97 protein-coding genes and 3 tRNA genes (2 of these 100 only partly in view) are annotated in these 115343 nt (G+C 45.5%); 52 read left to right on the top strand and 48 right to left on the bottom strand.

The window, feature by feature from the left end:
- From ACLHG7_RS13870 to ACLHG7_RS13860, 3 genes are all read left to right on the top strand, one after another.
- On the top strand, positions 1-688 hold the 3' portion of the coding sequence (locus ACLHG7_RS13870) for a PLP-dependent transferase (RefSeq protein ID WP_410211571.1). The gene continues 539 nt to the left of window position 1, outside the view; the window shows 688 of its 1227 coding nt (coding positions 540-1227); its start codon lies off the left edge, out of view; the stop codon is at positions 686-688.
- Between the two features lie 27 nt (positions 689-715).
- Positions 716-1753, top strand: coding sequence for a DUF2804 domain-containing protein (locus ACLHG7_RS13865; protein ID WP_410211570.1), 1038 nt, complete (start codon positions 716-718; stop codon positions 1751-1753).
- A gap of 178 nt (positions 1754-1931) precedes the next feature.
- On the top strand, positions 1932-4652 hold the full coding sequence (locus ACLHG7_RS13860; RefSeq protein WP_410211569.1) for a TonB-dependent receptor: 2721 nt from the start codon (positions 1932-1934) through the stop codon (positions 4650-4652).
- 61 nt (positions 4653-4713) lie between these two features.
- On the opposite strand, the gene ACLHG7_RS13855 is transcribed toward ACLHG7_RS13860, so the two are convergent.
- Positions 4714-6372: an electron transfer flavoprotein-ubiquinone oxidoreductase gene (locus ACLHG7_RS13855; RefSeq protein ID WP_114898363.1), complete on the bottom strand. Its 1659-nt coding sequence runs from the start codon at positions 6370-6372 to the stop codon at positions 4714-4716.
- A 302-nt stretch (positions 6373-6674) separates the two neighbouring features.
- On the opposite strand from ACLHG7_RS13855, the gene ACLHG7_RS13850 reads away from it, so the two are divergent.
- Together ACLHG7_RS13850 and murI are read left to right on the top strand one after the other, a co-directional pair.
- Positions 6675-7337: a DUF1285 domain-containing protein gene (locus tag ACLHG7_RS13850; RefSeq protein ID WP_410211568.1), complete on the top strand. Its 663-nt coding sequence runs from the start codon at positions 6675-6677 to the stop codon at positions 7335-7337.
- Between the two features lie 65 nt (positions 7338-7402).
- On the top strand, positions 7403-8278 hold the full coding sequence (gene murI, locus ACLHG7_RS13845; RefSeq protein ID WP_410211567.1) for a glutamate racemase: 876 nt from the start codon (positions 7403-7405) through the stop codon (positions 8276-8278).
- 66 nt (positions 8279-8344) lie between these two features.
- Here murI and ACLHG7_RS13840 read toward each other — a convergent pair whose 3' ends face one another.
- The 7 genes from ACLHG7_RS13840 to ACLHG7_RS13810 all read right to left on the bottom strand — a co-directional run bounded on the left by ACLHG7_RS13840 (position 8345) and on the right by ACLHG7_RS13810 (position 17051).
- Complete coding sequence (locus ACLHG7_RS13840; protein WP_410211566.1) at positions 8345-9256, bottom strand: alpha/beta fold hydrolase; 912 nt, start codon at positions 9254-9256, stop codon at positions 8345-8347.
- 142 nt (positions 9257-9398) lie between these two features.
- Positions 9399-10334, bottom strand: a complete 936-nt coding sequence (locus tag ACLHG7_RS13835) for a cation diffusion facilitator family transporter (protein ID WP_410211565.1) — start codon at positions 10332-10334, stop codon at positions 9399-9401.
- Positions 10324-13563, bottom strand: coding sequence for an efflux RND transporter permease subunit (locus ACLHG7_RS13830; protein ID WP_410211564.1), 3240 nt, complete (start codon positions 13561-13563; stop codon positions 10324-10326). Before ACLHG7_RS13830 ends, ACLHG7_RS13835 begins: the two co-directional genes overlap by 11 nt.
- Positions 13556-14803 carry an efflux RND transporter periplasmic adaptor subunit gene (locus tag ACLHG7_RS13825; protein ID WP_410211563.1) on the bottom strand — a complete coding sequence of 416 codons (1248 nt, stop codon included), beginning with the start codon at positions 14801-14803 and terminating at the stop codon, positions 13556-13558. The genes ACLHG7_RS13830 and ACLHG7_RS13825 overlap by 8 nt, the downstream gene beginning before the upstream one ends.
- The gene (locus ACLHG7_RS13820) at positions 14800-16215 is read right to left on the bottom strand and encodes a TolC family protein (protein ID WP_410211562.1); all 1416 of its coding nucleotides are present in this window, start codon (positions 16213-16215) and stop codon (positions 14800-14802) included. The genes ACLHG7_RS13825 and ACLHG7_RS13820 overlap by 4 nt, the downstream gene beginning before the upstream one ends.
- Positions 16216-16268: 53 nt before the next feature.
- Positions 16269-16664, bottom strand: coding sequence for a hypothetical protein (locus ACLHG7_RS13815; protein WP_410211561.1), 396 nt, complete (start codon positions 16662-16664; stop codon positions 16269-16271).
- 132 nt (positions 16665-16796) lie between these two features.
- Complete coding sequence (locus tag ACLHG7_RS13810) at positions 16797-17051, bottom strand: hypothetical protein (RefSeq protein WP_410211560.1); 255 nt, start codon at positions 17049-17051, stop codon at positions 16797-16799.
- Between the two features lie 462 nt (positions 17052-17513).
- Between ACLHG7_RS13810 and ACLHG7_RS13805 the strand changes: the two genes are divergently transcribed.
- Positions 17514-18923, top strand: a complete 1410-nt coding sequence (locus tag ACLHG7_RS13805) for a hypothetical protein (RefSeq protein ID WP_410211559.1) — start codon at positions 17514-17516, stop codon at positions 18921-18923.
- A 186-nt stretch (positions 18924-19109) separates the two neighbouring features.
- On the opposite strand, the gene ACLHG7_RS13800 is transcribed toward ACLHG7_RS13805, so the two are convergent.
- From ACLHG7_RS13800 to ACLHG7_RS13780, 5 genes are all read right to left on the bottom strand, one after another.
- Entirely contained in the window at positions 19110-19526 is a 417-nt protein-coding gene (locus ACLHG7_RS13800) for a hypothetical protein (protein ID WP_410211558.1), read from the bottom strand.
- Complete coding sequence (locus ACLHG7_RS13795) at positions 19526-20827, bottom strand: Y-family DNA polymerase (RefSeq protein WP_410211557.1); 1302 nt, start codon at positions 20825-20827, stop codon at positions 19526-19528. The genes ACLHG7_RS13800 and ACLHG7_RS13795 overlap by 1 nt, the downstream gene beginning before the upstream one ends.
- Positions 20824-21309 (bottom strand): LexA family protein, encoded by a 486-nt coding sequence (locus ACLHG7_RS13790; protein WP_410211556.1) that lies wholly within the window; start codon positions 21307-21309, stop codon positions 20824-20826. Before ACLHG7_RS13790 ends, ACLHG7_RS13795 begins: the two co-directional genes overlap by 4 nt.
- Positions 21310-21470: 161 nt before the next feature.
- A complete protein-coding gene (locus ACLHG7_RS13785; protein ID WP_410211555.1) occupies positions 21471-21896 on the bottom strand; it encodes an organic hydroperoxide resistance protein in 426 nt (141 codons plus the stop codon).
- A 152-nt stretch (positions 21897-22048) separates the two neighbouring features.
- The gene (locus ACLHG7_RS13780; protein WP_410211554.1) at positions 22049-22519 is read right to left on the bottom strand and encodes a MarR family winged helix-turn-helix transcriptional regulator; all 471 of its coding nucleotides are present in this window, start codon (positions 22517-22519) and stop codon (positions 22049-22051) included.
- 167 nt (positions 22520-22686) lie between these two features.
- Between ACLHG7_RS13780 and tauA the strand changes: the two genes are divergently transcribed.
- From tauA to ACLHG7_RS13730, 10 genes are all read left to right on the top strand, one after another.
- Positions 22687-23691, top strand: a complete 1005-nt coding sequence (gene tauA / locus ACLHG7_RS13775) for a taurine ABC transporter substrate-binding protein (protein ID WP_410211553.1) — start codon at positions 22687-22689, stop codon at positions 23689-23691.
- An 11-nt stretch (positions 23692-23702) separates the two neighbouring features.
- On the top strand, positions 23703-24503 hold the full coding sequence (gene tauB / locus ACLHG7_RS13770; RefSeq protein WP_410211552.1) for a taurine ABC transporter ATP-binding subunit: 801 nt from the start codon (positions 23703-23705) through the stop codon (positions 24501-24503).
- A gap of 12 nt (positions 24504-24515) precedes the next feature.
- A complete protein-coding gene (tauC, locus tag ACLHG7_RS13765; protein WP_410211551.1) occupies positions 24516-25373 on the top strand; it encodes a taurine ABC transporter permease TauC in 858 nt (285 codons plus the stop codon).
- Between the two features lie 120 nt (positions 25374-25493).
- On the top strand, positions 25494-26339 hold the full coding sequence (gene tauD / locus ACLHG7_RS13760) for a taurine dioxygenase (protein ID WP_410211632.1): 846 nt from the start codon (positions 25494-25496) through the stop codon (positions 26337-26339).
- Positions 26340-26600: 261 nt separating this feature from the next.
- Entirely contained in the window at positions 26601-28841 is a 2241-nt protein-coding gene (locus ACLHG7_RS13755) for a TonB-dependent receptor (RefSeq protein WP_410211550.1), read from the top strand.
- Between the two features lie 74 nt (positions 28842-28915).
- The gene (locus ACLHG7_RS13750) at positions 28916-29236 is read left to right on the top strand and encodes a DMT family transporter (protein WP_410211549.1); all 321 of its coding nucleotides are present in this window, start codon (positions 28916-28918) and stop codon (positions 29234-29236) included.
- Between the two features lie 115 nt (positions 29237-29351).
- The gene (locus ACLHG7_RS13745; protein ID WP_410211548.1) at positions 29352-30401 is read left to right on the top strand and encodes a DUF4105 domain-containing protein; all 1050 of its coding nucleotides are present in this window, start codon (positions 29352-29354) and stop codon (positions 30399-30401) included.
- The gene (locus ACLHG7_RS13740; protein ID WP_410211547.1) at positions 30401-32383 is read left to right on the top strand and encodes an esterase/lipase family protein; all 1983 of its coding nucleotides are present in this window, start codon (positions 30401-30403) and stop codon (positions 32381-32383) included. The genes ACLHG7_RS13745 and ACLHG7_RS13740 overlap by 1 nt, the downstream gene beginning before the upstream one ends.
- Before the next feature lie 379 nt (positions 32384-32762).
- Positions 32763-33548: an acyl-ACP--UDP-N-acetylglucosamine O-acyltransferase gene (lpxA, locus tag ACLHG7_RS13735; protein WP_410211631.1), complete on the top strand. Its 786-nt coding sequence runs from the start codon at positions 32763-32765 to the stop codon at positions 33546-33548.
- A 64-nt stretch (positions 33549-33612) separates the two neighbouring features.
- The gene (locus tag ACLHG7_RS13730) at positions 33613-35064 is read left to right on the top strand and encodes a glycosyltransferase (protein ID WP_410211546.1); all 1452 of its coding nucleotides are present in this window, start codon (positions 33613-33615) and stop codon (positions 35062-35064) included.
- Between the two features lie 119 nt (positions 35065-35183).
- Here the strand turns inward: ACLHG7_RS13730 and cfa are convergent, their stop codons facing one another.
- Positions 35184-36344 carry a cyclopropane fatty acyl phospholipid synthase gene (gene cfa, locus ACLHG7_RS13725; RefSeq protein WP_410211545.1) on the bottom strand — a complete coding sequence of 387 codons (1161 nt, stop codon included), beginning with the start codon at positions 36342-36344 and terminating at the stop codon, positions 35184-35186.
- Between the two features lie 317 nt (positions 36345-36661).
- Between cfa and ACLHG7_RS13720 the strand changes: the two genes are divergently transcribed.
- Together ACLHG7_RS13720 and ACLHG7_RS13715 are read left to right on the top strand one after the other, a co-directional pair.
- Positions 36662-38176, top strand: coding sequence for a metallophosphoesterase family protein (locus tag ACLHG7_RS13720; RefSeq protein ID WP_410211544.1), 1515 nt, complete (start codon positions 36662-36664; stop codon positions 38174-38176).
- A complete protein-coding gene (locus tag ACLHG7_RS13715; RefSeq protein ID WP_410211543.1) occupies positions 38173-39504 on the top strand; it encodes a cytochrome-c peroxidase in 1332 nt (443 codons plus the stop codon). The genes ACLHG7_RS13720 and ACLHG7_RS13715 overlap by 4 nt, the downstream gene beginning before the upstream one ends.
- Before the next feature lie 4 nt (positions 39505-39508).
- Here ACLHG7_RS13715 and ACLHG7_RS13710 read toward each other — a convergent pair whose 3' ends face one another.
- The gene (locus ACLHG7_RS13710; protein WP_410211542.1) at positions 39509-39910 is read right to left on the bottom strand and encodes a MerR family transcriptional regulator; all 402 of its coding nucleotides are present in this window, start codon (positions 39908-39910) and stop codon (positions 39509-39511) included.
- Positions 39911-39989: 79 nt separating this feature from the next.
- Here ACLHG7_RS13710 and ACLHG7_RS13705 point away from each other — a divergent pair, with 79 nt between their 5' ends.
- Both ACLHG7_RS13705 and ACLHG7_RS13700 read left to right on the top strand, forming a co-directional pair.
- Positions 39990-41225, top strand: coding sequence for an NADH:flavin oxidoreductase/NADH oxidase family protein (locus ACLHG7_RS13705; protein WP_410211541.1), 1236 nt, complete (start codon positions 39990-39992; stop codon positions 41223-41225).
- A gap of 213 nt (positions 41226-41438) precedes the next feature.
- Positions 41439-43850: a TonB-dependent receptor gene (locus ACLHG7_RS13700; RefSeq protein ID WP_410211540.1), complete on the top strand. Its 2412-nt coding sequence runs from the start codon at positions 41439-41441 to the stop codon at positions 43848-43850.
- A gap of 131 nt (positions 43851-43981) precedes the next feature.
- Here the strand turns inward: ACLHG7_RS13700 and ACLHG7_RS13695 are convergent, their stop codons facing one another.
- Together ACLHG7_RS13695 and ACLHG7_RS13690 are read right to left on the bottom strand one after the other, a co-directional pair.
- The gene (locus ACLHG7_RS13695; RefSeq protein ID WP_410211539.1) at positions 43982-44884 is read right to left on the bottom strand and encodes an NAD-dependent epimerase/dehydratase family protein; all 903 of its coding nucleotides are present in this window, start codon (positions 44882-44884) and stop codon (positions 43982-43984) included.
- Positions 44885-44930: 46 nt separating this feature from the next.
- Complete coding sequence (locus ACLHG7_RS13690; protein WP_114898388.1) at positions 44931-45305, bottom strand: PaaI family thioesterase; 375 nt, start codon at positions 45303-45305, stop codon at positions 44931-44933.
- Positions 45306-45571: 266 nt separating this feature from the next.
- Between ACLHG7_RS13690 and ACLHG7_RS13685 the strand changes: the two genes are divergently transcribed.
- Positions 45572-46072 carry a glycine zipper family protein gene (locus ACLHG7_RS13685; RefSeq protein WP_410211538.1) on the top strand — a complete coding sequence of 167 codons (501 nt, stop codon included), beginning with the start codon at positions 45572-45574 and terminating at the stop codon, positions 46070-46072.
- Positions 46073-46336: 264 nt separating this feature from the next.
- On the top strand, positions 46337-47305 hold the full coding sequence (locus ACLHG7_RS13680; protein WP_410211537.1) for a GNAT family N-acetyltransferase: 969 nt from the start codon (positions 46337-46339) through the stop codon (positions 47303-47305).
- A 100-nt stretch (positions 47306-47405) separates the two neighbouring features.
- Here ACLHG7_RS13680 and ACLHG7_RS13675 read toward each other — a convergent pair.
- The 3 genes from ACLHG7_RS13675 to ACLHG7_RS13665 form a co-directional block, all read right to left on the bottom strand.
- Positions 47406-47482, bottom strand: a tRNA-Pro gene (locus ACLHG7_RS13675).
- Between the two features lie 105 nt (positions 47483-47587).
- Entirely contained in the window at positions 47588-48619 is a 1032-nt protein-coding gene (gene dusA / locus ACLHG7_RS13670) for a tRNA dihydrouridine(20/20a) synthase DusA (protein WP_410211536.1), read from the bottom strand.
- Positions 48619-49581: a DMT family transporter gene (locus ACLHG7_RS13665; RefSeq protein ID WP_410211535.1), complete on the bottom strand. Its 963-nt coding sequence runs from the start codon at positions 49579-49581 to the stop codon at positions 48619-48621. Before ACLHG7_RS13665 ends, dusA begins: the two co-directional genes overlap by 1 nt.
- A 341-nt stretch (positions 49582-49922) precedes the next feature.
- On the opposite strand from ACLHG7_RS13665, the gene ACLHG7_RS13660 reads away from it, so the two are divergent.
- The 5 genes from ACLHG7_RS13660 to purF all read left to right on the top strand — a co-directional run bounded on the left by ACLHG7_RS13660 (position 49923) and on the right by purF (position 57690).
- Positions 49923-52856 (top strand): DUF2339 domain-containing protein, encoded by a 2934-nt coding sequence (locus ACLHG7_RS13660; protein ID WP_410211534.1) that lies wholly within the window; start codon positions 49923-49925, stop codon positions 52854-52856.
- Positions 52849-54336, top strand: a complete 1488-nt coding sequence (locus ACLHG7_RS13655) for a DUF3999 family protein (RefSeq protein ID WP_410211533.1) — start codon at positions 52849-52851, stop codon at positions 54334-54336. The genes ACLHG7_RS13660 and ACLHG7_RS13655 overlap by 8 nt, the downstream gene beginning before the upstream one ends.
- 109 nt (positions 54337-54445) lie before the next feature.
- On the top strand, positions 54446-55456 hold the full coding sequence (locus ACLHG7_RS13650; RefSeq protein ID WP_410211532.1) for a quinone-dependent dihydroorotate dehydrogenase: 1011 nt from the start codon (positions 54446-54448) through the stop codon (positions 55454-55456).
- The gene (locus ACLHG7_RS13645) at positions 55456-56037 is read left to right on the top strand and encodes a CvpA family protein (protein ID WP_410211531.1); all 582 of its coding nucleotides are present in this window, start codon (positions 55456-55458) and stop codon (positions 56035-56037) included. Before ACLHG7_RS13650 ends, ACLHG7_RS13645 begins: the two co-directional genes overlap by 1 nt.
- A 114-nt stretch (positions 56038-56151) precedes the next feature.
- The gene (gene purF / locus ACLHG7_RS13640) at positions 56152-57690 is read left to right on the top strand and encodes an amidophosphoribosyltransferase (protein WP_114898396.1); all 1539 of its coding nucleotides are present in this window, start codon (positions 56152-56154) and stop codon (positions 57688-57690) included.
- A gap of 99 nt (positions 57691-57789) precedes the next feature.
- Here the strand turns inward: purF and ACLHG7_RS13635 are convergent, their stop codons facing one another.
- The 8 genes from ACLHG7_RS13635 to ACLHG7_RS13600 form a co-directional block, all read right to left on the bottom strand.
- Positions 57790-58611 (bottom strand): ferritin-like domain-containing protein, encoded by an 822-nt coding sequence (locus tag ACLHG7_RS13635; RefSeq protein ID WP_410211530.1) that lies wholly within the window; start codon positions 58609-58611, stop codon positions 57790-57792.
- Between the two features lie 132 nt (positions 58612-58743).
- On the bottom strand, positions 58744-59130 hold the full coding sequence (locus tag ACLHG7_RS13630; protein WP_410211529.1) for an NUDIX hydrolase: 387 nt from the start codon (positions 59128-59130) through the stop codon (positions 58744-58746).
- A 37-nt stretch (positions 59131-59167) separates the two neighbouring features.
- Complete coding sequence (locus ACLHG7_RS13625) at positions 59168-59830, bottom strand: DUF2238 domain-containing protein (protein WP_410211528.1); 663 nt, start codon at positions 59828-59830, stop codon at positions 59168-59170.
- A 68-nt stretch (positions 59831-59898) separates the two neighbouring features.
- Positions 59899-60348 (bottom strand): YiiD C-terminal domain-containing protein, encoded by a 450-nt coding sequence (locus ACLHG7_RS13620; protein WP_410211527.1) that lies wholly within the window; start codon positions 60346-60348, stop codon positions 59899-59901.
- Between the two features lie 231 nt (positions 60349-60579).
- Positions 60580-61974, bottom strand: a complete 1395-nt coding sequence (purB, locus tag ACLHG7_RS13615; protein WP_410211526.1) for an adenylosuccinate lyase — start codon at positions 61972-61974, stop codon at positions 60580-60582.
- Between the two features lie 91 nt (positions 61975-62065).
- On the bottom strand, positions 62066-62776 hold the full coding sequence (locus ACLHG7_RS13610) for a DUF489 family protein (RefSeq protein ID WP_410211525.1): 711 nt from the start codon (positions 62774-62776) through the stop codon (positions 62066-62068).
- Positions 62773-63993, bottom strand: a complete 1221-nt coding sequence (gene mnmA, locus ACLHG7_RS13605) for a tRNA 2-thiouridine(34) synthase MnmA (protein WP_410211524.1) — start codon at positions 63991-63993, stop codon at positions 62773-62775. Before mnmA ends, ACLHG7_RS13610 begins: the two co-directional genes overlap by 4 nt.
- Positions 63990-64526, bottom strand: coding sequence for an NUDIX hydrolase (locus ACLHG7_RS13600; RefSeq protein WP_410211523.1), 537 nt, complete (start codon positions 64524-64526; stop codon positions 63990-63992). Before ACLHG7_RS13600 ends, mnmA begins: the two co-directional genes overlap by 4 nt.
- A 230-nt stretch (positions 64527-64756) precedes the next feature.
- On the opposite strand from ACLHG7_RS13600, the gene moaC reads away from it, so the two are divergent.
- The 3 genes from moaC to ACLHG7_RS13585 are packed head-to-tail and all read left to right on the top strand — an operon-like array spanning position 64757 to position 66028.
- The gene (gene moaC, locus ACLHG7_RS13595) at positions 64757-65278 is read left to right on the top strand and encodes a cyclic pyranopterin monophosphate synthase MoaC (protein ID WP_410211522.1); all 522 of its coding nucleotides are present in this window, start codon (positions 64757-64759) and stop codon (positions 65276-65278) included.
- Positions 65256-65549: a molybdopterin converting factor subunit 1 gene (gene moaD / locus ACLHG7_RS13590; protein WP_410211521.1), complete on the top strand. Its 294-nt coding sequence runs from the start codon at positions 65256-65258 to the stop codon at positions 65547-65549. The genes moaC and moaD overlap by 23 nt, the downstream gene beginning before the upstream one ends.
- Positions 65550-65551: 2 nt before the next feature.
- Entirely contained in the window at positions 65552-66028 is a 477-nt protein-coding gene (locus ACLHG7_RS13585) for a molybdenum cofactor biosynthesis protein MoaE (protein ID WP_410211520.1), read from the top strand.
- 24 nt (positions 66029-66052) lie between these two features.
- On the opposite strand, the gene ACLHG7_RS13580 is transcribed toward ACLHG7_RS13585, so the two are convergent.
- From ACLHG7_RS13580 to ACLHG7_RS13530, 11 genes are all read right to left on the bottom strand, one after another.
- Positions 66053-66880: a sulfurtransferase gene (locus ACLHG7_RS13580; protein WP_410211519.1), complete on the bottom strand. Its 828-nt coding sequence runs from the start codon at positions 66878-66880 to the stop codon at positions 66053-66055.
- Between the two features lie 147 nt (positions 66881-67027).
- Positions 67028-68188, bottom strand: a complete 1161-nt coding sequence (locus tag ACLHG7_RS13575) for a D-alanyl-D-alanine carboxypeptidase family protein (RefSeq protein WP_410211518.1) — start codon at positions 68186-68188, stop codon at positions 67028-67030.
- Between the two features lie 248 nt (positions 68189-68436).
- The gene (panD, locus tag ACLHG7_RS13570) at positions 68437-68817 is read right to left on the bottom strand and encodes an aspartate 1-decarboxylase (protein ID WP_114898410.1); all 381 of its coding nucleotides are present in this window, start codon (positions 68815-68817) and stop codon (positions 68437-68439) included.
- A gap of 169 nt (positions 68818-68986) precedes the next feature.
- Positions 68987-69580, bottom strand: coding sequence for an aminoacyl-tRNA hydrolase (gene pth / locus ACLHG7_RS13565; protein ID WP_410211517.1), 594 nt, complete (start codon positions 69578-69580; stop codon positions 68987-68989).
- Between the two features lie 11 nt (positions 69581-69591).
- Positions 69592-70218, bottom strand: a complete 627-nt coding sequence (locus ACLHG7_RS13560; RefSeq protein ID WP_410211516.1) for a 50S ribosomal protein L25/general stress protein Ctc — start codon at positions 70216-70218, stop codon at positions 69592-69594.
- Positions 70219-70378: 160 nt separating this feature from the next.
- Positions 70379-71332, bottom strand: a complete 954-nt coding sequence (locus ACLHG7_RS13555; RefSeq protein WP_114898413.1) for a ribose-phosphate pyrophosphokinase — start codon at positions 71330-71332, stop codon at positions 70379-70381.
- A 63-nt stretch (positions 71333-71395) separates the two neighbouring features.
- Positions 71396-71471 (bottom strand) — tRNA-Gln (locus ACLHG7_RS13550).
- Between the two features lie 235 nt (positions 71472-71706).
- A tRNA-Gln gene (locus ACLHG7_RS13545) sits at positions 71707-71782 on the bottom strand.
- Positions 71783-71849: 67 nt separating this feature from the next.
- Positions 71850-72731 carry a 4-(cytidine 5'-diphospho)-2-C-methyl-D-erythritol kinase gene (gene ispE, locus ACLHG7_RS13540; RefSeq protein WP_410211515.1) on the bottom strand — a complete coding sequence of 294 codons (882 nt, stop codon included), beginning with the start codon at positions 72729-72731 and terminating at the stop codon, positions 71850-71852.
- Complete coding sequence (lolB, locus tag ACLHG7_RS13535) at positions 72728-73432, bottom strand: lipoprotein insertase outer membrane protein LolB (RefSeq protein ID WP_410211514.1); 705 nt, start codon at positions 73430-73432, stop codon at positions 72728-72730. The genes ispE and lolB overlap by 4 nt, the downstream gene beginning before the upstream one ends.
- 9 nt (positions 73433-73441) lie before the next feature.
- Positions 73442-75226, bottom strand: a complete 1785-nt coding sequence (locus ACLHG7_RS13530; protein ID WP_410211513.1) for a tetratricopeptide repeat protein — start codon at positions 75224-75226, stop codon at positions 73442-73444.
- A gap of 135 nt (positions 75227-75361) precedes the next feature.
- Between ACLHG7_RS13530 and hemA the strand changes: the two genes are divergently transcribed.
- Both hemA and ACLHG7_RS13520 read left to right on the top strand, forming a co-directional pair.
- Positions 75362-76636, top strand: coding sequence for a glutamyl-tRNA reductase (gene hemA, locus ACLHG7_RS13525; protein WP_410211630.1), 1275 nt, complete (start codon positions 75362-75364; stop codon positions 76634-76636).
- Entirely contained in the window at positions 76617-77258 is a 642-nt protein-coding gene (locus ACLHG7_RS13520) for a YceI family protein (protein ID WP_410211512.1), read from the top strand. The genes hemA and ACLHG7_RS13520 overlap by 20 nt, the downstream gene beginning before the upstream one ends.
- Before the next feature lie 80 nt (positions 77259-77338).
- On the opposite strand, the gene ACLHG7_RS13515 is transcribed toward ACLHG7_RS13520, so the two are convergent.
- On the bottom strand, positions 77339-78115 hold the full coding sequence (locus tag ACLHG7_RS13515; RefSeq protein WP_114898419.1) for a ferredoxin--NADP reductase: 777 nt from the start codon (positions 78113-78115) through the stop codon (positions 77339-77341).
- 308 nt (positions 78116-78423) lie between these two features.
- On the opposite strand from ACLHG7_RS13515, the gene ACLHG7_RS13510 reads away from it, so the two are divergent.
- From ACLHG7_RS13510 to ACLHG7_RS13500, 3 genes are all read left to right on the top strand, one after another.
- A complete protein-coding gene (locus ACLHG7_RS13510) occupies positions 78424-79197 on the top strand; it encodes a TrmO family methyltransferase (protein ID WP_410211511.1) in 774 nt (257 codons plus the stop codon).
- An 81-nt stretch (positions 79198-79278) separates the two neighbouring features.
- On the top strand, positions 79279-81093 hold the full coding sequence (locus tag ACLHG7_RS13505) for a GspE/PulE family protein (protein WP_410211510.1): 1815 nt from the start codon (positions 79279-79281) through the stop codon (positions 81091-81093).
- Between the two features lie 50 nt (positions 81094-81143).
- Positions 81144-82157 (top strand): bifunctional nicotinamide-nucleotide adenylyltransferase/Nudix hydroxylase, encoded by a 1014-nt coding sequence (locus ACLHG7_RS13500; RefSeq protein WP_410211509.1) that lies wholly within the window; start codon positions 81144-81146, stop codon positions 82155-82157.
- Between the two features lie 66 nt (positions 82158-82223).
- Here the strand turns inward: ACLHG7_RS13500 and ACLHG7_RS13495 are convergent, their stop codons facing one another.
- Positions 82224-85430, bottom strand: coding sequence for an efflux RND transporter permease subunit (locus ACLHG7_RS13495; RefSeq protein ID WP_410211508.1), 3207 nt, complete (start codon positions 85428-85430; stop codon positions 82224-82226).
- Between the two features lie 169 nt (positions 85431-85599).
- The gene (locus ACLHG7_RS13490; RefSeq protein ID WP_410211507.1) at positions 85600-86772 is read right to left on the bottom strand and encodes an efflux RND transporter periplasmic adaptor subunit; all 1173 of its coding nucleotides are present in this window, start codon (positions 86770-86772) and stop codon (positions 85600-85602) included.
- 719 nt (positions 86773-87491) lie between these two features.
- Between ACLHG7_RS13490 and ACLHG7_RS13485 the strand changes: the two genes are divergently transcribed.
- Both ACLHG7_RS13485 and ACLHG7_RS13480 read left to right on the top strand, forming a co-directional pair.
- Entirely contained in the window at positions 87492-89105 is a 1614-nt protein-coding gene (locus tag ACLHG7_RS13485) for a flavin monoamine oxidase family protein (protein WP_410211506.1), read from the top strand.
- A 14-nt stretch (positions 89106-89119) separates the two neighbouring features.
- The gene (locus ACLHG7_RS13480) at positions 89120-89524 is read left to right on the top strand and encodes a c-type cytochrome (protein ID WP_410211505.1); all 405 of its coding nucleotides are present in this window, start codon (positions 89120-89122) and stop codon (positions 89522-89524) included.
- A gap of 105 nt (positions 89525-89629) precedes the next feature.
- On the opposite strand, the gene ACLHG7_RS13475 is transcribed toward ACLHG7_RS13480, so the two are convergent.
- The 3 genes from ACLHG7_RS13475 to ACLHG7_RS13465 form a co-directional block, all read right to left on the bottom strand.
- Entirely contained in the window at positions 89630-92245 is a 2616-nt protein-coding gene (locus tag ACLHG7_RS13475) for a TonB-dependent receptor plug domain-containing protein (protein ID WP_410211504.1), read from the bottom strand.
- Between the two features lie 140 nt (positions 92246-92385).
- Positions 92386-92931, bottom strand: coding sequence for a RidA family protein (locus tag ACLHG7_RS13470; protein ID WP_410211503.1), 546 nt, complete (start codon positions 92929-92931; stop codon positions 92386-92388).
- Positions 92932-93320: 389 nt separating this feature from the next.
- On the bottom strand, positions 93321-94334 hold the full coding sequence (locus ACLHG7_RS13465) for a sulfate ABC transporter substrate-binding protein (protein ID WP_410211502.1): 1014 nt from the start codon (positions 94332-94334) through the stop codon (positions 93321-93323).
- 363 nt (positions 94335-94697) lie between these two features.
- Between ACLHG7_RS13465 and ACLHG7_RS13460 the strand changes: the two genes are divergently transcribed.
- The 10 genes from ACLHG7_RS13460 (at position 94698) to ACLHG7_RS13415 (ending at position 102400) form a co-directional block, all read left to right on the top strand.
- Positions 94698-95606 (top strand): dienelactone hydrolase family protein, encoded by a 909-nt coding sequence (locus ACLHG7_RS13460; protein ID WP_410211501.1) that lies wholly within the window; start codon positions 94698-94700, stop codon positions 95604-95606.
- Between the two features lie 467 nt (positions 95607-96073).
- On the top strand, positions 96074-96559 hold the full coding sequence (locus ACLHG7_RS13455) for a rhodanese-like domain-containing protein (RefSeq protein WP_410211500.1): 486 nt from the start codon (positions 96074-96076) through the stop codon (positions 96557-96559).
- Between the two features lie 110 nt (positions 96560-96669).
- A complete protein-coding gene (locus ACLHG7_RS13450) occupies positions 96670-97167 on the top strand; it encodes a DUF6644 family protein (RefSeq protein WP_410211499.1) in 498 nt (165 codons plus the stop codon).
- A 21-nt stretch (positions 97168-97188) separates the two neighbouring features.
- Positions 97189-97662, top strand: coding sequence for a hypothetical protein (locus tag ACLHG7_RS13445; RefSeq protein ID WP_410211498.1), 474 nt, complete (start codon positions 97189-97191; stop codon positions 97660-97662).
- 8 nt (positions 97663-97670) lie between these two features.
- Positions 97671-98243 carry a hypothetical protein gene (locus tag ACLHG7_RS13440; protein WP_410211497.1) on the top strand — a complete coding sequence of 191 codons (573 nt, stop codon included), beginning with the start codon at positions 97671-97673 and terminating at the stop codon, positions 98241-98243.
- Positions 98244-98350: 107 nt separating this feature from the next.
- On the top strand, positions 98351-98890 hold the full coding sequence (locus ACLHG7_RS13435; protein WP_410211496.1) for a GlcG/HbpS family heme-binding protein: 540 nt from the start codon (positions 98351-98353) through the stop codon (positions 98888-98890).
- A 520-nt stretch (positions 98891-99410) separates the two neighbouring features.
- The gene (locus ACLHG7_RS13430; RefSeq protein ID WP_410211495.1) at positions 99411-99863 is read left to right on the top strand and encodes a DUF6152 family protein; all 453 of its coding nucleotides are present in this window, start codon (positions 99411-99413) and stop codon (positions 99861-99863) included.
- The gene (locus tag ACLHG7_RS13425) at positions 99860-100711 is read left to right on the top strand and encodes a hypothetical protein (RefSeq protein ID WP_410211494.1); all 852 of its coding nucleotides are present in this window, start codon (positions 99860-99862) and stop codon (positions 100709-100711) included. Before ACLHG7_RS13430 ends, ACLHG7_RS13425 begins: the two co-directional genes overlap by 4 nt.
- Before the next feature lie 51 nt (positions 100712-100762).
- On the top strand, positions 100763-101773 hold the full coding sequence (locus ACLHG7_RS13420) for a hypothetical protein (protein WP_410211493.1): 1011 nt from the start codon (positions 100763-100765) through the stop codon (positions 101771-101773).
- A gap of 153 nt (positions 101774-101926) precedes the next feature.
- Complete coding sequence (locus ACLHG7_RS13415; protein WP_410211492.1) at positions 101927-102400, top strand: c-type cytochrome; 474 nt, start codon at positions 101927-101929, stop codon at positions 102398-102400.
- 48 nt (positions 102401-102448) lie between these two features.
- Here the strand turns inward: ACLHG7_RS13415 and ACLHG7_RS13410 are convergent, their stop codons facing one another.
- On the bottom strand, positions 102449-103129 hold the full coding sequence (locus ACLHG7_RS13410; RefSeq protein ID WP_410211491.1) for a cytochrome b/b6 domain-containing protein: 681 nt from the start codon (positions 103127-103129) through the stop codon (positions 102449-102451).
- 362 nt (positions 103130-103491) lie between these two features.
- Between ACLHG7_RS13410 and ACLHG7_RS13405 the strand changes: the two genes are divergently transcribed.
- From ACLHG7_RS13405 to ACLHG7_RS13390, 4 genes are all read left to right on the top strand, one after another.
- The gene (locus tag ACLHG7_RS13405) at positions 103492-106284 is read left to right on the top strand and encodes a TonB-dependent receptor (RefSeq protein ID WP_410211490.1); all 2793 of its coding nucleotides are present in this window, start codon (positions 103492-103494) and stop codon (positions 106282-106284) included.
- 369 nt (positions 106285-106653) lie between these two features.
- Complete coding sequence (locus ACLHG7_RS13400; protein WP_410211489.1) at positions 106654-109143, top strand: TonB-dependent receptor; 2490 nt, start codon at positions 106654-106656, stop codon at positions 109141-109143.
- Positions 109144-109229: 86 nt separating this feature from the next.
- Positions 109230-111305, top strand: a complete 2076-nt coding sequence (locus ACLHG7_RS13395) for a TonB-dependent receptor (RefSeq protein ID WP_410211488.1) — start codon at positions 109230-109232, stop codon at positions 111303-111305.
- 233 nt (positions 111306-111538) lie between these two features.
- A complete protein-coding gene (locus ACLHG7_RS13390; protein ID WP_410211487.1) occupies positions 111539-112690 on the top strand; it encodes a sigma-54 interaction domain-containing protein in 1152 nt (383 codons plus the stop codon).
- A gap of 66 nt (positions 112691-112756) precedes the next feature.
- Here the strand turns inward: ACLHG7_RS13390 and ychF are convergent, their stop codons facing one another.
- Positions 112757-113848 carry a redox-regulated ATPase YchF gene (gene ychF, locus ACLHG7_RS13385; protein WP_410211486.1) on the bottom strand — a complete coding sequence of 364 codons (1092 nt, stop codon included), beginning with the start codon at positions 113846-113848 and terminating at the stop codon, positions 112757-112759.
- 285 nt (positions 113849-114133) lie between these two features.
- Here ychF and ACLHG7_RS13380 point away from each other — a divergent pair, with 285 nt between their 5' ends.
- The gene (locus tag ACLHG7_RS13380) at positions 114134-114907 is read left to right on the top strand and encodes a glutathione S-transferase family protein (protein WP_410211485.1); all 774 of its coding nucleotides are present in this window, start codon (positions 114134-114136) and stop codon (positions 114905-114907) included.
- Between the two features lie 63 nt (positions 114908-114970).
- On the opposite strand, the gene ACLHG7_RS13375 is transcribed toward ACLHG7_RS13380, so the two are convergent.
- Positions 114971-115343 carry the 3' end of a YebC/PmpR family DNA-binding transcriptional regulator gene (locus tag ACLHG7_RS13375; RefSeq protein WP_410211484.1) on the bottom strand. The gene runs 377 nt beyond the window's last position, so 373 of the gene's 750 nt are visible here — the last part of the coding sequence; the start codon falls outside the window, past its right edge — the gene reads right to left on this strand; the stop codon is at positions 114971-114973.

Here is a 115343-nt window from a genome sequence, read left to right as displayed (position 1 = left end):
CATCGTGACGGTTTTGGATAACACGTGGGGAGCAGGACTCACTTTTAATGCTTTCGATTTACCGCGTGGCCAGTCTGTTGATCTAACCATGCATGCCCTGACTAAATATCCGAGTGGCGGTGGAGATGTGCTAATGGGGAGTCTCGTGACGCGAGACGAGGCGCTCCATAAACAACTCAAGACCACACAGCAATTGATGGGGATCAATGTTGCAGCGAATGATGCAGAGATTGTTTTGCGATCATTGCCGACAATTGCGGTACGCTATGCAGCACAAGATCAAGCGGCTAGGCTACTTGCAAGCTGGCTACAAACCCGATCAGAAGTTGCCCAAGTGCTGCATCCTGCACTACCGCATGCAAAAGGACATTCACATTGGCTTGAGACGTGTTCTGTGGATGGCAGCAGCGGCAAAGCCGCAGGCCTGTTCAGTATCATTTTTAAACCGGAATATACTACAGAGCAAGTTCATACATTCTGCGAGCACTTGAGTTTATTCAAACTTGGGTATAGTTGGGGAGGGCCCATGAGTTTGGTCGTGCCCTATCGCTTAGAGAGTCTACGTGTCGCTCAGTTTGGTGGTATCCCTGAGTACCTCGTCCATGGTGGTCTGGTTCGCTTCAGTATCGGGCTTGAGGATGTGAATGACTTGCAAGCAGACATCACTCAAGCACTTTTAGCGCTGTAATGATTTGATCAGAAGGCTGTATTTTTTATGACTACACCATTAATTCAACATGGGCAGCCCCGTTATGGGCGATTTAAATCGGCACCTTCAGCCATTAATATTGAAGACTTTAAACTACAAACCCCTTTTGAACGTTCAATATCTGGACTGAGTGCTTCATTAAAACGTCAGTTGGGTTTTAAGTCATTTCAGTTTATCAGTATCAATAACCAAGATGTCATGATTGGACTGGCCATCGTCGATTTAGGGTGGGTAGGTAATGGCTTCTTTTATATATACGATAAAAATGATTTAAAATCAGCTTCAATTCAAGAGATATCCCTATTACAACCATTTGCCTATCAAACACATGTCGGCCTCCCTGCATCCCAGACACAAAGCTCTTTTCAAAAAGGTCAATTCAGAATTGATATTCAAAGTAGGAACAATAAGCGCGTGGTCAAAGTTACCCACGCAAAACAAAATCTACTTGAGGCAGTGATTGAGACATCAGAGACCGAACCGCTCGCATTGTGCAGTCCTACTGGTGCGACGGGCTGGACTTATACGCAAAAGCAAACGGCTCAGATTGTCCATGGTCAATATTTACATCACGGGCAACAATTTGAAATCTCCCCTGCACATGGTTTTCTAGCGGCTACGGATGACAGTTGTGGTTTTATGAATCACAAGACATCGTGGCATTGGCTCAGCGTGTCTGCGACACTGAAAAGTGGACAGCGTGTTGGCGTTAATTTTGCGATGGGCGTAAACCAAACTTTTGGTAGTGAGAATGCACTGTGGATTGACCATCAAATTTTTGAAATCCCGCCCGTGATGTTTGAACGAGTAAAGCCGACAGGTTTGAATGATGAGCCAAGCTGGCGTATCTATTCAGCAGATAGTGCGATTGATTTGACTGTGCAGACGGGTTGGTGTCGGCAAGAATCTTTGAACTTGGGATTAGTCGCCAGTCATTTTAATCAGTGGGTCGCTCATGTTTATGGTCAGATTAATACAGATCAGCATTCAGTTATTTTTGATGGTGAAATGGGATTATTAGAAAAACATTTTGCAAAATGGTAATTTATATTGTGATTGTATAAATAATATCTGCATCATTTGAATTGATAGAGTAGTAATTTTTATTTTATCTCTGCTATTTAATATATAAATATTATCTGCTTTTTCATATAGCCTAATATAGAAGAATGGCATCATTATTGCTCAGGTTCTCATATAATTTACCATCTGGTTAAAGACTATGAGAATTCATGTACTGCCTCGAACAATACGAGCCATCATTTCTGGTGGTGCTGCCAGCTTAAGTGTGGTGAGTTATGGGCTGATGTTATCCAATGCCCATGCTGATGATGCAAAGGTTGAGCGTGTTGAGGTTACGGGATCATCCATTAAAGGCGTGGCGGCCCAGAGTGCATCCCCAATCACCATCATTAAAACAGAAGAACTCGCAAAAATGGGGATTACGACCGCTTCTGAAGCGCTTAGTCGAGTCTCTGGCAACCAGTCACAATTTACGGCATCAAGTGCCGTCGGACAGAGTGGAACCATAGGTGCCTCAGCAGATATGCGCGGCTTGGGCTCCAACAAAACGCTGGTACTTTTAAATGGGCGCCGTCTCCCCAATAGTCCGTTTGAGGGCTCAAGTGTCGATCTGAATATTATACCGATTGCTGCTTTGGATCGTATTGAAATACTCCGTGATGGTGCCTCTGCGATTTATGGGACGGATGCGATTGGTGGCGTCATCAATTTTATTACAAAGAAATCCTATCAAGGCTTAACGACGACGTTCGAAGGAAGTCTGCCGACACGAAGCGGTGGGGGCAGCCAGACTCGTTTTAACATCGCGGGTGGGTATGGGGATTTGAACCAAGACGGTTTTAACCTGTTTGGTATCGCTGATTTTCATCAACAGCAACCTTTGAATGCAGCTGATCGCAGTTTTACCAGTGCTGGCGGTATCCGACCCGATCTAGGTATGTTCCAGACCAGTGGTAGTGGCTATCCAGCAAATTTCTATGATCCGGGTGCAGGCCCAAAAGATGACAGTGGCAAAGCGCTTGGTCTGTCAGGAAATCCTTATGCCGCGGCAGGATGTGTATCGCCGCATTCCATTCCTCAAGGGGGGGCCTGTCGTTATAATTATGCCTCCGTGCTCGGTATTGTGCCGCAAACTAAACAGACGGCTTTACTGGGTAAAGGCACGCTAAAAATCGATGACAATAATCAAGTTGGTATCGAGTATCTGCACGCAGAAACACAAAGTATGGTCTACCAAGCTGCGAATCCTTTTGCATCAGGAGAAGGCTTTTTTCTACCGAGCACAAGCAAGTATTATCCGGGAAACGGCATTACGCCGGCATTTCTTGGCTTAAGTGGACAAGATCTAACGCTGGGCTACCGCTCTGAGTTGGCTGGACGACGCCAAGACGAAACCTTGAATAAAGCCGATCGTTTATTGTTTTCAGCAGAAGGAAACGATTTTGGTTGGGATTATAAAACAGGTGTTTCGCTGACGCGCAGTACGCAGCTCCAGCGTTTAGTGGAAGGATTTCTCAATGATGATTTAGTCCGCAGTTCTTTAGAAAACGGTACGTTAAATCCTTTTGGACCACAAGCTGCTGGTGATGAGGGAATCTACTCACAACTTGCGCTTCGAGGTCCCTATTTGGATGCAAAAGCGACAACAGCTGCGGTTGATTTTACCGCTAGCCGTGAGATTGCTCAGCTCCCAGCGGGTGGCGTGGGATTAGCGGTAGGCACATCGTGGCGGCATGAGAACTCAGCGTTTAATGTCTATCATGATGTGGCAAACCTATCGTCTGGTACGGGTTATGCTGGTTCACAGTCAATCGCAGGGCATCGCGAAGTCAGTGCTGTTTTTACAGAATTACAAGTTCCTATTCTAAAGAGCTTAGAGGCTCAATTTGCTCTACGCTATGATAACTATAGTGACGTGGGCAGTACCACAAACCCTAAAGTCGCCTTCCGATGGCAGCCTTTAAAGGAACTGATGTTCCGAACCTCTTATTCGACAGGGTTTCGTGCACCTAGCTTATATGAGTTAAATCAGCCGCCTACGCGAGTCGAGACGGGGAGTTCGCAAAGTGATCCGATATTGTGTCCCAGTGGTGTTGTGGCGCCCGGTGGCATTCCTTCTCGAGATTGCAATCAACAAATGTTTAAGCTGAAGGGCGGATCAAAAGACTTGCAACCTGAGAAGTCCAGATCTTTTACTGTTGGAACTGTGGTTGAGCCGATGAAAGACCTTACGCTATCTGTCGATTACTGGAATATCCTGCTGAAAAATCAAATTACACAGATGTCCGAGTCGCTGATCTTTGGTGATGGCAATAAGTATGCTGCTGATTTTGTACGTAACCCAGATGGATCGTTGAACTATATCCTGAATCCTAATCTTAACCTGGGTAATGTCCGTACATCTGGCATAGACCTCGGTTTTGGCTGGAGGCTACCCGAAACGGCTTGGGGGCGTTTCGGTCTCACTTTAGATGGTACCTATGTCAATCAATATGATTATCAGATTGAACAGGGTGGTGAGTACATCAGTAATCTTGGCAAGTATGGTGCGGGGGTCAAAGGCTTTAATGGTGGGGGCGGCGCGATCTTCCGTTGGCGCCATACTGCGGGCATAAACTGGTCATTAGCTTCATGGAGTGCAGCACTTCAGCAAACTTTCCAATCGGGTTATTTAGATCAAAACACAAGTGCCGATCCGGGATATGATGACCACCATGTGGGTTCGTATACGATCTATAATTTGTCTGGGACTTACTCAGGAATTAAAAATCTGACGCTGACATTAGGCATTAAAAACCTGTTTAATAAAAATCCACCCGCTTCAAATACGACGGATAATTATCAGTTTGGCTATGACCCTCGCTACGCTGACCCACTGGGGCGGGTATTGTTCCTGCGTGGTACCTATAAGTTCCTGTAAGATTTAAAACCAAAGCAATAAAAAAGCAGCCTAAGCTGCTTTTTTATTGGGATTAAATGTCTTACATGTTTGGATAGTTTGGACCACCGCCACCTTCTGGGGTTTCCCAGTTGATGTTTTGTGCAGGGTCTTTGATATCACAAGTTTTACAGTGTACACAGTTCTGCGCGTTGATCTGGAAGCGTGGCGCACCTTCTGGTGTAGTCACGATTTCATAAACACCAGCAGGGCAGTAGCGCTGTGCTGGCTCTGCGTACAATGGCAAGTTCTGTTCGATTGGAATCGATGGATCACGCAGTTTCAAATGGACAGGCTGATCTTCTTCGTGGTTAGTATTTGATACAAACACGGAAGACAACTTATCAAATGACAATTTGCCATCTGGTTTTGGATAAACAGGTTTAACTGAGTTTTCAGCCAATTCCAGCGCTTTAAAGTCAGGTAGTGGGTCCAGAATGGTGAATGGCAATCTGAAAACATTCTGATCGATGAAGTTATATCCACCACCAATGACCGTACCAAAGCGATGCATGACTGAACCGAAGTTACGTGCTGCAAAGAGTTCTGGGTAGAGCCATGATTCTTTGAATTTCTCGGTGTAGGCAGTGACTTCATCTGACGCGCGACCAGCTTCTAAAGCTTCAAATACCGCTTCAGCACAGAGCATGCCTGACTTCATTGCGGTATGAGAGCCTTTGATTTTTGCAAAGTTCAAGAAACCTGCATCATCACCAATCAAGCAGCCACCTGGGAATGTCAGTTTAGGCAAGGCCAGTAAGCCGCCTTTGATCACTGCACGTGCACCGTAAGAAAGACGTTTACCACCTTCCAAGTATTGGCTAATCACAGGGTGATGCTTGAAGCGTTGCATTTCATCAAATGGCGACATGTATGGGTTTTTGTATGACAGATCAATGATCATACCCATGGTCACTTGGTTGTTTTCTGCGTGGTATAGCCACCAGCCACCAGTCGAACCGGTTTCGGTCAACGGCCAGCCTGAACCGTGCAGTACCAAACCTTCTTGGTGTTTAGCAGGATCGATTTCCCACAGTTCTTTGATACCGATACCGTAGTGCTGTGGCTGTGAGTCTTTGTTCAGATCAAAGCGGCTCATCAGTTTTTTGCCGAGGCTACCGCGACAGCCTTCAGCGAAGAGGGTGTATTTGGCGTGCAGTTCATAACCTGGAGTAAAGCTAGGCTTTGGTTCACCTTCTTTATTGACGCCCATGTCGCCAGTTTGGATCCCTTTCACGCTACCATCTTCATGGTAAAGGACTTCAGAGGCTGCAAATCCTGGAAATACAGTAACTTCGAGTTCTTCTGCTTTGGTATTCAACCAGCGGACAACGTTCCCCAAGGAAACAATATAGTTGCCTTCGTTGTGCATGGTTTTAGGGACGAAGAAATGCGGAACTTTAATACTGGCAGTTGCCGAAGTCAGCATGTACACATCGTCTTGTTTGGCAGGAACGTTGAGCGGTGCGCCCAGTTCTTTCCAGTCAGGAAAGAGTTCGTTCAAGGCACGTGGTTCGAGCACCGCACCAGAGAGGATATGTGCACCGACTTCAGAGCCTTTTTCAACGACACAGACTGAAAGGTCGGGCATATTTTTTTCTATAGCCAATTGACGTAGGCGGATTGCAGCAGAAAGTCCTGCCGGGCCTGCGCCCACAATCACAACATCAAACTCCATCGATTCACGTTCGATGTGTTCCATAAGGTTTCCTCTTTTAAGCGGGTGGCTAGCAACATGCGAATTACGCTGTTGCGACGCTGCCCGAAGCATGAAATCATTGCTATTCGGCATAGCTGCGGTGGTATTATAAAATCAATGTGGCTTGATACGCTACATTTACACTCAAATTACATGCGGTAACTTGCTTTTTTTAGCAGAGTATCCCCTGATTAACAGAGCGAAGCCCTCTTTGCATCAAGAATTGAAGGTCTGCTGACCCTTTAAGTCAGTGTATACAGATTTAGATGAATAATGATTTTAATTGCTTTTCTAGGACAAAAACCATGACTAAAATATCCCCCCCACAGGGTAATTTGGGTCAATCAACTGCTCCAGCCATCGATGAGTCTTTGAGTCAAAACGTGCCACTGAAGAAAACGGGTGGTTTGGATTCTATCTCTCGTTTGCTGGTGGGTGCTGACGGAAAGCCAACCAAAAGTCTACCTCCGCTTGAAAAGTGGAATCCCGAGTATTGCGGTGAGATGGATTTGGTGATTCGCGCCAATGGCGAGTGGTGGCATGAAGGGACGCGGATGACACGTGAACCTTTGATCAAACTGTTTTCTACGGTGCTTTGGCGAGAAGGGGATGAGTATTTTCTAAAAACACCCGTTGAAAAGATCAAGATTCAGGTGGTTGATGCGCCGCTGATGGTGGTCGATGTTGAGCAGGTTGAGGATAATGGCCAGACTTTCGTTCGCTGCACTACCAAGACGGGCGATGTCGTGATTGCAGATGCAGAGCATAGCATTGAGATGCGTGAGTTCATGATGGATGGTGTTAGTGAGATACGTCCTTATATTCGAATTCGTCGCAATTTAGATGCTTTGATACATCGCAATGCGTTCTATCATCTCGTGAATTGGAGTGTGCTTGAGCACACCGATGCAGGCGAGGCGATGGTTTTACGCAGTGGGGATGAGCAATTTGTTTTGGGGTTGGTATAAGTTTGATCTGTGCTCTATGTGTGATCAACTGAAATAATAAAGCCAGAGTTTTTTGGAGTAGCGAGTTGTTAGATAAACTTCAGCATTTGGGGCATTCAGATGCGCCGATTGGCGTGTTTGATTCGGGAATTGGTGGCTTATCGGTTGTCGCAGAGTTGCGCGCGCTATTGCCACATGAGTCTATGGTTTATCTTGCTGACACAGCGCATGTACCCTATGGAACACGTCCTGATGAAGAAATTCGTATACTCACTGCTTGTGCCGTAGAGTGGTTATATCAGCGAGGTTGTAAAGCAGTGGTTGTTGCATGTAACACTGCATCTGCTTTTAGCCTGACGCATTTACGTGCGCGATATGGTGAGTCTTTTCCTGTGATTGGTCTCGTACCTGCGGTTAAACCCGCCGTGCAAATGTCCAAGAATAAAAAAATTGGCGTGCTTGCGACTCAAGGCACCATGCGTGGGACATTGCTCAAAGATGTGATTGCCGAAGTGGCTGTGCCCGCAGGTGTTGAAGTTTTTACTGTCGTGAGCCCTGCTTTGGTTCCCTTTGTTGAAGCGGGTGAGCAAGATTCTGCTGCCTGCTATGCAGAGCTTGAGCGTGTATTAGCACCACTCGTTGAAGCAAAAGCTGAAGAGTTGGTATTGGGGTGTACGCATTATCCATTCTTGGCCTCCAGCATTCAGTATGTCTTTCCAGATACCTTTCATTTATTAGATTCAGGTGCTGCTGTTGCTAAGCAGACCGAGCGAGTACTAGCACAGCGCGGATTATTGACTTCTGCAAGTGGGGTTGGGACGTTGGATTGTTTTGTGACGGGTGAGGTTGAGCTGGCTGAGCGCGTGATGCGCAATTTAGTCGATTGGGACTTTAAGGTTGAAACTGCGGTCTATGATTTGTTGAGTGTGGCAGCGGCGCAGTTGAAGATTGCGATTGGCTGATTTTTAATGATCAATATTGTTGATGTTCGTCGGCTTCATTGAGCGAATTCAGAAAGAGAGTCGTCGTCAGCCTCTCATCCGATCCTCACCTACTCTCACAACCTCTTCAATATGCCCCACAATCTCCTTCCAAACCCCAGACGGAAGGTTATGTCCTAAACCCTTTATCAACACCAATTTTGAGTTTGGTATTGCAGCTGCGGTAGCCCGCCCGCCACTAACATTGCACATCACATCAGCAAGACCGTGAATAACCAGCGTCGGCACATCAAGACTGCGCAGTCGTTCAGTACGATCTCCAGATGCAACCGACGCGACAGCTTGTCGAGCAATCCCAACAGGATCATAGTTTCGATCATAAGCGCGCGTAACACGTTCAATCACTTCTTTTGGTTCAACTGGAAATCCTGGTGACCCCACAATGGAGATTGCCCAGACTTGGCGATCAATCACTTCTTGGCGAGTGACAGCCGGCGGACCACCAAAGAGCGCTTTGATCGTTTCGGGGGTAGCTTGACCAACCTTCATATCACCTGTGGTGGACATCATAGAGGTTAGTGATCTGACACGATCAGGATATTCGAGTGCAATGGTCTGTGCGATTGCTCCACCCATGGATGCCCCAACCAGATGCGCGCTATCGATGCCGAGCGTATCCAGCAGTCCGACAGCATCCGCAGCCATATCGGAGAGGGTATAGGATACAGAAGATAAGTCACCGCCAAGTACGGCTGGCAAGTCTGGTGTGGGTGCTTGAGGAAAGTGAGAGGATAGGCCGACATCACGATTATCAAATCGGATTACGTGTAGCCCACGCTCAACCAATGCTTTGCAAAGGCCATCAGGCCAGCCAACTAACTGTGTTGCTATGCCGTGGATCAGCAATATGGGTGGCGCATCAGGATCACCGAGACGTTCATAGGCAATATCGATTTTTGCTGGGCCGACATTTGTTGCGATGGTTTCATGTGGATTCAAGAGAGGCTCCTGACGAGATCGAAACAGGGAAATGGTGCGGTGTTGCAGGGTAAGGGGTACCGCGTTGTGATTCTATAGCATTGATTTTATTGCCGTTGATTCGCCATTTGACCTGAAACAGCGAATCAACAGATCGACTTACTTAGTGCTGATGTCCTTCATGAGAAGGCGTTTTAAACAAATGAGCATCAGGGTGATCCATCTCACAACCCTCAGTCTCACATTGTAAGGTCACATGCTCAAGGCTATGTTCCTCAGCCAAGCGGGCTTTCGCTTGGTTTAAGATAGTTTGAACATCACCTGTTGGACACACCAGATGCGCAGTCAGACTGATCTTGCCACTGGTCAATGCCCAGATATGAAGATCATGGATACTTTCAACACCATCAATGGTTAATAAAGTCTTCTCGACTGCGATGATATCGACTTCTGCGGGCACACCTTCCAGCAGAATATTCAAGCTATCGCGCATCAGAATCCATGTTCGCGGAAGCACCCAGAAGCCGATACCCACCGCAACGAGTGAGTCGACCCAAGTCCATCCGGTAAATATAATGACGACGGCACCGACAATCACGCCAATTGAGCCTAGTAAGTCACTCCAGACTTCAAGATAAGCGCCTTTGACATTTAAGCTGTCATCTTTGCCACCGAGGAGCAGCTTCATGGAAATCAGGTTAATGATTAAACCTAATGAGGCAATGATGAGCATGCCTTTGGTCTGTAACTCTGGAGGTGAGCCGAGACGCTGCCAAGCTTCATACAGGATATAAAAGGCCACAACAAACAGCAGCAACGCGTTAAACGCCGCAGCGAGAATTTCAAAGCGATGATAGCCAAAGGTTCGCTTGCGATCTGCGGGTCGTTTGGCAACATAGATCGCTGCCAAGGCGATGGCTAGTGCTGCCGTATCGGTAAACATATGGGCAGCATCGGAGAGCAGGGCAAGACTATTGGTTAAGAGTCCACCGATCACTTCGACGATAAGAAATGTAGTGGTTAAGCCCAGCGCCCACCACAGGCGATGCTCATTACCAATCTGAGGAATGGCGTGACTATGTTGATGATTACCGCTCATGATGAGCTCCAGCTGAAAGTTGTTGAGACTCGGAGTGAGTCACGTGTTCTTCTGACGATTCTAACTGTGCTTCTTTACGGTAGATTAACCGATAGAGCACAGGTAAAACCAATAGGGTGAGCAGTGTTGAGGAAATAATTCCGCCGATGACCACGGTTGCAAGCGGCCTTTGAACCTCAGCCCCTGTACCTGTGGCAATTGCCATAGGTACAAAGCCTAGTGAGGCAACCAGTGCAGTCATCAGAACTGGGCGTAGGCGTAACATCGCACCTTGCCAGACGGCATCATTCACTCCTAAACCCTGTCTGCGTAAATCACGGATGAAGGACAACATGACCAAACCGTTGAGTACGGCGACCCCCGATAGGGCAATGAAGCCCACACCCGCAGATACTGACAACGGAATACCACGCAGCCCCAAGGCTACGATTCCACCTGTCAAAGCAAATGGAATCCCTGTAAAGACGAGCAGCGAATCGCGGACATTACTAAACATGGCGTAGAGCAAGGCCAATACCATCGCAAGGGCAACAGGGATTACGATGGTGAGCCGTTGGCTGGCCGACTTCATGTTTTCAAACTGTCCGCCGTATTCGATCCAGTAGCCTGAAGGCAGTTTGATATCTTTGGCCATTGCGGATTGCACGTCACTGACAAAAGAACCCAGATCACGGTTTTCGACATTGGCGGTCACCACCACACGACGTTTGCCCATTTCACGACTGATTTGGCTAGGGCCTGTAGTCTCTTGAACTTGAGCAACATTGGATAGCGGGATCGTTCCACCGTCTGCCAGAACAAGCGGTAGATTGGCTAATACTTCAGGACGTCTGGCTTCCGCAGACTGGCGAATCACCAAGGCAAAGCGGCGATCACCTTGAAGGATTTGACCTGCTTCAGTGCCACCGATTGCAGAGGCAACGGTATCCTGAATGTCCGCTACCGACAGCCCATAGCGTGCAGCCGCAGCACGATCAATATTGACTGCGATCAATGGTAAGCCTTCAGTTTGCTCGACTTTGACACTGGTTGCCCCCGTGACTTGACGTAATCTTGCTGCTACTTGATCCGCAGTACGAGTCAATGTCGCAAGATCCTCACCAAAAATCTTGATGCCTAGATCGCTACGCACGCCTGAAATCAATTCGTTAAAGCGCATTTCAATCGGCTGCGAAAACTCCGAGATCGTTCCAACTTGCTGATCCACAACAGCGCTGATTTTTGCCTTCAACTCATCCATTGAAAGATTCGGGTTAGGCCAATCCTTCTTAGGCTTCATGATGATGATGCCGTCTGAAATGTTAGGCGGCATCACATCTGAGGCAATTGCTGCCGTACCTGTACGCGCAAATACAAAAGCAATCTCTGGGAATTTAGCTTTAAGTTCGCTCTCCAGATGCGTTTGCATTTTTACAGATTGATCGACGCTGGTACTCGTAGCTCGAATCGATTGCAAGGAAAAGTCTCCCTCACTCAAGGTCGGTGCAAACTCGCTACCTAGACGAGGAACCAGTAATAAAGATAAGACCACCAGACATACCGCAGTCACAAGAACGATCGGGGTTTGCTTGATGGAAACGGCAAGTGCAGGACGATAAATCTTCTGTGTGATGCGCATGATAAAGTTTTCTTTTTCCTGCACCTTGCCCGTGATAAATAGGGCGACCGCAGCAGGAATGAAGGTGACGGATAAGATCATGGCACCAATCAATGCAATCACCACCGTTGCAGCCATGGGATGAAAGAGTTTTGCTTCAACGCCTGTTAACGCGAAGATTGGCAAATACACCACCAGAATAATCAACTGTCCAAAGATTAGCGGACGACGTGCTTCTTGCGCAGCGATGAATACTTCTTTGAAGCGTTCTTCACGGGTGAGTAGGCGTTTAAGTTGCTCTTGTTTATGGGCAAAGCGGCGAATACAGTTTTCGACAATCACCACCGCACCATCAATGATAATCCCGAAGTCGAGCGCACCCAGACTCATAAGGTTTGCACTGATTTTTTGTTCAACCATTCCAGTCAGGGTAAAGAGCATCGATAAGGGAATCACCATTGCTGTGATCAGGGCTGCCCGCAGATTTCCCAAGAACATAAACAGAATCGCAATCACAAGGAGCGCACCTTCCATCAAGTTCTTCTGCACAGTTTTAATGGCTTTATCAACCAAGACCGTACGGTTGTAGACGGTTTTGACCACGATACCTTCAGGAAGAGTGCGTTGAACCATATCCATCCGATCGGCAACCGCTTGTGCGACGACGCGACTATTGGCACCCATGGTCATGAGTGCAATGCCGAGCACGGTCTCTTTTCCATCCAGTGTTGCCGCGCCAGTGCGTAATTCCTGACCGAATTGAACGGTGGCAATATCACTGATTTTGATCGGGACACCATTCGCACTGCTGATGGCCGTATTGCGAATATCATCAAGTGTAAGGAGCTGTCCCGGTACGCGTACTGTGAGCTGTTCACCGCGCTGATCAATGAATCCTGCACCACGATTGTTGTTACTGGCTTCCAGCGCGGTTTTGAGTTGTGCCAGCGTCAAGCCACGCGCGCTCAGTGCATTCATATCAGGTGTTACTTGATACTCACGCACTTGACCACCGATGGTATTGACCTCTGCCACACCAGGGACATTGCGCAGTTGTGGTCGGATGACCCAGTCCTGAATCTCGCGTAAGTCAGATTCATTGTAGGGCGTGCCATCGGGCTTCTTCGCTCCAGGTTTGGCTTCTAAGGCCCATTGGTAAATCTCACCCAAACCGGTTGATACCGGAGCCATGATTGGATCAATGCCGGCAGGAAGCTGACTCCGAACCTCTTGAAGTCGCTGGCTGATGAGTTGACGCGCAAAGTAGATGTCGGTACCGTCTTTGAAAATCACGGTAACCTGCGACAGGCCATAACGCGAGATTGAGCGGGTATGTTCAAGATCGGGAAGGCCAGCCATTGCCGTTTCGACCAGATAGGTAATGCGTTGCTCGGATTCCAGTGCGGTATAGCCAGGTGCAGCGGTATTAATCTGCACCTGAACATTGGTAATGTCTGGAACCGCATCAATAGGCAGTTTCTGATAGCTATAGGCTCCGATTGCGATCAGGGCGACAACTAGTATCATGATCCAGCCGCGCAAACGGATGGAACCCGCGATCAGGCGGTCAAACATGCCTGTGGGTTGATCGGAGGTTTCTGTGATGGCTGTTTGGTTTGCATGATTATTCATGTTCAGCCTCACTTTTAACGACTTCGGACTTCAAGGTAAAGCTTCCTGAGGTAACATAGCGCTCACCTTTGTTTAAGCCTTGAGTCACGGCAATCAAGTGGCCATCGGATAGGGTGCCAACCGTTACAGGCTGTGCTTTAAAGCTGGTTTTGCCATTGGTTTTAGATTCGATAAAAACGACGGTTTTATCTTTGATGGTTTGAATGGCTCGTGAATCAATCACAATCGGTGTGACTTGTGCTTCACCTTTCATGCGGACTGTGACGAGCTGACTTGGACGCAGATTGCGCTCACTGACCACCAGACGTGCACGTGCGATCAGGTTACGTGTTTTGCTGTCCGCACTTGGCGTATAGGTCAGGAGACGTGCCGACATCGGTGGTTGATCAGTATTGGTCATCACTTCAAGTGCCATATTTGGCGAGAGCTGACCCGCAAGTGTTGGAGGAACAGCAAATTCGACCCATAGTGCATCTAGCTTGGCGATGGTAAAGAGCTGATTGCTGGATTGGACGGTTTCACCAACGGTGAGGTCTTTCGCGACCAATGTTCCGTTGGTCGAGGCGGTTAGCGTCAGTCTACCTGTTTGTCCTGTCGCACTTGCCCCGTAGGCTTGCAGTCCTTCACGTGCTGCGGCAACTTCGATGTTGGCTTGCTGCCAGCTATTTTCAGCCTGCAAGTAGTCTTGTTTGGCGGAGATGCCTTGTTTCCAGAGCGTGAGCTCACGGTCATAGTTAGTTTTTGCCAGCGCCAAACGAGAGTTAGCGGCCTTAAAGCTACCCTGTAGCTCGACCAGTTGAGGTACAAGGAGTGTCGCAAGTGACTGACCTTTTTTGACATATTGTCCCGTTGCAACGTGGACGCTTTCAACACGTCCAGCCAGAGGAGAGGAGATATGGGACTCTTGATCCGTATCCAGTTTTAACTCGCCCGGCAGATCCAGTTGCGTTGAGAGTTTTGCCGAGTCAACGGTTGCAATCTGTAGTCCGATACTGGCGATCTGCTCGTCACTCAAGGCAATCGTTTCGATCTCATCATGTTCAGCTTTAGTCGTGGCTACAGGTTTTGCTGTGGTTGCGACTTCAGTCGCTTCAGGTGCTGGCAAAGCGGGTTTACGCAGTAGCCATAGCGCCAATAGCACAGTCACTCCAATAACGATTGCCAGTATCAGCAATTGCCTGGATGAAAATTTCGACTTCAAGGCAGTCATTAAGGATTTTAGTTGTTGAGAGATAGTCATGGCGTAGCTCCTGACAGGCTGGCTGCATCGGCCATTCCTTCGTTAAGTAAAGAGGTATTGAGCGTATCGGGTAGGACGGGGCTTGCAGGATCTGCATCAAGGGCTAAGCCAGACAGGACCGCTTCAATTTGCAGCGCGGTTTGCCAGCCTTCAGTCAGTGCGGTTTGGGCCGACTGCTCTAACTGCAATAGGTCGCGCTGGGATTGTTGAACCTCAAGAACGCCAAATTTGCCTTCCTCAAAGCCGAGAAGCATCTTTTTCTGGACGGTGCGAGCTTGGGGCAGTTGTTGATTAAGGATGGATTGGTAGCGCTCAGACTGATTGTCTGCCTGAGCGATGAGTCGACTGAGTGTCTGCTCACGTTGCAAACGCGTCATCTGAAGTTGTTGTTTCGCTAGAAGCTGTCCAGATCGGGCGGCAGCGACTGCACCCTGATTACGTGAAAAGATCGGGATAGGCACGCTTAAACCCACAGTGACTTGCGAGTAAGTCTGAGCCGTCGGATCAGCAACCCTGCGCATCCCGACACTGACAGTCGGCATGCCATATGCTTGTGATTCTGCCAGTTTAAGCTGGGCATCAGACTCTATGACGGCGCGCTTTGCCAGTTGCTGGCTGGGATTGTCTGCGAGACGTTGCGTCAGTTCAGCACGATTGATCGCAGGCCACGCGGATGGAGAGGAGGTCTTGGTAAAAGCAGGGCTTGGATTGCCCCAATACCGACTGAGATTTTGACGTGCGATGTTCAATGCATTCTGTGCATTTTTCGCTTCGCTATCGGCTTGAAGCTGACTGATCTGCATCCGTGTCAGTTCAACTTCCGCGATTCGCCCAGCCTCAAAGCGACGCTTGGTCACCAGCACACTTTGCTGGCTGAGCAACTGTTGCTGATGTGCAAGATCAAGTCGCTGTTCGGCAATAGCCACTTGCCGATAAGCCGCCATGACCATCAGTTTGAGTCGTGCTTGATACTGGGATTGCTGGACGCTTTCGGTATCTAATCGTGCTTGTGCCAACTGTTGTTTGGCAGAGCGTACGCCAAAGACATCCAGTCGCTGGTTTACCGCAAAAGACTGCTCCTGTTGATTGGACTTTAGACCTAATGAGGAAACGGAGAGCTCTGGATTGATTCGTAAGCCACTTTGCAGCAGCTCTGCTTCTCGAATTTGCTGACGCGTAGCCAGCATATTTTTGATCGGGGTGTAGTTTTCTGCTTGCTTAAGTGCATCTGCAAGCGAAAGGGGGGCTTTAGGCTCAACCGTAACCATTTGATCAACTGCTTGCGCAGAAGGTTGAATCTCAAAAGCTGGGTTGGGATTGTCTATCGGGACAACCTGTGCGTTTAGTGCCATCGGAACAACGCCGATGAGGGTCGTTGTCACCAACGGTAAATATGCAAATATGCCGCGCAAAATAATGCTCCTTAAAACAGGAAGTCAGGATTTGGCGGGCAAATTAAAGGGATCTAGATGAGTGCTACCCCGCCAATAGCGGCGGGAGACCAGCGTGGCGTTTCGGGGAGATCAAGGATTGCAGACTCATAGCCTGGCGGCGGGAGTGACGGGGGGATACAGGCAAAGCATTGCATGATCGTGATCGGAGCAATGTCGGTGACCAGTTCTAAGCCATGATCAAGGTGACCGATATGGTCGCCATGATTGATATTGACCTTCTTGTCGATACTAGCTTTGTCTTGGCCAATAAAGTTCTCTGAAAGCCCGGCACCATGTTTGAGGTGCTGATGATGCCCCCAATGCCATGTGGTGGGCTGGCTTTCATGCTGACAAAACTGCGCCGCCACACTCCAAGAGCCTTGGATTGGCAGCCATGTCAGTAGCAAGAAGATGAAAATGGTTCTCATATAGATAATTGTGAAGTAACTTCTGGTCGATGTCAACGCATAGAGTATGAGCAATTTGTAGACAAGGAAAAGGGCTCATAACGCCTGCCATGAGCTGTAGCGGTGTTTTAAGGGGGCTAGTGATTAAAAAAACTATTGGCTTTCCCGCTTGCGGGGAGAAGCATTGGCGTTTCTAGTTTCGTTCATGAGCTTGCATAATGTATTGTGTTCATTTAACGCCATTACGGCAATGACAACGGCATTATGCTGTCTTGAACAGCGTGATTTATCCACGAGTCTGACCATCTCACGCGTATCATGCTCGCGACTAGACTTTGCTAAAATCGCATTGACGAGAGCATCATTATGACCAGCGTTGTTGCTATAAATGAGTCGTTGAGTATTCATAACAGCCGTCCTAGCTGATGGGAAAATGATCATATCACGCAAAAAATCTCCCTAATTTGTAATGTGTATCCAAACTTTTCAAGGTGATTAAAGGCAGGATTAGGCATTTGTTTACGTAGATTTTTTTGGGATTGTTAAGAATTGTTTATCGCATGGGGAGACAATATGTTTTTTATCACGGGGACAGAGTGTTTATCTTCTAGATTACTCAATGCGTAGAGGATCATTTTTTATGTGATGATTTTGTAAAAATATGGATTTATCTTGAAGGTTAGTTTTTTTAAGTTTAATTTAAGTTTTTGACTATAAAGATTTATTTTATAATATTTGGATGTTCAAGGATAAAAAGAAGCAATGCCATTAACATCAATATTCTTATAGATTTCACTTTGTAAAGTGTACTCTCATTCATAGCCCTATTCATCGCAAGATCAAGCCATTAAATATTAAGAGCGCATACCTATGAACTTAAATCGCCATCAAATGAAGCCGAGCAAATATGCTATAGCACTTGTTTTGACCTTTTCCATGAGTGTGGCTCTTGCGGCTCCTCCTACGGCTACGGATTTGATTGATCAAAATACGGCATTTATAAAAATAGATAAAGTAAATACCGCAATTGGTAAGCAATTTGGAATGCATTTTATTTCAACGGTAACGGTGAATGGAACAATATGGGTTTATTACATTAAGTGGGAGAGGAAGCCAGGTGCTAAGGATGTAACAGGCGGGGTTGGACTTGCAACGACAACAGACGGTTTAAATTTTCAGGACCATGGATTTGTGTTGGAGGCTGGACAGGCTGGGGAGTGGGATAGTCGTATGGCTTCTTTTCCTGGAGTTCTCTATGACAAAGGGACTTTTTATATTGTTTATGAGGGTGCGGGTGATGCAAGCTCTCCCGGTAATGTTGGTCTTGCGACGTCACAAGATGGTATTCACTTCGTTAAGCAAGGCAAGATTCTGACCCATGATTCAACAGGTTGGGAGAGCGTGAATATCGGCACGCCAAGTTTGTATAAAAAAGGCTCAAAGTGGTATCTCTACTACCATGGTTTTGATGGCAAAACTTGTCAGGTCGGAGTCGCTGTTGGTAAAAATTTGAACGCGTTGGTTAAATACTCAGGGAATCCCATCATCAGTTCTGTGCCTGGTTCTTGGCAGGCCGGCACAGTCGGGCGACGTAATATTATTAAAAGTCATTCGAGATACTATATGGTCTATGAGGGTAGTGAAGCAATGCCGTATGCCACGGCAAGATGGGCTTCAGGGGTGGCATCATCGACTGATCTTTTACATTGGACGACCTTCAGTCAAAATCCTGTACTCCCTCAAACTGCAAAATTTATGAGTAATGATGGGCCTACTTTTGTCAACATTGATGCTAATAACTATATTTATTATCGAATCAATGGCGCGAGTCGTAGAGCGCTCATTGCAAATGAGCAGTATGGTGGATTTGATCAGAAATGGGATATGCAGGACCCTAAAATCTCACATAAAGTAGGCGCCGCTGCTGGTGGAAATAGCTGGGCGGTAAGTGAGCAGGATCCTGCGGGCTATATGCAGTATGGTCCGTATGTGTCATCACTGCTTGTAGGTGATCAGGTTGCAACATGGAAGCTAAAGGTCGATAAAAAATCAGTTGGCATGGGTAAGATTGTGCGTCTTGAAGTGGCTGATGCCGATGATGGTGGAAAAATCATTAATCAGCGAGATGTACTGCGCAGTGAGTGGAAAAAAGCGAATCATTATGAGTATTTTTCAGTTCCCTTTACCTTAGATAAGTCCCGTCAAGGACACAGAATAGAGTTGCGTGTGTGGTCATATGGAGGGGCGAATGTGAAAGAACAATTGGTTGGTATTAGCTGATTTGATTGAGCAGGAATAAAATTTATTCGCTAATTAAGCTATGAATGTTCCGATTCATGAATGATAAGGTGGCTTAGGTGTAGGAGCCAAGTCATCTAGGGGTCTCTTCTCAGCATCTGTATTACGTATGCGATGTGGCAATGCCGGAGATGTGTTCGATAGATTTTTAATGAGTAGTTTTAGTCATCAAGGCATCATGAGTCTCGTAACCGCGCGCATTCTTCTGATCAGTCCGAGGCTTTGGCGACGATCCTGAATCTCATCGGTTGATCGTTGTAAGACTTGCGCTAACTGATCTATCGCTAACTCACAATTTTCAATTAAAAACTGATCCTCTGATGTCGTCCAATCCTGAGCGATCTTGGCTAGATATTTCTTGGTTTTGATAGCATGTTTAAATTCAAAGAAGTTTATGGCAAGTAATTTCTTTTGTTCCTCATCCGAAAAGTCATTGCGTAAGCACTGCTCAATCAGCCACGCGTAAAGTAATGAACTTTCGGCAACGTGAAGCGCCCAGTGACGTTTGAAATGTTCGAGCGCTTGTTGGTAGAAATCATCCCAGTTTAATCCTAGCAAAATCTCTTCGAGATCTTTATTCATCATCAATTCACCACCGGAATATCATTCCAGTCACATAAATAATTCGGGGAGCGATGCGCTTGAGTCATCTCCCAGCTTTGACCTTGTAAAGCGGAGACACCAATGCCTAAGGATTTTTTACTAAATCTAGAGGCCACTTTCTCCAACGTTCCCATGAGGGCTTCGTGTTTTTTTGCATCAATCGGGTCCGGTTCAAATAAAGACAGCGATTGCACGCAGGTTTTTTTGAGGGATATCGCAGATAAAATTACGCCCGCTTTTTGATAATCGTAACCCGCTTGATAGATTTTTGAGGCGGCCGCCCGTGCAGCGTGCGCAATCAAAAGGATGTCATCACTTGCATCTTTTAAAGTCACGGTGAAGCTTCTATTTGTGTTTTGCCGATCTTGCTCTCGGTGGCGATTGGTCGTGATATAGACTGTAACCATCGAGCAAACAGATTCATCTGCACGTAGCTTGCTATGTGCGCGGGTTGCAAATACGGTAATCACCTCATGGAGTTTATCCAGCTGTGAGATACGCTTGCCAAACGTACGAGAAGAGATGATCTGCTGTTTGATCGCAGCCTGTGTTTCTAACGTCAGACAACTGATACCTTGAAGTTCCATCACCGTACGCGCAAGGACGATCGAAAAGTGCTTTTTAATCTGCATTGGATTGGCCTTGACCAGATCGGCAATGGATTTGATCTCCATTGCCCCGAGTGCTTCAGCATGCTTGTGCCCGACACCCCAGACTTCACGGGCTGGAGTCTGTGCCATCCATGCAGTTTTTATTTCAGGGTCGAGGTCTAGCCAATTACAAACTCCATTGAAGTCAGGCTGTGACTTTGCCCAATAGTTAGCCAATTTGGCTTGTGTCTTGGTGGTGCCAATCCCGACGCAGACCGGTAGTCCAATCCACTGTTTGACACGTTGACGCATCTGCTGCGCATACTCAGTCAGATTAAATAAGTTTTGATACTGAGTAAGCTCAAGGAAACACTCGTCAATCGAATAAATTTCTTGTTCGGCAGGGGTGACAAAGTCACCAAGAATGCTCATAAAACGATTCGACATTTCACCATACAGAGCATAGTTACTCGATAACGCGATAATCCCATGCTGCCGAGCCAAGTCTTTAAATTGATACCACGGACCCGCCATACGAACACCTAGTTCTTTGGTTTCTTTACTGCGTGAAACGACACAACCGTCATTGTTCGAAAGGACGACTACAGGCTTATCCTTCAATTTGGGATTAAAAACCCGTTCGCAGCTCACATAGCAGTTATTCACATCTACCAGCGCATAGACCTGATTCATGATCTCTTCCGTTTGCGTTTATAGACATTCTTAATCACGGAGGTCACAACACCCCAGACTTCGATGTCTTCATTCTCACGGGGATAGATCGATTTGAACTCTGGATTTTCTGCACGTAGCCAGACTTTTTGCTGGTCTGATTCTAGCGCTTCAATCATCAGGGTTTTGACCGTGAACTCATTGTTGATTAGCGCAATCACGACATCACCGCACTCGGCAGTTATAGAGCGATCAACAACCAGTTCATCATCAATTGAAATCCCTGCATCACGCATGGACATTGAATTTACACGAACAATAAATGTAGATTTCTTGTTTTTAATAAGATGTTTATTGAGATCAATACTACCATCCATATATTCAGTCGCAGGCGATGGAAATCCTGCTGAGACGCGCTCTAGTGCGATCGGAATGTGATAAGTTTCTGTCGTGATCTCGACAGGCTTGATCTCAAATGCGGTTAGAGGATATGTAGAAGTCATTTTAAATAGAAGTACGATTACGTTAGATATATCTTACATAATTTTAAGTGACTTTGCATATTTTTATTGTTTCAACCGAGGATCGGCGTCTTGTTTTTGAATCTTCTGATGCAAAAAAAAACCGCAAAGCTGCGGTTTTTAAAGGTGTTGCTCGTAAGAGTTTATACTAGCACTAAGGTAACATCGATATTATTGCGTGTTGCATTAGAGTAGGGGCATACGATATGCGCAGCATCAATTAATTGCTGTGCTTGAGTACGGTCCATGTTCGGTAGGTCAATACGTAGCTCCACTTCAATACCGAAACCAGTTGGGATGGGGCCAATACCAACCGTGCCTTCTACACTGGCATCGGCTGGCATGGTTAATTTATCTCGACCCGCAACAAATTTCATCGCACCGATAAAGCATGCGCTATAACCTGCTGCAAACAATTGTTCTGGGTTTGTGCCTGCATCCCCGCGACCACCCAGTTCTCGGGGTGTGGTGAGCTTGAGATCAAGTGCACCATCAGTAGAGGTTGCACGGCCATCACGACCACCAGTAGCTTTGGCATGGGCTTGGTATAACGCTTTTTCAATAGACATGAGAGTCTCCTTGTTTGATTGCTTTTCATATATGTATTTCGCAGTATGTGAAATACTATCGTGTATATTAATATTGTGTACGATATTAATGGGTTTAAAAAAAGCAAACATCTGATGTTTGCGTTTTCTTAATTAGATGTGGAACATCTAATTTATTCAGCACTGTTAAACAGACGTTTACGTAGATCAACGAGGTTGTCGCGCAGTTGATCAACCTCTTCTCGCGAGTAGCCTACGCGTTCGCTAATGCATTGAGGAATGCTCTTGGCTTCTTCTCTAAGCGTCCTACCCGCATCGGTGAGCGTAATGATCACTTGGCGTTCATCAAGGTTAGAGCGCTGCCGTCGTATAAATCCACTCACTTCTAAGCGCTTGAGCAGTGGGGTGAGAGTCGTTGTTTCTAGGAAAAGCTGATCACAAATCTCTGAGACATTCACCCCATCTTTTTCCCAAAGCACCAACATCACCAAATACTGAGGATAGGTGAGATTAAGATCTTTTAGTAGCTTTCGATACGCTTTATTGATCCCAAGCATAGAGGAGTACAGCGCAAAACAAAGCTGTGCATCAAGGCTTAAGTAATCAGTATCGGCAGAGCATGTTGGATTCAATGTCTTCATCATAAAAATATATATCGTACGCGATATATTGTCAAGCGATATTTTTTAGTTTTCTTTTAAAGAATTTTTACCAAACAAGAAAATATGATTTATTTAGCTTTTTTTATTACTTTTTTGGATAGGGGATATCTCTTAGGCTTAAATGTCTATTTTGATAGGGCGTTATTCTTTTGAAATGCAGTAAGTTTTACTTCCTCCCTCTGCTCGGTTTAGTTCTTGCGTCATCAGGTTGTTCTCAATCAGAAAAATTACATACTGTTGTCGCTTATCAAACGGGTGTTGATCCTTCAAAAGTAGCTCAAGCTGAAGGCTTGTATGATAAAGAAATAGGCTCGCCTGTGGAGTGGAAACGCTTCAATAGTGGTGCGGAAGTCATTAATGCACTGGCATCTGGGGATGTTGATATTGGTAACTTGGGGTCAAGTCCTTTAGCTGCGGGCGCATCGCGGCAATTGGCGATCGAGGCCTTTATCGTTTCTGCAGAGATTAGAGGTGCCGAAGCCTTTGTCGTTAGAACAGGAAGTGAGATTAATAGTCCCGCTGATCTTATCGGTAAAAAGATAGCAACACCATTTGTTTCTACATCGCATTACAGCCTGTTGGGTGCATTACAGCATTGGCAGATTCCGACTTCTAAAATTACCTTAATCAACCTCAATCCATCAGAAATTAATGCGGCATGGCAACGTGGTGATATTGATGGTGCGTTTGTATGGTCGCCTGCATTAGCGGAAATCAAGAAGACAGGACACGTATTGACGAGTGCTGATGAGGTGGGCTCTTGGGGACATCCGACTTTTGAGGTTTGGGTGGTGCGCAAGGACTTTGCAAAAGCACATCCAGAAATTGTCTCAAAATTTGCTAAGGTGACTTTGGAAAGTTTTGCAAATTATAAGCAACACAAAAGCGAGTGGACGGCCCAGTCTGCACCAGTCGCTGCAATCGCGAAGCTAACAGGTGTTAAACCTGAGGATATTCCGACCTTGCTGGAAGGGGCGAGTTATCCTGATTTACAGTCTCAATTAAGTCCACGTTTACTTGCTAAAGGAACAGCCCAGGACATTGCAAAAACGGCAGATTTCCTAAAATCACAAGGCATGGTGAATGAAGTGTTAAGTGACTATTCGTCCTATGTCAGTACGCAATTTATTCAGTCCATTATTGCCCAAAAATAGAAGGATTGCAGATGTCTACTTTGGTTATCGATCAGATTAGCGCGACTTATCCGAATAGTACGCAGCCCGTATTATCTGATATTTCACTTTCCCTCTCGCCGGGTGAGTTGCTCGTTGTCTTGGGTGCATCGGGGAGTGGAAAAACGACACTACTTAATTTGATTGCGGGATTTATCGAGCCTTCAAAAGGTCAGATTCTGCTGAATGACCGACCTGTAAAAGGACCTGGAGCCGACCGCGGTGTGGTGTTTCAAGATGATGTCCTACTGCCATGGCAAGATGTGCAAAGTAATGTCGCCTTTGGTTTACAGCTCGCTGGTGTTCCTCTGCAAACTCGGCTGGAGAAAGTACAAGCGATTCTAAAGCGGGTGAGCTTAGAGGGCTTTGCAAAGCGCAAAGTCTGGGAGCTGTCTGGAGGGCAGAGACAGCGCGTGGGCTTAGCGCGTGCCTTGGCGTCTGATCCACAAGTATTGCTTTTGGATGAGCCATTTGGTGCATTAGACGCTTTTATTCGTGAGCAGATGCAGTGTTTGTTGCTGGATGTTTGGGCTGATACGCATAAGCCAGTCTTTCTGATCACGCATGATATTGAAGAGGCAGTTTTCTTGGCGACTGACTTGGTGATTCTAGCCCCCTCGCCACGAGGAATCGTTGAGCGAATCTCACTGGATTTTTCTAAGCGTTTTATTGCCGGCGAGTCTGCACGATCAATTAAGTCCGATCCGCAGTTCATTGCTGTGCGTGAGCATGTGTTGCAGCGTGTGTTCGAGCAGCATGTGCATACGTTAAACAATCAATCTGTTTCAGTTTAATCGAGAGCCCACATGAACAGACCGATAACAGACACGCAAGTCGTTCCTCACGTTGAAGTTGCGCTTCAGACCACTACCAAGAAAAAGCCAAAAGTCTTGAGTTTACGATTGAATACTTTATTGATCAGTGCAACGACGCTGTTGGGTGTACTCCTGATTTGGTGGCTTATTACGACATTGGGTTGGATTAAGCCATTATTTTTACCGGCACCATCAACGGTATTGGCTCGATTCCTGAGCTTATCCAGCGATGGTTATCTGGGTACAAGTCTTTGGCAGCATACGGGGGCGAGTCTAAGACGGATCAGTTTGGCTTTATTGGCGGCGATCCTGATCGCGGTGCCAACAGGTATTGCGATTGGTCAGAGTCGTGTAATTCGAGGCATCATTGATCCACTGGTTGAGTTCTATCGACCCATTCCGCCGTTGGCATATCTGCCTTTGATTGTCATCTGGTTTGGAATTGGTGAGTTTTCTAAGATATTACTGATTTATCTGGCTATTTTTGCTCCCATCTTCATTGCAACTTCGACAGGTGTGCTTGCCGTTGATCAGAAGAAATTATTAGCGGCAAAGTCCTTAGGTGCGACTCAATCTCAACTCATTCGGTATGTGGTTATCCCGAGTGCGTTACCACAGATCTTGACGGGTATCCGTATTGGTCTCGGTGTGGGATGGTCCACTTTGGTTGCTGCTGAGCTGATCGCGGCAACGCAAGGGTTGGGCTTTATGGTGCAATCTGCAGCGCAGTTACTGCAGACTGATGTCGTCATCGTTGGTATTTTGATTATTGCCATCATCGCGGTGACGCTGGAGTTGGGATTACGAGCCTTGCAAAAACGCCTTGTGCCTTGGGATTACAATCTATAAGTCCAATCATTTGAATGTCTCATTTTCAATCCGGGGATTTCGTTCACCCCAATGCTTTCGAGTTTTGTTATGTCATCTTTTACCGCACCCATTCCTTCTGCGAGCACTTCCTCCACGTTTATGGGTATTCAGGTCACAGCCTTGAGTCCCGCTATCGGTGGGGTAGTTGAGGGCATCCATCTGAGTCAACCGATTACCGAAGAGGTCAAACAGTTTTTAGAGCAAGCACTGGTTGAGCATCAGGTCCTTTTTTTTAGAAATCAGCCTTTGACACCTGCGGAGCACTATCGTTTTGCTAAGCATTTTGGGGATCTACATATTCATCCGATATATCCCAATGTGCCTGAGCAACCCGAAATTCTGATCTTGGATACAGAGCGAAATGATTTGCGTGATAATGCGCTATGGCATACCGATGTTAGCTTTTCGGCAACACCTCCTTTAGGGTCAATATTAAGTGCGAAAAAGATTCCTCCAGTTGGTGGGGATACGCTGTGGGCGAGTGGCACGGCAGCGTATGCGGCATTATCTCCTGCCATTCAACAATTACTGACTGGTTTGACAGCACAGCATGATATAGCCAAGTCTTTTCCTGCGGATCGTTTTGCAACCAATCCTGAAGAACGTAGTCGTTTTGAGGCCGCACTTAAAAAGAATCCTCCAGTGACACATCCTGTTGTTCGGACTCATCCAATTTCAGGTCTGCCAGCGCTCTTTGTTAATGAAGGCTTTACCACCCGAATTAATGAGCTGTCTGACTCTGAAAGCCAAGCATTATTGGCATTCTTATTTCAGCATAGTCAACGTCCTGATTTTACCGTGCGTTGGCGATGGCAAAAAGATGATGTGGCATTCTGGGATAATCGAGTGACTTTCCATTATGCCATTGATGATTATCGTCCTCAGCATCGGGTCATGCAGCGTGCGACCGTCAATGGCGATAAGCCGTATTATCCTAAAAAATAATAGCGTGATTAAACCTTATCCTTTAGAAGTATTCGTTTATATTGTAGATGCAATATATTATTTCTCATAAGGTTATGGATTTTATGTAAAACGGATCGGTTAGTAAAAAATATATAATAATCGTATTGATTTTTACTTTTTATTAATCGTCTCTTTTTTAATTCTTAATTTGAATGTTTATATCATCTATAAATATATCGTTAAGGGGGATGGTCGTCTAAAAAATAAAAATCCTGACTTATTTATTTTTCAGGAAATATGATGCTTCGACTTAAAAAAAGACCTATTGCGGCTGCGGTATTGAGCTTGATCTATTGTGTGGGGGCTTATGCGGAAGATGTTGCCACCGATGCGGCACAAGCCGTAACGGTTTTTGGAACTCGTCAAACTCGGCAGGTTTCAGAAGTCGGCAAATCTGATATCGCCGATACTGCACCTGGATCAAGTCCACTGAAAGCGATTAGTCGTTTGCCAGGCGTGAACTTTAATTCAGCGGATACGTATGGTGGCTATGAGTGGGGAAGCCGAATCAGTATCCGAGGTTTTAGTCAAAATCAACTGGGCTTTACCCTCGATGATGTGCCGCTTGGGGACATGAGTTATCGCAATTACAATGGTCTACACATATCACGGGCGATCTCATCAGAAAATATTGCCCGAGCTGTCGTGTCACAAGGGACTGGTGCCTTGGGCACGGCATCAACCAGTAATCTGGGAGGAACCTTGCAGTTTTACTCTTTAGATCCATCTGACAAAGCGGGTGTTAACCTACAACAAAGCTTCGGACAAGACTTTGCCAAGCGTTCTTTTGTACGCTTAGATACGGGGCTGATTGCGGGTAGTAATACCAAGCTGTCTTTAAGCTTCACTGATCAAGACTCTGATAAATGGCGCGGTGATGGCGCTCAAAAACAACAACAGTTCAACTCCAAACTGGTTTCCAACTTTGAAAATGCCAAGTTCAGTGCATTCTTAAACTGGTCAGATCGTAAAGAAGTGGATTACATGGATCAGTCCAAAGATAGCATTCGTCGTTTGGGCTATAACTGGGATTATTATGCGCCGAACTGGAATACAGCAATCAATTCAGCTAAGCATCAATGGGCATCGGGTGAAACCTCAGAGGATGATGCGTACTACAATGGGTCGGGTCTACGTGAGGACTGGCTTGCAGGCGCAACACTGGATTATTTCTTGACTGACCATGCATCAATCAAAACGACGGTCTACCATCATAATCAAGAGGGGACGGGTACATGGTGGCTGCCGAATCCGCCCGTCGTGAATGGTACGCCTGTACTTCCGATCGCTTTACGCACACTTGAGTTTAATATCAATCGTTCTGGGATTCTTTCGGCGTTGACGATCGAAAGTGGCATTCATACCTTTAATACGGGTATTTGGTATGAGCGCAATGATTTTGATAACGCCATGCGGTTTTACTCACAGGATTCAGGCCCCAGTTCTCCTTATGAGCGTCCTTCAGATCCGTATTTAACGCGTTGGGATTATAACTTTCAGACCGATACCATACAGTTCCATGCCCAAGATACGTTGAAGCTATCAGATCAATTAACGGTTAACTTCGGCTTTAAGACCCCGCGAAGTACCACGTCTATCAAGAGTTATAACGATACTGCAGCAAGTTTCAGGCTGAATGGCTCATTGACCGCAACAAAGAACTTTTTGCCACAAGCGGGGATTAACTTTAAGCTGAATGAGTACAATGAGTTGTTTGCAGATGCTGCGCAAAATATTACGGCGTATCGCGGTGTGATCAAGGGCGGGGCTTCACCGTTTGATACCACGCAAGCTGGATTTGATGCCGTGAAGCAGACGATTCGTCCTGAGGAATCGATTACGACAGAAGCGGGTTGGCGCTATCATGATCGTGAGTTAGAGAGCTCAGTGACGGTATATCATGTTGATTTTAAAAATCGTTTATTGGCACTCCAGCAAGGAGCTGCAATCATTGGTAATCCTTCCATACTCTCCAACGTGGGGAAGGTTGAGACTAATGGGATACAGGGTTATTTTGCATGGTCACCCCTCTCTCGTTTGAAATGGAGTAACTCCCTGAGTTATAACGACTCAAAATATAAAGATGATTTCACGGATAATGGTGTAATTTACCACAGCTCAGGTAAACAAGTGGTCGATGCCCCGCGCTGGATTGGTAGCTCTGAATTAACCTATGATAATGGTCAGGCTTTTGTTCATGTTGGCGTGAATTACATTGGTAAGCGTTATTATACCTATGTGAATGATAACTCGGTTCAAGGGTATAGCTTGTGGGATTTGGGCGGTGGATATCGCTGGAAAAATGTTGGATACGTGAATGAATTAAACTTAAGCTTTACGGTCAATAACGTACTGAATAAGAAATTTTTTGTATTTGGCGATAATCCATTTCCTTCTAGTGATTCATCCGGTACGTCGTATAATCTCCTTGCCGGTGCGCCACGGACAGCATTTTTGACCTTAGGGGCTAAGTTTAAATAATTGAACTGACCCATCTTCTTACCATGGATTTATTGAAATGAGTCCATGGTTCTTTTTTATCCGGTGTATACGTTATGAATTGGACTTATCTTGCCATCGCAATTATTTCCGAAGTGATTGCGACTTCGGTGCTGAAGTCCTCAGATGGATTTAGCCATCTCCTGCCTTCTGTTGTGGTCGTGGTTGGATACGGCATCGCCTTCTATTTTCTGTCTTTAACCTTACGTACCATTCCGATAGGGATTGCTTATGCCATCTGGTCGGGTGTAGGCATTGTACTCATCTCGGTTGTCGGCTGGGTTATCTATGGTCAGAAATTAGATTTAACGGCGATTTTAGGGATATCGTTGATTACTGCAGGCGCCATCATTTTAAATCTCTCCTCTAAAGCCTAAATTAAAAATGCCTTTTTTTACGTTGTCAGATATTTGAAGCTATAGATAACATCGTCATGCCCTTCATTTTATTATATGCTCTCCATAACGTTTAAATCATTCACAGGACAACTCCATGAGTTTCCCGATCCAGCAGGCGATGTTTATTCTAGGGCGATTTTGCATATCGCTGATATTGCTTGGTGCGATGATCTGGGGTGGTTTTGCGCTCTGGTATCAGTTTCCGAGCGTACCGCTTGCTAAAGTTGTTGCGATCGTTATATGGGTTGTCTTGGGTGGATTTGCATTGTGGCAAGTATGGGGAGGGCAGGTCAGATGGCCTGCTTTACTTATTTATGCGGTTGCTTTTGTCGGCTTACTGGGTTGGTGGAATACCATCCAACCTTCGAATCAGCGCGACTGGGCCGATGATGTCGCGCATGTTTTACATGCGGATGTTCATGGTGATCAGGTCACTTTGGATAAAGTGCGGAATTTTAACTGGCGTACCGAGACACAATATGATGCGCGCTGGGAAACACGGCATTATGATCTAAAGCAACTGGTATCTGCTGATCTGATCCTATCCTATTGGATGGGACCTGCCATTGCGCATACCTTGGTATCCTTTGGTTTTAAAGATGGCAGTCATGTGGTCTTCTCTCTTGAGATTCGCAAAGAGCGTCATGAGAGTTTTTCAGCCATAGGCGGATTCTTTCGTGAATTTGAAGTCGTGATGATTGCTGCTGATGAGCGAGATATTGTTCGGGTGCGCAGCAATGTTCGCGGCGAACAGGTCTATCTCTACCGACTGAACGTGCCACAGCAAGATTTACGCTTGATGTTCCTCAACTACATGGATGAAGCAAAAGCTTTGGAGGACAAGCCCAGTTTTTATAATACACTGACCACCAATTGCACCACCATTGTCTATGATTTAGCTCGACGTATTTCTCCGACCTTACCGCTAGATTACCGCTTAATTTTGTCTGGTTATTTGGGGGAATACGCGCAGGATGCTAAGTTATTAACCCCAAACTATGATTTCAAAACGCTACAGCAGCGGGGATATATCAATCCACGCGCAATTGCTGTTGGGCAAGATGCTCATTTTTCAGAAATCATTCGGCAGGGCGTTCCGGGTATTGCTGTAATCAAAGCACCGACCCAAGAAGGAACACCGTGATGCGGGTTTTGTACACGATGCGGACATGGATGTTGTTGGCGGGCATCAGTCTCGGCTTGTTAAACGGTTGCGCAATGGTCGAAGTCAGCTCCATGCGTCCGACGGACTATATTGCACTGCAACGTGGCGATATCTTGACGACGAATAAGCTGAGTTCTGCAACGATCGATGTATTGAATGTCGTTGATTTAGATGAGGCGCGCTGCCGTAAGAAAGTCGTTGAATGTATCGCTGCGATCAAAAGTACTTCAGGGCTAACCGATGAACGACGTTTATCGAGTTTATCTGAACTCTGGATGCTGGCAGCCATGAATCATCCCGTTCAACAAAGTTCAACGGATATCGAAGCCGATATTGATGCATGGCTGGAAGTAGCACGTTATGCTTATGCCTATCTATTTTTTACAGGACGTACTCCTGGTGAGCGTGCGTTTGAAGACCGTCAGACGCAGGTAAAAGATTATTATAATTATGCGGTCCAGCAAGCGACGATCTTATTGTTTCATCGTCAAAAAACTTTGTATGGGGCAAATCCAAATTGGGTTACGAATGAGATCCAGATCGGTCATTGGACTGTGGATGTTGATCGATCCAATCTTCAGAATGTGAGTCAGGTTCCACAAGAGGTGATTCCAGCAGCATCATTACGTTTTAATGGATTACGCAGTGTTTATCGACGCGATGGCTTTGGGGCTGAGCTTGTCGCTGTCATGCCCCAAGCACCTTTGGGTGACAGCATGACAACGCGTTTGAATAAGCTGCTTAAACCCGCGAAGAAAACTGCCGTTTATAGTGAGATGCCTTCACCAGAGGTGACGGTGATGTTCCGATTCGTTGGTTTTACTTTGCCGGAAGTACTAGCTACGCATCATTTGCAATTGGCAACTTATGACCCCTATATGCAATCCCGAGTGATCATTAAAAATCAGACAGTCCCCCTTGCTGCAAATTTTACTGCAGGTTATGGGCTGTGGCTTGCACGGTCAGGCTTTGCAACTCAATCACTTCGGACCCTGTTTGGTCGTTCAGAAGGCATAACCACGCCGCATGTGTATCTGATGCAACCTTATGATCCTAAGCGCCGTATTATTGTCATGTTACATGGTCTGGCCAGTAGTCCGGAAGCATGGGTGAATGTCGCCAATGAAGTGTTGGGCGATGAAGCCCTACGCCAGCATTACCAAGTCTGGCAGGTGTATTACCCCACCAATGCGCCCATTGCGTATAACCTTGCGTTGATTCGTGATGCGTTGGATCAGACCTTACAACATTTTGATCCTACAGGTAAGGCACCTGCTTCCAAAGATATGGTGCTGATCGGGCACAGTATGGGCGGTGTCATTTCTAGGTTACTGGTTTCAACCGCCCAAGATCAATTGTGGAGTGCTCTATTTGAAAAAAGGCATATCGATGCCGATCGGTTGGCAAAACTCCATGATCGACTGGATCCCTTGCTCACCTTTAGGCCAATGCCAAACGTTGAGCGGGTTATTTTTATAGCCGCACCGCATCGCGGTACGCCTTTTGCGAGTAATACCATTGGACGTTGGGTGGGTAACTTGATCAAGTTACCCATAAGTTTGCTCGATCGTTTTGACGATGTTGCGCAGATTTTGACAGAAGGGAATATCAATCTTCTATCAGGTAAGGATCGGATGGTTCCAAATAGCATTGATAATTTGAAGGATACCGATCCGTTTGTTCGAGCGGCTGCGACCTTGCCGATTTCACCTGAAGTTAAATATCATTCGATTATTGCCAAGCGTAAAGCATCTATCCCCCTACTGGATTCCGATGATGGAGTGGTGCCATATCGTAGTTCTCACTTGGATGGGGCGCTCTCTGAAAAGGTGATTATCTCCTCACACAGTGTACAAGACACACCACAGTCTATTTTAGAGATACGGCGGATCTTGCATGAGGATTTGGGAGATTCGGATAAAGCCTCATTTGATCATTCTGAGGCTGTGACGGCATATTGATCTATAGAGAGGAGGAATTGAATTCTGTGTAAGCGTATCGTATGTATACAGCTTTAAGTTGCCTAAAATATTGGTCAGAATAACATCGATGTAGATAACATAATACGTATAAAAGTACTGCTGCTATAAATATGTATTTAAAGAAAATGTGATGCAACTGACATAATACTTGTAAAAGTACTACTGCTATAAAAATATATTTAAGAAAAATGTGATGCAGTTAACATAATAATTATAAAAGTGTCCATTGCCTTAAACAGTTACTCCAAAGAGGCACAGATATAATCCCTTGTCTTCGACATATTCTTAAATTAAAGAAACCATTATTTAGATCTTAAGAAATAGAAAATTATCAAAATCTTAGATCTATTTTTTAGAGATTAATACCTTGGCTATACATCATTTGGCATCTATTGACCCGACCTCAAAAATTGACCCTTCGGTCAGTATCGGTGCTTATACAATCGTGGGCCCTCATGTCACGATTGGTAAAGATTGTGTTATTGGGCCCCACGTTATCATTGACCGCTGGACGAGAATAGGTGCACGCAATCGCATCTTTCAGTTCGCGACCTTGGGAGGAGCCTGTCAGGATATTAAATATAAAGGTGAGGAGACGTGGTTAGAAATCGGAGATGACAACATTATTCGTGAATCTTGTACATTACATCGCGGTACCACTCAAGATCGGGCACTGACAATCATCGGCAATTCAAATCTATTTATGGTGAATACCCATATTGCCCATGATTGTGTGATTGGGAGCCATTGTGTGTTTGCCAATAATGTCAGTTTGGCCGGTCATGTCAAAATAGATGATTTTGTCATTATTGGTGGGCAGACGGCAGTACATCAATTTTGTCAAATTGGGTCCTACGCCATGATTGGTGGGGTGAGTTCTGTTTATAAGGATGTGGTTGCCTATGTCATGGCACAAGGAAATCCATGTACGGTACATGGGATTAATGTTGAGGGCATGCGGCGTCGGGGTAACAGTCCTGAAGCAATTGCAGCAATAAAACAGGCTTTTAAAATTGTGTTTCGTGAAGGATTAACAAAAACAGAAGCAATTCACAAATTGACATCCGAACTTTTGCCCGCGCATCACGAAACAAGATTAATGATTGACTCCTTAGCCAGTTCAACACGGGGTGTGGCGCGCTAAAAACTGTAGTTAATATTGGTTTAGATCACTAATTTTCAGAACGTCTCATATAGCAGGAAACTCTATGATCTCAATTCTATTCACTAATATTGTTTTCTCTGAACGAACCGGTACAGAGATCGCAACCCTAGAGCTTGCTTATGCGCTACGTGCGCGTGGTCATCGTGTTGCGATTTTTAGTCCGATGCTCGGGCCAACGGCGCAACGCGCGAGGGCGCTGGGGATACCTGTCACCAATAATATTGAAACGATTGGTTTTAAGCCAGATGTGATCCACGGGCATCACAATACAGCACTGACTGTTGCGTTGATTCGTTTTCCACACACGCCTGCTCTTTTTGTTTGTCATGATACGATGCATGCTTTTGATTCTGCGCCACCATTGCTCGAGAGAATTACTGCTTATGTCGCAATAGATGGCGCCTGCCGTGATCGACTCGTTGTCGATGGTGTTGACGAGTCCAAAATTCAGATGATCCCAAATGCTGTCGATATGGCTCGTTTCAAGCGTCGAGATGTTTTTGCAGAAGTTCCTAAAAAAGCATTATTAGTCACAAAAAAGGATGCGGCATATATCACTGAAATTCAGGCGGCTTGTGAAAAGAAAGGGATAGAGCTTGAAATTGTAGGGGCTGGTGTTGGTAAGGTTGTTGATAATCTTCATGAAAAGTATCTGCAAGTCGATGTGGTATTTGCATACTCACGTAGCGCTATGGAGGCTATTGGAACAGGGGCTCAGGTTATTTTGACCGATGAGTATGGATTTGGTGGTGTTGTTTCAACCCAGATGATTGCAGCTGGTCTAGACGGTCCGATTATGAGTCGAAATATGCTTGAATCTAAAGTGACCCGTGATGTCATCATAACGGCTTTAGAACAATACGATGTCGTGGACTTGCAACAATGCTCATTAGTAATCCAGGAAAAATTAGGAATGGATGCCGTACTCACGGCGTGGGAAAAATTATATGAAAACGTGATATCGACTTGGAAGTCTATTAAAAAGCGGGCAATCCATGATGACGCTAAGCTAGCTGCATATATTTCTCCTTTCTTACTTCGGTTGAATGAAAAATATCAAGAAGAAAACAGTACGAGTCAGGACTATCAATTTGATGGTTCTGATCCAAAGTTAAAGAGCCGCGTTGGTCACCTTGTGGGTACTGCAATGCATACTACGGGTAGAGCGGGCTTTGTCTTATTTGGTCCCTATCTTCCCTTAAAAGCTGGGCTATATCAGATCAAGATACACGGTCAGATCAAGAAAATTGATGATGCCATTAAGTCCTATGTGGATGTGGTCTGTAATCGAGGGCTTATTGTGCTGGCTAAGCAAAACTTGGAAAATTCGTCAGAATCTCATATCATCGCCGATTTCAAAATTATGGTTGCTGAGGATATTAGTGATTTTGAAATGAGGGTATGGGCTTCTGCTGAAGCACACTTCCTTGTTAAAAAGTTGCAAGTGACTCGCTTATCTAATTCAGATCAAAATTTGTTAGGTGTCGCCGTATAACTATCTTAGGAGTGAGCGATACATCATAAGCACTCCAGTCTACAAACTTAATTTGTGACGATGGCTATGATTCGTGTATTGATAATTGAGAGTTATCCGTAGAGAGAAGGGGACTGAGGCTAAACTTTATGGATATCAGGTCGTTGATATCCCCCTTTGATCCCTTCTTTGGAGAGCACCCATTGCCAAAGCTGCATGTCTCGGGCGCGAAATACCCCTGCGCACAGTAGTAAGTAATAACGCCACATTCGATAGAACCGCTCGCCGTATTGGTCTTTAAATTTAGGCCATGCGGCTTCAAAGTTGGCATGCCAAGCCATAAGCGTTTTGTCGTAGTCAGCACTGAAGTTATGTAAGTCTTCCGCCACAAAAAGACCATCTATCGCATCGCCAATCTGACCGATAGACGGTAAGTAACCATTCGGGAAGATGTACTTATCAATCCATGCGTCGGTATGAGATCTGCGCTGATTTTTGCCGATGGTATGTAGTAAGAAAAGTCCACCCTCTTTAAGACAACGATGGGCAACAGTCATGTAGGTTTTATAGTTTTTATAGCCGACATGCTCGAACATCCCGATACTGGCAATACGGTCAAAGGGTTCATTGATCGAGCGATAATCCTGTAGACGAAACTCTAAGGGGAGACCTGCATAGCGATTTTGAGCCCAGTCCGCTTGCTCTTTGGAGATCGTAATCCCCACACATTCCACACCATAGTGCTCAGCGGCATATCCCATCAAACTGCCCCAGCCGCAGCCAATATCCAGTAAGCGCATACCGGGTTTAAGCTGAAGCTTACGGCAGATCATATCGAGTTTAGCGTCTTGGGCTTGCTCTAAATTCTTTGCACCGCTCTGCCAGTAACCACAGGTATAAGTCATTCTTGAGTCGAGCATGCTGGCATAAAAATCGTTGCCAATATCGTAGTGGGCTTCACCCACTGTCCATGCCCGTTTTAAACTTTGCAAATTAAACAGTCTTGCCCGTAAACTCAGTAAGATCATACGTAAGGGCTGAATTTTTTGATCAAGGTGGGCATGGAGAATGCGGTAGAAGAACTCATCCAACTGATCTACATCCCAGTCTCCATCCATATACGATTCACCCAGTCCAAGATTGCCCATAGACAGCACGCGTGCGGACACTTTTGAGTTATAGATTTGCATATCCCAAGGGCGATGACCACCAATAGTGATATCTGCTTGTCCGAGTAACTCACTCAATGCTTTTTCTTCAGAGGTTTTCTTAAGACTGGGGATATTGGAAATGCTATTCATTGCGGTTACCTTGCGTAGTTATATTCGTGATGGGAGATATAACGGTATCCTGAACAACTTCAGATAGGGATGGGATAAGGCTATCCACCGTATCAAGCTGTTCACATGGCGTCTGTACGCTAGCCAACAGACAGAGTCATTTAAAAAAGAGTGAACCATATAAAATATGGATCGTAAATAGGTTATTTATTAACCTATATGGTATTTTTGAAATCATCATAATTCGATTGTTCATATCCCTGTCAGAATTCCTTAATACGTACCACGTATCCTGTTTTACATTCGTCATGATGTGATAACTAACAGGATGCTCAGCCATGTCAAACCCATTTAACACGACTCAACGCGTTTTCCGTTTGAGTTTGCGCACGACATTATTCGGACTGGTATGTGGCGGTCTTCTGTATGGTTGTAACGGATCCGATAATGATCTATCTGTAACGCCGTTGATCACCAATGATGCTGCTACTGCAGATGCTAACCTTCAGGCAGCATGGGTGACGATAGGGGATAACAATCAAGCCATTGCTCGTGTCATTACCAATTACACTCCTGCTTCAAGTACAACTGACGCCAATGCTGTGTGCCCACTATTAACCGTCGATGGGCTTCAAAATCGTATGACGTTGCGTGTTGGTGCGGGGAATTTGCCATTGCGTACGACAGCCAGTGATCCGGTTGATTCAAAGCCATCCAGCTTTCCGGTATCCGTTTGTGAAGCTAATCTAGCTGCGACTGCGAAGCAGGCGAGCGTGGGCTTGCGCACCTTGCCATTGCCCAAAGCAGAGCCTCAACACATTCTTGTACTGGGCGATACGGGCTGTCGTCTGAAGAAAAGTGGCAATGCCTATCAAGCCTGTAATGACCCAACGGCTTGGCCGCTGTCTACAGTCGTTGCATCCGCCGCGAGTTTGAATCCAGATTTAGTGATTCACGTCGGGGATTATCATTACCGTGAGAATTTGTGCCCATCAGATATCACGGGTTGTAAAGACAGTCCTTGGGGATATGGTTGGGATACTTGGCAGGCTGATCTGTTTAAGCCAGCGGCGGCATTGTTTGCCAAGGCACCTTGGGTGGTGGTACGCGGTAATCATGAAGAGTGTGCACGAGCAGGTCAAGGCTGGTTCCGTTTTCTAGATCCACGGGCGTATAGCGACGCGCGCTCATGTAATGATCCAAGCAATGATAATGTTGCCAACTATAGCGATCCCTATGCTGTGCCACTCGGTGCGGACTCACAGATTATTATTTTTGATTCGTCTAAAGCCGGTGCAAACGCACTCAAAACGACAGATCTTCAGTTCCAGACCTATCAAAAACAGTTTCAGACAGTCGCTGCACTTGCGGCTAAAACCAGTGTCAAAACAACCCTATTTACCAATCATCATCCGATTTTGGCTTTTGCCCCGATTGCCGGAGCCAATCCTGCACCGGGCAATCTGGCCTTACAGTCGGTGATGAGCAGCCTAAATCCCCAAGCCTATTATCCAGCAGGCATTCAATTGGCTTTGCATGGTCATGTTCATGATTTTCAGGCCATCAATTTCGCCAGCAATCACCCTGCAACGATTGTTGCGGGCAATGCCGGTGATACTTTAGATGTGGCACTTCCTGATCCACTACCAACGGGCGCAACGCCAGCGCCGGGTGCGGTTATCGATAAGATTACCCATCACAGTACTTTTGGCTTCATGATAATGGATCGTAATCCTGCACCTGCAACAGGCTGGACTTATAAGGCTTACACAACGACAGGTAAACTATTGACGACGTGTACTCAAACGGGTCGCCAGATTGCTTGTGATAAGACAGGCTATATCACGCCGTGATTGTTGGTGTTAAACCGCGCTGGGTGATGATGAAAGCGATACTGACATTTTTTGCGTTCAGTATCGCGAGCGGAGCCTATGCAGCAAAAGTCGATTCTGCGAAAGGTGATAGTCGGGTTATAGCGCATATCGGCGCCACGCCACAGTTCAAGGCTCAAATTGACCCAACTACAGTTACTTTTCGTCCTGATCCTGCATTAGTCGTTTTGGGACGACAAGCTTTCTTTGATCCGAATCTTTCCGAGCCTCGGGGCACGTCATGTGCTGGGTGTCATGATCCGGTACGTGCATTTTCACCCACCCTGAATGCACAATCACGTTTGGTCGGCACGCCTCAAGGCAGCAGGCTTGGACACGTGAGTGTCCGTAATGCACCGTCACTGCTGTATGTGCGTTATGTGCCCCAGCGTTATTTCTTTCAAGATGATGATGATCCCTATCCATCCCCATTTGGCGGGTTATTTACAGATGGACGGGCAAATGATTTAGCTGAACAGATCCGTGGACCTTTATTCGATGCAAACGAAATGAACAATGCATCGCCACGTAGCTTATTACGTAAAATCAAGCCTACGCCACTGGGTCAGGCGCTATCTACGCACTTTGGTCAAAGCGTGTTAAATAATCCAAATCTATTCGTCCAGCGTCTAGGTGAAGTCTTTGCGGCCTATCAGCAAAGCGATGAGATGGCGCCTTTTAGCTCACGATTTGATGATTATTTACGCAAGCGTAAGCCTCTAACTGCACAAGAGATGCAAGGTCTAGCGGTCTTTAAAAATCCAGATAAAGGCAATTGCCAGTCGTGCCATTTGCTCAATGACACTTCGAATCGCCCAGAAAGATCACTCTTTACTGATTTTGGTTATGACGCGATTGCTGTACCCCGTAATCGTGCTTTAGTGGCCAATAGAGACCCACGGCATTTTGACAATGGTTTGTGTAAGACTGCGGCCCAATTACATTGGTCCGATCCCAAGCAGTGGTGTGGCTACTTCCGCACACCGACACTGCGTAATGTCGCGGTGCGCCAAAGTTTTATGCACAATGGGGTGTTTAAGACTTTACGCGAAGCGGTGGCTTTCTACGCCACACGTTCAACCGATCCCAAGCATTGGTATCATGGTCAGCAATATTTTGATGATGTCCCCAAAGCGTATCGCGCCAATATCAATATTAATTCGACTCCGCTTAACCGAAAAGTAGGGCTTAAGCCTGCATTATCCGATACGGATATTGATGACCTCGTTGTATTTTTAAGGACGTTGACCGATGCGCGCTATGTCTCACAGATGTCGCCGCTTAGAGATCAACGCGCTATCATGCCATAAGTCCTTATATCTCTAACTGTGCGAATACTCTTTCTGCATTGGCTGAGCACTCTAAATGCTCAGGCTTATTTTCTATGGTTTCAATCATAGATAAGAGTTGGGCTTTGTTCTGGGTTAACCGCTGCTGCAATGCATCAATCTCGATGACCTTTTGTTTAAGACGGATGAGCAGTTCATCGTGGTGCGAGCCTTTTGTATTCTCGGGCAGCATATTGTGGATTTCTTCTAACGTGAATCCGACTTGCTGGGCACAAGTGATGATGCGTAATAGCTGCAACGTTTGCGCGGGATATTCACGATAACCATTTGCCTGACGCTGCACTTTGCCGATCAGACCACTTGCCTCATAAAACCGTATGCGAGACGAGGCGAGTCCACTTTGTTTTGCCAGTTCGCCGATTTTCATGGGTGACTTCGTAATATAAGCTTGACATTAAAGTTAACTTTAAACTTATGATCGACATCCCGTCAAGGAGATCTCAAACATGATCGCATTTCAGGCTTTAACGTTACCCAATGGTTCTATTATTCCTAATCGTATCGCAAAGGCTGCCATGGAAGAAAATATGGCAGATGCGGATCAAGCACCTTCTAAACCCTTGATGCGTCTCTATCAAGCGTGGGCAGAAGGCGGTGCGGGTTTACTGTTGACTGGAAATGTCATGGTTGATGGCCGAGCGATGACGGGACCTGGCGGCGTAGTATTGGAAAATGAAAAAAATCTGGATAAGTTTCGTCAATGGGCACAGATCGGTCGTTCCAGAGGTGCGCAGTTCTGGATGCAGATTAATCATCCCGGACGTCAAGTCCAAGCTGCGATGGGTCAAGAAACTTGGGCGCCATCGGCGATTGCGCTGGATCTGGGAAAAATGTCCAAATTCTTTGGTCAGCCAAAAGCCATGACGGAGACTGAGATTGCTGAGGTCATACAACGCTTTGTGCATACCGCGCAGTTGGCTGAGAAAGCAGGTTTTACGGGTGTAGAAGTGCATGCTGCCCATGGCTATCTATTGAGTCAGTTCTTATCTCCGCTGAGCAATAAGCGCATGGATCAATGGGGTGGCAGCTTGGAGAATCGTGCCCGATTACTTTTAGAAATTGTCAAAGCAATACGCAATACGGTATCTCCGCAATTTGCCGTATCCGTCAAACTCAATTCCGCGGATTTCCAGCGAGGCGGTTTCAGTGCTGAAGATGCAAAGCAAGTCGTGGAAATGCTGAACGGACTTGCCGTAGACCTTGTTGAGCTATCTGGGGGCAGCTATGAAGCTCCAGCCATGCAAGGAAAGGCTCGGGATGGGCGCACTCTGGCACGTGAAGCCTATTTTCTGGAGTTTGCAGAAGAGATTGCAGCAATTGCAAAGATGCCTCTCATGGTGACTGGTGGTATTCGACGTCATGAAGTGGTTAAGCAAGTGATTAGCAATGGTGTGGCCATGGCAGGAATCGCGACAGCGTTAGCGATTGATCCGAATCTGCCGCAAAGATGGCGAGAGGGACAGAGTACTGCGCCCCAGCTTGCGCCAATTAAATGGAAGAATAAGACTCTGGCATCACTTGCGAATATGGCCATGGTCAAGTTTCAATTAAGCCGACTTAGTCTTGGACGCCGCCCAAAACCCAGTGTTTCTGCATTTTGGGCACTGTTACTCCAGCAGTTTGCGACTTCACGGCGTACTCGGCAGTATCGTCGCTGGATAGAAGCTCAAATTAAAAAATGATTTTTTGAGAAGAGGTTCAAGTTGCGTATGATAGAAGGCTAAAGGCAGTTATTTATTTTTAATTAAGTATTTAATTAATATGATAAATAGTTGTTTTTGTCCTTTGGAGGAGAAAATAAGAAAAAGATTCCAAATGGATGGTTTTGTAACGGGAATGACATTGATTTAAGCAAGAATGCTGCTACTCAATTTTCATTGTCTTAGCGATTACTCATGCAAATCAACTCTCACCACTTCAATCTTAATGTTATTTCACAGAGCATCCTGATTGTATTGGCAGCAACCTGCCAATATGGATATGCTGCAGATAGTACACCGAGTAGCGATCCTCAGATTGCTTCGGCAAAAACGACAGACTCCACGCCGCTAAATAATGTGGTGGTCATGGCTAAAAAGACCACGCGTTCAGCAGTGTCTCTATCGGGGACCGAAATTCAAAAAGCTCTGCCGGGTGCAAATCCGTTAAAGGCTATTCAGACTTTACCCGGGGTTTATTATGTGACAGCAGACCCTTGGGGAAATAACGAACAAAATGCTCAGCTTTTTGTCCATGGGTTTTCTCAACAGCAATTGGGATATACCTTTGATGGGGTACCGCTGGGTGATCAGCAGTACGCAAACTATAATGGTTTATCCCCTCAGCGCGCAGTGATCAGTGAAAACGTCAAAACAACGACTTTGAACTCCGGTGCTGGCGATCTCTCTACGGCATCCACGTCCAACTTGGGCGGAACGATCAATATCCTGTCTTCGGATCCCGCTAAAGAAAAAGGCCTGCAATTCAATGAAACTTTGGGAAGCTATGACACGCGCCGTACTTTTTTGCGGGTAGATACAGGAGAGTCCGAAAGTGGTAACTCGCTGTATGCTGCCTACGCCAATCAGCGTGCGCGTGCTTGGGACTTTAATGGTCGACAAGGCGGTAACCAGTTCAATCTCAAGTTCCAGCATGCGGATGATGTTGGCAAGCTGACCTTCTTCTATAATTTTTCCGACAAGATTGAGCCAAATGAAGACTCTGATTTGTTTGGTATTGGAGCAGGAGCACAAACCGGGGCGACACCTTACACCCGTCCTTTCCTCTATCCTGATTTGAATCTTGCTCTAAACTATCTGGGTAAGAATGGTGCCTTGCCAGCAGGTGTTGGTAATAATTTCCAGAATTACTACAGTGCGGCGCAGCGTAAGGATCATTTGGCTTACCTGAAGTATGAGTGGAATCTGGCTGACAATATCCAGTGGTCAAACCAGATTTATTATCATCATGATAATGGGGCAGGCTTAGTTGCGGGGCCGATTTCTCAAGCCGGTTTGCCTGCGTTATTTACCGTATATTATCCCGGCCAGAATTTGAGTCAGCTCTTTGGTGGTTCGGGTTATGCAACGCGCGAAACGCAGTACAATATCAATCGCTTTGGCTATTTATCTAAATTGAATGTTGAACTCGCTGAGCACAGTATCGAAGCGGGCTTCTGGTATGAACATAATCAATCCACGATGACTCGGATGTGGTTCCCATTCTCCGCCAGCAGTCCGACAACCCCTTATGAATCTGAGCATAACCCTTTGATCGTGCAGTATGAGGGCGTAGCCAAGGTTCAGGAGTTCCAGCCTTATATTCAGGATCAATGGCATATTCGTCCTGACCTGACATTACTCGCTGGTGTGAAAGGGTCGTATCAGTTCGCGGGTGGAACCGTGCCCGTACAGCAGGTCAATGCAGCCAGCAATAAAAATCCAACACTCTATCCTTCGGGCACTATCGACACACGCTTTAACTTTTTACCCAATTTCGGCTTAATCTGGAAGGTAACACCTGAATCTCAAGTGTTTGCCAATATTCAGAAAAATGCGCGTCAGTTTCCAACTAACATTACCAATGCACCCTCTCCATGGAGTGTAGGGAGTCAGGCGATTTTTGATAATATCGCAGCCAATGTGAAGCCAGAGACATCTTGGACCTATGAGCTTGGATTACGCTCACAGAACCGCTTTGCGGACACGTATGGCGTGACTGGTCTAGATAGTCAGATTAGCTTGTATCATGTGAAGTTCTCCAATCGTTTGCTTTCAATCAACCCAACCCCTCAATTGGCGACCTTTGTTAGCTCCAGTGCGCCAATTGTGCAAAACGTCGGTGGTGTAACAACTGATGGCATTGATTTGTCTGGCACGATCTATCTTGGATCACACTTTAGTCTCTACGACGGTGTGTCGTATAACCGATCCGTATATGACAATGATTACACCAGTGGCACTACAACCTATTCAACCTCTGGCAAGCTGATCCCAGCGACCCCAGAGTGGATGAACAAAACGGTTGCCAGTGTAAAATACGGCAGCTTTGAAGCGCAGGCCATCGGTGATTATGTCGGCAAGCGCTATGTGACTTATACCAATGATGCGGCGGTAGCGGGTTATTTCTTACTGGGTGCGGAGGCCTCTTATCAGTTGCCAAAAGCCTACGGGATAGATAGCAAGCTGAGTCTGAACGTTACTAATATCGCAAATAAGAAAGGGTATTCCAGTTTGGTTGTGAATGGTCCCGTCTATGCGACTTCAGGTTATGCGGCATATCCTCTGGCGCCAAGAATGTTCTTTATTACTTTATCGACCAAGCTATAAGGTCATTGGGGTTAGGCATGGGTTGGTGTAAGACATGCCAACTTATGGGGCTCTAGACCTAACCTTTATATTATAAAAAACGCCCTGATGATAAAATCATCAGGGCGTTTTTATGATTTTGATTTAAGTGCTTAAGTGGCTTCTTCAGCGACAATCTCTTGTAATGCGACTTCAATTGGGCGATTTTTGAAACCTATATCGCGCTCTGCTTTACTATTATCTGTGCGGATCGCAATAGGAAGTGGGGCAGATAAGACTTTAGGTCCGTATCCTTTGGCTTTAACCAATGCCTTGAAGAAAGTCGAAAATTGATGCCCTTCACCGCAGACGTTATAAGACTCACCGATACTGGCATCATTCTGGATGGCGCCAACCACCGCATCTGCAATATCGCCTGCATAAACAAATGGTAGTGAGATACTCGGCAGAGGCAAGAAGGGGAGCTTCAGCAAACGATACATCGGTTTTAAAGTATTGTAATCGCGCGCGCCGTAAACCAAGCTCGGACGCAGAGCAGTCATATCGAGTTGTAGGCTATGCGCGAGTTCCCAGCCCAGCACTTCACTGACTTGTTTAGTCGCACGATAGGGTCCACCTTGACGCTTGGCACCATTCAATTGTTTCTGATGCTCATCCATGGGATGCAGAATCGACCAGCGATAGATGCCAAAGGTGCTGATCTGAATAATACGTTGCACGCCGGCATCATGGGCAGCCTGATAGACATTGCGAGTGCCATCGAGGTTTGCTTTTTCATGTTCTTCCCAAGCCATCATACTTTTTGTGGCAACATACATCGCTGCATTGGCGACTACGGCATCACACCCCTGAAACGCTGCGGTCAAGGCAGCGGTATCCGCAAGATCCGCCTTGCGAAACTCAACACCTTCCTCTGCTAGAAATGCGGCTTTAGCAGGATTACGGACCACGCCGATCACATGAGCGCCAGCTTTTAGTAGACTGCGGCAAATATATACGCCGATCATTCCACTGGCACCCGTGACTGCGACTGTTTTTCCTTTGAGGCTACTCATTGCGTATTCCTTCTTTTTTATCTGTATCGTAGGTTTTGTTGATATGTTATTTGGCTGGGACATGTGTGGTGGTGACTTCTGCAATCAGGCGACCATTGCTCCCCGTCACGGTGGTTCTGACTACAGTCACGCTACGTCCCTTTTTGACAAATACCGAATTCGCTTGAAACACGCCATCTTGCTGATTGCCCAGTAAGTTGGCATTGAGGTTAATCGCCAAGGGAAAGCCGGGTTGGCCTGGTGAGAACTCGGCAGTACCCGCCGCAAGTACGGTCGCAACCACATCTGCAAACCAGAGTATGGCACCCGCATGAGCAACCCCAAAAGGATTTAAGATGCCTTTTTGTACAGGCATTTCAGCAATCACTTTGTCACTACTTTGCTCAATGATGCTGAATTCGATTTGTCCTGATATTTTCATGATTGTGTCCTTATAGAGTCTAAAAAGCATAATGCCTGCACACAACTTACAATGCAATCGAGCATCTTAACCAAGCATCAACGAATCCGACACAAGTCTAAAACGAATTTAGGCGACCTTCATTCAATTGCTAAGTTAGCCCTAATCCGCAAACTGTTTTAATGACCATAACGAATTTAAGCAGTGGTCATAGAGTCAATAAGTTCTTAGGCTTTTGATGAGTGAACATCCGATCAGTATTTTAATTATGCTTAGGAGTAACGATCATGAATAAGATGATAATTGCCAGTGTTTTTACCGTAATGAGTGCTCTAGCCGTTCAACCAGCTATGGCTGATTACGACACGGTGGGTTCTGCATTAGTTGGTGGAGTAGCAGGGGCCGTGATTGGTCATGCTATGGGTGGTCGAAATGGGGCTGCCGTGGGTGCCGCGATTGGTAGTGTGGGCGGAGTCGTACTTTCTGCGAATCAGCCACATGATTATGACCATCGTCCGGTTGTTTACAATCAACCCGCCCAGCCTGTTTATTATCAAGGTTATCCTGAGTATCAGCCTGTTCGTGAAGTTGCCTATCCTGTACGTCAAGTTGTCTATTATGGCAATGAAGACCGTGGCTGGGATCGTGGGCGCTGGGAAGAGCATCGTCGCTGGGAGCATCGTGAGTGGGATCATGATCAAGGAGAGCATCGTGGTTGGGATCATGACCGAAGTGATCATCAGGGATGGAGTCATGATGAGAATGAACAGGGATATGGTCATTACTAGACCGCTAAGTGCGGCGATGAAAATGGCATTGGTTCGATATAGAAATAATAAAGAAGGGGAACTCGGTTTTAATCGAGTTCTTTTTTTGACATGAATGAGATGCATGTATCTTAGACAAGTGAATTAAAGGCTTTTGTTCTTTTCTGAAAATTTTAAACGTGTGAGGTTGTATGAAAAGCATGATAAAGAATTAAGAGCAGTTCTTGAAAAAGTTGCTTATCGCAAGTATATTGATTATTAAATATACTATTTGGGGTGAGTGTAATGCACAGCATTGAACTCTCTGAACACAAAAATGATGCTCTTATCGTTGATTTACGTAAATTTTCTCGTCAGTTAGTACGAGAGCTTGGCTTTATGCGCAATACTTTGGCAGACAGCGATCTTGCCCCCTCTGCAGTTCATGCCGTGATCGAAATTGGATTAAATCCTGGAATTCAGGCCTTCGATTTAGCTGATCTTTTACAACTCGATAAGTCTAATACCAGCCGTCAGTTGGCGAAACTGGAGTCACAGGGATTTCTAAAACGAGAAGCAGATCGACGTGATGGACGCACAAGCCGATTATTTCTGACCGAGTCAGGTCATCAATTACGCAATAAGATTGACCAATTCGCGACGGATCAAGTCTCTGGTGCTCTTCAACAGCTCATGCCGGCTGATCAGATATCCCTGATTCGAACTCTTTCGCTTTACGCTGACGCATTAGCAAAAAATAACAGGCAGGATATGCCAAGAGTAAGTCGGATAGACGATCATATTCATCTGGGTTATCGCTCAGGATGTATAGGTGACATCGTTAGTTTGCATGCACGTTATTACGCTCAGACTTCGGGTTTTGGTCTTTTCTTTGAGGCGAAAGTGGCCTGTGAACTGAGTGCATTTGTCCAGACTTTGCCATCACCAAGCAAAGGGCTCTGGCTGTATGTTGAAAATGGTAAAGCGTTGGCTTCGATCGCTATAGATGAAGATGCTTCTTCTGGTATATCACACTTAAGATGGTTTATCGTTGATGATTCGCTTAGGGGAACTGGAGTCGGTCGTCGTTTACTTTCAATCGCGCTGGATTTTGTTGATCAGCGATTTAAGGAAACCTATCTTTGGACATTTAAGGGATTGGATGTTGCTCGGCATTTATATGAATCATTTGGGTTTAAGTTGGTTGAGGAGGCGGATGGAGAGCAGTGGGGAGGGCGTGTGACGGAGCAGAAGTTTTGTCGTTGTATTGAATAGGCCTTATTCGCGCTGATATTGAATAGTTTTTATAATCCTGTCAAAATCCAATCAGGAGTGGTGGTGCAATTATTATTGTATTGATTTTAAATGATAAATATGGTCGGGACGGAAGGATTCGAACCTTCGACCTCTTACACCCCATGCAAGCGCGCTACCAGGCTGCGCTACGCCCCGAGACATTTATCTCGTTAAACAAACCATTTACTTAAAGGTAAACAAGCCATTTAGCGAGCCGCTAGTTTAGCGATTTTTATTCGTTTGTCCAGAAGCGGAATGCAATTATGCGCTGGTTTTCTCGCCAAAAGACTTTAAACGCTCAATCTGACGTTCATTTGCCTTGTGTGTGAGTTCATGCATCACGTCGATAGCTTGATGGACATCTGCCAAAGTCTTTGCATTACCACCGCTTAACATCTGACGCCAAGAGCGTGCACCCACTTGGTATTGAAACAAACCCAGCAAATGTCGCGTCATGGATGATAGGGCAATGCCGTGTTCCATTTGTTCTGCAAGATAAGGCATGTATTGCTGCATGATGGCAAAACGATCGGGTAACGCATGCCCATCTATGACGCCAGCCTGCGCCAAGATATACGGATTGTGATAAGCAGCCCGCCCAATCATCACACCATCAGTCATGGGGAGCTGTTGCTCAATTTCTTCGGGTGTACTGATGCCCCCATTGATCTCGATGGTGAGGTGAGGACGTTCTTGTTTTAGACGATAGACATCTTCATAGCGGAGCGGAGGAATATCTCGGTTCTCTTTAGGACTAAGCCCTTGCAGCAAAGCTATGCGTGCATGAACGATAAAGTGACGACAGCCAGTAGCCGCGACAGTATCAACAAAGTTCAGCATATTTTCATAACTGTCTAAATCATCAATCCCGATGCGATGTTTGACCGTCACGGGGATGTCTACTGCATTTTGCATGGCAGCGATGCACTCGGCGACAAGCTGCGGCTCAGCCATCAAACACGCGCCGATCTTGTTGTTTTGCACCCGATCCGAAGGACAGCCGACATTCAGATTCACTTCGTCATAGCCGTAGTCTTGTGCCATCTTGCTACAGGTTGCGAGTGCTTGAGGGTCGGAACCGCCCAACTGCAGTACGACTGGATGCTCGGAATCATTAAAGCGTAAATGACGATCCCGATCACCGAAGATCAATGCGCCAGTGGTGACCATCTCGCTATAGAGCCAAGCTGTGGGATTAAATAGGCGTGCAAAGTGACGATAATGACGGTCCGACCAATCCATCATGGGGGCGACGGAAATTCGCTTTGGTGTTTGTAGCTCTGTAGATGCCATTATGCCGTAGCTCCCGCTTTTTCAATTTGCTTGGCTGGGCGTAGTGTGATCATCAGTACGCCGATGATATTTAAGCCGCAGCCTAACCATTGTATCACTGACAACGACTCACCTAAAAATGCCACAGCAAGTACAACCGTAATAATGGGACCTCCAGCACTGAGCATTGCTGCTTGAGCTGCCCCCACACGTGCAATGCCTTGCATTAAGAATGTTGCGGGCAGCACCGTGGAAAAGATGCCCAGTGCAATACCAAGCCCTAAAACTGACCACGAGAAGTGCGCAAGACTAGCAATTGGTGCGGGCTGTACGATGAGGTAGTGAATGAGTGATGCAATACAGGCAACGCTCATGGCAAGGCCTGTAAAGCGCCAGCTTCCGAATCGGCGAATCAGTGTCGGCGTCATGACCAAGTAGAGCGCGTAGGCGACTGCACTGGCAAAAACAAAGAAACTTCCTGCCCAGACGTTACTATGTGCTTCTGCCGCTTGAGCGCCTTCACCCAGCATCACAATGATTGTTCCGCCATAGCTTAAGGCAATAGCGAGGATCGTGCGTAGGTGAATGGCGCGTTTATGCAGTGCGGCCATCATCAGCACAGTCAATGTCGGATAGAGAAACAAGATGATACGTTCAAGCGAGGCGGTGATAAACGTTAGTCCAATAAAATCTAAAATACTGGCGAGGTAGTAACCGATCAAGCCAGCAAGTAACAATAGCCCCCAATCCTTCACGCTCGGTGGTGTTGGATTCTTGGGTGCGATATAAGCGATGAACAAAAAGAACGGCAGTGCACTGACCATGCGTAAAGCCAATAATGCAGGTGCACTGAGTGTCGGATCAAGACCGTAAGCAGTTTTAATCAGAATGGCTTTGATGGCAAACAAAAAGGCTGACAATAAAACACAAATTGAGCCAAAAAGGACATGTTTGCGTGGATAGAGGGGTGACGAACTGGGCATGAGCGAGATAGCAAACCGTGATACAGCGAGGGCGTGGATTTTGAGCTATTTATGATCAAAATTCAATGCGGAATTGATCCAGTTGGCAAGTGTATATGGCTTTAGCCAATAAGATATTAAAGATGCCAATTTTATATTTTACAAATACATCCAATTCAAAACAGTTATCTTCGTCTAATATTAGACGAAGATAACTGTTAATTAGATGATGGATATGGGCAAGGTTGCTGCACTGAAGCAGTCGATCAGTTGTTTTGCATGGATCATCTCTAATCGCCAAGAACAGTTGTAAGCAAATAATGTGATCAAAATTAATACAATAGATCTTTAAGGGTGGGGGTATGGAAGTACTGGTGTTATTTGCAGCCGCGCTGGTTTTATTCCCTTATATTGCGGTTATCGTACTCCTGATTCGTACCTCCGATCTGCGTAAAACGTTGAATGCGCGCATAGACAGACTTGAAAAACAACTCAATCAACCGATCCATCAACAGCAAGCCACATCAACAGCATCTTCAACGGCAACAATCGCAGCGATTATCGGCTCTTTAACCCCACCTGCTGCATCATCCACGATTGAATCCTTGCCTCAGGTCGCAGTAGTTGAGTCTGCTATCTCTCAATCAGGTCTGCCATCTCCAGATGTCCTAAACTCACAGATTAAAGATTCCATCTCTGAACCTGCGTCGATTGTTCCTCAAGCACCTTCTCAGAAAGCTATATCAAATCTTGAGCCTGATGAACGCTCAACGGATGTGGTGTCATCGGTTTGGCGTTCCTTATTGGCTTGGTTTCAAGGCGGTAATGCAATTGTTCGTGTGGGTGTGATTGTTTTATTGATTGGCGTCGTGTTGCTGTTGCGTTTCGCCAGTGAGCATGTTGTGGTTCCGCTCGAAGTACGCCTTGCTTTGGTCGCATTTGGCGGTTTTGTTCTGACCTTGCTTGGAATTCGTTTGGTCGCAAAATCAAACCCGGCGCAGGGTATGCAAACGACTTCTGAGCCAGAAGTACACGATCTGGGTGATGTGAAAGAGGCAGTCGTTGCGGCGTTATCGCGCCGTGGTTATGCTTTGAGTTTGGAGGGAGGGGGGCTGGCGATTTTATATCTGACCTTGTTTGCTGCCTTCCGTTTATATCATCTGCTCCCGGATATGCTGACTTTTTGTTTGCTGGCGACTTTATCTGTCATCACTGCTGCACTGGCCTTAAAACAAGATGCATTTCCTTTGGCGTTTATGGCTTTTGCGGGCGCGTTCTTAGCACCTATTCTAACGTCAGATGGCAGTGGTAATGTCGTGGGATTGTTTAGTTATTATCTCCTGCTGAATACCGCAATTGCTTGGCTTGCTCATTATCGGACTTGGAAAGTCTTGAATTTACTCGGGGCATTTTTTACTTTTGGACTTGCCGGATTCTGGGGGTGGCAGCAATATCATATCGAGGCATGGGAAACGCTTGCGCCTGTGCTGCGTTGGCCACTTGAAGGATTATTGTTGGTTCATTTGGCATTGTATTTGTTTATCGTCATCCGCTATAGCCAGCAATTGGCGAAGTTGAGGGCGAACAATCGGTATGTTCCGGTTGTAGATGGGTCACTTTTATTTGGTGTGCCGATATTAGGCTTTGGTTTACAGGCGGGGCTGCTTCATGATTTGCCCTATGCGCTGGCGATTAGTAGTGCGGTGTTGTCTGGTGTCTATCTATTGCTTGGGCGCTATCTCTTACGTCAGGGGGGCTCCCTACGGTTATTAACCGAAGGGACTCTAGCCTTGGGCGTTGGCTTCTTGGCCCTAGTCTTGCCCTTGGCATTGGATGCACAGTGGACATCGGCAGGCTGGGCGGTGCAGGGTGCTGGGCTTGTCTGGATCGGGCAGCGTCAGCAGAGACCTTGGTCAGTAGCTTTTGGTTTACTCCTACAACTGATTAGTTGCGCTGTACTGGCTTGGATGACGCTGGATAACAGCGGTTCCATTAACATTGGATTAGGTGTTTTGGCTGCCACGCTTTTAGTTTCAGCGGCGTTGCTTCGGATTCAGAATACATCCTCGTATGAAGTCTCATCTACGGATCAACCCGTAAAGTCTCCTCGATTTTTGGGTCTTGCAGGTATTGTGCTGAGTGTGGGGCTAGTCGCCAGTGGTTTGTTTATCGATTCAAATTTATCCAAAATTGATTATTTTGCAGAGAGTCATTTAGATTCTGTATTTGCGATGCGTATTGCAATCGATCTCTTGATAATCATTGCTGCTGGTTTGGTTTTAGACCGATTATTGGACTGGTTTGAGATTAATTGGGCTGTGCGCTTATTGTTACCTGTAACGTTGTTGGTTGTTTTAGCAACCTTTACAAACCATTTATTCTTGCCGCTAAGTCTTGCTTGGATCATCTTGGGCACGCTATCGCTGATTCGCTTGGCAACGGTCATGTCAGAAAATAGTTTAAGCCACACAACAATAAAACCGAGCTCCAGTCGTGGGGATCAGGTGATTTGGGCTAGCGGTATTTTGCTACTTGCTACATGTGAGTTCGTCATTTTATGGACGATTCCCGCATTGATTCCCGCATTATTGATTCTCGGATTTATCGCTCTGCGACATATCCCTGCTTGGCTGAATCAAGATCGTCTATTGAAAGATTTAGCGTTACCCCTTCTGGTTTTATTTGGGGTATGGGTATTTATTGCCAATATCGAGGTCGATGGTCGATTCTTTGGATTGGTGTATGTGCCGCTAATCAATGCTTTGGATATCACCTTTGCTTTGGTTGGTTTTGCGGCTTTGCGTCTATCTTCTTATGCCGCACTTCCATTTAAAAAAATTATTTACGCGGCCATGGGCGCTGCGGTTTTCTGGACCCTGACCGGGATCGTTGTGCGCACCTTACATGAATGGGCTGGTGCGCCGCTTTGGCCTGATGCGTGGCATGACGATACTGTGCAAACCTCACTCACCATTGTCTGGACTTTGTTGGCATTGCTCTTAACGGGTATTGCAAGTCGTCGTGCTTGGCGTGAGGTTTGGGTTGCGGGCATTGTCTTGCTCGTTTTGGTCGTGGTGAAATTATTGTTGGTTGATTTATCCCATGTAGGAGCGATGGCGCGTATTATCTCGTTTATCGGTGCAGGGTTGATTATGCTCTTAATCGGCTATATTGCCCCTTTGCCTCCTGCTCGCGCAAAACAAAATGAAGTGAATAAAAACGGTACACCGCAAATTGACGGTAGTCATGAAAAAATAGTAGATCAGAATAAAGTAGGGACAGCCCATAATGAATAAGATGAATATGGCGGGTAGTGCATTTCAAAGTCAAAGTGCCGCCCGCAAACGAATTTATATCGCTTGCTGCTTATTGGCAAGTTCGTTTGTCGATGCTGAAACTGCACCGATCCATGTTCGTATCCCGATTCAAATCGTTAATGCCACCCCCTCTTCAAATTCGGGCATTCAGAAAGTTGATTTACCCCTTAATGTTATTGCGCTTCTTAATAGGCACTCCAATCATGATGATCGCAACTATCAGGTTCTGGATGCAAATCGACATGTGATGCCTATTCGGATCAAGACCCCAATGGAGCCCGCTCAAGAAGAGGTGGTGACGTTGCGTGCTTATCATTGGCCTGCACAAGCGCCTATGACATCAAATGATGCGGCACGTCTTGAGTTTCAGCTTAGTGATGGACAAACCCAAGCAACCGTGACATTGCCTTCAAACTCACCTAGTAATGCTCAGCTTAAACAGCTGGAGCAGGCGGGCCATGGTAAGGATCAAAAGTGGTTACTTGCGATGCCCGTGCAGGCCAATCAGACGATCGATAAAACCAGTGATGTGCGTAAGATTACGTTACTGTGGCCCAAATCTGCGCTGTCGATGGATGCGACTTTAGAGGGGAGCGATGATCTGGTCAGTTGGTCTCAAGTGGCGACGGCATCCTTGCTTGAGACTGCGGAGCCTGCCGCGGATGATCGGCAACTCAAACAAAGCAGTATACAAGTGAGCGAGCAGTATCGCTATTGGCGACTATCGCTGTCTGCACCGCTGGCACTAACGGGCGCCAATTTGACGATTGTGGTACCCGAGAAGAATGTAATACAAACCCAGAATGTAGTTTTCCAGCCGAATAACCAGCAAAGTAGCCCGCAACAAACGAGCGCTCAGATTGGTGAGTGGTTATTAGATATTCCGATTCCAGTTGCGGCATCTGCTGTAAAGTTCTCAATCCCTGAGAATCAGGTCTGGTCTTTGTCATTGTCTGCACTTTTGCCAGTACAAAAAAGTGATCGACATGCGGTAGATAAATGGCAACTGCTGACACAGCAAAGCCTGCATCATTGGAAAAATCCGCCAGTGGGTCAAGAGGCCGTTAAAGATACACTTTGGCTTGTTGATCAAAGCGCTACTGATCTTGATCAGTCTTTACTTAAAGCGGTGAGTTGGAAGTTACAGGGCACAGGTCCACGTACTGCGCCACTGCCTGCGACCATTTATGGCCCAACACAGGCATTATATTTTTTAGCCCAAGGTCAAGCGCCTTATCATTTGGAAATTAATAGTCCATCGGATAATAATTTGTTGGATTCAGACTTGCCGGTAGATTTACCTGAGGCTCAAGCCGCACAATTGGGGGCAATCCAGATTATTCCCCAGACTATTCCTTGGCGTAGATATGGTCTCTGGGGTGTTTTAGTCATCATTGTGACCGGACTTGGATTTGCAGCATGGCGTTTAATCCGAGGATTAGATCGACAAACGGATTGATCGATAGGGTAGAACTGTTCAAAAATCAATAAACCGACTTTGTAAAGTCGTGCAACCTGATGGCAGGCAGCGTATAATCGCGTTTTGATGCTGCCATATGTTCTAGCCTATGTTATATGCGTTGACTCGCCCTGCACTGTTTGCACTCGATCCTGAACGCGCTCATTATGCGACGTTGGCTTCCATCGCATGTGCGACCCGATTGGGTGTTCTGCCACATCTTTTTCCAAAAATTACTCAACCTCTGCAATGCATGGGGCTTACTTTCGATAACCCCGTTGGTCTTGCTGCTGGGCTTGATAAAAACGGCGATTACATCGATGCATTGGCCGCTTTAGGTTTTGGTTCGATAGAAATTGGAACGATCACGCCTCGTGCGCAACTTGGTAATCCTAAACCGCGTTTATTTCGCCTGCCGCAAGCAGATGCGATTATTAACCGCATGGGATTTAATAACGCTGGTGTCGATGCTTTGGTTGCGAATGTGCAGAAAGCAAAGTTCAAAGGTGTTCTGGGCATTAATATCGGAAAAAATTTCGATACGCCTGTGGAGCGCGCATCAGAAGATTATTTAAAGTGCATGGACAAAGTCTATGCACACGCATCTTATATCACCGTCAATATTTCCTCTCCCAACACGCAAGGTTTACGTTCGCTGCAAAGTGGTGACGCCTTAAGTGAATTGCTTGAAACCCTAAAAAATCGTCAGTCACAGTTACAGACTGCGCATGGTCGCTATGTGCCCTTGGCGCTCAAAGTGGCTCCAGACTTAGAACCAAGCGATGTTGAGTTCATTAGCCAACAGCTTTTACGTTTTGAGATTGATGGACTGATTACAACCAATACAACGTTGTCTCGTGTTGGGGTCGAGTCTTTACGCCATGGCGCTGAAGCTGGGGGCTTATCGGGTAAACCTGTTTTCGCAAAAAGTACGCAAATTCTTGCAGATTTCGCCGCACGTTTGGAAGGCAACATTCCATTGATTGGGGTTGGTGGAATTACCTCAGGTGCTGATGCTAAAGCAAAGATTGATGCTGGTGCGACATTGGTCCAGATTTATAGCGGTTTGATTTACCGTGGACCTGAATTGATTAATGACGCGGTTCGGGCATTGTCCTAATGGATGGTCTGAGTGGCTTTTCCGCCCTAGATATCGCGATCGCAGTGATTGTACTGTGGAGTTTGTATCGCGGATTTAAAGTTGGATTGGTTCAGTCGCTTGTCGGATTGTTAGGTTGGTTTGCCACTCTTTATATGGGCACGCACTATGCGCGGAATATGGCGCATGTTTTTGCAGGTGTGGTGACTGACCCTGTTTTGCAAACGGCTTTGGCGTTCTTAGTCATCGTTCTGCTGATGTTGACCATTGTTTGGGGCTTTAGCATGTTGCTGAAGTCTTTGATTGATGCTTTAGCTTTGACGCCTTTAGAGAAATTAGCAGGCGGTGTATTTGGCGCTGCGCGTGGTGTATTGATTGTGTTGGTGGTGATGAGTCTGATCGGCTCTTGGGCGAGTAAAGAGAAATGGTGGCAGCAATCTATTTTAGCCCCGTCTCTTTTGCCCTATGCACCGCTTGCAATCAATGTCGGACGTGATCTGGCAACGACAGCATGGGATGAATTGAATTCAAAACCCCACGCGTCAGAGCAGAGTCCGCTTGAAATTAAGCAGCATCACCCCGATGTACAGCCCACGCATTAAGGTATCGTGATTCTTTTTTTAGCAGTTCATGCTCAAAAAAGAATCTATAGTAAATCGTGTTGTACAGATTGTATTGTTCATTTTATTTTTGTTCCAGCCATCCGCGAGGTTGTTATGTGTGGAATCGTAGGCATTGCCGCTCAAACGCCAGTTAATCAAATGTTATATGATGCTCTGACGATGCTCCAACATCGCGGGCAAGATGCGGCAGGGATCGTGACTTTTCAAGACGGTCGCTTGTTCCTGCGCAAAGAAAATGGCATGGTGCGTGACGTGTTCCATACCCGTCATATGCGCCGGTTAGTTGGCAATTTTGGCATGGGTCATGTCCGTTATCCAACGGCAGGTTCGAGCAGTTCCGCAGAGGCACAGCCATTTTATGTGAACTCACCTTATGGGATCACGCTTGCACATAATGGCAATTTAACCAACGCCGATAAAATCGCAGCGACTTTATTTCGCTCTGATTTGCGCCATATCAATACCGACTCGGATTCGGAAGTATTGCTCAATGTGTTTGCGCATGAACTGCAAGCACTGGGTAAGGAAAACCCGAACGAAAATGATATCTTTGATGCCGTGACTAAGGTCTATAGCCGCTGTGAAGGGGGCTATGCTGCGATTGCTATGGTCACTGGTTATGGCCTGCTGGGTTTCCGTGACCCGCATGGGATTCGTCCACTGATTTACGGTGAGCGCGATGCTGAAAACGGTAAAAAAGAATATATTTTAGCGTCTGAGTCCGTCGCGATTACCTCGCTGGGCTTTAATGTGGTACGTGATATTGAGCCGGGTGAGGCGATCTATATCAACTCGGACAGTCAAATTTTCACCAAGATCTGTGCAAAGAATCCGGTCTATAATCCGTGTATTTTTGAGTACGTGTATTTTTCACGTCCAGACTCAACCATTGATGGTATTTCAGTCTATAAATCACGTATGCGTATGGGTGAGAAACTGGCGCATAAGATCCTGCGTGAGTGGGGCGAAGATCATCAGATTGATGTGGTGATTCCAATCCCGGAAACCAGTCGTACGGCTGCACTTGAACTCGCATCATTATTGGGTGTGAAATATCGCGAAGGCTTTATGAAGAACCGTTATATCGGTCGTACCTTCATTATGCCAGGTCAAAGCCAGCGCAAAAAATCAGTTCGTCAAAAACTCAATCCCGTAGAACTCGAGTTTAAAGGGAAGAATGTATTGTTGGTTGATGACTCGATTGTACGGGGTACAACGTGTCATGAAATCATTCAGATGGCACGTGATGCCGGTGCATTGCAAGTCTTCTTCGCATCCGCAGCGCCACCTGTGAAATTCCCGAATGTCTATGGCATCGATATGCCAGCAAAAAGTGAGTTGATTGCATCCGGTCATACGGTAGAAGAAGTACGCCAAATCATCGGTGCCGATCGTCTGATCTATCAAGATCTGCAAGATCTGATTGATGCCGCACGTGAAGGTAATCCACATATTGAGCGCTTTGATTGTTCAGTATTTGATGGCGAATATGTCACGGGCGGAATTGATGAAGCGTATTTAAATAAACTTGAAAAGAGCCGTAATGATCAGGCGAAATCAGGTGGTGTGACGCTGGTTGAAGTGATGGGTGATACGCCTGTGGATATGACTGGGGTGAAAGAAGAGGCTTGATTTGATCAATTAAGCGGTTGTTCTTCACGTTTGAGATATAAAAAAGAGTCAGTTCAGAAATGAACCGACTCTTTTTTATTGTGTTCGAAGATCCAAGCCTTAATGCAAAAATAGTCGCTCTGTTACCATGACTAATGGTTTTTCTAGAGATCGTTGCAGGCGCGGATGTAAGTCCAGCGGTTTAAGCAACATCTTCATGGTCATGCTGGCAGGAATATGTCTGCGCAGGAGTTTTTGTGCACGGCTACTGACTAGCTGGAATTCTGAGTCGTTATCGATGAGATCTGGATACTTGGTATTAAAGACATGACGCAGAGCAATGTCACCATCCTCATTTTTGATCTCACGTACTCGCCGAATCAGTGCACTTAATATCGAAAGTCGACTGAGTTTTTCTACCTTTTGATAGCGTTTAAAATGATGAAGAAAATTTTTGTAGTGCCGTACTTCATCATTTTGAATGTATTTGGTGAGTTGCTTCAGCACTGGCTCCTCAGCGATTTCGTTCAGTGCACGATATAGACTTGCGGTTCCTGTTTCGACCACACAGCGTGCGGCTAATTCAAGGCCACGACTGCTTTCCAATTGCTCGGTTGTACATATCTGACCATATTCATTCCAGAAGGCTTTAAAGCCCTTATCCCAATCAAAATCGGGCCAGACATGTTTCACATAAGTGGCGAGGGCTAGGCCATGCTGAAGTTCTTCATGCTCCCAGTGATCACCCAGCCAAGTTTGCAGTATGTCATTTCCACCAAAGTGGTCGACCAGATTATGGGTGTAAAAATCAGATCCACTTTCGACAAACGAGGCGCTACATAACAAGAAAAATAAATCTTCATTGTGACGAATTTGCTGTACATCAATACGGTCGAAGTCGAGGCTTTCAAGCGTCCAGGGTTGGGTCGAAGAATAGCTCATGTGATGTCCTGCATAGTGCCTACCAGAGTGTTATGTATAAATCATGACAGGAGCAGCGATTAGTGTGTATTGTATGAGTGTTACGGTGTAAAGTTTTTTGTTGTTCAATGGGTTGGCGCATGCATATGTTTTTTAATGTGATGGATTTAAAAACTGATCACAGAGGATATGAACCGCGGGTGCCAGTATGCTAGAGTCCTGCCAGTCCAACCATGCAACTTCACTGATTTCTTGCAATGCTCTGGGTTGATTTGTCCACTCAGCAGCAAAACAAATGAGTTCAACTTCCCCAGCCTGACCGTATGCAGGCCCTTGAATGGTATATAAATAATTTATAGATTCAGGGTGTAACGTAATCCCCAGCTCTTCCAAGAGCTCACGCTGCAAAGCCTGCTCAGGGAGCTCGCCTTGCTCAATCTTTCCTCCCGGTAGATACCAGTGCTCATTTTCTCGGACTCGGACCAGTAAGAGTTTGTCGTTTTGAACGGAAACAAGGCAAGCGCAGCGTAAAATGGTCATGGCATTAAAATTAAGAAGCAAGTAAGAGGGAGGGGAGTTAATGTTTGCGCTGTCTTACGCAAGAAATTAGCCAAGCAGTGATGGCACCGAGTGTGGCAATGGCCATATCTTTATGCGCATCCCAGACATCACCTTGCTGACCATTATAATTCTCAGCATCTTTAGGGGACATATCAATTGCGATCACCCATTCAATGAGCTCATAAAACATGCTGGATGCCATGACGAATTGAATGACGAGCAATGCAACCTGTCCACGACGTGCTTGTGGTAACCACACCGAGAAAAAATCAGAGATGATTTTATAAAGGAGTAGCCCATAAGAGAGGTGCACCAAGCGATCATACATATTGCGTGACCAGCCAAAATACGCATTGATATCGACATGCAATAAATGCTTAAACCAGTTGTTGTACGGGACGTATGAATAGAGATAGTGCGCGCCAATAACATGAATCAATAAAAAAATAATACACAGTGCAAAGCCAGTACGACTCACATAGTGTTTATAGGTGAGCCATAGAATCAATAAGACACCAAGTAGGGTGCCGGATTGATGCAGAAGATAAGCTGGCATTTCCAGTGGGTGGATTGAAGCGATCGCCGAGGCAATCACAAGTAAACTGAGCCACCGCCAATGAAATGAATCAGGCTTCGGGAACGGCACAGACGTTTTCTTTTGAAAGGATAGAGTGCTCATGGCTAATCCTTATTTCTAACTAATAGTTACATGAAACTTTATTGAATTCTATAACTCATGATAGACCATTAGTCGTCTATTTTCATCGCCACAAACTGACCTTCAAAATGCCCGACGTCTTGGCCTTGGTACTTCAACACACAGAGGATGGTAATGCGGGCTCGTCCACGGCGCTGCAACGTCTGAGTGAATTTATCCCAATCCAAAGGATTAGCGAGACTCGAGTGCGCGGTGAAGGTGCCATCAATGGGGAGGTCATATTCCATCTTATTGCGCTGGATGACGAGGCGGCTTTTAATGCCTTCACTAAGCAGGCGAGTATGCACAAATGCCCATGCTGCAAGGATTGCGACGGCCGATGCACTGCCACCAAATACTGTATCCCGATGATTGATGTTCGGTGCTAAAGGGGCGCTAACGACCACGCCTTCATTTGCAATCTCAAGAATGGAGATCTGCATAGCGTTGGTTAGAGGGATGTGCTGATGAAGGTAGAGTTCAAGCTCTTTTGGTGTCATGATGTATATCTCAGAAGGTTGATATACAAATATATTTATAGTTTTTGGGGTCTAGATGTTTTGCTATTGGCATCCTGCATCGTACTTGAGTAATCAATTCTTTTTTCCATTTCATTTTATGTCGGTCTGATCAGTTATATCGGTTCTCGTTGTAAAAGTCTATGGCATAAAAGGAGTATAGACAGGATGGTGACTTAAGCCCTCATCCTGTTTTGGGGTTGAATGGTTGGCTTATTTTAATTTAGCCAATAACTCAGGCAATGCTTTTGCCTGTAGTGCAGCACTACCCGTGTAGTTCGCAGGCGTGAGCAATGCCAAACGTGCACGATCCGCTTCCGGAACCGCAAGCAGTTCATTGCCAGCAATAAAGTCGAGCATCATTTGACGGGTCATTGCTTGACCGCGGGTCAATGCTTTCAGTTTTTCATAAGGTTGTTCAACGTTATAACGACGCATAACAGTTTGAATCGGTTCAGCCAAGACTTCTTGGGCATTATCCAAGTCGGCATTGATCTTGTCGGCATTCAATTCAAGTTTGCCAATACCCTTCAAGCAGGCTTCAAAAGCAATCAAACTTTGCGCTAAGCCAACACCCATATTGCGCAGGACGGTTGAGTCAGTCAGGTCACGTTGCCAGCGTGAAATCGGTAATTTTTCACCTAAGTGAGCGAGCACTGCATTGGCCAGACCAAGGTTTCCTTCGCTGTTTTCAAAGTCGATGGGATTAACTTTGTGCGGCATGGTTGATGAACCCACTTCGCCTTCTTTAAGTTTTTGTTTGAAGAATCCCAAAGAGATATAACCCCACACATCACGGTTGAAGTCGATCAGAATGGTATTAAAACGTTTTAAGGCATCAAACAGTTCAGCCATGTAGTCATGCGGTTCGATCTGGGTGGTGTAGGGGTTGAAGTCCAGACCCAATGATTCGATAAAGCTTTGCGCATGAGCCGCCCAGTCGATATCTGGATAAGCAGACAGATGGGCATTGTAGTTACCAACAGCACCATTGATTTTGCCCAGTAACTCGACTTGTTCAAATTGTTTGATTTGGCGGGCGAGGCGGTAGGCGACGTTTGCAAATTCTTTCCCCAGAGTCGTCGGGCTTGCTGTTTGACCATGGGTACGCGACAGCATGGATTGGTCAGCATGCTTAACTGCCAATGCACCAATTGCATCACGGAGCTGGCGCATCGAGGTAAGGAGAATTTCACGGCCACTTTGCAGCATTAATGCATGTGACAAGTTGTTAATGTCTTCACTGGTACAGGCAAAGTGGATGAATTCACCGGCATCTTTGAGTTCAGCAATATGAGCAATTTTTTCTTTAAGAAAGTATTCAACCGCTTTGACATCGTGGTTTGTCGTTGCTTCAATGGTTTTGATGCGTTCTGCATCTGCTTCACTGAAATTTTGAATAATCAAATCAAGTGCAGCATTGGTTTCACTGGAGAATGGCGCCAACTCACCAATAGCAGGGTGATCAGCAAGCGACTGTAACCAGTGCACTTCCACTTTAACCCGCGCTGCAATCAGACCAAATTCAGAAAGGTAAGGACGCAAAGCATCGCATTTATTGGCATAGCGGCCATCAAGAGGAGAAAGCGCGGTAAGGGTGTTTAACATGAGCATGGTTCCAAGTACAAAGTATCAATAACAAAATTAAAATGAGTGCATCAATAAAAATAAGTCTACAGCCGGATTAATATTTTCAATATTAAAGTTTTTTCAATCGATATCGTGCGATAGCAAGGGCACGCAAGTCTTCAATCATGGTTCGTCGACCTAAAATGAGTTGATAACGTCTCCCCCCCATTTCTCGCCACATATGAGCCGCTTGAATACCGGCAAAAAGACAAGCGCGAATACAATCGACATTGGCGGGGTCTGTCAGTGTGGTTTGCTGCCCTTTAATTTTTAAACGCGTGCTTAAGGTTCCTGCCGTGGCAAGATAAGTCGCAGCCATTCCAGCAAGGATGGAAGGATGGCGATAGCGCTGATCAAAGAAAGCGACACGTTGACTGAGCAGCTTTTGCTGTTGTGTCAGATGCGATACGAGTGCTGTTTTGCCATAAACCTTACGTTCGATTTGCAGCAGCGCAAATGCGTAGCGCATGGGTTCAGTAAAGCGTAGTACTTTTGCCTTAGGTGCCGGGTTTGCGGAGAAGGGAACGGTTAGGCAGTTCTCTAGGGTTTTCAGACCAAATGCCAGCTCATCGATACCACCTAGACGTTTTAAGGCATCCGTTTCTTCGGATAAAGAGATTTTTAATAATGAATCAAACGCGTCTTGATGACCGAGCAGTGCAGCATTGCCTTGTGATGCAAACGCATAGGCCAAGCCCGCCGCTTGGAAAATTGCGGCGAGTGCAAGTAGTTTAACCTGACGCGGTGTTGGCGCATTGGGATCGGGATTAAACACATTCATGAAATGCGTTCCAAGCTGGCTTGGTGACGATCACCCGCTGTATTTACGCTTGATAAATCGGTTTTTCCCGCATCTGTTGAACGAATGACACCACCGCCTAAGCAGACATCCCCTTGATAAAACACGACACTTTGTCCTGGAGTGACTGCACGTTGGGGCTCATCAAAAACCACTTTTACGGCGCCTTCAGCACTAGGGTCGACATAGATTGTACAGCCCTGATCAGTTTGGCGATAGCGTGCTTTAGCGGTACAGCGTAGCGGTTGGTCAATGCTGAGAGGGGCGTCGCCACGTACCCAATCGATAGGCTCTGACCGCAGGGTTTGGCTCAGCATCAGGGGGTGATTATGCCCTTGCCCAACGATCAATTGATTGGTGGTGAGATCCTTGGCCAGAACAAACCATGCGCCTTCGGCCTGGTCTTTTAATCCACCCACACCGATCCCACCGCGTTGTCCTAATGTGTAGTACATCAAACCGTCATGCGTGCCGATGACACGACCGGTATCCGTGATGATTTCACCTTTTTGCGCTGGCAAATATTGTTGTAAAAAGTCTTTAAAGCGACGTTCACCAATAAAGCAAATCCCTGTAGAGTCTTTTTTTGCCGCCGTTGAAAGCCCAATGGACTCTGCTTTTGCTCTTACTTGTGGCTTGACCAGCTCTCCGACAGGGAATAGGGTTTTCGCAATCTCACGACCATGGACTGCGTGCAGGAAGTAGCTTTGGTCTTTGTTATGGTCATCGCCGCGGAGTAGGTCGGCGACCAGTTCTCCCGATTGATTCTGTGTGACTGGACCGCGTCTTGTATAGTGCCCTGTCGCGATATAGTCAGCGCCCAGCGTTAGCGCATAATCTAAAAAAGCACGGAATTTAATTTCCTTGTTGCACAGGATATCAGGGTTAGGTGTTCGACCCGCTTGGTATTCTTTGAGAAAGTGTTCAAAGACACGATCCCAATACTCCATCGCGAAATTGGCGGTATGCAGCTTAATGCCCAAGGTATCACAGACGCTTTGCGCATCTGCCAAATCACGCATTGCGGTGCAATACTCAGTGCCGTCATCGTCTTCCCAGTTCTTCATGAAGAGACCTTCGACATGATAACCCTGTTCCATGAGGAGCGCTGCGGACACTGATGAGTCAACACCACCAGACATCCCGACCATGACAAACTTATGTCCGTGCTTTAAGTGATTTTCGGAAACGAGATTCATCGTGGTGTGCCTTTGACGCTATGATCTGTGGAGGATATTTCTGGTGTTTGAGTGCCTTGTGGATGCTCAAAAATCATTGTTAGAGGAAATTGTTGCCCTGATAGTGCATCCTCAATACAACGAAGAACAAGGGGGGAGCGTGCCCGTCCAGTGGCTTTTAATTCGTCGAGGGTCAGCCATACCGCACGGACGATTCCTCTATCCAACTGGTAAGTTGGATCATGTGAAACGACTTGTGCAATAAAGCACATTCGATAATAGGTACAGTCAGCATCATTGGGCGGCGTATAGGTATAAATACCAAGGACACTCTCGATCGAAACGCTATAACCGGTTTCTTCCAGAGTTTCGCGTATCGCAGCTTCCACTAACGTTTCATTGGCCTCGACATGACCCGCAGGCTGGTTAATCACCAGATACGGCAAGCTCATACTTTCTTCTTCGACCAGTAAAAAACGGACGTCACTACCTTCCACAGCATTATTTTGCTGAATAATGGTGGCGACAGTCACGTGAGGAGTCCAAGACATCATTGATTCCAAAGGTAATATAAGTACATTGCATCTAAAATGTAGTCTTTTAAATGCAATGAAAAGTTGCCCATTTATTGGATATTGACGAGATAAAAACCTCAAAGTCAGAAATCTAAAAATGTTCGCTTTTAACAGGTGATATGATAAGGGATTACGACTCAATTCACCATGATGTTATGAACAGTGGGGGTTGTAGAAGCGTATTTAAAGATTAAAAACAGGAGCTGTGCATGACTTCCTCGCATAATGATGCGGTAGCCTCGAATGTCTCGACGACATTGACACATCTGGATGCTCAGGGTGCTGCACATATGGTGGATGTTTCCGATAAAGCAACGACTCAGCGTACAGCCGTTGCAACAGGGTTCATTCAGCTGCAGCCAGCGACCATGGCTTTATTACGTGACCATGCCATGCCCAAAGGCGACGTATTGGCGACAGCACGTATAGCAGCCATTATGGCAGCCAAGCAAACGTCTAACCTTATTCCCTTATGTCATCCTTTACCCCTGACCAAAGTTGCTGTGGATTTACAATTGGTGGATACCCCTGTCCCCGGTGTGCAGATTCAAGCGACGTGTCGTACTACGGGTCAAACAGGTGTTGAAATGGAGGCCTTAACCGCGGTTAGTGTAGCGGGGCTGACGTTGTACGATATGTGCAAAGCCGTGGACCATGACATGGTGATTGGTGCAATTCAATTGATCAAAAAATCGGGAGGCAAACGTGATGTCAACAAAAGCAGCGACTGACTCAGTCGTGCCAGCCTCTAATTCAAACAGCATCAAGGTACTTTTCTTTGCGCGTCTTCGTGAAAAGATGGGTTTTAGTGAGGTGAACTTTGCATTGTCACAGGCCGTGACTGTAGCAGACTTACAGGTTCTACTCGTTGAGCAGTACCCACATTTTTTTGATCTACCACAGCCGATTTTGGTGGCTGTAAATCAAGAGTTTGCACAGCCAACGCAACTGATTTCAATCGGTGATGAAGTGGCTTTTTTCCCGCCAGTGACTGGGGGGTAATGATGTCTGTTTTCAATGTACCCATTGATATTGAGGTCTTTGAAGAACCATTCTCTCAGAGCGATTTAGAGGCTCGATATGCCAAACTAAACCTTGTTCATGGGTCTGTGGGCGCTGTCGTGACATTTTTAGGCCAAGTGCGTGCATCGGGTGATAAAACCGATGTGACTGGTCTGGTTTTGGAGCACTATCCGGGCATGACCGAGCGTGTTTTGCTTCAACATATCGAGACAGCCTCTACTCGTTGGCCGCTGTTGGGCGTGGTCTTGGTACATCGGGTGGGGGAGATGGTGCTGGGTGAGAACATTGTGGGTGTTATCGTTGCAAGTGCCCATCGACAAGCGGCATTTGATGCAGTGCAATACCTGATGGATTTTTTAAAGCATGATGCGCCATTCTGGAAACAAGAAGTGACCGAGAAGGGCGCAGATTGGGTCGAGCAGAAGCAGACGGATGTGGAGCAGGCGAGAAAGTGGTAAAGGCTTTTTCACTGATTCTGATCATTAAAGCTCTATAGGCAGCTTCGAATCGCTTCCCCATTCCGCCCAAGACCCATCATAAATACTAATATGCTGATATCCTGCTAAGTGTGCAGCTAGTGCGGGAATACAGGCAGTTACGCCTGACCCACAGGAGAAAATCATTTGATCTTGGGGGGCGGCTAAATTAGAAAAAATTTCTTTGAGTTCATCTTTTTGTTTCATGTAACCATTGCTGAGCACTTTGCCAAAAGGCAGATTCAATGACCTAGGAATATGCCCAACCCGCAGACCTGCACGTGGTTCAGCGACTTTACCGAGATAACGTTCTTCGGATCGTGCATCAATAATCGTATGCTCTGGTTTATTTAAGATTGCCAAGATGTCATCTACATTCACAAAACCATCAATCGCTTTTGCCGAGAAGCTACCAAGCTTTTCCGGAGTTGAGTAGGACTCAGACGTCTCAAAACCAGCTTTTAACCAAGCTGGTAATCCACCATCAAGCACTGCGACATCCTTGTGTCCCACACTCTTAAGCATCATCCATAAGCGCGGGCTGGAAAAAATCCCGTATTGATCATAGACAACGATCTGATCACTCGAGTTGATGCCACGCTTTTGCATTTGATCAATAAACGCGTCAAGAGAAGGCATCATATGCGGAAAAGAGGAGTCCTGATCAACCAGATCATGATCTAAGTCCACAAAAAGTGTATTCGGAATTCGCAGGTTCTCAGGGTTTTCAGTTGGTATTGGAAAGGGTGGTTTAAGTCCGGCCTCTAGAATTCTAATTTTGGGGTCATGCTGATGATTGTTTAACCACTCTACTGAAACGAGATCCGAGATCATTGCGTACATCCAAATAAAATGAGCGAAATAGATTTTTAATGGTTGTATCACAAAGCAATCCGCAAAGTCATTAAGTGGCTTAAGGCATTTTAAGAACCATAAGCAAAAAGCCCGAAATCAATTCGGGCTTTTAAGACTTACAGCAAATTATTTGAACAATTTGCTAAAGAACATTTTGATATGGTCAATCATACGGGAGAAGAAACCAGCTTGTTCAACAGGTTCCAGTGCCACGAGAGGGCGTTCAACCAGCGTTTTACCATCCAGTGTTGCAATGACCTTACCAACGACTTGACCCTTCTGAATAGGTGCAGTGAGGTTCGGGGAAACAGATAACGCAGTTTGCACTTGTGCAGATTGCCCACGTGGTAGAGTCACTTGCAAAGGATCGGTTAAGCCGACATTTACAGTATCTACTTTACCCAGCCAAATTGGTGTTGTTGCCAATGATTGGTTGCCAGGGCGAAGTGAGGTTGTTTCAAAATTGCTATAGCCCCAGTTCAAGAGAGCACGTGTTTGACCCGCACGCTCATTCATGCTCTTGGTACCAAAGATTGCGGAGATTAAGCGCATTGAACCACGTTTGCTGGAAGTGACTTGGCAGTAGCCAGCAGCATCTGTATGCCCAGTTTTTAAACCGTCAACACTTGGGTCGGTAAAAAGCAATGCATTGCGGTTACCTTGCTTGATATTGTTGTAGGTAAACCATTTTTCTGAATAGATAGGGTAGTATTTTGCGCTGTCTTTAATAATGGCACGGGCCAGAATTGCAGAGTCCAGTGCTGAAGAATAGTGGCCATCCATCGGTAAGCCTGTTGCATTCATATAATGCGTATTTTTCATACCTAGACGTTTTGCTTCGCTATTCATGACTTCAGCGAAGGCACCTTCATTGCCAGAGATATGCTCAGCAACAGCTTTAGAGGCATCATTCCCTGATTGAATCACAATACCACGGAGCATATCGAGTACGGATGCAGAGCCATTTAAGGGTACATACATGCATGATTCAGCACTGCTACCACGACACCAAGCCGATTCGTTCATACGAACCATATCGGTTTCTTTAAGGCGACCCGACAACAGACTTTGCTCAACGATATAGCTGGTCATCATCTTGGTCAGTGACGCAGGTGGAAGTTGCAAGTCAGGATTGGATGATGCCAAAACCTGTCCAGAGTCATAATCGACCAATACGTATGCTTTATTGTCCAGTACAGGAGGCGATGGGACGACAGTAACGGCTGAAGCGGTTAGCGACCAGCCAGTGAGAACGGTAGCAGCGAGCAGTACGGGAAAACGTGACATTAGAAAGGTCGACTCCAAGCATGATGGGACTGAGAAAACTAGCCGGATTCTAACAGACTCTAAGTGACGCGTACTATAAAACTGACCTACAACTCAGTGCAATCTCATGGACTTTTTATGAATTTGTATGAAATTTGAGGAGAATAGAAACGATAAAACCCATCTGTCAAAGATGGGTTTTAATGGATTCAATAAGTTACAGGTAACAATGTTTTATTGTTTAATTTAGTAATTAAGATCAACTAAAATTAAGCAACTTGCACAGGGATAATGTTAGCTGTGTGACTGACACTGTTATCTTCATTGCAATACACGAGTTGTGGCTTAAAGTTGACCAACTCTTTTGCTTCAAAATTACCGAAAGTGGCAATGATGATGATGTCGCCAACTGCGGCGTGGTGTGCAGCACCGCCATTTACAGAAATCATGCCTGTGCCTTCTTCACCGCGGATTGCGTATGTTGAAAACCGAGCACCTGTCGTGACATTCCAGACATGAATTTGTTCATATTCAAGAATACCTGCGAGGTCTAGCAGGTCACCGTCAATCGCACATGAACCTTCGTAGTGAAGCTCTGCTTGTGTAACGCGTGCGCGGTGAATTTTACATTTTAACATCGATGTTTGCATGGCGATGGTCTCCGTGGAGTAGGGCCAAACAGCACAAAAAGCGATCAATCATTGGTGTAATGACTGGCGGTTCGCATTGTGCCGCGTGTGACTGACTTGCACAATACTTATCAGTTAAATATTGCGACAAAACATTAATTTTAAAGCGACACCTTGGCTCTAAAGCGTATTATGTCGGCTTAAAACCATTCAACTGACTCATTGCACGTGCGATATCACCTTTGACGATCATTGGTGTAAGGCGTAGTGCTTCGTCTAAAGCCTGTTCAAGAATATCCTGTTCAGCTTTAGGTGCACGTCCCAGTACATGCCCATGCACTTTATCTTTGTGCCCTGGATGTCCAATACCGATTCTCAAACGATGAAAATCATTGCCAATATGTGGAGTAATATCTCGTAGCCCATTGTGCCCGCCGTGCCCACCGCCTGTTTTTAGGCGAATGCTGCCAGCGGGTAAATCTAAATCATCATGAGCAATCAAAATATTTGCAGGCGCAATTTGAAAAAACTTCGCCATGGGAACAACGGACTTGCCTGATAAATTCATAAATGTGCTCGGTAACAACAAACGCACATCCTGACCATCAATCAATCCACGACCCGTAAGTCCTGAAAAACGACTTTCACTCTTCAATACAATATTAAAACGCCGGGCAATGGCTTCTATATACCAAAACCCAGCGTTGTGGCGAGTCTGAGCATATTCCGTTCCCGGATTGCCCAGCCCTACAATGAGGGAAATACCCGCCGTTTGCTCAGACATAAGCGGACTAATTACTCAGCAGCTGCGTCTTCTGCATCATCAGCTTTCTGGCCTTTAGGCAGGTGGATGCTGGCGATTGGCAAGTCATGGCTGTCTGCACCGTGGCTCAATTGAGTCAGAGTTACACCTTTAGGCAATTTGATGTCTGACAAATGCAGCACTTGATCCAATGCAGTTGCACTTAGGTCAACTTCGATGAACTCAGGTAAGTTAGCTGGCAAGGTACGCACTTCAACGTCACTCACGAGAACTGACAATTGACCGCCTTGTTGCTTAACACCAACAGCAGTTTCTTGATTCACGAAATGCAGTGGAACACGCATCACGATTTCATGAGTCGCATCAACACGGAAGAAGTCAGCGTGCATTGGCGAGTTTTTTGCTGGATGACGTTGTAGCGCTTTCAACACAACTTGTTGTGCTTTGCCATCAACATTCAGGGTCAGAATGTGTGAATAAAACGCTTCGCTTTCGAGCGCTTTAACCAATTCATTCAGACGAATGCTGATTGATTGTGCAGCAGCAGTGCCGCCGTAAATCACGCCTGGAACGAGGTTTTGGTGACGCAGGCGGCGGCTCGCACCCTTCCCTTGCAAGTCACGTGCTTGAACGTTCAAGCTGAAATCTGTAGTACTCATGGTATTTCCTATTAAACAACAGTTTAAAGTCTCAAAAAAATGAGACTTCAGTGTGAAAAATGCCGAACTTGCGACCAGTCCGGCGGCGTTAAACGAGAAGACTCGCTTAATTTCGATGAATAACTTCCTAACGTAAAGTTATTCGAAACTTTCAAAAATCTTAGAGCAGCTCAAACATTGCACTGATCGATTCTTCGTTGTTGATACGACGAATCGTTTCAGCCAGTAAGCCAGAGATGCTGATTTGGCGAACTTTGCCACATTCACGGGCTGCTTGGCTCAGTGGAATCGTATCAGTTACTACTAATTCATCAATGGGGGAGCCGTTCAAATTATCAATAGCTGCGCCTGAGAGGACCGGATGGGTACAGTAGGCTACAACACTACGAGCGCCATGCTCTTTCAATGCGGCCGCAGCTTTACACAGGGTACCTGCTGTATCAACCATGTCGTCAACAATCACACAATCACGACCTGACACATCACCAATGATATGCATGACTTGAGCTTCATTGGCGCGGAGACGACGTTTGTCGATAATCGCCAGTTCAATGTCGCCGAGTTGTTTGGCAACAGCGCGCGCACGAACTACACCACCGATATCAGGAGAAACAACAATCAGATTACTGTTATGTGCCTTCTTTTTCAGGTCAGTCAGCAGGATCGGTGAACCATAGATGTTGTCTACAGGAATATCAAAGAAGCCCTGAATCTGGTCAGCATGCAGGTCTACAGTGAGTACACGGTCAATGCCAACGATACTGAGCATGTCTGCTACAACTTTTGCACTGATTGGTACACGTGCTGAACGTGGGCGGCGATCCTGGCGTGCATAACCAAAGTAAGGTAAAACAGCGGTAATACGACCAGCACTTGAGCGACGCAACGCGTCGGCCATTACCAGGATTTCCATCAAGTTATCATTGGTTGGTGCACAGGTCGGTTGCAGAATAAAAACGTCTTTACCGCGAACGTTCTCATTAATCTCAACGGCGATTTCACCATCAGAAAAACGATTGACTGAGGCTGCACCGAGCGGGACATGCAAATGACTAGCGACTTTCTGAGCGAGGTCAGGGTGAGCATTGCCAGCGAAGATGACGAGATTAGGCATAGCTCAAACCCTTATTTGAAATCAGAAAGTGGACTAAATGATGGAATTTAAAGATATAAAATATGGTAGGGGCGGCTGGACTCGAACCAACGGATGTCAGGATCAAAACCTGATGCCTTACCAACTTGGCGACGCCCCTATAGCGGCGGCAACTATAGTGATTACATGCTGGAATGTCAAGAAATTTTCTATATCTAGAAGCGATTTCTGGGCGCATAAAGCGCGATACAAACAAGCTGTTTAGTTGCCTTTATTTTTCTTCGCTTTTTTGCAAAGCGTTCAGTTAGTGATTGTGACATCTCTAAGCTTGATCAATGTGGCATGGACTTCTTTAACACTCAAAGATACAGCATGAGTTAAAAGTTGTCATGTTATGGTAGGGGCGGCTGGACTCGAACCAACGGATGTCAGGATCAAAACCTGATGCCTTACCAACTTGGCGACGCCCCTATATAACATTTCCACACTTCACCGTTTTCAATGTTTGCTGTTCGGCAACCATATCGACGGGGCGCAACTATAGCAAATTTAACGCAGAATGCACAGGTGATTGCCCAATTCCTGAGCAAACGAAACCATTAAAAGGCGCCTGTTCGAGTATTTTATCAGCAATTGAGCGAGTTGGGGTCATCAAAAACACACAAGCACCCGTTCCTGTCAGTTGCGGGATGGAGGTTAGATCAGGATTGTTCTGCTGGATGTTTTCTAAAAAACATAGCGCTTGATCGACTTTTGGATAAAGCGTGCGGACGATACCTGCGCAATCGTTATGCAAGAGATCTGATGTTGTTAAGTCATGCTGTGAGTGCGATGCAAGATAGTCACTCATGTTGATTTTTGGCGTTGAGCGCGGCAGGTTCGGATGAGTGAAAATCTCGGCCGTGCTTACTGAACAATCCGGTATCAAAACCACGAAATGCGATGGATCCAGTGGAATGGCTTGTAGTATCTCTCCAACGCCTTCAGCCCAAGCATTTTGACCACGAATAAACACCGGAACATCGGCACCCAGTGTCAGGCCGATGGCGGCCAGCTCATCCAGACTCAGTTTGGTTTGCCATAAATGGTTGAGCGCGAGCAAAGTCGTTGCTGCATTGGAAGACCCTCCGCCTAAGCCACCACCCATGGGTAGATTTTTCTCAAGAGTAATGACGGCACCCTCTTTACAACCAGTGACCTCTTGTAAACGTTTGGCTGCCCGAATAATCAGGTTCTGTGCAGGAGGGAAGGGTAAATCACTAATCAATTTTAAATCATTATCTGTCTCAAAACTGAGCCAGTCCATATGGTCGATCAGTTGAAATACAGTTTGCAGCAAATGATAGCCATCTGCACGTCGTCCAGTGATATGCAGAAAGAGATTGAGTTTTGCGGGAGCTGGTAAGCGTAATGGAGTCATTTCTTAGCATCCGAAACAGCACTATCCCCGGTTGTCTCCTGATGCTGGATCGTGAGAATGACACGATTTGATTGTGTGGTATCCGTGGGACTGAGTTGATTCATCACGAGTCGGATCGGGGTTTTAGATGAAGGTTGATTGTCATAACTAAACGTCACATCCCAACCGCCTTCATTTAAGGTTGCGAGGCGGTTTTGCGCATCTCGAGTTGATGTGCTATTGCGCTCAACAGCTCGACCTTCGATCCAAGAGGGTAAATAAGAAATGGGAGCAAGCCATCCTGTTGCGCGCGTGAGAAGTTCCTCGGGGGTTTCTGCTTCAAGTAAACCGGTCTTGGCACTGTTCAGTGACACTTTGCCCGGGATGCCTTCGATATGGGTCTGACCGATGCCGAGTGCCCCAGTGAGGTCGATTGCGAATCGATCCCCATCCTGAGCCCATGCATAGAATGCACTGCCACTTTGTTTTGGTGTTTTTACACCAATTTTTCCAGTAATACTAAAGTGTGTTGTTACTGAGTTAGGGGTGTTATTTCCTACACCCGTTGTTGTGATTACTGGTGATATGGGTATGGTCGGAACATTGGGGAGTCTAGGGACTCTCAGAGTTTGACAGCCTGAAAGGCCGATCAAGAGCGTGCACGCAAACCAGCTCGCAGGGTAAAACGATTTTTTATACGGCATAGTAGATATTTGATTCATTGATAGGTTTCATGACAGCGTTGAGAGATTTGCGCGTCCTACAGAGAGTGGAGGTGCGCTGTAGATTGGTGCGTTGATGTGCGGCTGGATAGTGGATAAATTGCTTGAAGTTGATTGACGAGCATCGGTTTGATCATGTTTTTCGAGCTGAGTCATGATTTTAGGATTGTTGGGGAAGTGTTGTTTGAGTTCACTAATCAACTGATTAAATTCTGCAATTTGATTATTTTTTTCAAGTGCGGCAGCTAAGTGTAAGCCGATATTGGCGCTGGGTTCAGCCGTGTAGGCGGCCTTTAGAGTTGTGATTGCAAAAGCATAGTCTTTTTGAATAAAAGCAATGTAGCCGAGTGTATCTAGAATTGCAGCTTGATTGGGTGCGAGTTTGTTGGCGCGTTCTGCAAAGGCTCGGGCATCTTTCAAACGACGATTTTGTTGCGCCAGCGCGAAGGCAAAGGCGTTGAGATAGACTGGGTTATCAGGACTTAATGCCAGTAGTCGTTCTGACTCCCGATCCAGCAATGCGCTTTCTTCAGGTTTAAGCGTCAAAATGCGTGCATAAATTAATTCGGGCTGGTTGGGTAGTCCATTAATGGCTTCATCTAATAATTTACGTGCTGTGTCGCTCTGTCCGTGCTCTTTTAGAAGTTGGGCTTGTAATAAGTATAAGAAACTGGCTTGTTCAGGGTGTTCAACACGCTCTTGGGTGAGTGCGGTGAGTTCATCATCTAATTGATTATTCGCCACCATAATGACAGCTAACTTCTTTTGCGCCTTGCGATACAGGTCTTCGCCCTGAACTTTTTGATAATAGCTAATGGCAACTTTGATATGGTTTTGTCGTTCAGCGGCAATACCAAGGTAGAAGTATGCCTGATCGACGTATTGATCAATGGCAAGCAGTTGCACGAGATAACGCTCAGCATCCAGCATGCGCTGATTATCGATACTGACAAGTCCAGCTAAGAGCAATATTTCGCCATCATTATTCCAGCGTCGGCTCATTTGTTTGAGGCGTGCCATAGCGAGGGTTGCTTGGTTGTTTTTGAGCAATAAACGGACTTCAAACAGTTGCAGGCTTTTATTTTTGGGCTGACGTTTAATTTCACTGGCCAAGAATGTACGGGCTTCTTTTAAATTATTTTGGTTCATTAAAATATTAATTTTAAGAGTGATAAAAGCAGTCACACCTGGTTTTTTACGCAGCGCGTTGTTGACTTCAACCAGAGCTTGATCGAGTTGTCCTGCTTGAACTAATAAACCTGCTTTGAGAACAGATAACGAAGGGTTATTATATTCTTTGAGGCTTTGTAAGGCAGTCAGTAGGGCGTTGCGATCTTTAGGATCATCAGGGGAGATTCCCACCACAATACGATCCAGGGCGGCGTTAGGGTCATATCTTAGAATTTTATCTAAGGTTTGGGCGGCGAGTTGGTAGTCATGGGCTTTAAGTGATAAATGCGCCATATAAAACAGTGCGGGAATATATTCGGGATCGACTTCAACCCAGTGCTTTGCAATCGCAAGTCCACCGTCGATATCATTGTCTTCCAAAGCAACAGAAAGTGCGCGTTCTAAAATGACAGGATCAGCAGTTTGCAGGGCTTGAGCGCGATATAAGACGACCCCTTTATCAGTCATCCCACGTGCGAGAGCCAGTTCGGCTGCAAACACATCTAACAACGCTGCATGGGCAGTGTTGATGAAAAAGGCAGTAACCAATATCGATGCAATGGATGCATGAATCAAGGTTTGATGGCGGATGCAAGAAGACCTTGATGAATCAAATTGGAGCAAACGAACCTCGCCATCCCAGTGATAAAAAAAGATCTTAATATAGTTTTAAAAACAATCCTCATATGCAAAGCAACGTTTGTGTTATCGCTCCGCATATCGCACAATACCATATTTGCGAGTGGCAATCGACGCACGATGGGTTTCTTTGCTTTAGGCATCAATCATACCACCGCACCTGTGGCTTTGCGTGAGAAAGTCGCGTTCGTCCCTGAACGTCTGGACGAAGCGTTACGTCATGCCCAATCGTTAGGGTTGACGGATGATATTGTCATTGTATCTACTTGTAATCGTACGGAATTGTATAGTATCACTGACTCTCCTGATGATTTGACAGAGTGGCTGGCTCATTCTCATGGTATCTCGTCGGACGAGCTTGTTGATCATTTGTATCGGCATGGTGAGGAGGATGCATTTATTCATTTGATGCGTGTTGCCAGTGGCATTGATTCGATGGTACTTGGCGAGCCGCAAATTCTAGGTCAAGTCAAGACCGCACTCCAATATGCACGCGATGCGGGGACGGTTACTCCCAAGCTTGCACGTATTTTTGAGCAAGTCTTTAATGCCGCAAAAAAAGTACGGACTGAAACAGCTATTGGCGCGCAGGCTGTCTCTTTAGGCTTTGCCGTATTGCAGCTTGCACGGCAGGTTTTTAGTGACTTGAGTGCGACCACGGTATTGCTTGTTGCAGCGGGTGAAATGAATGCGTTAGTGGGTCGTCATTTGGCAGAGCATGGCGTCGGTAAAATACTCATCTGTAATCGAAGCCCTGATCGGGCAAATATGTTGGCTAACGAATTGAAAGTTCATTTACCGGTTGAGGTTGTCCCTTTTGAACAGTTGGAGAGTGCGTTACCCCGCGCTGATATCGTGTCTAGTTCAACGGGTAGTATTCATACTGTGATTACCATGGATATGGTGAAGCGCGCGCTCAAAGCGCGACGTCATCGTCCTATGTTGATGGTGGATCTAGCTGTTCCACGAGATATTGAGCCCAGTATTGCCGAGTTAGATGATGTGTATTTATATACCGTGGACAATTTACAGGGCGTGATCGAAGGTAATCTCGCTCAGCGTCGGCAAGCCGCGGTTGAAGCGGAGGTGATGGTCAGTCAGTTGGCTGCGCAATACATGCAGGTGAATCGCGCACAGCAAGCTGGTCCTGTCATTGCCCACTATCGTAAACAGATGGATGAGCTCCGTCTGCAAGAGTTGCAACGCGCGAAACAACTGGTTGCACAAGGTGTAGCGCTTGATGAGGTATTAGATCGTCTGTCTCAAGCGGTCATGGCTAAGTTGTTGCACAGACCATCACAATTAATTAAAGAAGCCGCCACAGATGCGGACAGTGAACGTTTAACTTGGATTATAAAAGGCTTGGGGGCTGATCATGATGGGCAGAATGAATAGTTGGGGGCAGGGTTATCGAGAGGTGAGACGCTATTGTGCGGGCGCATGTTTATTGTTGATGTGTTTGGGGTATAGCGATGCAGTGCTTGCAGATTGGCAGTTTGATAAAGATAAAAGCCGAATCAGTTTTTTGACGACTAAAGAAAGCTTTGCTCAGATTAAGGGCGGCTTTCACAGTTTTGATGGACGGATTAAGGGCAGCCCTGAAGATCCTTTACATACCGCCGCAAATTTTATTATTCAAACCAGTAGCATTTCGACAGGGATCGGCATTCGGGATAGTGTATTGCGCGGCGCTGCATTTTTTAATGTGAAAGCTTTTCCGACCATGGAGTTTAAAAGCACTAAAATCACTAAGGTCGATGCGACTCATGCCACCGTGCGTGGAGATCTGACTATGCTCGGTATCACTAAGCCACTCGTTTTTGATGTGACTTTGGACAAGCCGACTGATACGGTGACTAAAGCGATTAAGATTAATGCGACAGCATTAGCGACGATGAATCGTTACGATTGGGGTATGACAACTTTTGTCCCTGCTGTGGGTCCTGAAATTACAGTACGAGTTGATGCGGTATTGATGAACGACGGTACTGATTCGGAAGAGAGTCCGCTGCGATAGTTTTGTCTGTTGGGTGATCTTTAGAGTATAAAAAAGGGCGCTGATCACTGCGCCCTTTTTATCATGACAGTCGTAATAATTTATTTCTCAACGAATGCGCGTTCAATCACATAGTCACCTGGATCGCCCATGCGTGGGGATACCGTTAAACCATGTTGATCAAGCATAACGGAGAGATCGTGGAGCATGGTTGGGCTACCACACATCATCACACGGTCAGTTTCTTTGTTAAAACGAGGTAATCCGATATCTTCAAACAACTTACCATTTTCAATCAATGTGGTAATACGGCCTTGATTACGGAAGGGTTCACGAGTCACGGTTGGGTAGTAGATCAATTTATCCTTGACTAGTTCTGCAAAAAACTCATCATTAGGCAGCACATTTTCGATTAAATCGGTGTAAGCCAGTTCGTTGACTTGACGCACACCATGCACCAGAACAACTTTTTCAAAGCGCTCGTAAGTTTCAGGATCACGAATCAATGACAGAAACGGTGCAAGCCCAGTCCCTGTAGAAAGCATATATAGGTTTTTACCCGGCAATAAGTCATCTAATACCAGTGTACCCGTTGGCTTCTTGCTCATCAGAAGCTCATCACCTACTTTAAGGTTTTGCAGGATTGAGGTCAGTGGGCCGTCTTGTACTTTAATCGAGAAGAACTCGATCTCGTCTTCGTAGTTGGCACTGGCAATCGAGTAGGCACGCAGCAAAGGTTTGCCATTAACTTCAAGTCCAATCATCACGAATTGACCATTTTTGAAGCGTAAGCCCGCATCACGGGTGGATTTAAAGCTGAATAACGTATCATTCCAATGATGTACATGAGTAATACGTTCGGAGTTAAATGCTGCCATAATGTCTCTATCGTGTGGTCGGATGTTGGAACAAGATTGTCAGCGTTTATGCCGGACAAATTTTATAGTGCAGTGCGGAAAGCTTGCGCTTATGCGCTATTCTACCGAAAAGTTTAAGTTGATAAACCGATTTCATTTTATTTTAGATATAAGGAAAAGTGATGAACTTAGGGTGTTTTGTATAGAACGACATTCCTCTGAGCACTTTTTAGGATTTTATGCGCGATTGTTTTACCCAAATCGATGATATTAAAAGATACTAAGACATATTTTTTAATCTTTTTTCACCTCAAGTTTTAGAGTCATTCATGGTTCATACCGCAAGTATTACAGTTCCTATTATTGGCTATGTACACACACCTTACGTTGAGAAGTTTGGGGTTCCACGTCAACCCAACCTGGTGGATGTTGAGGGGGTGATTGAGTTTGTTGCTCCTTATGATCAGCCAGCGGCATTTGAGGGGTTAGAAGGATTTAGTCATCTTTGGTTGATTTGGCAATTTCATCAAAATCGTGAATTAAAAAAGACGACTGAAGACATAAGCTCAAATAGTGAGTTATATGAAACATCTGCTGCTGAGTCATTTAGACCACAAATTCGCCCACCACGCCTTGGGGGCAATGAAAAAATTGGTGTTTTTGCTTCACGTAGCATGTATCGACCAGCCCCTCTAGGATTATCTGTTGTTCGTTTAGACCGACTTGAGGTGATTGATGAGCGTGTGCGATTGCATATCATCGGTGCTGATTTGGTCGATGGAACGCCGTTGATTGATATTAAGCCTTATGTGGCTTACAGTGATTCGATTTCAGCGGCAGTGAGTGGTTTTGCTGTAGAAGCGCCTAAACTGCATCCTGTATATTGGACGCGACTTGCACTTTGGCAAAAACATCAATTGATTTCACTTCATGTTCTAACCAGTAATCAGTTACCCTTGATTGAACGCATCCTTGCACTTGATCCGCGTCCTGCTTATCAGACCGATGGGCAGCGAGACTATGGAATGTCTTTTGATCAGGTTAATGTCCGCTTTGGTGTGCAATCTGATGTAATCTGGATTAAAGAGATTACGGCAAGGTAGTTTTATAACCAGAATGATGGATACCGAAGTGGGTCATGTTGTAATTGAATCGTGTGATATGGACTTGTAGAGAGCAATGGAATGAGTGTCATGACAACCAAAAAGAGATTTTCAATTCAAGTCGATGTGCGATGGTGCTTGGATGAGCTGCAGAAAGACGGACGAATCACGCAGCGTGATGTTAATTTGGTGACTACGACTGCACGACGTAAGGAGCAGAAGAATTGGCATCCACTTTTAATTATTGCTGATTTTGGATTGGTTGATTTATTACCACCACAAACGATAAGTACTTCAAATACACCAATGCCCGCTGTTGCGAAGTTAACCATTGAAGTTCTAACCCAATGGCTTGCGCAAAAAGCAGAATTGCCTGTTTATCGTATTGATCCTCTTAAAGTGAATGTGCCTGTAGTGACATCGGTCATGTCGATCGAATTTGCTGAACGGCATCAGATTTTAGCCGTTGCGGTTGATGCGGATACGGTGACGATTGGCAGTGACCAGCCCTTCTATGAGGATTGGCTGGATAATCTGGCGCATACGCTGAAGCCGCGTAAAATTAAGCGGGTGATGCTGAGTCCTGTGCAATTGGTACGTTATTTAGCAGAGTTTTATCAGGTTACTCGTGCAATTGCGGGTGCCAAAGGCAATGGCGGAAGTGAGACCGTTGCCAAAGGTGTAGAGGCGTTGTTACAGCTTGGGGATATCCAAAATCCTGATGCCAATGATCAGCATATCGTACGGATTGTGGATTGGCTGCTGCAGTATGCATTTGATCAGCGTGCTAGTGATATTCATCTTGAGCCGCGCCGTGATCAGGGTAGAGTCCGGTTTCGCATTGATGGGGTGTTGCACACGGTATATGACATGCCGGGACCGATTTTATTGGCAATCGTTTCGCGAATAAAAATTTTAGGGCGGATGAATGTCGCTGAAAAGCGCAAGCCCCAAGATGGTCGTCTAAAAACGCGCACACCTAAAGGCCTAGAAACTGAACTGCGCTTGTCAACGTTGCCGACCGCATTTGGTGAGAAGATGGTGATGCGGATTTTTGATCCCGAGGTCTTGGTTCGTTCATTTGAACAGTTGGGTTTGAGTGGTGATGATCTGGCCAAGTGGAAACAAATGGCGTCTCATCCGAATGGCATTATCCTTGTTACAGGTCCTACAGGTTCGGGTAAGACGACAACGCTCTACTCCACACTGAAACAACTTGCGACCGATCAAGTGAATGTCTGTACCATCGAAGATCCGATCGAAATGATTGAACCAAGCTTCAATCAGATGCAAGTCCAAGGCATGATTGAGTTGGGTTTTGCTGAAGGCGTACGTGCGTTGATGCGGCAAGACCCTGATATCATCATGGTCGGTGAGGTTCGTGACCAAGATACGGCTGATATGGCGATCCAGGCGGCATTGACAGGACACTTGGTGCTTTCGACTTTGCATACCAACGACGCACCCAGTTCACTCACGCGTTTGCATGATTTGGGTGTACAGCCGTTTTTAACGGCAGCAACTATTCTAGGTGTTATGGCTCAGCGACTGGTGCGTACTTTATGCCCGCACTGTAAGGTTGCGATTACGACTGATGCTGAGGTTTGGAATCAGTTGGTTAGTCCATGGAAAAGTGAGCCGCCAGCACAAGTTTATCAGGCTGTTGGCTGCGAGCAGTGCCGTGGAACAGGATACCGCGGACGAATGGGTGTGTATGAAATTCTGATTTTATCGACAGAAATGAAGCGTATTATCGGCGATGGTGGCTCACTCACCCAGATCAAGCAGCAAGCTTATCGCGAAGGATTACAACCGCTTCGACTTGCAGGTGCTCGCCGTGTTGCTGAAGGAGTGACGACGCTTGAAGAAGTGATGCGAGTGGTGCCTTTAAGCTAAGAAGATGCTTGATAACTTTGATTGAAATATTAGTTTAAGAGGATAGGCGTTTGTTCGATTATTTGGTGTTTATTGGTCGTTTCCAGCCTTTTCATCTCGGGCATCTAGCGGTCATTCAGACTGCATTAGCCCAAAGCCAACAAGTCATCCTCTTGATTGGTTCTGCAGAGCAACCACGGAGTACGCGTAATACCTTCAAGTTTCATGAGCGGGAGACGATGGTGCTCTCTGCATTTGAGCAGGCTGATGCGGCCCGAATTCGTTGTGTGCCATTGGTTGATATTCTCTATAACGATGTACGCTGGGTAAAATCCGTGGAAGACGCAGTGCACTCTGTGACGGGGGATAATCAAGCCTTAAAGATTGGTCTCGTGGGGCATTATAAAGATCGAACCTCTTATTATTTATCACTATTTCCGCGCTGGGAAACGGTATTTGTCGATAGTTATCAAGGGATTTCCGCAACTCCGATTCGTGACGCTTACTTACTCGGTGAGATGCCTACAGAGGCGCGTGTACCTGCCACTACTATTGATTTACTTGCTGCATTTAAGCAAACCGCTGACTATCAAGCCTTGCAGGAAGAAGCTCGCTACATTGTCGACTATAAAGAGTCGTGGTCACATACGCCTTATCCCCCGACGTTTATGACGGTGGATGCTGTATTGGTTCATTCTGGACATATCTTATTGATTGAGCGCGGGCATATTCCTGGTAAAGGATTGTTTGCATTACCCGGTGGTTTCTTGGACCCTGATGAAACGCTGTTTAATGCTTGTCTGAGAGAACTCCGGGAAGAAACCAATCTCGGGCTTGATGATGCAACGTTGCGCGCTGCTTATCGATCACAACGGACCTTTGATGAGCCACATCGTTGTGAGCGTGGGAGAGCGATTACGCAAGGTTTTTACTTTGAGCTAGATGGTTCTACACCATTGCCTGAGGTCCTTGGTGGTGATGATGCTAAGCATGCGTTTTGGTTGCCACTAGCTGAGGTGAGATCAGATCAGTTGTTTGAGGATCATTATGCGATTATTGATGAACTCGTCCTGAATAATTTATAAATCAGACTTCGTTATGAAAACAAAAAAAGCGCCTAATCTAGGCGCTTTTTTTCATCTCTTCAAAACCTAATGTGCTTCATCGATCCGATGCTCTGCACTGACAAACGCTTCAACATGCGGTGTCTGACCATGCAGTTTCAGTGGTTTGTTTCCTGTTAACGCGCGGAGAAGGACGTAGAACACCGGTGTCAGGAATAGACCAAAGAATGTCACACCAATCATGCCAGAGAACACGGCAACCCCCATCGCATGACGCATCTCTGAGCCAGCACCTGTTGAAAGCACTAGAGGCAGTACACCCATCACAAATGCCAGTGACGTCATGAGAATCGGGCGTAACCGTAAGCGACTGGCTTCAACAGCAGCCTGTAGCGGTGTTCGACCAGCAAACTCAAGTTCTCGCGCAAACTCGACAATCAGAATCGCATTCTTAGCGGATAGACCGACGAGGACAAAGAGACCAATCTGAGTAAACACATTGTTCTCACCATTCGATAACCAAACACCAGTCATCGCCGCCAAAATACCCATTGGAATGATGAGAATGATCGACAACGGCAACGTCAAGCTCTCGTATTGTGCAGCAAGCACTAAGAACACCAGTAGGATAGACAATGGGAAGACCCAAACTGCTGTATTACCTGCAATGATTTGCTGATAGGTCAATTCGGTCCACTCAAACCCGATACCTTTAGGCAATGTTTCCGCAGCGATGCGTTTGACGGCATCTTGTGCTTGTCCAGATGAATATCCCGGTGCAGCACCGCCACTAATATCCGCAGATAAGAAACCGTTATAGCGCATGGCACGTTCAGGACCAAAACTGGGTTTGATATTCATCACGGCAGACAACGGGATCATATCACCATTCGCTGAACGGACTTTCAGTAAGCCGATATCTTCAGCTTTAGCGCGGTAAGCTGCATCAGCCTGTACTCGTACCGAGTAGGTCCGTCCAAACTTATTAAAGTCATTGACGTATAAGCTACCGAGATAAATTTGCATGGTATTGAAGATATCAGGCAAAGCGACACCTAACTGATTTGCACGTGTCCGATCCACATCGGCAAAGAGCTGAGGCACATTGACTTGATAGCTTGAGAACAGGCCTGCTAATTCAGGTGCCTGACGTGCTTTGGTCAAGAATGCCTTGGTAGCATCATCCATCGCGGCATAACCAAGTGACGCACGGTCTTCAAGTTGTAGCTTGAACCCTCCTGTGGTACCTAAGCCTGGGACAGGCGGTGGCGGGAACATCAAAATGAAAGCTTCAGGAATCGCCCCAAACTTTTGATTGAGTTGACCTGCTATCCCCGCCGCACTCAACTCTGCAGTTTTACGTTCAGCAAAAGGCTTTAAGGTCACAAAGACGATGCCAGAGTTTGAGCTGTTGGTAAAGCCATTGATCGATAGTCCCGGAAACGAAACGGCACTTTCAACCCCAGGCATTTTCAAGGCGATATCGCCCATCTCACGGATCACCTTTTCGGTCCTATCTAAGGTCGCGCCATCAGGTAACTGCGCAAAGCCAATCAGGTATTGTTTGTCTTGGCCCGGCACGAAACCATTCGGCACGATTTTGAATAAACCGACCACAGCAATGACAAGGATGAGATAAACGCCCATCATGACGGCTTTGCGAGAGATAACGCGTTTAACCCCGCCGCTATAGGCGGTTGCCCCACGACCAAATAAGCGATTAAAACCACGGAATAACCAGCCTAGATATTTGTCCATCCAGCGGGTGAGCGCATCTTTCGGCTCATCGCGACCTTTTAACAACATCGCTGCAAGCGCTGGGGAAAGCGTCAGTGAGTTAAAGGCAGAGATGATCGTCGACATGGCAATCGTGAGGGAAAACTGCTTATAGAATTGCCCGGTCAGACCACTGATAAAGGCGAGGGGCACAAACACTGCGATCAGTACGAGGGCAATCGCAATAATCGGTCCTGATACTTCACGCATCGCACGATAAGTCGCATCACGTGGGGATAAGCCAGCTTCGATGTTCCGTTCGACGTTTTCAACAACCACGATCGCATCATCGACCACAATCCCGATCGCAAGCACCAGTCCGAATAGACTCAGAGCATTGATAGAAAATCCAAAAATGTGCATCACGGCAAATGTACCGATGACTGAAATCGGTACTGCCAACAATGGAATAATCGATGCACGCCATGTTTGCAAGAATAGAATAACAACGAGTACCACGAGGGCAATCGCCTCCAGCAGGGTATGAATGACAGCCTCAATCGATGCGCGCACAAACTGCGTTGGGTCATAGACAATCTTGTAGTCCATGCCCTCTGGCATATTCTTCTTCAATTCCGCCATGGTCTTTCGAACATTGTCAGATATCTGAATGGCGTTGGAACCTGGGGCTTGGAAGATTGGGATCGCTACAGCGGATTTATTATCCAGTAATGAACGCAAGGCATATTCAGAAGCACCAAGCTCAATGCGAGCAATGTCTTTTAGACGTGTCACCGCACCAGTATTGCTGGTTTTGACAATGATATCGCCAAACTCTTCTTCATTTTGCAAGCGACCTTGTGCGTTGATCGAGAGCTGTGTATCGACGCCAGCAAGGCTAGGGGATGCACCAATCACACCGGCAGCCGCTTGAATGTTTTGAGCACGAATAGCTGTAACAACATCGTTGGCAGATAAGCCCACAGCCGCTATTTTTTGAGGATCAAGCCAGACACGCATCGCGTAGTCGCCAGAACCAAAGAGTCCCACTTCACCCACGCCTTCCACGCGTGCGAGTTGGTCTTTCACATTAAGCACGGCGTAGTTACGCAGATAGGTCATGTCATAGCGGTTATTCGGAGACAACAAATGCACGACCATGGTCAGGTCTGGCGAACTCTTGATAGTGGTGAGACCGAGCTGACGTACTTCTTCAGGTAAGCGTGCTTCAGCTTGCGAGACTCGATTTTGGACGAGCTGTTGGGCTTTGTCTGGATCGGTTCCCAGTTTGAAGACTACATTGAGTGTCATCAATCCATCAGTCGTGGCTTGGCTGCTCATATAGAGCATCCCTTCAACCCCATTAATGGACTCTTCAAGTGGAGTCGCAACCGTTTCTGCAATAACCTTAGGGTTAGCCCCTGGATAGTTTGCTCGTACAACAACGGTGGGTGGAGACACTTCGGGATATTCTGAAATCGGCATCACACGCAATGCGAGTAACCCCGAGATAAAAATCAATAGCGACAAAACACCCGCAAAGATTGGGCGGTCAATAAAGAATTTAGATAAATTCATAGCGATAAGCCTGAGCGTAATATTTCATTAAATAGAGTCAACGCAACATGTGAAGCCATGTTTTATAAACCGTAAAATGCAAAAGCCTGTCATGACCAGCATGTCGTGCTGGTCATGGAGTAATTTCGACGAGTATCTTAAAATCAGAGCATCTTAATGACAGACATCATTAGGTCTCTGTTTTCATCGGAACCATTTGCGGGGCAATTAACGCACCTGGTTGCACGCGTTGTACGCCGTTGACAACGATGCGATCACCGACTTGGAGTCCAGAGCTGACAATGCGGAGACCATCTACTGCGGTGCCTAAAGTCACTTCACGATATTCAGCTTTGTTGCTGGAGTTAACGACAAAGACGAATTTCTTATTTTGATCAGTCCCGACCGCGCGTTCATTGATGAGGAGGGCTGGTTGAGTATGCGGCTGACCCATACGTAATCTTGCGAACTGGCCAGCAAGCAAACGACCATCAGCATTATCAAAGACAGCACGGACACGGACAGTCCCACTTTTCACATCCACCTGATTATCAACCAGTTGCAGATGCCCTTTAAAAGGAGTGTCACTGGTTGCAGCCGTACCCATCTGAATAGGAACGCTTGACAGCGCAGCGGTTGAGTTTGCTGGTAAGTCATTCAACACTTGGGTGACCACATGCTCATCGGCATCAAAACTGCCATAAATGGGGTTTACAGAGACCAATGTGGTCAGAACGGGAGATACGTTGTCGATTAATACCGAGTTGCCTGCGGTGATCTCTAACCGACCAACACGACCACTCACTGGCGCACGGACCTGGGTATAGCCTAAGTTCAGTTGAGCGGTTTGAAGCGCTGCTTGAGCACTGCGCAGGCTGGCATCCGCTGCATTTTTCGCATTGATGCTCGAGTCGAGATCTCGCTGAGCAATGGCTTGGACGGGAATCAGTTGACGTGAGCGGTCTAATTCACTTTTGGTAAATGTTGCTTGAGCCTGAGCTGAGGCCACTTGAGCCTCTGCACTTTTTACGGCAGCGATAAAGGGTGCAGGATCGATTGTGATCAGAAGGTCGCCTTTTTTAACCAGTGCACCTTCGCGGAAGTTTACTGATTGGATTGTTCCAGCGACGCGTGAGCGAATGTCCACACGATCAACCGCCTCAAGGCGACCTGAGAATTCATTCCAGATGGTGACATTGCTTTCTGCAACGGTTGCAACGGAGACTGGGGTGGCTTGTGGTGCAGTTGCAGCAGCGCCAGTCGCTGCCTTTGAATCGCATCCTGAAAGACCAATGCTAGTCATCGCAATCAGGGTAATGGTGGCAAACCATAGCGGATGCACACGAAATGACGTTGGTTTCATGATTTTTTCCTAGTTTAAACGGTAGAGCGGATAGATGGATTAGATAGATGTTGTTGAAAATATTGTGAGTAATAAAAGGGTATCGTTAGAAGTTTGATTGATTCTGTATCGATTGATATGTAATATATACAGCTCAAGAATCATCGTCAAGCATATTTGTATCGATTGATATGAAATAATTAAATGAACATCAATTTTCAAAAAAGAAATTGCTTTTCATGGAATACCAAGAAGAAAAATGAATGCCGCATAAGCATGGAAAGAAGTTTTTTAATCGCTATTTTTAATATTTTCTTGTGTGCTTCACTTTAGTCTGACCAGATTGCATTTTGATGACCAAGTTGAACCTTTTGGTGCGATCTGGATTGAGCGGTAAAATTAAATAAAATATTTTTATTATCAAATACTTGGTTTGTATTTGATGATGGGTAATGAAAAATTATAACATGAAATTTTATAAAACGATTCTAATATAATAAATATTAGTTTTATTAAACAACTACTTATATTAATTATTGATAACGTTATTAACTATGGCACATCAATTGCTTAGATAGACCATGTACGAGGTTTAAGTCGTATCTGCATCAAAATTTTCTCCTTAAATTTGACCTGTTGCTATGTCACTGACACGGGTTAAGTTCGCAGTGAACCATGAATTTTTGTGAGGTGCTTTTAAGCATCTGGTCTCGATAGTCTGTCTAATCATTGGGGTAGTCATGACAAATAAAGTGAGTGATTCAATCTATGCCTCTTTCGGCCCGAGTCGTCGGGAATTTTTAGCGAGAGCATTGGCTGTTGGTGGTAGTGGGTTTCTGTTGGCGAATATGAAGGCGTGGGGCATGGACATCGCCTCCACTCAAGATACGCCACCGATGTTACAGGGCAGTGGACAAGGTAAGACGATTGTTATTCTCGGTGCTGGCGTGGCGGGTATGACAGCAGCTTATGAGCTTAGCAAAATTGGTTATACCTGCAAGGTGATCGAAGCCCGATCTTTTGCAGGTGGGCGCTGCCAAACTGCTCGTAAGGGTAAGGTGCTTGAGGAACTTGGCGGAGAGAAGCAAACATGTACCTTTGAAGAAGGGCAATATATCAATTTTGGACCATGGCGTATCCCGTTCAATCATCATTCTACGCTGCACTACACGCGTGAGTTTGGGGTACCTCTAGAGCTGTTCAATAATGACAATGATGCTGCTTATGTGTATAGCGAAAACACCAAGAGCGCGCTGACTGGGCGCCGCTTGCGGATGTTTGAGGTGAAGGCGGACATGCGTGGTTATGTGGATGAGCTGTTGGCCAAGTCTCTGAAAAAAGGCATTATGGATCAACAAGTCACAGCAGACGATAAAGCCCTCTTGATCGACTATCTGGTGAATGAAGGCTATCTTTCTAATAAAGACCTTACCTATCGTGGGACTGAAGGTCGGGGCTTTAAAGTACAACCTGGTCCTGGGATGTCACCTGGCCCCGGAGTTCCATCCGATCCACTTGGTTTTTCTGATCTATTGAAGTCAAAGCTCGGACATATGTATCACTCGGTAAGTGAGTTCACCCAGCAAGCCACGATGCTACAGCCTGTGGGGGGAATGGATCAAATTGCCAAAGCATTTGAAAAGCGCGTCGGAAAAATGATTCAGTATCAGACTGAAGTCACTAACATCGTTAATCTGGCAGATAAGGTTGAGGTTCATATCAAAGACACGGCAACGGGCGTTGCCAGTAAGGTTACTGGTGATTTCTGTTTATGCACAATTCCTTTATCGGTGTTGGGTCAGGTCGAAAATAATTTCTCTGAAAAATTTAAAACCGCACTGCAAGGCGCCGCCTATGAGCCAGTCGGTAAGATCGGCTTGCAAATGAGTAATCGCTTTTGGGAAACGGGTCATGGCATCTATGGCGGACATATCCTGAATGACATTAAAGGCATTAATCTGATTTCAGTGCCCTCCAGTAATTGGCAAGGCAAGAAAGGTACGTTACTTGGCTACTATAACTTTGCCACCGATGCAGCAGAAATCAGCGCACTTAGTCTTAAAGAGCGTGCTGATTATGCGCTAGCCGCAGGCGAGAAAATATTTCCGGGTGAATATACCAAGTCATTTGAATCTGCATTTTCCGTAGCGTGGCACCGCGTGAAATATAATCTCGGTGGCTGGGCAACGTGGAGTGAAGAAACTCGCGCGAATGCGTATCCAGTCTTGGTTGAAGGAGAGGGACGTACTTTATTGGCTGGAGAACATATGAGCTATCTGGGCGGCTGGCAGGCTGGTGCAATTGAGTCGGCTTGGCAGCAAATTGAACGTATCCATAAACGTTTATCAGCATAAGGAGGAGCTCTAAGATGAAGTCAATGGTCAACAAGTCACTGTGGGTTGCGCTCATCACATTCAGTGCCAGTGCACATGCGGAGTCCATGTCAGGTAAGGATGTGTTCAGCAAGAATTGCGCAGCGTGCCATATGGCGACAGGTATGGGGATTCCCGGTGCATTCCCTGCGCTCAAAGGCAGTAAGTTTGTTTTGGGTGATGCCAATGCTGTGGTTTCAACCGTACTGAAGGGTAGAGGGGGAATGCCAACTTTTGCAGCATCATTGGATGATGACAAGCTTGCAGCCGTGGTCAGCTATGTTCGCCAATCATGGGGTAATCAGGCCACTGTGGTTACTGTACAGGATGTTAAAACGATCCGCGCCAATACCAATGCTATGAAAGTCGTCAAGAAAGAGCAACCGACAAACATTCACTAATCAAATTGAAGCCATAAAAAAAACTGCTTTATGCAGTTTTTTTTATGGCTCTTTATTTTGCGTAGAGATGCAGCACATCAGTAATTGACAGGCTGCGCATTCCGATTAGAACGTATAATTCAGGCGTGCATAGTAGTAACCGCCGTTAATCCCAAATGGTGAAAAGCTCGGGTAAACCGTCACTGCTGCATTATCCAAAGCTGCACGTTGTGCTGCTAATAACTCCGAACTGATCTTGTTTGGGTATTGATTGAAGAGGTTGTTTGCACCTAGTGTCACAGTGACTGATTTGGTGACTTTGTTAGAGACTTCTAAGTCGGTAATGATCTTCGGTTTGATTTTAGTCTCATAATAGGCACTGCCATCTTCGCTACCGAATTCTGATGATGCACCATAGAATGATTCACGTAGATTGATTGACCAAGGACCGACTTTCCATAGGGCTCCGAAATTGACACGGGATTTAGGTGAAGCGGTTTCGAGGTCAGAGATAGCCACTTTGTCGAGTAGTGTTTGCGGCAGAAGTTGGCTAGGGGCTTGGTTGATTTTTGTGACATCAACTTGGTTGTAGTTTCCTGCCAATGACCAGTCTACGCGACCATAGTCGCCATAGTCGCTTGAGTAGGTGAAGACAAGTTCTGCACCCCGATTACGCGTGTTCACTGCGTTTGAGAAAATATTAATCCCTGTCTGAGTGACCGTTGGATCTAGTGCATTACCATTGGCGAGGATGGCAGCAGTAACGGCAGGAGAGTTGATGGCACCGCCGGAACCATAGAGTGCACCACTACCTACGATGCGGTCACGGATATTGATCTGATAAGCATCTAGGGTGATGGTGGCTTTAGGGATTGGCTTAAAGACAAAACCAAAACTATAGTTCTGTGATTTCTCCGCTTTTAGACCATTAACACCAACCAATGCTGCACCAGGTGAATTTGGGGCAAGTTGCACAAAAGCAGAAGTTGGGGAGACGTTGGTTGCTGAGTAGTATTCTTCAGCCAATGTTGGGGCGCGGAAACCATTACTGATGGTACTGCGGAAGGCAATTTCTGGCGTGAAGTCATAGCGCCCTGTGATTTTACCGATTCGAGCACTGCCAAAGTCACTATAGTTTTCATAGCGCCCTGCGATATCCAGTTTCAACTTGTCGATCGGGGAGCCAGAGACATCAACATACAGCGATTTATTATTGCGACTATGATCGCCAGCGTCAGTCAATAAGAAGCCAGGATAGGATTGGGAGCCCTCTTTATAGCGCGAACCAGGATCACCCGCACCGATTTCATAGCCATCTCTACGGTATTCTGCCCCAAAAGCCACGTTGACTGGCGTTTTAAAGCCTACATCAAATTCACGACTTAAATCCAAGTTGGTCGTCCATTGGGTCGCTGTAAACTCACCGGCATGGAAATCAAGAGGTGTTGATCCTGTATCGTTATACAAAGAAACGTTACCACTATCGGCAACGCCAATAGACGATTTGTCACGGCCATAAGTCGTGCTTAAGTCCCAGTTCCATGCATCCAGAATTTTTCCTTTAATTCCTGTCGTCACGCCGAAGTCTTTTTCACTGATAGTTTCTTTAGGGCTGAAACCAAGCGGGTAGATGTCTGGCAGACGGTTCGGCATGCGATAATTTTCGAATGCATTCGCGGTTTTTTCGCCATAGGTTGCAAAGCTGTAGAGCTCGGTGTCGTTGCCGAAATCATAGCCAGCATTGACTGAGAAGATATTCAGATGATAAGCAGCATCACCAGAGATGTGATTCACATAAGGATAATCACCAGCACTGGTTAGCATGGGCATTTTATTTAAGTTAGTGTTATCGATGACACGTGGATCAATGCCACCGCGATCACTACGGCCATGAAATTTAGTTTCAGCCGTGACGTTGACATAACTGGCGTCATTAGGTGCAAAGCCAGCATTGACTGAGGCATCTCCAGTTCTACCGCCACCATCAAAGTATTGCCCGCCTGTGGTTGAGAAGCTGCCCCCTGATGTATCTTTTTTAAGGATGATGTTCACAACGCCGGCAATCGCATCGGTTCCGTATTGAGCTGCCGCCCCATCTTGTAATACTTCGATATGATCAATTGCAGAGACGGGGATAAAGTTTAAGTCCGCTGCGGCACCACCCTGATAAGGTCCACCAAGTACGGCTAAGTTTGAGGTGGTATGGCGACGCTTGCCATTGATCAGGACCAAGGTGTCGTTGGGGCTTAGACCTCTTAATCGTGCCGAAAGCGTTAGGTTAGCGGTATCCCCCCCAAAAGCTTGTGCCGTGAAAGAAGGCATATTTTGCGCCATGGCCTGAATCAGATCGGGCTGTCCAGTGCGCTTTAAGGTATTGGAATCCAATACCTGAATTGGTGAAGCACTATCAACGGCTTTTAAGCCACCACTACGGCGAGTACCTGTGACGATCATTGCATCTACTTTATCAGGTGCTGTAGCAACTTTGACTACAGGGGGTGTCGTGGTGGATGTCTCGGGTGCGGCTGTTGCTGCTGTATCTGTGGGCGTGTCAGCCATCGCTGTGCCGGACTGTAGCGCCAAGAGGAGTACGCCGCCTGATACAAAAAATTGCAGAGGCACAGATTTACCTTTTTTAAACAGATTAGGATTGCTCATTTGTGCCTGAGTAATCGCTTGAGATAACTTGGAGCGTATTGGTAAGCGTGAGTGTTTAGAGAAACTACGAATGATCGTTAACATGGGTATAACTCCTATGAGTCCTATAAGCTTTATGAAATCGAAGATGCAAGACGCCATAACCCGCAGCATTCAATGCTTTGCATGCGGATTGGTTTTAGAACAGGTACTTTTAGAGGTGAAGCAGACGCAGGTCTGGCGCCTTATTTCTTAGATTTTTTGGGTGGGGGTGTGACAACCTTCGCCGCAGTCATTTCGATTTCGAGTAATCCGCCGGGCATGGGCAATGCAGCGACTTGTAGTGCTGTACGCACGGGTTTGTTCGGTTGATCTGTACTACCGAAATATTGGCTATAGGCAGCGTTAAGGCCGTTGAAGTCCATTTTACCGTCTAACTTTGGATCGCCGACGAGGAAAACGTTGACCTTCACAACATCACTTAAGGTCAGTCCTTCGTTTGCTAGAAGTTTTTCAATCTTTTTGATAATGGAGGTGGCTTGGGTCTGCGTGTCACCGTATGCCTCTATTGAACCTTTAGGGGCGTCTGGATTGCTCACATCTGCCAGCGTTCCGCTGATAAAGGTGATCTTAGTGTTTGCTGGAATGCTGACTGCAAGTGAAATCGGGAAAGTTGAGTTAGGAATACCGGTCCGCTTAATTTCATCAGCATGAGTAACTGTCGCGGCAAATTGTATTGCCAACAACATGAAGCCTGTCATGAAACCCGAAGAGAGTGGAAATAAACGCATACAAAAATGGCTCCAATGTTCAGTTAGTCAATTAACGTGGAAACAACAGAAAACCGCTTGAAACTTACCTTCTTACCTCTATTTGTAAATAAAGCAATATGTGTGCCAAAATTGATATTAAATAAATTTTAACTATTATTGTGATGCAATTATTTGTATTATTTAGATAAGTTATGTTTTATTTTGTCTGAGTGGTTGGGAAAGTTTGAGAAAGCAATTGGATAAATTGGCATGAAAAATAACTTCTGAGCGAAGTGTACTGATTATTGTGCGTCCAATAGAGTGGCATGTTTTTTTATAGTGCAATAGGATTGTCATAAAGCATCATGCAATAACCCCCACTGTCATTGAATCCAGCGAAAACCGATATCTTCGCTGGAACATTGCATTTATTTTTTTGATTGTACTTCTGCGATAATTTGATCAAATACACCATTATCTGCAAAGTGAGTGGCTTGAGTTTTGGTCCAGCCGCCAAATTCGTCATTGATGGTAAATAGCTTTAACTTTGGAAACTTGCTGGCATATTTTGCTGCAACTTTGGGATCAATGGGACGATAGAAGTTTTTAGCGGCGATTTCCTGTCCTTCAGGGGAGTACAAGTGATTTAAGTATTCTGTCGCCACTTTGCGTGTGCCATGTTTGTCGACATTTTTATCCACGAGTGCAACAGGTGGCTCGGCCAGAATAGAAGTGGGCGGCGTAATGATGTCTACTTTATCTGGCCCAAGTTCTTTGACTGCAAGATATGCTTCATTTTCCCAAGTAATTAAAACGTCACCAATACCACGTTCTAAGAAAGTCGTGGTTGAACCGCGTGCGCCTGAGTCAAGTACTTTCACATTGCCATATACTTTTTTCACAAACTCGCGTGCACTGGCATCGGTGCCGCCTGGAAGCTTTTTCGCATAGCCCCAAGCCGCCAGATAGTTCCAACGAGCGCCTCCAGATGTTTTGGGGTTAGGGGTAATCACTTCGACACCTGGCTTGGTCAAGTCATTCCAATCTTTAATGCCCTTAGGGTTACCTTTGCGAACGAGAAACACAATTGTTGAGGTATAAGGCGTAGAACCATGTTGAAATTTCTTTTGCCAATCTTTGGTCAGTAACCCTTGATCCGCAATTGCATCGATGTCATAGGCCAGTGCGAGAGTTACAACATCTGCTTCCAAACCATCAATCACAGAACGGGCTTGTTTGCCTGAGCCGCCATGGGAAGCTTTGACGGTGACATCTTCACCGGTTTTGTTTTTCCAGTATTTAGAGAATACGCTATTGTATTCTTGATATAACTCGCGGGTAGGGTCATAAGAGACATTGAGAATGCTGGTTTCAGCCCAAGTGACGCTGCTCATTGCCAAACCCAGTGTCGCGACAAGGATGGCCAAACGATTTTTTTTCATGTTGAAACACTCAAATGTAGACGTTGGAGCCGCAGAGACTAGCGACTATATTATGAACAATGAAATAAAATAAAGTGCATAAGTTATTGATGAAATAGAAAAAGTAAAAATCAACAGTTCAGTGTTTAGAAGTCATCACGAAGAGAGTCAGGATTGTTTAAAAAACAACAAAAAAGGAAGCATTTTAGAGGGCTTATTTGATTAGCTAGCACATAATAACGGCTAGATGAGATAAAAATAGATAAGGTTTACATGAACATATTCTGAATCTGAAGTCTGTATGCCCTTGATTATTGAATAAATGGCATGCGGTATGCATTTTTAATAACAATCGTTCTATTCAATTATGTTTAAGGATCATTTATGCCAAACGATCATTTAACTCGAAAAACAGTGTCAGACTTTCCTCCTGAAGTACTTGAGCTGTTTGATCGCTATGTTCATGGCGGCATTAGTCGACGCAGTTTTTTAGAAAAAGCTGGAAAGTATGCGCTTGCAGGTGCAACAGCGACGGGGTATTTGGCTGCTTTAAGTCCAAACTTTGCACTGGCTCAGCAAGTTGCTGAAGATGATGTGCGCATCAAAACGTCTTTTGAGGAGTTTCCATCGCCCAATGGTTATGGCAAGTTACGTGGTTATCTTGCAAAACCCGCAAAAGCTTCAATTCAAAAGCGACCTACAGTGCTTGTCGTTCATGAAAATCGAGGTCTAAATCCTCATATTGAAGATATTACCCGCAGGCTTGCATTGGCCAATTTTATTGCTTTTGCACCTGATGCCTTATTTCCTTTAGGGGGCTATCCGGGCGATGAAGATAAAGCGCGTGAGTTATTTCCAAAATTAGATCAGTCTAAAACAAAAGAGGACTTCCTTGCTGCTGCTGATGTACTAAAGAAACTCCCTGATGGCAATGGGCGTGTGGGCGTGGTGGGTTTTTGTTATGGTGGCGGGATTGCAAACTTCTTGGCAACACGAATTAGTGATTTAGGTGCAGCAGTTCCTTTTTATGGGGCGCAACCTACGGCAGAAGATGCCGCTAAGATTAAAAGCCCTTTGCTTTTGCATTATGCAGGTCAAGATGAGCGTATTAATGCTGGATGGCCAGCCTATGAGACGGCACTGAAAGCTGCGCATGTCAAATATGAGGCTTACATTTACCCTGATGTACAACATGGCTTTAATAATGACACTACGCCAAGATTTGATGAGACTGCTGCAAAGTTGGCTTGGGATCGAACCATTGCATTCTTTGAAAAAAACTTACGAACCTGACTTGGGCAATCAATCAATTTAATGACGTGATTGGTTGTTTTCAAACAGCGCTGCATGGTATCCCTCCGTATTTCTACCGAGGGATTTTTTACGTCCAGAATAGTATCAAACCGAGCGCTTATATTAATCCATCATCGTTGCTGATAAAGCATCACATCCATTGAGTGGGAATGTTGAGTATTAAACATTCTTTGTTGCATCCCAAACATCAGTATGCATTCGATTCTTATCACACTTGGTGATATAGAAGAATATTCAATATAAATTTATGTTAAGTAATTTTAAATCAAATATTTAGTTTATCCATTTGAATCCAATATTGCAGCCGTGATCTCGAAAACCAAGCTGGCACAACGCATGCAACGTTGGAGTACGTATCGCAAAAATAACCAGTCAACTTTTGACGGTCTTTTCATTTTGCGAAGTAGTTTTTGATTGCGCCATGACTTAATTTTGAGAGCATTGCTATGAATAAATTTTCCCCTATTGTTTTATCTGTATTAATCAGTGTTGCTACAGGCCATGTTTTTGCTGCAGATGCCGAAGCTGCAAAACCGCAACAACCTGCTGAACATGCATACACTGCAAAATCACCGAAACTCAATCGTGCCCAGATCGATGCACTGCTTGCTCAACCCGAGAAGTTGGTTATCGTTGATGTTCGTCGCCCAGATGAATTATCCAGTGTTGGTGCTTTCCCTGCCTATTTAAACATTCAAGCTAAAGATTTGGAAAATCGTCTGGCTTATATCCCTAAAGACCGTTCGGTTGTCACGGTATCCAATCATGCGGGACGTGCAGGCCCAGCGGCAGACTTTTTAGCGAGCAAAGGTTTCAGAGTCGCTGGCGCAATTGGCGTGCAGGATTATGAAGCTGAAGGCGGTACTTTGATCAAAGTGACTAAGCCAGAACCCAAGCCATCTGCTGATGCAGGTGCGAAGGCTGCGCAATAATTTTATTAAAGCCGATCGCTTAAAAAAGATGGGTGAGGCGGGCCTTAAACTTAAAAAAGAGGCCTGCCAGATCACTTCAACGTATAACGATTAACTATGTGAATAAAGCCATGTCTCAGCTTATTGAATATGCTCAACGTATCGAAGATTCACAGCTTGCTACAGCATTGCATGAGTCTCTGTATGCTTTTCCTCTACTTGAAGGTACCCATCTTCTTGGTCTTGCTTTGTCCGTTGGACTTTTGGCAATCATCGATTTGCGATTATTAGGGCTCATTTTGACAGATATCCCTAAAGAGCAATTGTTAAAGCAATTAAGACCATGGTTACTATGGGGATTCGTGGGGGCCTTTCTGACAGGTATTGTTCTGTTGGCGTCAGAAGCTGCAAGCATTCTATCGAGTCCACCTTTTGCATTTAAGTTGCTCTTCATTCTTTTAGCTGGCATCAACGCGGTGATTTTTGAGTTTAAAACGGTTAGGGCTTGGATATTTAAAGGGACGGATAGTGTAGCGCGAGATAAATGGGCTGGCGGAATTTCTTTAGGGCTATGGTCTCTCGTGATTATCTCGGGGCGCTTAATTCCTTATTTTATTCCACATGGTTGATTGAAGCAGGAGTAAATCATTATGAGTGCCTTGGATATCGTTCATGCCTACGAGAAAAGCCCGTTAGGCCAGTTTTTTATCAGTATTGATAATGTATGGGTCATTATTTTTCAGATTGTTCATGTTTTCAGTATCTTGACGGTCTTGACAGCAATCATTGTATTGGCTTTCCATGCTTTGGGGTTGTTACCCATTGGGGAGAGTAACGAGCGCCTTGGGAAGCTATTTTTTAAGGTGACATGGATTGGCGTTATTGGTGCAATTATCAGTGGCAGCTTATTGTTTTTGACGAGTGCAACGCACTATTTTACCAATCGTGCTTTTCCGATTAAATTGATTTTATTGGCAATTGCAATTGTCGTGCAGTTTGTCATTTTTAAACGTTTTTTTCTGCGCCAGCCGTCTTATTTCATTTCAACCAAAGTGGTTGCCGTGCTTTCAGTTTTTCTTTGGTTTGCGACGGGCTTTGCGGGCCGTGCGATTGGATTTGTATGAGGGCTAATATGAAAAAGACAGCAGTTGCATTACTTGCACTTTTTACCTTATGGCCGCTCAGTGCTTGTCAGAAGAAGCCACAGTCTAACGCTCAAACATCCTCTGAGCTCCCCCAACCCGTAGCTAGCGTTCATGATTTGATGCTGACGATTGTGGATCCTACAGCGGATAGTCTATGGGATTCAGTCGGCACAATTGTGACCAAGGCTGGTATCGAGGAGCGTCGACCCAAAAATGATGCTGAGTGGGAGGTTTTACGTCAAAAGGCAATCTTATTAACCGAATCTGCGAATCTACTGGCGCTCAAGGGGCGGCGAGTGGTTAACCCGGGTCAGATCACAAGCGATACAGGCATCGAAGGTGTACTTGGTCCAGAAGGGATTCAAAAAGAGGTTGATGCTCATTTTGATCAATTCAGGGATAAGGCTTTGGCATTCCAGTTGGCATCCATCAAAACACTAAGGGCAATTGAAAAAAAGGATCCCGAAGAGTTTGTTAATGTCGGTGGTCAACTTGAGCGTGCTTGTGAAGGGTGCCATGTTGCTTTCTGGTATCCACCTTCAGCAAAAACGAAACAATAAATGACCAAGCAACTAAACAATAATTACAGTGACAGAGATTCTCTATTTCTACCCATTTGTTTAGCAAAGTTTTAGTCCACCAATCCATTTAGGAGTTTTGGTAAAGCATGAAATATTATTCATTGTGTTTGGCAAGTTTGTTACCGATAGCGGTATCTTGTTCTGCGGCAGATGCCATAAGTGCTCCAGCACCAAGTCCGGCTCCAACAGCAGTTCAGGCTCAACTGGCAGCCCGCGGTCCGTCCCTGACGCTAGCACTTGAAGCTGCGCAGAAAGCGATTGATACCTGTCAGGCACTCGATCAAAAAATATCTGTGAGCGTGCTTGATTCAGGTTCTTTCCTTAAAGTTTTACTTGCCTCGGATGGTGCATCATCACGTGGTGTACAGTCCAGCCAAAATAAAGCAATTACAGCACTGGCTTTTGGAGCATCATCTTCAAAAGTAGCCGATTTGGTCAAAACAGATAGCAAATTGAGTGAGAAGTTGGCGGCAAACCCTAACTTCAATACCCGTGCTGGAGCGGTCTTGATTAAGATTGGTGATGAGGTTATTGGCGCGATTGGTGTTGGGGGGGCGCGAGGCAGTGAAAAGGATGAAGCCTGTGCGATAGCGGGTTTAAATGCAATTCAGAGCCGAGTGAAGTAAGTTTCTAAGTCGAGTTACAGGATGTGCGCAAGATGAAGGGCGGCATAGATCCTTGCTTGCCCTTTCGTTATATCTCCTTTCTTCAAGTCCTGCGTATTTTGAATCCTCTTGCTATTTCGGCCGGAGGATTTTTTGTTGTGAGGCATCATTATTTTGATAACGAAATATGTTCTATTTATGAGTGCATTAAACTGATTTTGTTTATATTTTGTCGTTATTAAGTAGTGTCCATAACTCAACATTAAACCCTCTTTTTTTGCTGAATTATCAACATAAAAATACGCCTAATCTCATCATTTACTATTGAAAATTATTTCCTTTTTAAGTTTTAAAATTATATTTATTTGATTTAATTAATATTATTTATTTTTTGACACACTAATTTATTAAAAAGGATTCGATTAAAGCACTGGCATAGGCTTTGCTCCGTAGGCATATCCCGCGTAATTTTTAAACACTTGCTGAGGGAGTGTTTATTGTCGATTACGCCATAGGTTCGCCACTCTCAAGGAGATAAGCCATGTTTACCCGATCACCTGACCATATCTTTAACAGGTCTTTTGTTAAATCCGTTGCAGTCGCTACAATTCTATTTGCGATTGCAGGTTCGCAGTCTGCATCTGCTCATCATGCCTTCGCGGCAGAATATGATGGTAAACAACCCATTCATCTCACCGGTGTAGTGACCAAAGCCCAGTGGGTCAATCCACACAGTTGGCTATATGCTGATGTTAAAGATGCTGATGGCAAAGTCACGAACTGGGGATTTGAGTTCGGTGCGCCATTTTCTTTGAAAGAAAAAGGATTAAACAAGACGACTCTTCCTGTTGGCACTGTCGTGGTCGTGGATGGATTCCGTGCAAAGAGCGGACAAAATTATGCCTATGCTTCAACCGTCACTTTAGCAGATGGCCGCGTGTTTCAAACCGGTGGAGCGGGTGATGCGCCGACAACCGCAGGTGCAAAACAATGATGAATAGACAGCCTCATTTAGCGATAAAGACATCATTTGGTAGCACACTAAAAAATAGTTTGATCGTTAGTGTTCTCCTTTCATTGGGTAGCTTTGCTTTGCCTATTCATGGCTATGCGGCGGAAAAACTTGCGAGTCGGGCGTTAAGTCCAACATTAATTCCTAGACTTGCAAACGGCAAACCTGATTTTTCTGGAATTTGGCAAACAACCAGTGCTGCGGAATATGACTTGGAGCCTCATTCGACACGTAAAGATGCCCCGCCCAGTGCAGGAGTCATTGAAGGTCATGGCACGATTCCATACTTGCCAGCTGCGCTTGAAGAACGAAAAAAGAACTTTGAAGCGCGTGGAACTGATGATCCTCGTTTGAAGTGTTTTACCTTGGGTGTGCCTCGAGGAACTTATTATCCCGAACCTTTTCAAATATTTCAGCGCAAGCAGGATCTGACCATCCTTTATCAATTCGGTGATTCCGTACGCACAGTTTATACCAATGATACGAATCATCCCGACGATGTCGATGCAAATGATTGGTGGTTGGGTGACTCTCGTGGGCACTATGAAGGTGATACGTTGGTGGTTGACGTCAAAGATTTTAACGACCAGACATGGCTAGATCGTTCTGGAAATTTCCACAGTGATGCCCTGCATGTTGTTGAGCGTTGGAAGTTCATTGATGCAAATACGATTGAATATAAAGCAACTTTGGATGATGCCAAAGTCTATAGCCGTCCTTGGTCTCTCAGCGTCATTCTCCATCGCCACCGTGAGAAGGACTTCCAGTTGATCGAAAACTACTGCTATACGCTCGATTACGACCAGTACTACCCATTTCCCAAGCAGTGATCAATCCACGCGATGGTTCAATAATTGAAAGACAAATGAAGTGAGGAATTCATGAAAAAAATGAAGAGCCTAAAGCAGAAATGCTTGGTGGCAAGTACGTTGGTCCTTATTCCGCTAGCCGTCAGTGCTGCTGAAGACGGCCAAGCCGCATCTGTTGTTGTAGCCAAACCAGTTGTTTCGTCAGAGTCAAAGCCAAAAGCTGAAGGCGATAGCATCCGCTGGGAGAAAAAGTATGTCAATGTCCCAGAGGGGCGGTGGACAGGTCCGCGTCTAGCAGATGGGCAGCCTGATGTGCAGGGACATTGGTCCAATACAGTTTCAAACCATGCTAATTTTACTGATCCACAAGGCGGAATTCCAGGTGATCCACAAGGCCACCCGCCTAAGGGGACTCGTGCTGATCGTGCACCAAGTCGTGTAAGTGATCCTGCTGATGGAGAGATCCCTTATCAGCCGTGGGCACGTGCAAAGCAGCAAGAGTTTTTGCAATATTTCTTTAATGCTATTAAGCCTGAGTATATTGAGCCATTGGCACGATGTGCACCCGCAGGTGTGCCCAAGTCTTTTTACTGGCACGGTTATGAGATTCGTCAGTATCCAGGTTATGTGGTCTTTCTATTTAGCTCCGGAACACGTGTGATCCACTTAGATGGTAAGCCACACTTACCCGAAAATATTAAGTTGTGGAATGCGGATTCGCGTGGGCATTGGGAGGGCAATACGCTGGTTGTTGATGTGACGAATAACAATGGTAAAGCGCGTTTTAGTCGTACTGGAGATTTCTCCAGTGAAAATGTCCATATTCAAGAAAAGTATATTTTTGCCAATGATGGTAGCCGTTATACCTATCAAGCCTTGGTGACTGATCCTACGGTTTATACCCGGCCTTGGACAGTAACTATTCCAGCACGTCGCTATACCGCGAAGGATAAGCCAAATGGCTGGCACTTTGAGGTTTTGCTGAATACACGTGATGCCAAAGGAGGAGAACCGATCATTGAGCGCGATGAGCGGATCTGCGTTGAAAACAATGGTGGCTTTGGGCAAGGCGTAAAACACTAAATGAATGATTTGTCACTCCATGAGACCGGCACTTAAAGGTATTGGTTTTATTGGGTGACATTCTTCAAGTATTTCAAAATTTCTTTCGATACACCAATTGTTAATAAATATCAGTCTATGACTTGATAAAGTTTTATAAAAAAGGGGGACTTCGTGAATACAAAACATCTTATTGCTGTTTTTTGTGCACTTGTTGTTGCTGGGACTGTTTATGCGGAGAGTCGACCTGAAGAGATTATTAAATCAAGACAGGCTGCTTATGCTTTTCTCGGATGGAATAGCGCCAAAATCAGAGCAGCGCTTGATCCATCAGGGACATTTAATAAAGAAGACGTGATCAAATCAGCCAATGCAATTCAAGCGATTGCAAACTCTGGTTTAGGGGCTTTATATGTTAAAGGAACCGATCAAGGGACTGGCTTTCATGAGACCAAGCTCAAAGCTGAAGCCTTTGATCCTGCCTATGCCAGTAAATTAGCCGAAGTAGCAGGGAACTTTAATAAGGAAGCCAATACGCTAGCCGTAGTTGCTGCAACTGGAAATAAAGAGGCAATTAAAGATCAGTATTCCAAGCTATCGGCAACTTGCAAAGGGTGTCACGATAATTTTAGAGCAAAGAATAACTAAGCGTTGATAGAAGAGAGGGTCTGTACACTCTCTTCTATCTGAGTTGAATTAGAAATTTGGTGTTGAGGTGATAGCTAACGGTTGAGGCTTAGAAATCCAAGAACCGGTCATGATGTAGGTCACGAATATTGCAATAGAGATTGATAGGATTAATGCAATAGCTCTGCCGAGATATTTTTTATCTATTGATTCAGAAAGGCTTTTTCCTCCAGTAATCATCGGCCTGAGAATGGGATGTTTTTTGATCCAGACATGAATGCTAATCGCGATTAAATGTACGATGATCCAACCGATGATCAGATACTCTAGGAATCGATGGACATGGGTTAAACGGTCGCTGATTTCTTTATTGATGAGTTGAGCCAGTGGACCAAAGAATGTGCTGTCATCATTTGCAAATAGCCCTGTAGCGACTTGTATAGTTAGTATGCTAAGCAACAACAATATAGCAAGTGCTCCGAGGGGATTATGTCCCTCAGCTGTCCATTTCCCTTGTATGTAAAGTTTTAAGCGTGTGGGCGTCGGGAAAAAAGCCGTGAATCGAGAATGCCTAGCTCCAATGATCCCCCACACCAATCTAAATACCAATAATCCGCCAATGGCGATGCCGAATTGACGATGTAAATCCATCGCATTGAGTTTTTCACTGATAAATACCCCGATGATCGCAATGACAAGTAGCCAGTGAAATAAGCGTGTGGGTAAATCCCATATTTGTTTGGATTTCAATTTTATGTCCCCCTACCCCAAAAATGATTTTAATTAAAATATTGAAGCGCATTCTATAGAATTCATGGTTTAGTTATTTATAGCCTCTATAAATTATTTTTATATGATAAACAGAAAAAAATATATTAATATTTTACGATCTTTAGATGTTTTAAAAGTGTACAAAAAACATCAAGGGTAATATTTTTTGTTGATTTAAGTTCATCTATATAATTTATATACAAGTTATTAAAATTAATCTATAAATTATCTCTTAATTTACAATGATTTATTTTTGTCTATGAATTTATTTTTTTATGTAAATATTGGTACGCAGGTTGCAATAATTCTTGAATAAATTATTATTGTGGAGTTATTTTGTCGTGAAAACTTATGTTAATGAATTTTTACCGGGAAAGAGTAAGAAGGTATCGTCTTTTAATTATAAGCCAATTACCTTTGCGGTGTTGGCAACATTATTCCAGCTTTCAGCAAGTCAAATATCCTATGCCGCAGATGATTCGGTCGTAGCTGATTTAAAGTCTCAAATTGAGCAACTAAAGAAGGAGCTTGCTGCAAGCCAACAAAAGAACAATCCTCAGACAGATTTGGCTGCATCAAATACAAATGTTCCAGCATCATCGCCTGATCAGCAAGTCAAAAAAGAGGAAGAAGAGGCACAAAAAATTGATGGCGTTGTGGTCACGGGTAAGCGTCAGCGTAAACAGAAAGTCTTGCTCGAGAACCTTAAGGATGTTCCTAAATCGGTCTCCATTGTTTCGGGTGAGGAGTTGGATCATTTGGGTGCTAATAATATTACTGAGGTCCTTAGACGAGTGGGTAATGTCAACTTTAACTATGGTAACCCTCGAACGGGTAGTCTGACTTTACGGGGGATTACAACGGGTTCAAGTGATCAAATTGACCCAACGATTGGTACCGTACTCGATGGCGTAAGCCTAGGGTATACCCCGTTGGTTAATGGCTATGTCTTTACTGATATCGATACGGTTGATGTGACCCGGGGACCTCAAGGGACACAAGGGGGAAAGCCCTCAAATATTGGCCGAATTACGTTTAATACCAAAGCACCGACATTCACACCAGAAGCTAATTTTGCTTTGACCTATGGTGAGTGGAACCGATTGATCACCTCTGCTGTGGTGGGTGGCCCGGTGATTGACGATCTTTTGGCTTGGCGGGGAACTTTTCAGCGTGAACAGGGCGACGGCGCATATGGGAATACCTTCCCCGATTTGAAAGGGCGAGCAAGTTATCAAAACGTTGATCGCACTTTTGGCCGAGTGCAATTTTTACTGACACCAACCGATGATTTTACTGCGAAGCTGAGCCTTGAAAATCAGCCTAAAGGCAGTGAGTTCGTCAATGGTTTAACCGTAAAACATCCTGAGCCTACCGTATTTAGTGATGGCGTAGCGCGTCCAGTGGCTTCAGTAGATACGACTTATAAGAAGTATCTGCGACCTTGGTTTAATACAGATCCGACGTTATGGAGTACCACGCGTGATTACTATAACAACCCTGTGGATGTCGATAATAACGGTGCCATCATTACTGGGTCGAAAGGTGCAACGCTTAATTTAAATTGGCATGTCGCGGGCCATGACCTGCAATCCATTACAGGCTATCGGAGCCATTGGTTTAGTGCAGCAAATGATGAAGGAACACCTTTTGATATTACCAAGAGCGGGGGGTATATTACGGATTATTCGCAGATTAGCCAAGAGTTTCGTATATCTTCGGAAAAAGGAAAGTTTGTTGATTACCTCGCTGGATTATATTTCTTAAATACGGATAACGATTCGATTAGCCGTACGCGTTATGGCAATGATGCTGGTGCATTCCAAGCGAGTGATGCGTTATATAACAGCCTTGCAGCAACTGGTTCAGGCCAGACGATTCTGAAAGACTCATTGAATTTTGCTTATAAAGGCACGCAAACTTATGTCAAAAATAAGAGTGCGGCTTTATTTGCGCAAGCCGATTGGCATTTAAGCGATCCTTTAACTTTGAATACTGGCGTCCGTTTTTCTCATGAGGATCGTGAAACATCCCAAGGCGTGCTTTTACTGGATCCGGGTGTAGGCAGTGATTTCACGACTGCTTTTGGGAATAGCTCAAGTACCAAAGCCATTGCCAAAGGGGGCGCTGCAGCTGCTGATCGGCTTGCTGCACGATATTTCGGGTCGACTTGGGCCAACTTAAGTACGGCGCAGCAGAATCAGTTACTTTCTGGAGCTCAGGTTCGTAACGGTACACTAACACCTGCATCACTTTACCCTGTGACGGATGCGCCAGCTTGGGAAGGCAATATTAAAAGCTGGAATGCTAGTTTAACGAATAAATTTAATGATACGGTCTCAGCCTATGGCACTTTACAGTACGGAGAGAAAGGAGGGATGTCTCAGTTTGCGGTCAATGGGACGACGTCCACGGTTGATAAAGAGCAGACCAACGGTTATGAATTGGGCTTACGTCTAAATTTATTGAATAATACGTTGACCATCAATTCGGACATTTTTCTGAATGATATTAAGAATTTCCAAACGACAGTCAATATTCCTGATCCGATCGGAACAGCAGCATTCTTAGCGAGTAATCCTAATGTACCACTTGCCGATGCGCAGCAGTTTCAGAGCGTAGTTGGAAACTTGCCTAGGGTGCGGGTCAAGGGGCTTGAAGTTGATGCGGCGTACACGGGATTACAGAATCTAACGCTAAGTTTATCGGCTGCGTATAACGATGCGTACTATTCTAAAGATACATACTTGGCTAAGCCCAATGAAGTGGATAGCACAGGAAAAGTCTTTCAAAAGTACTATAACGCGAAAGGTAGTGTGCTAAGCAATGCCCCCAAATTCACTGCAAATTTGGCTGCAGATTATAAAGTGTCGGTCTTTGGGGATAAAGTTTTTCATACCAGTGCAGATTATAAATTTACCAGTAGTTATGCGACCAGCCCTTCATCCTACGATGTTTATGATGCGTATGGGTTGCTAGATATGGGCGTCGGTATTGGACGAAAAGATGGGTTATTTGATGTCTCGGTTGTCGTGAAGAACCTACTCAACACAAGCTACCATACCGATGGTTGGAATACTTACACGCCTAATATTCCCCGTTGGTTTGGGGTGACCTTTAAATCCAAGCTCTAAAGGGCTTGAATAACGATTAGAACGGTATTATTCCTATCAATTACTGGTCGAAGATAAGTCCCTTTTAGAGAGATACTAAAAGGGACTTTCTTGTGCTTATCGCTATACGAAGATGGTTCTATAGCTAATATTTTCGCTATACCAACTGTTGTAGATCAAACATTTTGATATGTAACACTGTGTAAATCACAACATTTAGATTTGATCAAAAGTCTGAAAATTCTTTTATTTGACTGCTCAGTAGATTTTTTACTTAACTAAGTGTTTATAAAATAATAATATAAATTTCATGTAGATAAAGTTTTAAGAGTGGCATACCCGTTGCAATCCATAGGCTTATCCCGTTTTCATAAGCCATTAGGATTTACGATGTTTTCCAACGATCAAACTTTACATAAACGTTTTCAGCGCAATTTATTATCTTCTGCAGTCATGCTTGCTAGTTTATCCATGGGAGTTCCTGGGTTGAGTTTTGGAGCAGAAGGGGATGTTGCTCCAGCGAGTAATAATACACAGTCTCAAAACAGTATCAGTATCACGCCAGATGCCGATACATCTCAACAGATTGAATCTGTTGTTGTGACTTCTCGTAATCGTGAAGAACTTGCACAAAATATACCCGTACCTGTTTCGGTGATTGGGAGTAAACAGCTTGATCGAGATGGCATCGTAAGCGTCGATGATTTGACTCGTAAAGCGCCAGGACTCACTGCAACTACACCGAATGCACGCCGTACGGGGATTTCCATTCGGGGGATAGGAAAGGCCAGTGGGAATGACAATATGGAGGCTGCAGTCGGCGTGATTGTCGACAATGTCTTCTTATCTCATGTGGGGATGTCTTATCAAGATTTCACCGATCTGGATCGTGTTGAAGTTTTACGTGGACCACAAGGAACGTTGCTGGGCAAGAACACGACGATGGGTGCGATCAACTATGTCAGTAAGTTACCCAGCTTTAAACCGCAAGGCTCATTTGAGGTTGAAGGAGGCTTGAATAAAGAGGCACTTAAACTGAAGGCATCAAGATCCGATGCTTTGATTGATGATGTTTTAGCATATCGTGCCTCCGTATTTGTTGATCAGCAGCAGGGCGATTTAAAAAATATTAGCCCTTTGGGGGGTAATGTCCATGAGAAAAATCGCTTCGGTGGTCGCTTACAGTTTTTATGGAAGCCAACTGAAAATTTGAATATCCGACTGAATTTGGATGAAGCGCAAAGCAAAGAATACAGCAACACCAAGCCATTTATGATTGATCCGCTGACTTTTGCGGATGGATCGTCTCGCACGGCATCCAATAAACTGACCTATACCTCTCGATTAGCACGTGATTATTTTGGCGGTTATGTGCCAGTAGTCGGTGATCGGTCTTGGAATGAAATCGATGTCGCGCAGCTTCGACCATTGATCACCAATAACAGTGGCGAGTCTTTGACGATTGATTGGGATCTAGGTGATTTGACCCTCACGTCCATTACAGCAGGGCGTAAGCTGCATTTTGATGCGAACAATGACAGTGATCAAACTAAATTTGATATAAATCAGGGTGGTACATTAGTTGATCACGAACAATTCTCTCAAGAGTTCCGCTTAACCTCTGCCCCAAGTAAAGTGCTGGATTATCAGGTGGGCTTGTATTACTTGCATGACTCAACTGAATCGACATCTCGTACATTATTTGGTCAAGATGCAGGTGCATTTTATGCGTCGAATAGCCAATACAGTTCACTGAAGTCGAATAAATATTTACTCAGTTCATCTCTTAATCAAGTGTATTCCACCACGCTGACGACTCCACAAACGGATAGCGTTGCCGCTTTTGGACAGGCCAATTGGCATTTGAATGATAAGGCAACATTGACCTTTGGTTTGCGTGATACCAATGAAAAGAAGAGTAGTGATAGCCAAAAAAATGCCAGTTTCTATGATGGATCCGCACTGGTTTCAACAGGGAATGCTGCTGCTGATGCAATTCGTGCATCACAGCTTGGTACTGTTTATGGCTTAGTTCATGGGCAAGATATCAACAATAACTCTGTCTCTTGGTTGTTGAGTCCGAGCTATCAGCTTGATAAAGATGTTTTGCTATACGCTTCAGCCTCATCAGGTCAGAAATCAGGCTCAGTTCAATTTAAGTCGAATGGCACACCGTTGAACGTCGACCCTGAAAAATCCTTGGATTTTGAACTGGGTGTCAAAAGCTTACTTTTGGACAAACGCTTGTTGCTAAACGTCAATTTGTATCAAACCACGGTGAAAGATTATCAAGCGACAACCAGTATTTTGGATTCTACGTCATCGACAGGTTATAGCTCTGTGCTCGGGAATATTCCTGAAATTCGTGCACGTGGTGTAGAAGTTGAAGGAAGTTACGCTGCATCGCATGACCTTAATTTGAACTTCTCTCTTGCTTATAACGATGCGATTTACTCTGATTGGTCTACCGCAACGTGCCCTGCTGAAATCGTCAGTGTGGCTGTCTGTAATAACACTGGTAAACAAGTTGTCGGGGCTCCGAAAGTCACGGGTGTGGTTGGAGCAGATTACCAGACTCATTTGGGCTTTGGTGGTTTGAGCTTCCATAGTTATGTCAATGCCGTTGCGCGTACGTCCCAAAATCTGGAGTCACAACTATCTATATATGGTCGTCAAGCGGGTTATACCTTGGTTGATGGTGGAATCGGTGTGGTTGGCAATTACAACAAAAATAAATTCGAAGTTGATCTGATCGCTAAGAATTTATTTGATACCAAATATACGACGAGTATCAATGGCTTCAGTAATTCCTCTCCTGTTGGTTATGACGGCATCGGCGCGCGTCGTTATATCGGACTAGTGTTTAAAACTAAATATTAATTAAACAAACCTGTGTCGGCAGTGGTCGTGGGGGAATGCTCATTGCTGACATTTTTATTTTTTTTCTACATTAGGTAATTAAATTGATGGCTACAAGATTGAAGCTCTCGGCACTGACGATTGCACTTTGGGCATTGAACAGTTTTGCTGTTGCTGATGATAATGCAGTATCCCAGATCACTGTCACTGGGTCACATTATAAAAATGGGGTAGGTACGTCTGATGCGGCATCGCAAGGCGTGATTAATGGTTATCTACTCACCGATATTCCGATTCTTAGACCTGGCGAGGTCTTAGAAAGTGTTCCTGGTATGGTGGTGTCTCAGCACTCGGGTGATGGCAAAGCTAATCAGTATTTTTTAAGGGGTTATAACTTAGATCATGGGACTGACTTTGCGACGAGCATCGATAGCGTTCCAGTCAACATTCCAACCAATGCCCATGGGCAGGGCTATACCGATATTAATTATTTGATTCCTGAACTGGTACAGCGCATAGATTATCGCAAAGGTCCTTATTTTGCAGAAAATGGGGATTTTTCATCTGCTGGCTCTGCCAATATTAAGTATCGCAACAGTCTAGATCACAATATTCTTGATTTAACCGAGGGTGCTGATAATTATCGTCGGGCATTATTAGCGGGATCGACACATCTATCCGCTAATCAAAGTGGTCCAACGGTGCTGGGAGGGCTTGAGCTATTACAAAATGACGGTCCCTGGGAGTCTCCTGAAAAACTTCATAAAATTAATGGATTGCTTAAGCTGAGCGATGGGGATGCCAGTCAGGGATGGTCAATTGATGGGGTCGGTTATAAGGCACATTGGCACTCTACGGATCAGGTGCCTCTAGAGTTGATTGAGTCTGGACAGATCGGACGCTATGCGGCATTAGATGATAGTGATGGCGGTGACTCAACACGCGCCATCTTATCGGGAGAGTGGCATCGTGATGATGAACAGGGGTATAGCAAAGTATCTGCATTTGCCCAGCGTTATCACCTACAGTTATGGTCGAATTTCACCTTCTTTGAATCAAACCCGATTCAAGGGGATCAATTTGAGCAGTTTGAAACACGTAATTATTATGGCGGACAGCTTGTCCAAGGGTGGAAACAAAGCCTATTTGGCTTGCCTTCAACGACTGAGGCCGGTTTACAACTTCGTTATGATACAACGCATGTCGGTTTAGCTAATACCGACAAGCGTATTCGAACAAGCCTTGTCACAGATGATCAGATCAATGAGACCTTGCTAGGTGCTTATCTGCAAAATACCACGCAGTGGACACCGTGGTTTAAGTTTGTCATCGGTGGACGTCAAGATCGTCTGCAATTGAATCGTGATTCACATACCAACGCACTTAATAGTGGCGATGCCACAGGGACTAAGTTTTCGCCAAAACTGTCTTTAATTTTTGGGCCATGGCAGAAAACAGAACTGTTTTTAAATTATGGCAAAGGGATACATAGTAATGATGCGCGTGGCGTGATTAATCAGGTGGATGCGAGAACAGGTGAGCCAGTCGAGTCGGTTCCGGCATTGGTCGGCAGTACAGGGAGGGAGATTGGGCTGCGTACTGAGATCATCGATGGTTTGCAGAGTTCTGTTGCGGTTTGGGGATTAGATAGTGATTCAGAGTTGGTGTATGTTTCAGAAGCAGGTACAACAGAACCTAATGGTGCAAGTAAACGCTATGGTATCGAGTGGAATAATCACATGATTGTGAATAAGTGGTTATTGATAGATGCCGATTTTGCGTGGACACATGCACGTTATGCTGATAAAGATGCTAATGGAGACATCGGTAATTTAATTCCGAATGCAGTCAGTAAAGTGGGTCTGCTACGGGCAACATTACGTAATCAAGGCGGTTGGTCAACGAGCCTCGAAACACGTTATATCGGTGGTTATCCCTTATCACAAGATGGTGAACTGAAGACCCCTTCAAGCACGATTACCAATTTGCGGGTACAGCGTGAGCTGACGCCACGATTGTCATTATCTGTAGATATCTTGAACCTGTTTAACCGTAAATATTATGACATTGCCTATCAGCAAGACTATCAAGTTACTCCAACAAGCCCAGTAGTTCCGAGTGGCATTACGGTTCATCCTGGAGAGCCACGTGAACTCCGGGCCACACTGCATATGAAATTTTAATCTAAGTTATTGTTTTAACCTGATCACATGGTATGACTGGAGTGATCTATTACTTAGTTTACTGAAAAGTATGGATATTAATTTTTCCATTTGGTTCTATTTTGTTGAAAAGATAGTAATTACTGCGATATACAATAAAGCAATATGTATAAGTTCAAGTGTTTTCGTGAATTACTATATTAATTAGAAATTCTGCTTGAATATTACATCACTAGCTAATATTGGATACCCTGATGAGAGATGAAGTGTGGCACCGACCCATCGTCCTATCGCTTGAAGGCAGCAATGCTCAGCCGCTGAGCATCCGTGCCAAAGCACTGGTGTTTACCGATCCAGTGTCTTGTCGTCTGCTGACGTTGATTGAGCGCCTCGCGCCCAGCGAAGCCCCCGTCATGATCATCGGCGAGACTGGTACAGGCAAAGAACTGGTCGCTCGCCACATCCATCAACTCAGTGGCCGCAAGGGGCCATTCCTCGCCGTCAATTGTGGGGCTATTAACGACCAACTGGCCGAGAGTGAATTGTTTGGTCATGAAGCAGGCTCCTTTACCGGCGCAACGGGTCGCCGCGAAGGCTGGTTTGAAGCCGCACAAGGGGGCACCTTATTCCTTGATGAAATTGGCGACCTGCCGTTGCATCTGCAAGTCAAACTACTCCGCGTCCTGCAAGAGCGAGAAGTGGTTCGTATCGGCTCGCGTAAACCAATCCCCGTGGATGTGCGTTTTGTGGCTGCGACCAACGTTGATCTGGATGCCGCCGTAAATGCTGGGCATTTCAGGCGTGACCTGCTGTATCGCATCAACATCGCCCAAGTCCACCTGCCGCCGCTGCGTGAGCGACCGGGTGACATTCTGCCACTGGCGAATCACTTCATCAAACAATACAGCAAGCGGATGAACATCGGCACCGCTCATTTAACCAGTGATGCGCGGGAAGCACTGCTGGCTTATGCATGGCCGGGCAATATCCGCGAGCTTGAGAACGTCATCCACTTTGCGTTATTGGTTGCGGAGACGTCGGAGGTTCGACCTGAGCATTTGAAGGTGAAAGGAGGGTGGGGTGCTGAAAGCAAACCCAGTCAGCATTGGCAAGAGCCTTTACCCAAGGTAGTCACGTCTAATGACGCTCGCTCAGACCCTTTTGCCGATATCGCACGCCTATTAAGTGTTGCTTTTGAACAAGCACAACCTGATTTATTTGAAAATTTTGAAAGTCTTGTTGTACAGGAGGCCTTTCGCTACACCCGTCAGAACCAAGTGCATAGTGCGGCATTACTCGGTGTGACCCGTAATGTGATGCGTACCATGTTAAAACGCCATGGGCTATTGGCTGATGGTGCGGAGAAAGCTGAGAGCAAAGATGATTGGCGTATGGTTGAGGGGTAAAGAAAAATCCCCCCTGTCTTTTTGACAAGGGGATCTATGACGAATCAATAAAAGGTGCCGCTGTGTTTAGACATTAAAGCGGAAGTGCATGACGTCACCGTCTTGCACAACATATGTTTTACCTTCTAAACGCCATTTTCCAGCTTCTTTAGCGCCAGCTTCGCCTTTAAAACCAACAAAATCGTCATAAGCGATGACTTCGGCACGAATAAAACCTTTTTCAAAGTCGGTATGGATGACACCTGCTGCTTGTGGTGCAGTGGCACCCACTTGCACAGTCCAAGCACGCACTTCTTTAACACCAGCGGTGAAATAGGTTTGTAAGCCAAGCAGCGCGTAACCGGCGCGAATGACGCGATTTAGCCCCGGTTCTTCCATTCCAATTGCTTCTAAAAATTCAGATTTTTCATCTTCATCAAGCTGTGCAATTTCCGCTTCAATTTGATTGCAAAGCGGGACCACAATTGCATTTTCTTCGGCAGCCAATTTGCGTACGGCATCGAGATGGGGGTTATTCTCAAAACCATCTTCTGCAACGTTTGCGATATACATGGTCGGCTTTAACGTCATGAGGCCCATTCCGCGAACCACTTTACGTTCATCATCCGATAGGTCTGCTGCACGAGCAGGACGACCCTCATTTAAAACAGGTTCAATTTTCTCTAAAACCGCTTTCATGGCGATCGCGTCTTTATCACCACTTTTGGCTGATTTAGTCGCGCGCAAAATTGCTTTTGCCACAGCATCCAAATCTGCAAGTGCCAGTTCAGTATTGATGGTGGCAATATCATCTAAGGGATCGACTTTTCCAGCGACATGAATGACATTGTCATCATCAAAGCAACGCACGACATGTGCAATCGCATCTGTTTCACGGATGTTGGCGAGGAATTGGTTACCCAAGCCTTCACCTTTACTTGCGCCAGCGACTAAACCTGCGATATCAACAAACTCCATTGTGGTTGGCATCACACGTTCAGGTTTGACGATAGTAGCTAATGCATCTTGGCGTGGATCAGGCACAGGAACGATACCTGTATTCGGCTCAATAGTGCAAAATGGGAAGTTTTCAGCGGCGATGGCTGCTTTAGTTAATGCATTGAATAGTGTAGATTTACCGACGTTTGGCAAGCCAACGATGCCACAATTAAAACCCATGTTAATGATCCTGATGATGGTGTTAGACGCGTCTATAGCGATGCATCTAGTATAAAGTTGCCAATCCGTATAGGCTTGCGCAAGCTGTATTTTGCACTGACTATTTTGTGCACGTGATTGAAAAAAATGCCCAGAGTAGTGGGTATATGTTTGTTTAAATGAATATGAAATTGGCGCGTATTATACACCAAACTCTATATGCTATTGTTCAACATCTTGAGCGGTATCATTTTAAGCTGTGATTTTTAAGCATTATCTTTTTTGTTTCTTTGAGGGTGTTTGGCCATGCGGACTTTGTATCAGTTTCCTTTGTCTCATTATTGTGAAAAAGCACGCTGGTTGTTGGATTATAAAGAACTCGACTATGTCGCCAGAAACATGATTCCGGGGGGCCATCGCCTATCTACACGTTGGCATGCCAGCAGCGATACGTTACCGATGCTGCATGATGATAACGTATGGATTGCGGACTCTAGTGAGATTGCGCTATATCTTGATGGTGTGTATGCGGAGAAACCTTTAATTAGTAGTGCCCCCAAAGAGCGTACGTCTACAATTAAGCTTGATAAAAAAGCGACTGAGCTTGGTTATCATGTCAGACGCTGGATGTTTTTATATCTGCTTGAAGAGCCATATGCCATAGATATCGTCATCGGTGAAAAAGGTCTGATGCGCACCTTTAGACCGATTTCTGCATTCATACTCAAACAAGGTATGCGCCAACTTTATAAAATTAACCCAGAGAAAGCCGAGCAATCCAAACAAAAACTAAGTCAACTGATCAATGAAATTGAAGCCGCTTTGCTTGCGAATGGTGCTGATGGTAAGCAAGGATATTTAGTCGGTAAGACTTTTAGTTTGGCGGATATTGCTGTGTGTGCGATGGCTGCGCCGATATTTGGTCCTGTTGGCACACCTTGGGTTGCGCCCAGCCATATTATTCCACCGGAGCCACTTGCTGCATATCAAGCCGAGCTTTTAGCACGACCATTTGGGCAGTACGTGGCTCGAATCTATGCAAATGAGCGGAAGGCAAGAGTAGATTGGCGCGGGCAGTGATTTAGAGTTTTAAGATATCTCTAACGCTTAAAGGTAAAGCGTTAGAGATAAGAGATACACTTCTTACTTATTCAATTCCGCCATTACTGCATCAGAGAAGTTGGCATTAGTATAAACATCTTGTACATCATCCAAGTCTTCAAGCATATCAATCATTTTTAGGATTTTTTGTGCTTGTTCGACATCGGAGATATCGGCCTGAGTTGATGGGTGCATCGTCACTTCAGCATTATCTGATTTTAAACCTGCAGCAGCGAGTGCATCTTGGATTTCGCCAAAGGCTTCGGGCGTTGTGATTACAGTGACGCTATCGTCATCGGTCTCGACATCATCAGCGCCTGCATCCAGTGCAATTTCAACGATCTTATCTTCAAGTGAAACATCATCAAAGCGAATTTCACCGCGTTGGGTAAACAGGTAAGCAACCGATCCTGTT

The organism is Aquirhabdus sp. (assembly GCF_046462495.1).
Classification (GTDB): domain Bacteria; phylum Pseudomonadota; class Gammaproteobacteria; order Pseudomonadales; family Moraxellaceae; genus Aquirhabdus.
The sequence above is the reverse complement of the archived record's forward strand: the minus strand, read 5'-3'. Positions and strand labels throughout refer to the sequence as shown.

Coding starts and splice junctions, on each gene's coding strand:
- ACLHG7_RS13465 (WP_410211502.1), bottom strand. CDS start 94,334: ATGAAAAAAAATCGTTTGGCCATCCTTGTCGCGACACTGGGTTTGGCA.
- ACLHG7_RS13575 (WP_410211518.1), bottom strand. CDS start 68,188: ATGTCACGTTTTCCCGTACTGCTCGCTGCTACCGTTCTCACTGGCTGG.
- purF (WP_114898396.1), top strand. CDS start 56,152: ATGTGTGGAATCGTAGGCATTGCCGCTCAAACGCCAGTTAATCAAATG.
- ACLHG7_RS13440 (WP_410211497.1), top strand. CDS start 97,671: ATGAAAAAGACAGCAGTTGCATTACTTGCACTTTTTACCTTATGGCCG.
- ACLHG7_RS13400 (WP_410211489.1), top strand. CDS start 106,654: ATGTTTTCCAACGATCAAACTTTACATAAACGTTTTCAGCGCAATTTA.
- ACLHG7_RS13390 (WP_410211487.1), top strand. CDS start 111,539: ATGAGAGATGAAGTGTGGCACCGACCCATCGTCCTATCGCTTGAAGGC.
- ACLHG7_RS13860 (WP_410211569.1), top strand. CDS start 1,932: ATGAGAATTCATGTACTGCCTCGAACAATACGAGCCATCATTTCTGGT.
- ACLHG7_RS13795 (WP_410211557.1), bottom strand. CDS start 20,827: ATGAATCAGGTCTATGCGCTGGTAGATGTGAATAACTGCTATGTGAGC.
- hemA (WP_410211630.1), top strand. CDS start 75,362: ATGGGTTTCTTTGCTTTAGGCATCAATCATACCACCGCACCTGTGGCT.
- purB (WP_410211526.1), bottom strand. CDS start 61,974: ATGTTAAACACCCTTACCGCGCTTTCTCCTCTTGATGGCCGCTATGCC.
- pth (WP_410211517.1), bottom strand. CDS start 69,580: ATGTCTGAGCAAACGGCGGGTATTTCCCTCATTGTAGGGCTGGGCAAT.
- moaC (WP_410211522.1), top strand. CDS start 64,757: ATGACTTCCTCGCATAATGATGCGGTAGCCTCGAATGTCTCGACGACA.
- ACLHG7_RS13810 (WP_410211560.1), bottom strand. CDS start 17,051: ATGAATACTCAACGACTCATTTATAGCAACAACGCTGGTCATAATGAT.
- ACLHG7_RS13580 (WP_410211519.1), bottom strand. CDS start 66,880: ATGATCTCGGATCTCGTTTCAGTAGAGTGGTTAAACAATCATCAGCAT.
- ACLHG7_RS13685 (WP_410211538.1), top strand. CDS start 45,572: ATGAATAAGATGATAATTGCCAGTGTTTTTACCGTAATGAGTGCTCTA.
- ACLHG7_RS13630 (WP_410211529.1), bottom strand. CDS start 59,130: ATGACCATTTTACGCTGCGCTTGCCTTGTTTCCGTTCAAAACGACAAA.
- ACLHG7_RS13660 (WP_410211534.1), top strand. CDS start 49,923: ATGGAAGTACTGGTGTTATTTGCAGCCGCGCTGGTTTTATTCCCTTAT.
- ACLHG7_RS13780 (WP_410211554.1), bottom strand. CDS start 22,519: ATGATGAAGACATTGAATCCAACATGCTCTGCCGATACTGATTACTTA.
- dusA (WP_410211536.1), bottom strand. CDS start 48,619: ATGGCATCTACAGAGCTACAAACACCAAAGCGAATTTCCGTCGCCCCC.
- ACLHG7_RS13460 (WP_410211501.1), top strand. CDS start 94,698: ATGCCAAACGATCATTTAACTCGAAAAACAGTGTCAGACTTTCCTCCT.
- ACLHG7_RS13380 (WP_410211485.1), top strand. CDS start 114,134: ATGCGGACTTTGTATCAGTTTCCTTTGTCTCATTATTGTGAAAAAGCA.
- ACLHG7_RS13560 (WP_410211516.1), bottom strand. CDS start 70,218: ATGAGTACTACAGATTTCAGCTTGAACGTTCAAGCACGTGACTTGCAA.
- ACLHG7_RS13625 (WP_410211528.1), bottom strand. CDS start 59,830: ATGAGCACTCTATCCTTTCAAAAGAAAACGTCTGTGCCGTTCCCGAAG.
- ACLHG7_RS13720 (WP_410211544.1), top strand. CDS start 36,662: ATGTCAAACCCATTTAACACGACTCAACGCGTTTTCCGTTTGAGTTTG.
- ACLHG7_RS13455 (WP_410211500.1), top strand. CDS start 96,074: ATGAATAAATTTTCCCCTATTGTTTTATCTGTATTAATCAGTGTTGCT.
- ACLHG7_RS13740 (WP_410211547.1), top strand. CDS start 30,401: ATGCGGGTTTTGTACACGATGCGGACATGGATGTTGTTGGCGGGCATC.
- ACLHG7_RS13445 (WP_410211498.1), top strand. CDS start 97,189: ATGAGTGCCTTGGATATCGTTCATGCCTACGAGAAAAGCCCGTTAGGC.
- ACLHG7_RS13680 (WP_410211537.1), top strand. CDS start 46,337: ATGCACAGCATTGAACTCTCTGAACACAAAAATGATGCTCTTATCGTT.
- ACLHG7_RS13835 (WP_410211565.1), bottom strand. CDS start 10,334: ATGAGCGGTAATCATCAACATAGTCACGCCATTCCTCAGATTGGTAAT.
- ACLHG7_RS13485 (WP_410211506.1), top strand. CDS start 87,492: ATGACAAATAAAGTGAGTGATTCAATCTATGCCTCTTTCGGCCCGAGT.
- ACLHG7_RS13690 (WP_114898388.1), bottom strand. CDS start 45,305: ATGAAAATATCAGGACAAATCGAATTCAGCATCATTGAGCAAAGTAGT.
- ACLHG7_RS13790 (WP_410211556.1), bottom strand. CDS start 21,309: ATGACTTCTACATATCCTCTAACCGCATTTGAGATCAAGCCTGTCGAG.
- ACLHG7_RS13730 (WP_410211546.1), top strand. CDS start 33,613: ATGATCTCAATTCTATTCACTAATATTGTTTTCTCTGAACGAACCGGT.
- ACLHG7_RS13620 (WP_410211527.1), bottom strand. CDS start 60,348: ATGACACCAAAAGAGCTTGAACTCTACCTTCATCAGCACATCCCTCTA.
- tauB (WP_410211552.1), top strand. CDS start 23,703: ATGTCTACTTTGGTTATCGATCAGATTAGCGCGACTTATCCGAATAGT.
- ACLHG7_RS13420 (WP_410211493.1), top strand. CDS start 100,763: ATGAAAAAAATGAAGAGCCTAAAGCAGAAATGCTTGGTGGCAAGTACG.
- ACLHG7_RS13710 (WP_410211542.1), bottom strand. CDS start 39,910: ATGAAAATCGGCGAACTGGCAAAACAAAGTGGACTCGCCTCGTCTCGC.
- ACLHG7_RS13450 (WP_410211499.1), top strand. CDS start 96,670: ATGTCTCAGCTTATTGAATATGCTCAACGTATCGAAGATTCACAGCTT.
- ACLHG7_RS13635 (WP_410211530.1), bottom strand. CDS start 58,611: ATGAGCTATTCTTCGACCCAACCCTGGACGCTTGAAAGCCTCGACTTC.
- ACLHG7_RS13755 (WP_410211550.1), top strand. CDS start 26,601: ATGCTTCGACTTAAAAAAAGACCTATTGCGGCTGCGGTATTGAGCTTG.
- ACLHG7_RS13815 (WP_410211561.1), bottom strand. CDS start 16,664: ATGAGAACCATTTTCATCTTCTTGCTACTGACATGGCTGCCAATCCAA.
- ACLHG7_RS13700 (WP_410211540.1), top strand. CDS start 41,439: ATGCAAATCAACTCTCACCACTTCAATCTTAATGTTATTTCACAGAGC.
- ACLHG7_RS13655 (WP_410211533.1), top strand. CDS start 52,849: ATGAATAAGATGAATATGGCGGGTAGTGCATTTCAAAGTCAAAGTGCC.
- lolB (WP_410211514.1), bottom strand. CDS start 73,432: ATGAATCAAATATCTACTATGCCGTATAAAAAATCGTTTTACCCTGCG.
- ACLHG7_RS13695 (WP_410211539.1), bottom strand. CDS start 44,884: ATGAGTAGCCTCAAAGGAAAAACAGTCGCAGTCACGGGTGCCAGTGGA.
- ACLHG7_RS13805 (WP_410211559.1), top strand. CDS start 17,514: ATGAACTTAAATCGCCATCAAATGAAGCCGAGCAAATATGCTATAGCA.
- ACLHG7_RS13430 (WP_410211495.1), top strand. CDS start 99,411: ATGTTTACCCGATCACCTGACCATATCTTTAACAGGTCTTTTGTTAAA.
- ACLHG7_RS13865 (WP_410211570.1), top strand. CDS start 716: ATGACTACACCATTAATTCAACATGGGCAGCCCCGTTATGGGCGATTT.
- panD (WP_114898410.1), bottom strand. CDS start 68,817: ATGCAAACATCGATGTTAAAATGTAAAATTCACCGCGCACGCGTTACA.
- tauC (WP_410211551.1), top strand. CDS start 24,516: ATGAACAGACCGATAACAGACACGCAAGTCGTTCCTCACGTTGAAGTT.
- ACLHG7_RS13705 (WP_410211541.1), top strand. CDS start 39,990: ATGATCGCATTTCAGGCTTTAACGTTACCCAATGGTTCTATTATTCCT.
- ACLHG7_RS13490 (WP_410211507.1), bottom strand. CDS start 86,772: ATGAAACCAACGTCATTTCGTGTGCATCCGCTATGGTTTGCCACCATT.
- ACLHG7_RS13850 (WP_410211568.1), top strand. CDS start 6,675: ATGACTAAAATATCCCCCCCACAGGGTAATTTGGGTCAATCAACTGCT.
- ACLHG7_RS13425 (WP_410211494.1), top strand. CDS start 99,860: ATGATGAATAGACAGCCTCATTTAGCGATAAAGACATCATTTGGTAGC.
- ACLHG7_RS13495 (WP_410211508.1), bottom strand. CDS start 85,430: ATGAATTTATCTAAATTCTTTATTGACCGCCCAATCTTTGCGGGTGTT.
- mnmA (WP_410211524.1), bottom strand. CDS start 63,993: ATGAATCTCGTTTCCGAAAATCACTTAAAGCACGGACATAAGTTTGTC.
- ispE (WP_410211515.1), bottom strand. CDS start 72,731: ATGACTCCATTACGCTTACCAGCTCCCGCAAAACTCAATCTCTTTCTG.
- ACLHG7_RS13470 (WP_410211503.1), bottom strand. CDS start 92,931: ATGCGTTTATTTCCACTCTCTTCGGGTTTCATGACAGGCTTCATGTTG.
- ACLHG7_RS13745 (WP_410211548.1), top strand. CDS start 29,352: ATGAGTTTCCCGATCCAGCAGGCGATGTTTATTCTAGGGCGATTTTGC.
- ACLHG7_RS13510 (WP_410211511.1), top strand. CDS start 78,424: ATGGTTCATACCGCAAGTATTACAGTTCCTATTATTGGCTATGTACAC.
- ACLHG7_RS13800 (WP_410211558.1), bottom strand. CDS start 19,526: ATGATGAATAAAGATCTCGAAGAGATTTTGCTAGGATTAAACTGGGAT.
- ACLHG7_RS13750 (WP_410211549.1), top strand. CDS start 28,916: ATGAATTGGACTTATCTTGCCATCGCAATTATTTCCGAAGTGATTGCG.
- ACLHG7_RS13505 (WP_410211510.1), top strand. CDS start 79,279: ATGAGTGTCATGACAACCAAAAAGAGATTTTCAATTCAAGTCGATGTG.
- ACLHG7_RS13665 (WP_410211535.1), bottom strand. CDS start 49,581: ATGCCCAGTTCGTCACCCCTCTATCCACGCAAACATGTCCTTTTTGGC.
- ACLHG7_RS13555 (WP_114898413.1), bottom strand. CDS start 71,332: ATGCCTAATCTCGTCATCTTCGCTGGCAATGCTCACCCTGACCTCGCT.
- ACLHG7_RS13600 (WP_410211523.1), bottom strand. CDS start 64,526: ATGATGTCTTGGACTCCTCACGTGACTGTCGCCACCATTATTCAGCAA.
- ACLHG7_RS13520 (WP_410211512.1), top strand. CDS start 76,617: ATGATGGGCAGAATGAATAGTTGGGGGCAGGGTTATCGAGAGGTGAGA.
- ACLHG7_RS13435 (WP_410211496.1), top strand. CDS start 98,351: ATGAAATATTATTCATTGTGTTTGGCAAGTTTGTTACCGATAGCGGTA.
- ACLHG7_RS13825 (WP_410211563.1), bottom strand. CDS start 14,803: ATGACTATCTCTCAACAACTAAAATCCTTAATGACTGCCTTGAAGTCG.
- ACLHG7_RS13585 (WP_410211520.1), top strand. CDS start 65,552: ATGTCTGTTTTCAATGTACCCATTGATATTGAGGTCTTTGAAGAACCA.
- ACLHG7_RS13395 (WP_410211488.1), top strand. CDS start 109,230: ATGGCTACAAGATTGAAGCTCTCGGCACTGACGATTGCACTTTGGGCA.
- ACLHG7_RS13650 (WP_410211532.1), top strand. CDS start 54,446: ATGTTATATGCGTTGACTCGCCCTGCACTGTTTGCACTCGATCCTGAA.
- cfa (WP_410211545.1), bottom strand. CDS start 36,344: ATGAATAGCATTTCCAATATCCCCAGTCTTAAGAAAACCTCTGAAGAA.
- ACLHG7_RS13515 (WP_114898419.1), bottom strand. CDS start 78,115: ATGGCAGCATTTAACTCCGAACGTATTACTCATGTACATCATTGGAAT.
- ychF (WP_410211486.1), bottom strand. CDS start 113,848: ATGGGTTTTAATTGTGGCATCGTTGGCTTGCCAAACGTCGGTAAATCT.
- ACLHG7_RS13785 (WP_410211555.1), bottom strand. CDS start 21,896: ATGTCTATTGAAAAAGCGTTATACCAAGCCCATGCCAAAGCTACTGGT.
- ACLHG7_RS13475 (WP_410211504.1), bottom strand. CDS start 92,245: ATGTTAACGATCATTCGTAGTTTCTCTAAACACTCACGCTTACCAATA.
- ACLHG7_RS13855 (WP_114898363.1), bottom strand. CDS start 6,372: ATGGAACACATCGAACGTGAATCGATGGAGTTTGATGTTGTGATTGTG.
- ACLHG7_RS13480 (WP_410211505.1), top strand. CDS start 89,120: ATGAAGTCAATGGTCAACAAGTCACTGTGGGTTGCGCTCATCACATTC.
- tauD (WP_410211632.1), top strand. CDS start 25,494: ATGGGTATTCAGGTCACAGCCTTGAGTCCCGCTATCGGTGGGGTAGTT.
- ACLHG7_RS13610 (WP_410211525.1), bottom strand. CDS start 62,776: ATGAATGTGTTTAATCCCGATCCCAATGCGCCAACACCGCGTCAGGTT.
- moaD (WP_410211521.1), top strand. CDS start 65,256: ATGTCAACAAAAGCAGCGACTGACTCAGTCGTGCCAGCCTCTAATTCA.
- ACLHG7_RS13645 (WP_410211531.1), top strand. CDS start 55,456: ATGGATGGTCTGAGTGGCTTTTCCGCCCTAGATATCGCGATCGCAGTG.
- ACLHG7_RS13830 (WP_410211564.1), bottom strand. CDS start 13,563: ATGAATAATCATGCAAACCAAACAGCCATCACAGAAACCTCCGATCAA.